Below are 113627 nucleotides of genomic sequence, written 5' to 3'. Positions count from 1 at the left end.
GTTCGCCGTCGACACCGACGCCCACGCGCCCGGCCAGCTCGACTGGCAGATCATCGGGTGCGCGCGGGCCGAGGAGTGCGAGGTGCCGGTGGAGCGCGTGGTCACGGCGTGGGGCGTCGACGAGCTGCTGGCGTGGACGGGCGGGGCCGGGGCGGTCGGGAACGGCCGGTAGCCGTTCCCGATGCCACGTCAGCGCGGCCCTCGCACCTCCAGGGTGCGGCTGAGGAGCGGGAGCAGCCGGTCCCAGTGGTGCTGGCGTGCAGCGGGGCTGAAGGCCGCCGTGTCGGCCATGGTGAAGCCGTGGACGGTGTCGGGGTAGATCTCCGTGGCGTAGCCGACACCCGCGGCGTCCAGGGCCTCGTTGAGCTCGCTGATGGCCTCGGGGGTCATGTCGCCCTCGGCGAGGCCGATGTGGACGTCGGCGGTGAGTTCGGGGATGCGGCGGTGCGGGCTGTCGGGCGCGTCGGTGACCAGGGCCCCGGGGTGGAATCCGGCGACGGCGGCCACCCGGCCGGGGTGGGCCGTCGCGGTGCGCATCGCGAGAACCGCGCCCAGGCAGTAGCCCAGCACGCCGACCGGCCCCTCGCTCACCTCGGGCTGCTCGGTGAGGAACGCGAGGTAGGCGTCCGCGTCGCGCAGGACCCGCTCCGTGGTGTGCGCCTCGACCAGGGGCATGAGCTGGGCGAAGAGCCCGGGGCGATCCTCCTCGCCTATGTGCTCGGGCAGTTCGACGAGCGGTGTCGGGCCGTGCCGGTAGTAGATGTTGGGGACGAGTACGTAGTAGCCGTGCCCGGCCAGTTCGCGGGCCATGTCCTCCAGGACGGGCCGCAGGCCGAACGCGTCCATGTACAGCAGCACGCCCGGGTGCCGCTCGCCGTCGTCGGGGAACGCGGCGAAGCCGTCGACCTGTCCGTCCGGGGTGGGAATCCGCAGTGTCTTCATGGGCATGGTCACGAACCTAGCAGTGATGATCAACTCGCCTTCCGGCAGGAAGGGTCAGATGGTCACCGTGGCCACGTGCACCCCTTCCGGGGCGAGTTCGGTGTGCAGGGCGTGCGCCCAGTTGCGCAGGCCGGCCATGGCCATGCCGACGTTGGCGAGGAACAGCGCCGGGATCGTGGAGGAGACTCCGGTGGTCAGCAGCACCGTGCCGTCGCCCTGGGCGCGCATCCCCGGCAGGACGTGCCGCACGGCGGTCACGGCCCCCAGGACGTGCAGCTCGAACTGCGCGGTGACGGAGGCGACCGTGGTCCCGGCCGCGTGCGTGATCGGCGCGTCGAGTACGCCCTCACCGGGCTCGGCTCGACCCTGCTGGCCGCCGCCACCGCGCTGGGCGACTGGGCCACCGCCCACCGCACGGAGATCGGCGCCAACCGGCGCCGCTACGACCACGCCCATCCGCCGCGCGCCCGCGCCTGACCGGCCCGGGGCGCGCCGGGCTCAGCCCCCGTGGGGACCGGCGCGGACGTGCGCCCGGACGCCCTGCAGGCCGAACAGGATGAGCAGTTCGACCGCGCCCCCGTCGGCGCTGCCCAGCCAGTGCGGCATGGCCGTGTCGAACTCGGCCGCCTCACCGGTCGGCAGCGTCATGTCGCGCTCGCCGAGCACCAGGCGCAGGCGGCCGCTGAGGACGTACAGCCATTCGTAGCCCTCGTGGGTCTGCGGGGTCGGTTCCAGCGGCTGCGGCCGCGCGGGGATGATCATTTTGAAGGCGTGCACGCCGCCCGGCCGCCGGGACAGCGGCAGGAAGACCATCCCGAACCGCTCGATCGGCTTCAGATGGATCCGTGGGTCGCCCGTGCGCGGGGCGCCGACGAGGTCGTCCAGCGGCACGTCGTAGATCCGGGCGAGCGGCAGCAGCAGTTCCAGGCTCGCCCGGCGCTGTCCGCTCTCCAGCCGGGACAGGGTGCTCTCCGACACCCCGGTCGCCGCCGCGAGATCGGCGAGCGTGATGCCGCGCTCGCGCCGCAGCGCCCGCAGCCGCGGTCCCACCGCGTCGAGTACGTCTTCCGTTCCACGGTCCACGGGGCCATCTTGCCGGAACCGCAAGATTGCGTGCCAGGTTCCGCCGGGCCTGCCGACACTGAGCGCATCCCGACACAAGGAGCCTCGATGAGCACCCACGAAGCAGTCACATTCTGGGAAGACGTCTACGGCGGCCGCCAGGCGGCCACCGACCCGCGGCCGAACCAGCGGCTCGCCCAGATCGCCGCGGGTTTTCCGCCCGGTGACGCGCTGGACCTGGGCTGCGGCGACGGCGGCGACGCGCTGTGGCTCGCCCGCCAGGGGTGGCGGGTCACCGCCGTCGACATCGCGGCCGTGGCGGTCGAGCGGCTGTCCGGCCTCGCCCGCGCCCGCGGCCTCGGCGACCGGGTCGTCACCGCGCGGCACGACCTGCAGGAGTCCTTCCCGCAGGGCACGTACGACCTGATCTCCGCCCACTACCTCCAGACCCCCTTCGCCCTGGACCGGGCGACGGTCCTGCGGAGGGCCGCGCACGCGCTGCGTCCGGGCGGGCGACTCCTGGTCGTCGACCACGGCTCGGCCGCGCCGTGGTCGTGGAACCAGGACCCCGACGTCCACTACCCGACCCCGGAGGAAGTCGCCGCGGGCATCGGCCTCGACCCGATGACGTGGACGGTCGAGCGGGCCGACACACCGCGCAGGACAGCGACCGGACCGGACGGACGCACGGCCGAGGTCACCGACCACATCCTGCTCGTCCGCCGCACCGCCTGACCCGGCGCCGTCGTCCCTTTCTCCGGCCTCCGGCCTCACCCACCGCTCTCCCGAAGGACCACCACCATGCCCACCACCTCCCGCCGCCCCCGCCGCACCGACACCCCTCCGCCCCGTACCGGCGGCAGCGAGGCCGACGTCCTGCGCGGCTTCCTCGACTATCTGCGGGCCTCGATGGCCGCGAAGGTCGACGGCGCGCCCGAGCCGCAGGTCCGTACCGCTGCGGTGCCTTCGGGCACGAATCTGCTCGGTCTGCTCCAGCACCTGACGTTCGTCGAGCGCGCGATCTTCCTCGGGGACCAGGTGTCCGACTGGCAGGCGACGTTCCGTGCCGCGCCGACGGACAGCGTGGCCGACGTCGTCGCCCGCTACCGAGAGGCGGTCGCCCGCGCCGACGACGTGCTCGACGGATGCGTCGACCTCGGCGCGCCGGTACCCCGGCCGCGCCCGGGGAAGCCCGCCCCCAGCGTCCGCTGGGCCCTCACCCACATGATCGAGGAGACCGGTCGGCACGCCGGTCACGCGGACATCCTGCGCGAGCTGATCGACGGCGCGACCGGACGCTGACGCCTCCGCGCACGCGGGTGGCCGGACTGCGGCACAAGGCGCGCCGACGAGGCCGGGGCCGCCGGGCGGGCGCCTCGAGGAACCCGGCCGGGCCGTGCCCGTATCGGCGGGCCGTCTCGCACGTTGGCCGGGTGACCTTGTCGGTCCCGCGAGACGAGAGACGAGAACCCAGCCCGATGCGCGCTCATCCCCGCAGGCGTCCTGCCGGAAGGACCCTGCTCCTCTTCGCCGCCCTGGCCCTCCCCCTGACCCTCGGTCAGGCGCCCGCCCCTGCCGCGGCCCCCGCTCCCCCGCCCGTCGTGGCCCCCGTCCTCGACCAGGAGTTCGCCGACCCGGACATCGTCAAGGCGGGCCGCACGTACCACGCGTACGCGACCCACGGCGCCACGCAGAACATCCAGCACGCCACGTCCACCGACCTCAGGCACTGGAAGGCCGACAGCGGCGACGTGCTGCCGGTGCTCGGGGCGTGGGCGCTGCCGAAGCGCGACCTGGTGTGGGCGCCGGAGGTGTACGACAACGGCGACGGCTACACGATGCACTACACCGCCCACGACCGCGCGAGCGACAAGCAGTGCGTGGGCGTCGCCCTGTCCGACACGCCGGACGGGCCGTTCCGGCCGGTCGGCGACGGGCCGCTGATCTGTCCGGCGGCGCAGGGCGGCGCGATCGACGCATCGAGCCACACCGAGGACGGGCAGCGGTACGTGCTGTGGAAGAACGACGGCAACTGCTGCGGCCTGGGGACCCGGCTGTACCTCCAGCCCACCTCGTGGGACGGCACCCGGGTCACCGGGGAACCGGTGCCGCTGGTCGAGCGGGACCAGGAGTGGGAGGGCCCGCTCGTGGAGGCCCCCACGCTCGTGCGGCGCGGCGGCCGCCATGTGCTGTTCTACTCGGCGCACTTCTACCGCGGCGACCAGTACCTGACCGCGTACGCGGTGGCGGACGAGCTGACCGGCCCGTACGTGAAGGCGTCCGGCCCGCTCATGACGACGGGCGGCTTCTCGGGCGCCGTCCGCGGGCCCGGCGGGCAGGACGTGGTGACCGGTCCGGACGGCCGGGACCGCATCGTCTTCCACGGCTGGAACGCCGACTACACCCAGCGGGCCATGTACCTCGCCGGCCTGAGCTTCGTGGACGGCCGACCGGTCGTGGGCGACGTCGAGGTGCCGTGAGGGTGGGCAGGGCGAAGCGTGCGCGATACATGAGGAGGTTCCCTTCGGGATGGGTGGGGCCGCCCGGCGGCGGTGCCGCGCCGGTGCGGTCCTGCCGACGCGTCCGTCGACCGGCGCGGTCACCCGCGGCGGTGAGCGGTCACCCGCAGAGGTGAATCGCCGGGCCGGTGGCCTGAGTTTGCGGGGGTCGGCCACCGCGCACCACCGCGTCCCGCTTGCTTCCCGCATCTCGGGATAAATACATTCCTGACCTGCTGGGACGTGCCCGTCCCGGGACAGGAAGCAGCGAGGGCGGGACGCCGTCGCCGGCCATCCAGGGGGCTGTTCTCGATGACCGACCACGGAGGACGCGAGCACCCCCCGGCCCCCGGCGGACGCGAGCACCCCACCGCGGCACGGCAGTTGGGCGCGGCGCTGCGGGCGCTCCAGCAGCGTTCGGGACGTACGTTGCGGAGCCTGGAGGAGCAGGTACGGATCAGCGACTCGTCGCTCTCACGCTACTTCCGGGGCGACACCGTGCCGCCCTGGCCGGTGGTCCGTGACGTGTGCCGGGCGCTCGGCGGCGACCCGACCGAGTTCCGGGCGCTGTGGGAGGCGGCCGACCGCAGCCGGCCCGAGCCTCCGCCCGAGCCCGCGGCTTCGTCGTCGCCCGCTGCCGGCCGGTTCGCTGTCGTGCGGGCCCGCCTGACCGGTCGCTGGGCGTTCGCGACGGCGGGTGCCGTGGCCGGGCTGCTCGCCGGGGTCGTCGTCGCCGTGCTGACGCTCAAGACCGCGCCGCCGGGTCCCGCCGCTGGTGCCGGTACGGCCGCCGGTTCCACCGGGCGGGTCCCGGTCGCCGAGGGCAGCGTGCGCGCCGACGAGGCCTCGGCCGACGCGCCGAAGCCGCCGGAGGCGACGCGGATCCTCGTCAGCCGGGCCACGGGCAACTGCCTGGACGACAGCCTCGACAAGGGCCTGCGCTCCTACGCGTGCAACGGGATGCCGTACCAGTGGTGGACCGTCAACCGGTCGGCCGACGGCGGCCGTCAGCTCCGCAACCACGCCACGGGAAAGTGCCTCGACGACGGCGGGAAAGGACTGCGTACGGTGCCGTGCGGCGCCGCGCCGTCCCAGAGGTGGCTGTTCGTCGCGGGGGCCGACGAAGCGGTGGGGGTGCGGAACACGGTCACGGGAAGGTGTCTCGCCGACCACAGCCGCCCGGGTCTGCGGGCGTTGCGGTGCGCGTCCACGCGGCACCAGAAGTGGGCGTGAGGGGCGGCCGTCGTCGCCGGTCGCGCCGGACCGGGGCCGGCGGCGCCGGAGCGCACGCGGAGGGGGACGAACCGGCCCGGGAGGCGCCTGCTGTCTCTCCGTCCACCTCGGCACGCACCGAACGAGCGGTTTGCGGAAGGGGCTCTTCCAAGGGTGTCGCCGACGGTGGACTCTCGCCCTGAAGGCCGCCGTCCGCCTCTTCCCGCGGAGCGGCGGCGCGCGAAGGCCTCACCGGGAGAGCGCCGAGGCCCGATCCCCCCGATCCCCGAGGAGCGACATCATCATGGCTGCACACAGGAGGGCCGTCCGGAGCCTGCTCGCCGCCTGCGCCGCCCTTGCGCTGGCGACCGCCCTGCCCACCAGCGCCCAGGCCGCCACCGGCAAGTTCCACTACAGCGGCACGGACGGCTCCAACAATCTGCTGATCAACCCCACCGACGGCCTCTGCCTCACCCTCACGAGGACCTCGCTCGGCGTCGACAACCAGACCGACACCAAGGCCACCGTGTACGCGGGCTCCGGCGCGTTCGCCTGCCAGGGCGCCAAGGAGACCGTACCGGCGGGGACGGGGGTGACCTGGGGCACCTACCGGGCCAACTCCGTGTGGTTCGGGGCCGGGGCGCCGTAGACGCACGCCGTCACGCCGAAGTGCCGTCGCGCACGGAGGTGGGGACGCGGGCGGGGTCTCATGGGGTGCGGGGTGCGCCGAGGTCGTCCAGGAAGTCGGTGTAGGCGCACAGCCGGGCGGTGTAGTCGCGGATCAGGGCCACGCACTCGTCCAGGTCCCGCGCCTCCACCTCGGGCAGTTCCCGCAGCACCTCCCAGAGTTCGTCGCCGTCCCCGGGGTCGGGGTCGGCGCCCGCCTCGCCCGTCACGACGAACACCCCGTCACGCAGATCCACCACCACGTCCACGCGGGCCTCGCGCCGGTCGCCGCGCCACTCCCCGCCCACCAGGTCGAACGAGACGCCGACAGATAGGTGGGCCTCGACCGCGGGCGGCATGATCCCGCCGTAGCGCGGCCTGACGGCGTCCTGGTGGGCGAGGAACAGGGCGTATCCGTAGGACTGAAAGTCGCGCACCGCTTCGTTGAGCGCTGCCATGAGTACGGCCGCCCCCGCGGCTGCGGCATCCATGGCCACAGGATAGGCGGCCTCCCCTTCGGGCCCACCGATGCTCCGGCGAGCGGCGCCTGTTACAGGGCTATCCACTCGCGGGAGGTCGTGACGTCGTCGAGGACGTCGGGCAGCGGTACGACGCCGAGGCCGGGGCCGGTGGGGACGTCGAGGTGGCCGTCGGCGAGGACGAAGGGCTCCGTGATGTCGGTGGCGAAGTAGCGGTGGGAGCCGGAGGTGTCGCCGGGCAGGGTGAAGCCGGGCAGGGCGGCCAGGGCGACGTTGGCGGCGCGGCCGATGCCGGTCTCCAGCATGCCGCCGCACCAGACGGGGATGCCGTGGGCGCTCGCGAGGTCGTGGATGCGGCGGGCCTCGAGATAGCCGCCGACCCGGGCGGGCTTGATGTTGATGACGGAGCAGGCGCCGAGCGAGATGGCCGCGGCCGCGTGTGCGGCGGACTCGATGGACTCGTCCAGGCAGACCGGGGTGCGCAGCTGCTCGGCGAGGGCGGCGTGCTGCACCAGGTCGTCGTTGGCCAGGGGCTGTTCGATCAGCAGCAGGCCGAGGTCGTCGAGGCCGGTGAGGTGCTGGGCGTCCGCCAGGGTGTAGGCGGCGTTGGCGTCGACCTGGAGGAGCAGCTCGTCGCCGAAGCGCTCGCGCACCGCGCGTACGGGCTCGACGTCCCAGCCGGGTTCGATCTTCAGCTTGATGCGGACGTAGCCCTCGGCGATGTAGGCCTCGACGGCGTCGAGCAGTTCGGGGACGGAGTCCATGATGCCGACGGAGACCCCGCACGGGACCCGGTCCCTGGCGGCACCCAGGTAGGAGCCGAACGACTCTTCGGCGGCGCGCAGTTGGGCGTCCAGGAGGGCCGTCTCCAGCGCGGACTTCGCCATCCGGTGGCCGGTGAAGGGGTCCAGGACCCGGCCCACGGCCTGCACGTCGAGGCCGTCCTTCGGCAGGGCGGGGATCAGGAACTCCCGCAGGACGTGCTGGGCTCCGTCGACGTACTCGGAGCAGTAGCGGGGCTCGGACATGGCCGCGCACTCGGCCCAGCCCTCGCCGTCGGCGGTGACGACGCGGACCAGGAGCACGTCGCGGCTGGTCTCCACGCCGAAGGAGGTGCGGAACGGGGCGACGAGGGGCATCGCGATGCGGCGCAGCTCGACGCCGGAGATCTTGTTCTTCACGGCTGGTGGCTCTCTTTCAGGCGGTGGTCGGGAGTCAGGCGGGGAGCGGGCAGGCGTCAGGAACGGGGCGGGGTGCGTCGGACCACGTAGCGGCGGCGTTCGTGGAAGCCGGTGACGCGGGCGCCCTCGGCGAGGAGGCCGCCCAGGGTGTGCCGTACGGCGAGCCGCCAGGCCCGGGCGGCGCCGGGGTCCGTGCGGCGCAGGGCCTCGATGTCGTCGGGCAGGTCGATGAGGACGGTGTCGGCGTCGGTCGCGACGGTCTCCGGCCGGCCCCCGCGATCGCGCAGGGCGTGGACGGCGCCGACGGGCGGCTCGGCCGACTCCGGCGGGGCGGGGGCGGTGAGGTCCCAGGCGGCGAGGACGCGGTCGGACTCGTCGCCGCCGTTGATGGCGTCGTCCATCGCGCCGTAGAAGGAGGTCAGGTACTCCTCCGGACGGGCGCCGAGCTTGACGAGGTTGAAGTAGGCGTTGCGGCGGATGAGCGGGTCGTAGGTCCAGGTGATCTGCGCCAGGCGGCGGGCGAGCGCCCACTGTCGCTGGTGCGTCTTGAGGGCGAGGCCCACGCCGCGGCCCATCACGGCGCCGGTGATGTGCGAGTGCAGGCTGGTGCCGATGGGTTCGCCGAAGAAGGCGACGGACGCCCCGACCAGACGGCCGTCCTCGTACGCCCCCGCCACGTAGTTGCCCGCGTGGGAGAGGGCCCGCATGGCCTCGGCCGAGAGAGGTGACTGGCCGGGTTCGCTGCCCCAGATGTCGGCGTAGAGGAGGCTGACGGCTTCGAAGTCGGCCATGTCGTGGAGTTCCCGGATGGCCGGTCCGTTCGCGACGGGCGATGCGGTGAGGAGGGTCGAGGGGTGCGCCTGGGCCGTCTCGTTCAGGAGCGTGGAGGCGTTCGGGAGGGGCGACGTGTCCGGGAGGCGCGGCGTTTCCGGGAGCCCCTGGGTGTCCGGGAGGCGTGGGGTGTTCGGGACGGGCGATCCGGTCATCGCACCGCTCCGACGAGGCGGGCCAGGAGCCGGGCGCGGTCCGGCATGGTGGCGGTGAGCACGTGTTCGTGGTCGGCGTGCGCGCCGTCGCCGACCGCGCCGAGGCCGTCGAGGGTGGGGCATCCGGCACCGGCGGTGTAGTTGCCGTCGGAGGCTCCGCCGACCGCGGTCTGCGCCAGCGGGCCGAGGCCGAGCCACACGGCTTCCTCGGCGGCCAGGGCGAACAGCTTCCGGGAGGCGTCGGCGGCCAGGGGCGGCCGGTTGGGGCCGCCGTCGATCTGCAGGCGGGCGGCGGGGTTCTGCGGCTCCAGGCCCTTGACGAGCCGGTCGACGGCTTCCTGCGCCGCCGCGGTGGGCACGCGGACGTCCACGCTCAGCTCGGCACGCGCGGGCACGGTGTTGGTCGTGGTTCCGGCCCGCAGCACCGTCGGCGTCACGGTCGTGCCGGGCCCGGTGGCGGCGGTCACGGTGTCGGCGACGCCCTGCAGGGCGAGGAGCTGGTGGGCGAGTTCGGTGGCCGCGTTGACGCCCTTCTCCGGTTCGAGGCCGGAGTGGGCGGCGCGGCCGTGGACGGTGATGTCGTAGAGGGACACGCCCTTGCGGCTGGTCTTCAGCGCGCCTCCCGGGGCCGAGGGCTCCAGGACGAAGGTGGCCGCGCACCGGCGCGCGAGGTCCTCGATGAGCCCGCGTGAGGTGTCCGAGCCGGTCTCCTCGTCCCCGGTGACCAGGACGCAGAGGCCGTCGAGGGAGGGCAGCGAGGCGAGGCCGTGGAACATCTGGACCAGTCCGGCCTTCATGTCGAAGACCCCGGGGCCGCGGGCGACGCCCTGCTCCACCGACCAGGGGTGGGTGGCGAGGGAACCGATCGGCCAGACGGTGTCGTGATGGCCGAGGAGCAGGATCCGCGGCGTCCCGAAGGTCCAGAGCACGTGGGTGATGCCCTCGGTGACCAGGGTGCGGGGCGAGGCGCCGAGCAGTCGGCGGCCCTGCGCCGCGACCACCTGGGCGCTGCGGCCGACAGCGGCGTGGTCGGCCGAGTAGGACTCGCAGGTGACGAGTTCTTCGAGGTCGGCGAGCATGGCGTCCAGGCTCGGCACGGGGCCGGCCGGGTGGTCCTGCTGTGGCTCCGGCCGTGGTTCCGGCTGTGGCTCCGGCTTCGCGGGCGGGCTTTCGTCGTCGTGCGGCACGGGTGGGTCCTCCAGGGTGGATCGGCCACCACGCGGGACGGGCGGCGGGAGCCGCGGGCGTGGTGGGGTGACGGCCTGATTCGGCGTCAGGCCAGGGGCTCGCTCAGCCCATGCACTCGCTCATGAGCCGTCGTACGTTCCCGCCGAGGATCCTGAGGATGTCCTCCTCGGGCAGCCCCCGGCGGACCATCGCCTCGGTGACCCGGGGCAGGTCCGCCGGACCTTCCAGACCGGGGAAGCGGAACATCGGGTCCTCGTCGTCGGCGTTCTCGCAGCAGGGCGGGGTGAGGTCCGCGATGATCTCTTCGAGGAAGTCCGCCCCGAGGCCGACGTGCTCGATCCCGGCCACCGAGACGAGGTGCTCGATGTGGTCGACGACCCGGTCGACGCTCACCGTCGACTCGTCGTCGGTGAGGAAGTCCGCCACGAAGTTCACGCACACCACGCCGCCGGTGCCGGCCACGCCGCGGATCTGCTCGTCGGTGAGGTTGCGGTGGTGGTCCCGCAGGGCGCGGGCGTTGGAGTGGGTGGCGATCAGCGGACGGGTGGCCAGCTCCAGGACATGGGCGACGCCGCTGTCTCCCAGGTGGGAGATGTCGAAGAGCATGCCGAGGCGTTCCATCTCGCGCAGCGCCTCGACGCCGGGGGCGGTCAGGCGGCTGGCGGTGGCGTTCTCCCGGCTGCCGTCGGCGAGCGGCGTACGTCCCCAGTGGGCGATCGAGGCGACGCGTACGCCGAGCCGGTGCAGGGTGGCGAACAGTTCGACGGAGGCGTCGACGCCCGGCGCGCTCTCCAGGGCGAGGACGAGGGCGATCCTGCCGTCGGCGAGGGCCCTGTCGATGTCCGCGCCGTCGCGGCACAGGGCGACGTGGTCGGCGTTGGCCTCGGCGATGACGTGGCCGCACTCGATCATGCGGAGGGTCTGCCGCAGCGCTCCTTCGGGGCGGTACTGCTCGTCGATGAACACCGGCAGGACCTGGATGTCGACGCCGCCCTCGCGCAGTTGCGGCAGCCACCGCTCCCGGAAGAAGCTGCCCCACCGCTTCGGGGGCCGGGCGGAGACGGCCATGAGGAGGTCGTTGTGCGCATCGGCGACGACGGCGCGGTGGTGGAGGCCCAGAGACACGACGGAACCTTTCGCGTGGCGGGGCGGGCGGGCCGTACGGGGTACGGGTGCGGGACCGGGTACGGAACGATGCGGGCGTACGGGACACAACGTACGCACGACGAAGCCCCGGGATCTTGGTCCAACAGGACAAACCAGCAGGTCGATGCTTGGACGTGCGGACAAGTCCGGGGCGCGGAGCCGTCTTTAGAGTGGCGAACCACCACCCCCCTGCACCCACGTGGCCACTTCGGTCACCACCGCACGTACGCAGAAGGAGACATCCATGCGACGCAGGACAAGCGCTGCTGTGACCCTGGCATTCACGGCCTCCTTGATGACGGCTCCGGCCGCGTCGGCGGTGTCGTCGGCGTCCGACGGGCCCGCCGGGTCACCGCGGTGCGACTCCAAGCCCCTCCAGAAGGCGCTCAAGGCACTGCGCGGTGCCGGTGCCTCGGGGATCAGCGTGACGGTGAAGAGTCCGCACTGCGGTGTGCGGAAGAGCGGTGTCGGCCTCGCCGACCTCAGGACGGGCCGCAAGGCCGTCGGCAACGAGCACAGCCGTATCGCCAGCAACACCAAGACGTGGGTGGCGACGGTCGTGCTGCAGCTCGTCGGCGAGGGCAAGCTCAAGCTCGACGACACCGTCGACCGCCATCTGCCCGGTCTGATCCGCACGGAGCACTACGACGGCCGCAAGATCACGATCCGGCAGTTGCTCCAGCACACCAGCGGCCTGCCCGACTACCTGGAGGCGCCGTTCTGGGAGGACGACGAGGAGCACCGCTGGGACCACATCGAGCCCCTCCTGACCGTCAAGCAGGCTCTGAAGCTGCCGCCGCCCGACGACCGGACCCCGGACGGCTTCTCGTACTCCAACACCAACTACAACCTGGCCGGTCTGATCGTCACGAAGGTCACGGGGCGGAGCATCGGAACCGAGATCAAGCAGCGCATCATCAAGCCCCTCGGCCTGCGCGAGACCTACTGGCCCGGTGACCGTGTCACGCTCCGCAAGCCGGACCTGCGCGGCTACGTGGAGCGCGACGGCACCCTCGTGGACAAGACCGAGTGGAACGTCTCCGCCGCCGACGCGTCGGGGGCGCTCGTCTCCTCCGGCGCGGACGTGACGGCCTTCTGGACGGCGCTGATGTCCGGGAAGCTGCTCGCTCCTGCGCAGCTGGCCGAGATGAAGCGGACGATTCCGGATGACTCCGCGGGTTCGCGCTACGGCCTCGGCGTCGAGCGCTACGAGCCCGACCCGGGCCTCGTCGCCTGGGGGCACAGCGGCTACATGGAGAGCGGCCACAAGCTCAGGAACGCCGTCACGGACGACGGCAAGCGGGCCGTGACGCTGCTGATCGGGTCGGAGTCGTTCGACGAGAAGAAGGTGGACTCCGTGGTGAACGGGCTCATCCGCAATCTGCGCTGACCGGCGGCGGCCTTGGGGTTCCGGCGGCGGCGCGCGGCACGGGAGCGCGCGCCTCCGGAGCCTCACCCCGGCACATCGGCGGACCCGGACCCGGCGGCACCGCCGATCCCCGCCAGCGTCCTCAACTGCAGCCAGAGGACCAGTCGTTCGTCGGGGTTCTCCAGGTCGATGCCGAGCTGGCGTCCGGTCTGCTTGAGGCGGTAGCGGCAGGTGTTGGGGTGGACGGAGAGCTCCTTGGCCGCGCTCGCCACGTCGCAGCCGGCGTCGAACCAGGCCACCAGGGTGCGGGCGTAGTCGGTGCCGTGCTCGGCGTCCGCCGCGAGCACCCTCCGCCAGGCCCCCTCGGCCAACTCCCTGCGCTCACGCATCACTTCGGAGAGCCGAAGCAGCGTCACCCGGGGACGCACCTCGTCGACCGTCGCCACCGGCAGCGCGTCGTCGAGCAGCCGCAGGACGAGATCCGCGTCCGCGCGTGAGTCCGCCACCCCGCCCAGGTCGGGCACCACCGCGCCGAGCGCGGCCCGCACCGGCACCCGCAGCGACCGCCCGGCCCGGCGCACGATGTCCTCCGCGAGCCGCCGGTGCCGCAGGTCGCCCACCGCCCGCTCCTGCGGTACGTGGGCGGCGCCCGGCTCCCCCGACGCGGGAAGCAGCGCGTACACCACCCCGTCCAGGAGCACGCACGCGTGCCGTCCGTAGCGTGCCTCGCACTGCAGGCGTACGACGTCGAGCAGGCGCAGCGACGTCCGCTCGGCGTCCGGCACGCTCGCCGCCGAGTCCAGCACGAACGCGGCCACGCGCACCGAGTCGAGGCCCAGGCGGTGGGCGGCCGTCGAGGCGTCCGCCGAACCGTCGAGCAACCGGCGCAGCAGGTCGGTGTTCTGATGGCGCGCCAGCTCCTGGGCCGCGCGGGCGCGCAGCAGGAGCAGCGCGGCCGTGGACGCGCCCTGGGCCAGGGTCTGCTCGGCGTCCGGGGCGAGCGTGCCGTCGTCGACGACCCAGACCGAGCCGAGCGCCTCGCCGCCCGCCCGGACGACGGTGGCGAGCCTCGACAGGCCGCCCTCCTTGAGCGGGGGCAGCCGCACCGGCTTGTCGGCGGCGAACACCCGGCGGACCTGTTCCGCGTTGTCCAGGCTGCCCGGGACCTGCAGGCCGAGGATGCCCTGGCGGCGGTCCTCGTCGACGGGCTGTCCCGGCACGGTGGAGTAGGCGAGGATCCGCCCGCGCGGATCCTCCACCGACGTCGCACCGCCGGTCGCCGCCGCGATCGCGTCGGCCAGCGCGAACAGGTCCCCGAGGCCGCCGCCGTGGGTGTTCCGGCCGTCGACCGCCGAGGCCAGCATCAGGTGCACGTGGTGCCAGGCCGCCTCGTCGTCGACCGTCAGAAGCGCCACACCGCACGCCTCGGCCACGCCGACCGGCCCCTCCCCGCCCCGCACCACGACACCGGCCATCCCGGCCTCCGCCACGTCCCGCACCAGCGCCTCGGCCGCGTCCGCCGACACACCGACCGCGAGCAGCAGCGCTCCGGGCGCGTGCGGCAGCGGAACGTACGCGTCGTACAGCAGCACCTCGGTGACCGGGGTGGCGGGCCCGGCGGGCGCGGTGAGCAGCCGCAACGACGAGCTGCCGACGACGTCCACCAGGTCCCCGAGCGTGCAGGCGTCCATGGGTGCTCCTCGTCGCGTCGGCCTCGGCCCGGGCAGGTCTGCCCGCCCTGGCAGCCCAGGGTGCTCCCCCGAGGCACCCGACCACTTGGCCGATCCCCACAGAAACGTAGGCATCTGTTGGCCGGATGCACAACCCTGGCCGTCCGGGGTCGGCCGTCAGCCCTTCCCTGGCGACGGCCCACCGCCTCCTGAGGCGCGCACGAGGTCCGTCGGCCACGCACGGTGACGGCCCGGCACCCTGAGGGGTGCCGGGCCGTCCGTCATGTCACGCCTCCGCTCGGCGGACGTCTACGTCAGCGAACTTCCACGTCAGTGGATGTCCACCCGCGGCCGATGTCGACCTCAGCGGATGTTGACGTCGATGCACGCGTAGAACGCGTTGGCCGTGTCGCCGATGTTCCAGACCGCGAGGACCTTGTGCCGGCCGGTGGCGCTGCCGAGGTTCACCTGGTGCGAGACCGTCGCGGGGGGCTGCTGGTTGCCGCCGTCGATGGTGGCGACCTTGGTGCCGTCGACGAAGTACTCGTAGTTCGCGGTGCGGTGCCGGGCGGTGAACGTCCAGGTGAACGTCTGTGTCCTGCTGACGTCGCTGACCCGCCAGCCCTTGTTGTCGTTGTCCAGCTCCGCGAACCTCGCGTTGCCGCCGCTGCAGCTGCGCAGGCCCTTGGGGCCCTCGACGCTCTGCGGTTCCCACTTGATCTCGCCGCACGACACCGTGCCCTGGGCGCACTGCGCCTGGCGGCTCGCGGGTGCGTTGACGTAGCCGTGCGCGCTGGCCGAGCCGGTCGGCAGGGTGAGGGCGAGGACCGGTGCCAGACCGGCGCCGATCACGGCGGCTATCTTCCGCTTCTTGTCCATGCGTACTCCTTCACGGCATTGCTTCATGGGGGGGTGACGTGAAGTGCTCTTGGGGCTCGTGGGGGGTGGGGTTGCGGCAGGCCGATGTGGACAGTGGGGCCTGATGTTCGTGGCTGCCGATTAGTCTGGACCATAGACTTTGGCAGGTCACGGTCAAGGGTGATTTCGGGCCACGTGCGGCGGGGAAGGGCGTCGGGGGCCGCCCTGGCGCTGCCCCGGTTCCGGACTTGCGCCGCGCTTGCGGCCCGACGCCGGTCAGGCCGCCGTCAGGTACCGCGTGAGCATGGCGACGAGTTCGTCCTCAAGGCGGCGGGCGTCCACCGAGAGCGGCGCGGCGACGAGCCGATGCACGACCATTTCGACCGCGGACACGACGAGATGCGCGGCGACCTCGACGTCGGTGACGCGGACCTCGGGGTGGCTCGCGAGCAACTCCCGCGTGTAGGCGACCCGTTCCCGCTCGTGCCGGGCCATCCGCTCCGTCAGCTCGGGGGCGTGCGGCGTCTGCTCCATCATGACCTGCAACAACTTCGGGTCGTCCAGGTGGTTGCCGATCACGGCGCGCACGAATCCGCGCATGATCGCTTCGAGGGAGTCGGACCGGTCGCCGTCCTGACGCTCCCTGAGCGCGACCGCCCCGGCGTCGAGGTGCCGGTTCACCAGCTCAAGGAGGATCGCGTCCTTGTTCGGGTAGTACTGATAGAGCGAACCGATCGAGATCCGCGCCCGCTCCGCGATCCGGTTCGTGGTCCCCGCCGCGTACCCGTACTCGGCGAAAACGTGAGCAGCCGCGGCGAGGATCCGCTGCCGGGTCAGCTCGGCCCGCGCCTGACGCGGTTGTCTACGTGCGCGGAGCGAGTGCGGATCCGACGCCATGCCACCCTCCTTCGCGCGCCCCGAAAGCGAGTAGCGCAGGATGCGAGTAATTGCTCACAATGGTGCCACGACCTGCGGGTGAGCGGCGCATGGCCGCCACGGACGGGTGTGTCGGGCCGAGCGCCCTCAGGCCCACCGGACCGACCGACCACCGGCCCGGCCCAGCCCCACCAGCCCCACCAGCCCCACCAGCCCCACCAGCCCCAAGGAGCCTTCGTGACGCAGACCGGTGTCCGCCCCCGGCGGCTTTCCCTGGCCGAAGTCCGTGAGCGGCTCGGACCTCCCGACGCCCTGGTCGAGGCGAAGATCCTCGACCGGATAGACGAGCAGTTCCGCCGCTTCATCGCCCACTCCCCCTTCCTCTCCCTGGCCACGGCCGACGCGGCGGGCCGCGCCGACTGCTCACCCCGCGGCGACTACCCGGGCTTCGTGAAGGTGCTCGACGAGCACACCCTCGCGATGCCCGACCGCCCCGGAAACAAGATCGCCGACTCGTTCCGGAACCTCGCGGAGAACGACGGCGTCGGCCTGTGCTTCCTCATCCCCGGAGTCCGCGAGACGCTGCGGGTCAACGGCAGCGCGTACGCCACCGACGAACCCGACGTCCTCGCCCGGATGCACACCGAGGGCCGCGACGCCGAAATGGCCCTGATCATCGAGGTGGAGCAGGCCTACTTCCACTGCGGCCGCGCCCTCGTCCGCTCCCGCCTGTGGGATCCCGCGAGCCAGGCACTGGCCGACGAGATGCCCACGGCCGGAGAACTCGTCACCTCGCAGCTGGGCTGGGACGTCGACCCCAAGGTCGTCGACGAGGGCCTTGAGGACGCGTACCACACGCTCTACTGACGCCGCGTCAGCCACATCAGTCATGTCAGCCACATCTGCCACATCAGTCATGTCAGTCGCATCGGCCACATCTGCCATGTCAGTCGCATCGGTCGCATCGGCCATGTCATGCGCATCAGCCCTATCAGCCCCACCGATCCGCCCCGAGGTGAATCAGCGATGCAGGCGCAGCACACCGTCGTCGACCGCGTCGACCAAGTGGCCGAGGACGTCGTCTCGCTCGTCCTGCGCGCCGCCACCGCACCCCTGGCGCCCTGGGAGCCCGGCGCGCACATCGACCTGACGCTGCCGAACTGGCTGACCCGCTCGTACTCGCTGTGCGGGGACCCCGCCGACCAGGAGTGCTATCGCGTCGCGGTGCGCCACGACCCGCTCAGCCGGGGCGGCTCGGAGTACATCCACCACTACTTCCGCCCGGGCCGCGCCCTCGAAGTGTCGCCGCCCCGCAACCACTTCCCGCTCCTGCCCGCCCCGCGCTACCTCTTCCTCGCCGGCGGCATCGGCATCACCCCGCTCCTGCCGATGCTGTCCGCGGCCGTCGCCGCGGACATCCCGGCCGCCCTCGTGTACGTGGGCCGGTCGACGTCGACCATGCCCTTCGCCGAGGGGCTGCGCGCGCGGTACGGCGACCGGGTGCGGCTCGTCGCCACCAGCGAGGACGGCCGGCCGGACCTCGGGGCCCTGGCCGACTCCCTCGCGCCCGACGCCCTCGTCTACTGCTGCGGCCCGGTGCCGATGATCGCCGCGGCGCAGGCCGCCTTCCCCGCCGAGCGGCTGCACACCGAACGGTTCCGCCCGGCCGCCCGGACCTTCGCGCCGAACACGCCCTTCGACGCGGTGTGCGCCCGCTCCGGCCGCACCGTCCCGGTCGCCGCCGACCAGTCGCTCCTGGACGCCCTGAAGCGCGCCGGGTACCCGGTGGCATCCGGCTGCCGCGAGGGCGTCTGCGGCAGCTGCGAACTCACCGTGCTCTCCGGCGACCCCGAACACCGAGACGACATCGGCGCCCCCGCCGGACGCATCTACGCGTGCGTCTCCCGCGCCCTCACTCCCGAACTGCACGTGGATCTCTGAGCACTCCACCCGGAGCTCCGCGCGGAACGCGAGCTGCGCACTACGCCATGGTGATCTCACGTCCGGGCAGACGTTCACGCATCTGAACGTGCGGAACCCGGCGGAGTTCGGCCTCCACCACCCCGTCGCCCGGCACCTCGGCGGTCGGCTCGAATCGGCCCACCCGACACTCCTGTCGAGAAATGGCCCGTTCGTGACGCGCGGGAACGGGTACCCCGTGCTGCGGACGCGCCGTCTCCGCAGTCGCCGACCTGCGCAAGTCTCCACCAGTTCACCGATATGGACACCACCGGTACTCGCAGTACCGTACGGTTTCTCGTACACGGTACGACGAGAGGCTGCCGATGAACCGCGCGTCCGTGGCAGTCTCTAGCCAGTCGACTGGCTTTTGCTGAACGGCCAGGAAGGAACGACTCAATCCGATCGCGGATTGTCCAACGGGGTGTCGAGGAACCATAGATTCCGGTCTCGGAATGCCAACGGGGTGTTGTCTCACGATTGATTAAGTGATGTTGCATGGCTCCGAGTCCCGGCCTGACCAGCCCGCGGGAGTCAGCCGCGGACGGCCTCACCGGCCCCTTACGGCAGCAGAGCCCGCCCCTCCTTCACACGCCGCCCTCGGGACGGCGCCCGGAGCGTGGCCGCCGCCGCAACTCGGAGCACCGCAGACCCGACCAGCATCCGCTGCACTCACTGTGTGAGGAGTTCTTCATGCAAGCGTTAGGTGTCCTCGTCGTGGACCGGCATCCCGTCATCAGGTACGCCCTCTCATCCCTGCTGGACACCAGAGTGGCGTGGACCGCCGAGGCGGCGACGAGCGACGAGGCCTGGCACGTCGTCAGGAACTCCTGCCCGGGTGTCGTCGTCCTCGAACTGGAGCTGGAGGGCGCGACCAGCGGCGCCGACCTGTGCCAGCAGGTGAAGGCGATGGACAACTCGCCCCGGGTCGTGGTCTTCACCGGGGACACCTCGCCCGGCGCCGTGGTCGCGGCGATCTCGGCCGGGGCCGACAGCTTCCTGCACAAGAGCGTCGGCAGCGCGGAGCTGGTGGACGCCGTGGTACGCACCCACCTCGGCCAGCGCATGTGGATACTCGGCAAGAACGAACGCGACCACATAGACGTACGGAGCGTCACGTCCGACGGGCTGCCCGCCATCACCCGCAGGGAAGAGGAAGTGCTGAGCCTCGTCCTTCGGCGGTACACCAACGAGGAGATAGCCGGTGAGCTCTCCCTGGCCCCGCAGACCATAAAGAATCAGGTCAGCAGCGCGCTGCGGAAGCTGGGTGTGAGCGGTCGCCGCGAGCTGTTCCGCAAGTACTCCTTCCAGGCGGGCGTGCCCACCGGAGCCAGGGGCTGACCCGGAGCGCCCCCGCAGATGTCGTCCCGCGCAGCTGTCATCCGCCTCCCCTCGAACGCCCCTGGACGAAGTCGCGGGCCCCGGCGCGCGCACCGGGGGAATCGATGATGTCGGCCAGCAACTCACGATGCGAGCGGTACTCGTCGGCCAGCTCCCCGTCGCGCGCCCGGGCAAGCACGGCCTTGCTCGCGAGGACGGCGTGGCCCGCGTGCGCGGCGATCCTCTCGCCAAGTTCACAGGCCGCCGCCACCGCCGTGCCCGCGGGCACCACACGGTTGACCAGACCCAGCTCGAAGGCACGCCGCGCGTCGATCGGTTCGCCGGTCAGAGCCATCTCCATCGCCACGACGGGCGCGATCGCGCGTGGCAGTCGCAACAGACCGCCGGCCGCGGCCACAAGCCCCCGGCGCACCTCGGGCAGCGCGAACCTCGCGTCCGCCGACGCCACCACCATGTCGCAGGCGAGCACCATCTCGAAGCCGCCGCCGACCGCGGCCCCCTCCACGGCGGCGATCAGCGGCTTGGCCGGCGGCCGCTCCGTGAGACCTCCGAAGCCGCGATCCGGCAGGGAGGCGCGCTCACCGCGGGCGAAGGCGGCGAGGTCCATCCCGGCGCAGAACGCCGGCGGAGTACCCGTGAGCACGCCCACCCGCAGCTCCTCACGGACGTCCAACTCCGCGAAGGCTCGCGCCAGTTCCTCCGCCATGGCACGGGTCAGGGCGTTGCGCACCCGGGGCCGGTTCAGCCGCACCACCAGGACCGGGCCGCGCCGCTCGACCAGTACATCGGCAGCGCCCTCGGGGGCGCCGCCGCCGTCGGCCCGGTCCGCTCCGCGGCCGCCGTCCGCCTCGGCCGCGCGGCCCTGCCCGTTCTCTGCGGTCACACCTCTGCCCACCCTGAATCGGCGTGTTACGGGGGTTTGACCAGCCAGCGTAGTGGGGGCCGCGGCGGCCACCTACGCCCTGGAAGTACTCGTCCTGACGCCCGTTTGAGTACCCCCGATGACTGTACGGGCACGCCCGCGCACACGTGCAATCCCTATGCGGGAGGGGGGTCGTCCCCCGATACCGCCCGACGAGGGAGAGGTTTGCCATGGACGCCCTGACGGAGGCCCTGCAGGCCGATGCGCCGACCAGCGAGTGGGAGGGCCTTGCGCCGCCCTCCTCCTATCTGGCGGCGCATCTGCGGGCCGAGGACATGGACCGGTTCGCTCCCGGCGAGGAACGCGACGTCCGCACCACTTTGCATGTCGACACGGTCCCCATGCCCGAACTCGCCCCGGACGAGGTCCTGGTGGCGGTCATGGCCAGTTCCATCAACTACAACACCGTGTGGTCGGCGACGTTCGAGCCCGTGCCCACGTTCTCGTTCCTGCAACGCCTCGGCCGCCAGGGCGGGTTCGCGAGCCGCCACGACCAGCCGTACCACGTCGTCGGATCCGACGCGGCGGGCGTGGTCGTGCGCGCGGGCGCGGGCGTGCGCCGCTGGGCCGCGGGAGACCACGTCGTGGTGAGCTGCGTCCAGGTGGACGACCAGGAGCCGGCCACGCACGCCGACGGCATGATGGGCGCCGAGCAGCGCATCTGGGGCTACGAGACGAACTTCGGGGGCCTCGCCCACTACGCCGTGGTGCGGGCCAGCCAACTGCTGCCCAAGCCCACGCACCTGACGTGGGAGGAGGCCGCGTCCGTGCTGCTGACCGCGGCCACGTCGTACCGCATGCTGGTGAGCGACAAGGGGGCGCGGATCAAGCAGGGCGACATCGTGCTGATCTGGGGCGCGGCGGGCGGACTCGGCGGCTACGCCCTGCAGATGGTGAAGAACGCCGGGGGCATCGCCGTGGGCGTCGTCGGCTCCGAGCGCAAGGCCGAGGCGCTGCGGCAACTCGGCTGCGACGTCGTCATCAACCGCGCCGAACTCGGTCTGGACGCGGTGTCCGACCCCACCCCCGAGCAGACCATCGAGCTGGGCAAGCGGCTCGGGCGGGCCGTCAGGGACGCCCTCGGCGAGGATCCGCACGTCGTCTTCGACTACGTCGGCAAGGCGACGTTCGGGCTCTCCGTCTTCGTGGTCCGGCGCGGCGGCACGGTGGTCACCTGCGGTTCGAGCACCGGCTACGACCACCACTTCGACAACCGCTACCTGTGGATGAACCTCAAGCGCATCGTGGGCAGCCACGCCGCCAATCTGCAGGAGCAGTGGGAGTGCAACAGGCTGTTCCAGCTCGGCCGCCTGACCCCGGTCCTCTCCGACGTCTATCCGCTGGAGAAGGTCGGCGAGGCGGCCGCCCTGGTGCAGCGCAACGAACACCTCGGCAAGGTGGGTGTGCTGTGCCTGGCGCCCGAGCCCGGTCTCGGCGTCACCGACCCCGAGCGGCGTCTGGCCCTCGACCCGGCGGGCAAGAACCCCTTCGCGGCGCGGCGGCCCGCGCGGGCCTGACGGGCAGACGAGTGCGGGCCCGCGCAGCGCGCGGGCCCGCACTCGTCTGTCGGGGCGGCTACTGCTGCTTGCGGTAGACCGACACCGCGTCCCTGCTGTCGTAGTGGAACGGCTCCTTGCGCCAGCCGCCCCAGCGGTCCTCGAGCTCCAGACCGCCCAGGCGGGCCATCAGGTCCTGCTCCGACGGCCACACGAAGCGCATGGTCGCCGCGATGATCTTGTTGCCCTTCTCGCTCATGATGACGTCCGTGCGCTTGACCATCTGCGTCGTCGGGTCGACGTGGTTCATCTCGAACCAGGCGAGCCGGGGGTGCCCGGCGAGGCGCCCGGAGATGCGGAACGGCTCGGTCATGCCGTAGTCGTTCTGCCGCCCGCGCTGGTAGTACGTCATGTCCGGCACGATGTTCTGGACGACGAGCCGCCCGCCGGGCTTGAGCCGCTTGGCGCTGTTGGCGAGGCAGCGGGCCTGCTCGTCCTGGTCGGGCAGGACGAACAGCGTGGCCAGGGCGATGAAGACGACGTCGTACTCCTCCTCGACGTCGACGTCGGCGAAGTTGCCCTCGATGGCCTCGATCTGGTCCCCGCCGGGCTTCTCCTTGAGCTTCTGCAGCATCTTCGGGGACGCGTCGATGCCCGCCACCCGCACGCCGCGCTGCGCGAGCGGCAGGGCCACGCGGCCGGTGCCGATGCCGAGTTCGAGGGCCGTGCCGTCCTTGGCGAGCGCCGCGAGGAAGTCCGCGGCCTCCTCCGCGTCGTCCCGGCTGTCGTCGGGCGTCCAGCTGTCCCAGATGTCGGCGTAGCGGTCCCACTCCTCCGCCGCCTCTTCCTGCCACTGCTTGCTGGTCTTGCGACCGGTGTGCTGACTGGCCATCTCGTCACTCACCTCTCATCACGTGGAAAAATCCCGTTGTCACGCAGTGGCCCGGGGACGTCATCCCATGGCCTTGGCGAAGCCGGACTCGGGAAGGCGGCCCGACTTCACATCGGTGAGCGCGCCGTCGAGCGCGCCGGCTATCTCCGCCACGTCGTCCTCGGTGATGACGAGCGGCGGCATGAGCATCAGGTTCGGCACCACGCGCAGGCTGGAGCTGAGCACGCCCCGCGCCTCCAGGGCCATGCGCAGCTTGTTGACCTTGCCGGGCGACCACGAGGGGCCGCCGGGCTCGCCGAGCTCCAGGCCGCAGAACAGGCCGAGGCAGCGGAAGCCGGTCAGCTCGGGGTGCTGGGCCTGCAGCTTGCCCAGGGCGGCGAGGAGGTCCGACTCGCGTCGGCGCACGTTCTCCAGGACTCCGTCCTCGGTGAGGGCCCCGATCACGGCGAGGGCCGCCGCCGCGGCCACCGCGTGCCCGTCGTTGGTCGAGCCGACGCTGAGCGCGGTGTCGCCCGTGGTGCGCTCGTGCAGCTGCTCGTAGAGCCGGTCGTGGATGGCGACGGCCGACATCGGTACGTACCCCGAGGTGATGCCCTTGCCCAGGGTGATGATGTCGGGCGTGACGTCGGGCAGTTGCCCGGCGCGGGTGAAGTCGCCGACGCGGCCCATGCCGGTGACGACCTCGTCGAAGATCAGATGGATGTCGTGCTCCCGGCAGAACCGGCCGAGGGAGCCCAGGTACTCCGGGGACAGGATGTGCCCGCCCTCGCCGACGACGGGCTCCACGATCACCGCGGTCACCCGCTCGGGGCCGAACTCGCGGATCAGCCGCTCCATGTCGCTGACGCCGGGCGTCGCGCCGTGGGAGAACGGGCCCGGGGCGTGGTGCACCTCGGGGAGCATGGGGCCGGTCTGGTGGTGCAGATAGGGGACGCCGGTCACCATGCCGGCGCCGGGGCCCTGCCCGTGGAAGCCGTCCCACATGGCGAACACGGCCATGCGCTCGGGCTGTCCGGCGCGCAGCCGCAGGAAGCGGGAGAGCTGCAGGGCCATCTCCACCGCCTGGGCGCCGTTGCTGGCGAACCGGACGTGGTTGATGCCTTCGGGCAGGTGCCGGACGAGGGCCTCGGCGCAGTCCACGGTGACCTGGGCGGGGCGGCCGTAGCCGTAGCTGTTGGCGAACGGCAGCTTGTCGACCTGCTGCTTGATGGCTTCCTTGACGCGTGTGTTGCCGTATCCGAGCGTCACGTTCCACAGTCCGGAGCGGCCGTCCAGGTACCAGCGTCCGCCGGAGTCACGGACACGCACACCGTCGGACTCGGCGAGCAGGTCGTCGGAGGACAGCGCCTTGAGGTAGGGGCGCGGCACGCCGCTGTTCCACAGGGCGTAGTCGGCGGGGTCGATCACGATAGGTCCCTTTCTCTTCTCTGCTGGGTGCGCTCGCTGACGGTGGTCGGGGGTGCGGGATGGGGAGTGGGTGCGGGTGGGTCGGGGGGTGTCGGCGGTGCGGGTGGGTCTTGGGGGTGTCGGCGGTGCGGGTCGGCGCACGGGCGTCAGCCCGGTCCGAGCCCGAGCAGCCGGGCCGCGTTGCCGTACAGCCAGGCGTCGGTGACCTCGTCGCCGAGGCCGAGGTCGGCCACCTGCCGGGCGAGCGCGGCGACCGGGTCGGCGTTGACCCAGGTCGCCGAGCCGAACAGGACCCGGCCGCGCAGCGCGGTGCTGCCGTACAGGAGCAGGGGCTCCCAGCCCGATCCGGGGCGGGCCATCCACGGCGGCCGGTGGGAGGAGATGTCGAGGTAGACGTGGCGGTGGCGCTGGGCGACGGAGACCAGGTCGAGCACCCAGGGCCAGGCGGCGTGCCCGGCCACGACGGGCAGTTCGGGGTGGCGCAGGGCGATCCAGTCGACGTTGCGGGGGTGGCACAGCTCTGCGGCGTGCCGCGAGAAGTGGTGCCCGGTGTGCAGCCACAGCGGCATGCCGAGCTCCTGCGCCCGGGCGTAGACCGTGTCGTACGCCGCGTCGCGCGGGTCGACGCCCTGCCAGAACGGGGTCACGGCGAAGCCGCGCATGCCGAGGCCGTGGCACCGTTCCAGTTCGGCGACGGCCAGGTCGGGGTCGGTGAGGTCGATGCCCGCCCAGGCCTGCAGCCGGTCGGGGGCCTTGGCGGCGACGGCGGCGACGCGGCTGTTGACGTCGTCGCCGTCGGCGGTGGCGCCGCCGCAGCTCATCAGGACCTGGTGGACGACACCGTTGTCGTCCATGTCGGCGAGCAGCGCCTCGGTGTCCACCCGCTCCGGTCGGCCCGCGACGAGCAGGTCGACCGCCCCGTCCTGGTCGCCCGCGTCCAGGCGGGCCCGGAAGCGGGAGTGGTCGGCGCCGAAGACCGCCGTGGCGTGGCGGCCGAAGGCCCGCAGATACGTCGGTGCCACCGCGCCGAGCCCCTGGAAGTACGTGCGCCAGCACTCCCGGTCCAGGGCCAGCGCGCACACGTCGATCACGCGGTGCGCGGCGGCCGGTTCAGCGGATGCGGTCACGGGTGACCTCGATCCCTGCGGCCACCCGGTCCCAGGTGTCGGGGGTGACGCCCTGGGCGCGCAGCGTCTCCTTGCGGACCTTGCCGGTCTCCGTCACGGGCAGCTCGGCGACGACCCGCAGATAGCGCGGCACCATGAAGTGGGCCATGCGCGGCCTCAAGTGGGCGAGGAACTGCTCCGGGTCGAAGCGCACCCCGGCCCGCAGCACGAGGGCGGCGAGTATCTCGTCCTCGGCCTGCTCGCTGGGCACCGCCACGGCCGCGGCGAGGGCGACGGCCGGGTGGCTGAGGAGTTCGGCCTCGACCTCGGCGGAGGAGACGTTCTCGCCCCGGCGCCGGATGGCGTCCTTGATGCGGTCCACGAAGAAGTAGTCGCCGCCCTGTTCGCGAAGGACGGCATCCCCGGTGTGGAACCAGCCGTGCCGCCACGCCGCCGCGGTCGCCTCCGGCATGCCGTGGTAGCCGTGGAACAGCGACCACGGCCGGTCGGCACGCAGCACGAGCTCGCCCGCGCGGCCGTCCGGTACGTCGATGCCGTGCTCGTCGACGACCCGGCACTGCACGCCGGGGCGCGGCCGCCCGCAGCTGCCGGTGCGCTGCGGGTTGAGCGGGGACACCAGCGGTGCCGACGTCTCGGACATGTTGAAGCCGGTGTAGACGTCCACGCCGAAGCGGCGGCCGAAGTCGAGGGCCTGGCGCGTCAGCGGGATCACGCAGGCGGCCCGCAGCGGATGGTCGGTGTCGCCCGGGCGGGGCGGCAGGCCGAGCAGGAAGTCCACCATGGCGCCGAGCAGGGTGCACATGGTGACCTCGTGCCGCCGGACCACCTCCCAGAACTCAGCTGTCCTGAAGCCCTCGGTGACGACGACCGAGCCCCCGAACAGGAGCATGCAGTACGCCACTTCGGTGCCGCCGCCGTGGCACAGCGGCAGGTTGAGCAGGTACCGGTCGTGCTCGGTGATGTCGTCGTCGAGCAGCGCCGTCACCGTCGAGTAGTGGTGGACGTAGGAGACCAGGACGCCCTTGGAGGGGCCCGTGGTGCCCGAGGTGTAGATCACCGCCATGGTGTCCCAGGGGGCGACAGGCCGCTCGGGCGGCGCGAAGTCCTCCGGCCGTCCGCGCAGCGCCGACGGGCCGTGGACGCGCGGGGCGCCGGGCAGGGCGTCGGGCCACGGGTCGTCGGGGCCGCCGCCGAGGACGACGACCTCCTGGAGCTCGGCCCCGTCGGTGTGCTGGAGCCGGTCGACGAGCAGCGCGTGGGCGACCAGGACGCGGGCGCCGGAATTGGCGAGCACGTGCCCGAGCAGGTTGCCCCGGTAGGCGGTGTTGACGGGGACGTGGACGGCGCCCAGGAGGTTGACGCCGTACCAGACGCGCAGCGCGTCCCGGCCGTTGGGCAGCCAGCACAGCACGGTGTCGCCCTGGCGCACGCCCAAGCGGTACAGGGCGGCGGCGGTGGCCCGCGCGTCGTCGTAGGCCTGGCCGTACGTCCACTCGGTGCTGTCGCCGCCGTCGGCGGGGTCGTCGAAGATGGCGTACACGCGGTCGGGGTGTGCCTGGGCGCGGGCGGCGAGCAAGTCACCCGTCACGCAGTGCGCGGCGTCGGGCACCCGGGGGTCACCGGGCGGCAGGATCTCGACGAGGCGTTCGGGCGCCTGCTCGGCCTGCTTCGTCGCCGCGGCCGGGCCGGGGGCGGTCGTGGCGCCGGTCATTCAGGGATCCCGGGCACGTCGACCATGTGGCCGCCGGAGGTGTCGTAGTGGCGCAGCGTCCGCAGGTACTGCTCCCAGTTGACAAGGGTCTGCGCGTTCCTGCTGACGGGGCGCACGGGTATCAGCGGGCCGATGCTGACCGCGGGCGGGCGGGTGACGGCCCACAGCACGACGTCGGCGATGTCCGCGGGGTCGAGGAGGTCCCTGACCTCCACGCCGAGGGTCTCGGGGTCCTGGGCCAGGTCGGTGCGCACCCAGCCGGGCAGCACGGCGACGGCGCGCACGCCCAGGTGCCGGTTCTCCAGGTCGATCTGGGCGGTGAGCGCGTTCAGGGCGCGTTTGGTGATGGAGTACGGGGCCGACCAGTCGGCCTGCAGCAGGCTGCCCTCGGAGCTGATGTTGACGATCCAGCCGTGGCCGCGTTCGCGCATGCCGGGCAGCACGGCGCGGGCCAGCAGGAACGGCACGTCCAGGTTGAGGTGGAAGGCCTGCCGCCAGTGCCGGGGGTGGGTGTCGTGGATGGGTCCGGTGCGGGCGAGGGCGGCGTTGTTCACCATGATGTCGATGGGGCCGAGGGCCCGTTCGGCGGCGGCCACCGTGTCCTTGGGGGCGCCGTCGGCCGCCAGGTCGGCGACGAGGGTGACGGCGGGCACCTCGTGGCCCGCCACGTCCTGCTCCACGGCGGCGAGCTGTTCCTTGCGGCGGGCCACGAGCGCGACGGAGGCACCCGCCTGTGCGAGCGAGCGGGCGATGCTCGCCCCGATCCCGGACGAGGCGCCCGCGACCAGCGCCACCTTGCCCTTCAGGGGCCTGTCGTCGGTCACCTGCGGTCTCCTTCCGGCACGGTGGGGTGGGGGCGGGGCACGGAGGGCGTCACTGCCGTGGTCCTTCCTCTAGGGGGTGCTCGGACGGGTCCAGGTGCGGCAGTCCGGCCAGGCAGTGGCCGCCGCCGTCCACGCGCAGCTTCGCTCCGGTCAGACCGGCCGCCGCGGGGCTGATGAGGTAGCAGACGAGCGCCGCGACCTCCGTGGGCTCACTCATCCGCCCGGTGGGCACGAGCCGGTTGGTCGCGTCCAGGAACGCGGGGTTGGTGACGTCCGTCATCGGGGTGCGGACGAAGCCCGGGAGCACGCTGTTGGCCCGCACCCGGTACCGGGCGGCCGAGGTGGCGAAGTGGCTGGTGAACTGGGCGGTCGCGGCCTTGCTCAGGCCGTAGCTCGCCAGGTTCGCCACCGGTGCGCTCACCGCGGCGAGCGAGGAGACCACGGCCACCGCGCCGCCCCTGCGGGACGCGGCCCAGTGCTTGAGCAGCGCGTCGCACGTACCGGCGTACGAGAGGGAGTTGAGGGCGAGGAGCCGCTGCCGGTTGTCGGCGTTGTCGCCGGTGCCGTCGAAGGAGACGGCGCCCGCGGCGTAGGCGAGGGCGTCGACGCCCCCGGTGCGCTCCCAGGCCTCGTGCACCAGGCCGGCCGCCCGCGCCGGGTCGGACAGGTCGGCGGTCACCACCCAGGCCCTGCGGCCCAGTTCGCGGACCTCGGCGGCGAGCTTCTCCAGCTCGGGGCGGCGGCGGGCGACGAGGACGACGTCGGCGCCGCGGGCCGCGCTCTCCCGGGCGATGCCGGCGCCGATGCCGCTGCTGGCCCCGGTGACCATCACGACGTGTCCGGTGAGCCGGAACGGATCGGCTCCGTCGGTGTCGGCGGCGGCCGGGGCGGGGCGCGGCGGGCGCGCCGACGGCATGGGCACGATGCCCGCGTCGAGTCCGCCGTCCAGGGGCAGGGTCTCCCCCGCCACGCTGCCGAAGCCGCGCGAGGCCACCAGGCGCAAGGCCGCGGTGAGTTCGGGCGGGGTGACGGGGCGGCGGGTGACCAGGTGGCGGAGCAGTTCGCCCTCGGCCTCGGCGGTCAGCTCGTGCCCGAGGAACGGGGCGTAGCCGACGCGCACGGTGTTGGCGAGCACGCCTTGGGTGGCGCACCGCTTGGCGAGGTGCTGCCACCAGGCGTGGTCGGCCGCCCGCTCCGCCGCGCACTCGGGCTCCGCGTCGTCGTGGACGTGCGGGCCCGCGTCGGTGACCAGGACGGCGCGGCCGTCGCCCCGGCGGGCCATGGCCTCCAGGACGCGGGCCACGTGCGCGCGGCGCAGCGACGCCGAGGCGCGGCTGCCGAGCGCCTCGTTGCCGAGGGCCACGACGCAGTACACGTCGGGGGGTTCGGGGGTGTCCGCGCCGTTGACGGCGGTGACGTGGAAGCCGAGGCGCTCCCAGGCCTCCTTGACCGCGCGGGTGTGGACGGCCCCGGGGGTGGATTCGAGGAGGACGTGGCGGCCGACGGGGGCGAGGGAGTCCGTCTCGAGGCGCGGCGCGGGGGCCGACCCGGCCGTGCGCTCTTCAGGCACAGTCCGCTGTTCAGTCATCGGAGCCTCCCACGAGGATGGCGCTGGCGACGGAGCCGATGGTGTAGTTGAGGCTGAGGGCGAGGTCGACGCGCGCGGTCCTGCCCTCCGTCCCGGACACCGGGTCGAAGGTGCACACCTCGGCGGGCTTCTCGCAGTTGGCGGTCGGGGCGATGTGGCCGTGGCCCATCATCTGGAGCGTCGCCGCCACCCCGATCACGCCGAGCGGCGCCCCGCTGTGACCGAACACGGCCTCCTGGACGGTGACGGGCAGGCTGGCCGTCCGCTCCCCGAAGATCGCGGGCATGATGTTGCCCTCCATGAGGTTGAACGCCCGGTCCCCGGTCGCGGCGCCGTTGACGTAGTCGATCTCGTCGGGCGAGGCGAGGCCCGCCATGCAGGAGCGCGCGGCGCGCACCGCCCCGGCGCCGTCGGTGTCGAGGGCCAGGTTCGGCTGGGCGTTGCGGGTGGTGGTCTGGCCGAGGATCCGGCCGTAGCTGCGCGCTCCCCTGCGGCGGGCGTGCTCGCGGCTCTCCAGGATCAGCGTGGCGGCGCCGTTGCCGTAGTTGAGGCCGGCGGCCCGCTCGTCGTAGGGGCGCATGGGTTCGTCGATGAGGGTGGCGGTCTGGGGTTCGGTCCCCATGACCGACCGGGCCTCGAGTTCGGCGTACTGGCGCAGGCGGCTCTCGCGCCAGTAGTCGGCGCCGGTGACGACGGCGACGTCCGTCTCTCCCGCCGCGATCATCCGGGCGGCGTTGCCGATGAGTACGGCGGACGAGGCGCATCCGCACGACAGCGTGTAGCTGGGTCCGGTGGCGCCCACGAGGCCGGCCTGGGTGGTCTCGACGTCCGACATCACCGCGCCCAGGACGTTGCGGAACAGCACCGCGCGGGCCTCGCTCGGGCTGATGTGCCGGGTGTCGGCGAGCAGCACCGGCAGGTACGTGTCGACGATGGCGTCGGCCGTGGCGTTGCGGCCCGCGAGCACCGCGGCCTCGCGGAGCGCGCCCGTGCGCCAGTCGAGCGTGGCGTCCTCGCACGCTTCCAGGAGGGCGAGGAGTCCGTAGAGGTGGATGTCGGAGTACTTCGCGAGGAAGCGCGGCGGGATCTCCGGCAGCCGGGCGGCGACGGACTCCGGGTCGAGCGGAACGCTGCCGAAGTACGTGCCGTCGTCCTGTGCCAGGAACGAGTCGCCGTGCGCGACGGCCGTCCAGAACTGCTCCGGTGTCGCCGTGGGCGCCCCGCGCCCCGGCAGACAGAAGCCCATGCCGGTGACGAGTGCGTCCCGGGGGCTCTTGGTCGTGGTCACCGCTCGGACCCCTTTGATCGGATTCGCCACGTATCCCCAGCTCGCTCGGTGCGCTCAGATCCGGTAGAGGAGGCTGCCCCAGCACCAGACCCCGCCGCCGATGGACGGGGACAGGACCAGGTCGCCGGATTTCACGACGCCGCGCTCGCGCAGCTCGGAGACCGTGGTGGGGATGGAGGCGCTGGAGACGTTGCCGCGGAAGGAGAGGTTGGTCAGGACGCGTGCCGGGTCCGCGCCCAGGTTGTGCTGGATGCCCTTGGCGAGCGGCTCGGTCCCGGAGTGCGGGATGAGCCAGTCGATGTCGCCGATGGTCAGCTTGTTGCGGCCGAGGATCTCCTCGACGGTGTCGGCGATGTGCGCGAGGGCGACGTCGTTGAGGTCCGGGTGGCTCTTGACCCAGCCCTTGTCCCCGCCCGCCGCGGACATGTTGGCGAGGCTGCCGTCGCTGTGGAACACGGAGTCGATCAGCCCCGGCGTGCCGCCGGGGGTCGCCTCCAGGACGACGGCACCGGCGCCGTCGGAGACGAGCATCGAGCCCTTGGAGCCGGGCCGCACCCGCCGGGTGACGCGCTCGGTGGTGGCCACGAGTGCCTTGCGGTAGCCGGTCGGTGAGGTGAGGAACGAGGCCGCGGTGTGCACCGCCTGGATGAACCCGGCGCAGGAGCCGCACACCTCGAAGGCCATGGAGCCCTTCATGCCGAGCTCCGCCGCGGTCAGCGCGCCCACCTCGTGGACGTAGTTGCGGTCCGTCCAGTGGCTGACGATCACCACGTCGATGTCGTCGGCGTCGACGCCGGACTCCTCCAGGGCCTGCCGGGAGGCCTCCGCCGCCATGAGGACGGGCGTCTCCTCCTCGGTGGCCCGATAGCGGGTGCGGACGCCGACCCCGCCGATGACGCGGTCCTCCACGACGCTCGTCGTGGCATCCTCCACGCCCTCGTTGTGTATTTCCTCGGAGCCGAAATAGTGGCCGAATCCGGTGAAACGTATTCCGGCGTCTTCCCAGATGCCGTGGTGGCCTGTCGTCATGGACGGAAAACTAGTGGCGTCGGCATTCGACTGCATCTGGCCTCCAGTACTCGATGATTCATTGCGCGGGTACTCGACGTACCCCACTCATGGCGCGTTCGCCCGGCCCCGCATATTCCGTCAGGGCACCCAGCCGGGCGGCCCGCCGCCGTCGACGCGAATCACGGAACCGGTGACGTAGGGGTTTTCCGCGGCGAAGCACACCGCGTCCGCGATCTCTTCCTCGGCGCCCCAACGGCCGAGTGGGACAAAGCGCTTGAGGCCGTCCATGTAGTGGGCGTGGCGCGGGAAGGCGGTGCTCTTCTCCCGCAGCGCCTCGCCGTCCATGACACCCGGCGCGACGGCCGCCACCCTGATGCCGTAGGGGCCGAGTTCATAGGACCAGGTGCGGGTCAGCGCCTCCACGCCCGCCTTCGCCGCGGTGTACGCGGACTGTCCGTAGGCGCCGGCCGCGAGGCCGGAGGAGACATTGACGATGGCGCCCGCCACCTGGTGCCGGACCATGCTCGCCGCGGCCTCGCGCCCGACGAGGAACACCCCGGTCAGGCACAGCCGCAGCGTCTTCTCCCAGTCGTCGAGGGGATGCGTGAGCAGCTCGGCGGCGCTCTCGTCGCGCGGTTTGCGCAGCAGCAGGCGGGACAGGTTGCGGCCCGCGTTGTTCACGCACAGATGCAGGGGCTGGTCCGCCGTCAGCTCGGCGAAGACCTCCCGGACGGACTCCTCCGACGTCACGTCGGCGCGCACCGCCCGCAGGTCGAGGCCCTCGGCCTCGGCCATGGCCCGCACCTTCTCGAGGCGGCCCGGGTCGAGGCCGAGGACCGTGGTGCGCCACCCCCGCTCGGCCAGCATCCGGCCGACGGCCAGGCCCAGGCCCCGGGTGCCCCCGGTCACCAGCGCGTTCCTGGAATCGGACAAGACCGTTCACCTCTCGCTCTCGGGTTCAGCCGCGGTCCGGCGCTCTCCGGCATCGCGCCTCATGGGTACGGCGATTCGCTGGTAAGGCGATTCGCCGGTACGACGACTCACTGGTACCGGAAAACCATGGCGCCCCAGCTGAGTCCGCGCCCGATGCTGACGCCGAGGAGCAGTTCGCCGGGTTTCACCGTGCCGTCGCGCACGTATTCCGAGAGCGCGCTCGGCATGCCGACGCTGGAGGTGTTTCCGCGCCGCGGCAGGTTCAGGAGCATGCGTTCGCGCGGAATGCCGAGACGGTCCGCCATCGGGTAGAGGAGATTGGTGTTGGCCTGATGGGGAATGCACCAGGAAATCTGTTCCGGTGACAGGCCGTTGCGCTTGAGGACCGTCTGTCCGGCGTCGACGAGCATGTCCGGGGTGACCTCGGAGAGCACTCCCCCGCGCATCACCATCTTGTCGTTCTCGTCGATGTCGAAGGCGTCGTAGTAGCGGCCGTCGGCGCGCAGGACCACGTCGATCAGCCCGCTGCGGGTGGGAAGTCCGTCGGCGCCGCCGCCCACGGAGTCGCCACGCCGCCAGACCGCCGCCGCGGCGCCCGCGCCGAACAGCGCGGAGTTCTTGAAGTCGAAGTTCAGGATGGCGCGGGGGCTCTCGGCGCACACCACCAGGGCGGTCCTCGCACCGGTCGTCGCGAGGAGGCCGCGGGCCACCACGCTCGCGTACAGGAACCCCGCGCAGGCCACCGCGGTCACGTCGAAGGCGAACGCGTCGCGGGCACCCAACTGCCGTTGCACCGGCAGGGAGATGTCCATGTAGTTGTTGCCGATCGAGGACGGGTTGGCGCGCGGCCGCGCGGTCGCGCTGGTGCCGACGATCACGTCCACGTCGGAGATGTCGAGGCCGGCGTCGTCGAGGGCGGCCCGCGCCGCCTTGACGCCCATCTCGGCGAACCGCTCCTCGGGGCCTGCCCAGTGGCGGGTCTCGACGCCCGTGTACGTGCGGATCCAGGTGTCGTCGACGTCGAGTCCCGGCAGTTGGGCGAAGTGGTCGTTGGTGACCGGCTCGCCGGGGAAGTAGTGGCCGACGCCGCTGAGCACGACCGGCGGACCGCCGTTGTCGAGCGGTGACTGGGTTTCGGACATGGGGGAGGTCCTTTCCTCGTCTTCCCGTCGTGTGCGTGCTGTCTCGTCTCGGAGCCGGGGTCTCGGAGCCGGCGTCTCAGAGCTGGTAGAGCAGGGCTCCCGAGAACCACCCCGCGCCGGCCGCGGGCGACAGGATCACGTCGCCCTTGCGCAGTTCGCCGGACTCGGTGAACTCCGACAGCGCGCTCGGGATCGTCGCGCTGGTCGTCTGGCCGCGGGTGCGCAGGTTCGTCAGGACCATCGCGGGATCGGCGCCGATGCGCCGGATGAGTTCCTCGCTGATCCGCGTCGAGCCCGGATGCGGCACCACCCAGTCCACGTCGGCGATCGTCATTCCGGCGCGCCGCAGGACCAGGTCCGTGGCCTCGCCCGCGGTCGCCGCCGCGACCTGCGCGATCGAGGGCAGGCTGACCGTCCAGCCGTCCTTGCCGCGGGCCTTGGAGACACCCGCGTGCTCGCCGTAGCTGAGCACGACGGAGTCCCGCAGCCGCGAGTCGTCCGGCGGCCCGGCCTCGATCACGGCCGCGCCCGCCCCGTCCCCGCCGACGTAACTGCCGCGCCGTCCGGGCTTGAGCCGCTGTGAGAACTGGTCGGAGCAGACCACGAGCGCGCGCCGCCACTGGTGGCTGGTCAGCATCGCCGCGGCCGTCTGCACGGAGTGCACGAAGCCGACGCAGGCCGCGCACACGTCGAAGGCCAGGGCCCGCCCGGCGCCGAGCCGCATCGCGATCCGGGGCGCGTCCTCGGGCGCGTACCTGCGCTGCGACCAGGAGGAGAAGACCACCAGGTCGAGGTCGGTCGCCTCAAGTCCGGCGTTGCGCAGCGCGTGCCGTCCGGCCTCCACGGCCATGTACGGCACGGTCTCCGTGTCGTCGGACAGGTGCCGCCGCTCGACGCCGAGGTCGGGGCCGAGGACCGCCGCCTCCATCTCGGGCGCCTCGGGCAGGTCCGCCGGGATCTCCTCGCAGTGCCGCGGGAAGTAGTGCCCGAAGCCTCGGAAGGACAGGCCCTTGCCCATCCAGATGCCACCGCTCACACCGTGCTCCTCACCTGTAGTGACCCTGCGGGTCGAGACTGCGCAGCCAGGCGATCTCCGCCTCGGTGACCTCCGGTTCCGGGGTGCAGCCCGCGCTGCTCACGGGCCATCGGGTCAGCGTCGCCACGGCGTCCTCGGGCCGGGTGGGCCCGTCGCCGCCGGGCGGCAGCCAGGTGGCGAGCCGGAAGGGGCCGGGGACGTCCGTGCCCGCCTCGTCCTCCGTGCGCCGGAACCGGCCGAAGTGGCTGACCACTTCGCGCACCCGGGTGCCGGGGCTGGTCACATAGGCGACGCGCTCGACGAACTTGCGCGGCGACGCCGTGGAGAGGACCAGGCAGTCGGTGCTCGTGGCGATGTCGTTGGCGCCGCCGGAGCCGGTCAGCCAGCGGCCGTCGGCGAGCAGGCTGGTGTTGACGTTGCCGTCCGCGTCCACCTCACCGGCGGCGAGGACGCCGAGGCAGCGCGGGTTCGCCGACACCATGCCGCCGAGGATCTCGGGGATGCCGCCGAGCTGCTGGGAGCGCGTGGCGTGCAGCTGGCTGAAGAGGAAGACGTCACCGGGCTCGGGGTCCGTGGCGTAGAAGCCGAGTTCGGCGCAGACCGGCACCCGGATGCCCCGCTCGCGCAGCAGCGCGGCGGCCAGCCAGGCGGCCAGGTGGGACACGCCGATCCCGGCGAGCAGGGTGTCGTAGTCGCCGCTGGTGACCCGCTCGACGATGGCGCGTGCCCCGAGGACGACGGTGCGCTCCGCGCGGGTCACCGGCTCGGCGGTCGCGGGCAGAGGGGGCGGGGCCAGGGGTTCGCGCGGGGTCAACGGCTGGGTGGCGAGCGTCAGTTCGGCGCGTCGCGCGGCGCCGAGCTTGCGCACGTACTCGGTGTGTCCCGCCGGTTCCTCGACCCACTCGCGGTACCACTCCTTGGCCCCGTCCTCGGTGGCGAGGCGCTCGACCAGCTCGGTGAGGAAGACGTAGTCGTCGCGGTAGCCCACCAGGTCGCCGCTCTCGTCGCCGGTGGCCAGGCCGCGCAGGGACTGCGGGTGGGCGCCGAGCGGCGCCTCGCACAGGGCGATGACGCGCTGTCCTGGGATGACGACCCGCTCGGGGTGCGCGTCGACGAAGTCGTCCGGCACGATGCGCTCCACCGTGGCGATCACGCCCTGTTCGGCGGCGTACGCGGCCCAGGGGCCCTCGCCCGCGGGCGGCACGAGCACGATGTTGCCGCGCCGGTCCGCGCAGGCGCCGTGCACCAGCGTCAGGTCCGGACGCAGCCGCTCCACCAGGGCGAACGGCCGCTCCCCCGGGGCCGGTTCGCCCACCCGCAGGTACTTCGCCCCGGCGTCGGGCCGCGCGTCCGGGGCGTCGGCGGTGAGCCCGCGCTCCAGGTCGCTGCCGACGAGCGAGGACGTCACGGCGTACGGCAGCCCGGTGGCCCCGGCCATCAGGCGCTGCGTGAAGCTGAGCAGGGACCACAGCTCGCAGCTGAACGGGGTGCCGCGGACCAGGTCGCGGTAGAGCGGGTTGGGGCGCGGCGTCGGGTAGGTGTCGCCGAGGAAGCACGTGATCAGGTGCTTCACGGCGCCCGACATGGTCAGCGCGTGCATCGCGGTGTGCGTCGCCGAGGTGCTGACGGTGAACTCGCCCCGGCCCGCGAACTGCCGGGCGAGGGCGTAGACCATGGCGTTGGGCCGGGCCATGGTCATCGCCAGGTGCAGATGCATGCCGGGTGTCACGTACCGGGACACCAGGGAGTCGACGTCGGGGACGACGACGGGGCGGGACACCGTGCCGCTGTGCGTGCTCATGGTCTCCTTCAGGGTTTCGGTCCGCGGGAGCGGCGCACCGGTCACGCGGCGCCCAGGGCGAGCACCGAGGTCTGGCTGCCGATGGCGAAGGCCAGGGACACCGCGAGGTCGGTGCGGGTCGGGCGGGGGCCCTCGGCGACGTGGTCGTGGTCGCACTCGGGGTCGGGGACGGCGCCCGCGTAGTTGGCGGTCGAGCACAGGCACTGGTGGTGCAGGGCGAGCGAGGTGGCCGCGGCGTTCACCATCGAGGCCGCGCCCAGGAGATGGCCGTAGACGGGCTTCACGGAGCTGAGGGGCGGCCAGGCGGACCGCGGCCGGCCCTCGTACAGCGCGGCGAGCATCCGGCTCTCCGCCACGTCGTTCTTGGGCGTGGCGGTGCCGTGCGCGCAGAACCAGTCGACGTCCTGCGGGGTGCGGCCCGCGTCGTGCAGCGCTTCGGTGACGGCCGATGCCGTGACCTGCCCGCTCATGTCCATGCCGAAGGGGTGGGTGGCCTCGTTCAGGGCCCGGTGGGACAGGAAGCGGGCGTAGCCGGAGGCGCCGCGGGCGCGGGCGTGGCTCTCCCGCTCCAGGCACAGGGCGACGGCGCCCTCGCCGAAGGCGAAGCCCTCGCGGTCGCGGGTGTAGGGGCGGATGGCGCGCCGGGGGTCGTCCGACTCGGTCGACAGGACGCGGTTGCCCATCGCCCGGAAGGACTGGAAGACCAGAGGCGTCAGGGGGAATTCGTAGCCCACGACGACCGCGGCGTCGGCGATGCCGGCGCGGATCAGATCGGCGGCGAAGGAGATGGCGTGGTGGCCGCCCACGCAGGCGCTGCTCAGCGTGGTGACGAACCCGCGCACGTCGCCGTAGATGGCGGACAGGGTGGCCGGGGCGCCGGGCATGCCGCGCAGCATGGCGCCGCTGTCGCCGAAGTGGTCCGGGCCGCCGCCCTCCTGGGCCTCGACGCCGTCGGCCGTCAGTGCCTCGCTGACCCACTCCAGGGGGCCGCGCGACGACGAGGCGATGAGGGACAGGCGCCTGGGGTCGATGTCGTCGGATCCGAGTCCCGCGTCGCGGCGGGCCTCCTCCACGGCGGACATGGTGACCAGGGCGTCGCGGGTGTACCGGGAGGCGAACTTCTCGTTCAGCTCCGGCAGGAACTTCCGGTGGTCGAAGTCGCGCAGCTCGCCGGCCGCGCCGACACCGGCCCGTTCCGGATCGACGCGCGTCAGACGGCCGATCCGGGAATTGCCGTCGCGCACGTCCTGCCAGAATTCATTGACGTGGGTCGCGCCGGGGAGCATGACGCCGATACCGGTGACCAGTACCGAGCCCCGGCGGTCTTTCCGTCCAGCGGATCCAGCCAGTTCAGCCATGCGGGAAAACTATCCGGCGGCTTCCCGGGCGACATCGGTCCGCAGGTACCCGGCACAATTCACCGCCGGTACTTGAAGTACCAATTATTGATTGCGGTACTTCCGATACCTGCCGCGGGCGAGAACCGGGTACCGGGGGCCGGTTACGCCCCGCCCCGTCGGCGCCTAACGTCGGCAGCCGTCACCGGCACAGCACGGTGCATCAGCATGCGCCCACTGCGTGCGGGCGACCTGTCGACAGTGGCACGCAACACAGGGAGTCTCATGGCGGACCAGCAGCAGGATTCCGGTCGCGACACATTGATCACGGGCATGGGATTCGCACTGCCAGGCCCTGGCGGACTGTGCGCGACTTCCGCGGAATTCCTGGAAATCGTCTCCACCGGCGCCTGTCACGTGGAAAACAACGGTGTCTTCTTCGGTCAAGTGCGCACCGATGTCGCGGATGTGAAGGAGCGTTATCCCGAACTTCCCGTCAAGGCACTGAAACTCTATTCCCCGGTGCAGTTGCTCGGCCTCACCTCGATGGCGGAGGCCTGTGTCGACGCCGGGCTCGACTGGCGTGCGGGCGCGCTGTCCGAAGCGGCGATCCTCGCCGCCCGCGACGGCGGTGACTGCTGGTCGGCCCAGTACGCCGACATCCTCGCCACGGACCGCGCCAAGGCCACCAAGGACGAGATCAACGAGCTCGGCACCCGGCTCGCCCTCACCGGCATCCCCATGGACGTGGCCAACGTCCAGGTGTCCGTCGTGGCGGGGACAGGCCCCAACTTCACCGTCTCCAACGGCTGTACGTCTTCGGCGGTGCTGCTCGGCATGGCGCAGCGGATGATCGCGAGCGGCGAGGTGGACGTCGCGGTGGTCACCGGCGCCGACGTGTTCGGCCTCGACTTCCTGCGGCACTACGCCGACCTGCTCGACCGCTACGCCGAGCTGAGCGCCGAGGAGGGCGTCACCGTCGACGCCATGGAGGACGCGGCCCTGGCGATGGGCGCGCAGATGCGCCCGTACGACAAGAACTCCCCGGGCTCCAACATGGGCAACGGCTCCATCACGATCGTCGTGGAGAGCCGCGCGCACGCCGAGCGGCGAGGCGCGACGCCCTATGCCCGGATGCTGTCGCAGCGCACCCGGCGCAGCCCGCAGCACAGCGCCTTCGCCATCGACCGGGCGGGCGTCGGCATGGTCCAGGCCGCCCGGGACGCCATGGCGGGCCTGGTCGAGCCGGACCGGATCGACTATGTCAACGGCGGCGCCGAGGGCGACCGCGTCTTCCACGAGACGGAGTCGAACATCGTGCACACCCTCTTCGGGGACCGTGCCACGCGCATGCCCGTGACCGTGCAGGAGGCCTGCTTCGGGCACAACGGCGGGCCGCTCGGCGGCCTCGGCGTGGCGGCCACGTCGCTGATGATCCAGCGCGACCAGGTGTTCCCGACGGCGGGCTGCGTCGACCCCGACGACGCCTGCCTGTTCGACCCGGTGCCGGGCACCACCGCCCGGCCGCTGCGCGTGGAGCACGCGCTGTCCTTCAACTACACCGTCGGCATGGTCAGCAGCGCGATTCTGCTGGGGAAGGCCTGAGGCCAAGGAGATGGACAAGCATCGCACACGCGCGGCCGTCCTGACGGGCGTCGCCGGCTATGTGCCGCCCGGCACGGTCACCAACGCCGATCTTGAGGCCCGGCTCGACACCACCGACGAATGGATCCGCAGCCGCACCGGCATCGCCGAGCGGCACACCGTCCCCCCGGGCACCGCCACCCGCGAACTGGCCGTCGAGGCCGGACAGTTGGCCCTCAAGTCGGCGGGCCGCGACAGCGTCGACTCCGTCGTCCTCGCGACGGCCACCCCGGACCGCCTGTGCCCGGCCACCGCGCCCGAGGTCGCCTCGGCCCTCGGGCTCGGCCCGATCGCCGCGCACGACATCGCCGCCGTGTGCGCCGGGTTCCTGTACGCCCTGTCGGCGGGGGTCGGGGCGATCGCGGCGGGCTTCGCCGACCACGTCCTCGTCATCGGCGCCGAGACGTTCTCCGCCATCGTCGACCCGGAGGACCGGAACACGGCCGTCATCTTCGGCGACGCCGCGGGAGCCGTCGTGCTGCGCGCCGGTGACCCGGACGAGCCGGGCGCCATCGGCCCGATCCGGCTCGGCAGCGACGGCCAGTACAGCGACCTGATCCAGATCCCCGCGGGCGGCGCCCGGCAGCGCTCCACCGGCACCGTGCCCGAGGCCGCCGACCACCATCTGCAGATGCAGGGCCGCAAGGTCTACCGGCACGCCAAGGAGCGCATGACCCAGTCGGCGCTCGACGTCCTCGAGCGCTCGGGATGGGCCGTCGAGGACGTGGACCGGCTCGCGACCCATCAGGCCAACGCCCGCATCAGCGAGGCCGTCGCCGACGAGCTCGGCGTGCCGCGCGACCGGGTCCTGTCCAACATCGAGCACGTCGGCAACACGGCGGCGGCGTCCCTGCCGCTGCTGCTCGCCGACTCCGCGACCCAGGGCAAGCTGCGCACGAACGACCGGGTGCTTCTCGCGGCGTTCGGCGGCGGGCTCGCCTGGGGCGCGGCATCGCTGACCTGGCCGGACGTGACGGCCTTCGCGGCGCACACCTATCGCGGGTGAGGTTCTCCCGGCGCGGCCCCGCGCCGGCCCCACCGACACTGCGCTCCCGGGAGGAAACGGTGTACGAAACGGTCAAGTCCCTGCTCACCAAGGAATTCGACATCTCCGAGGATCAGATCGCCCCGGAGTCCACGCTGGAGGACCTGGGCCTGGACTCCCTGGCCTCGGTCGAGTTCGCGCTCGCCCTGGAGAAGGGTCTCGGCGTGGAGATATCGGACGACGAGGTGGTGGAGCTGGAGCGGCTCGACAAGATCCTGGAACTCGTCGAGCGCCGCAAGCGCGCGTCCTGACGCGGTCGTGCGCCGGCCCATCGAGAGAGCCGCGCGCACGGGCGTGACCACCGACGCAGGACAGCCGGGACCCGTGACGGGCCCCGGCTGTCTCGACGTGCGCCCCGCGCAGGACTCCCCCACGCGCCTCGCCGATCGCTCCCCGCCACGGCCCTCGCGTCGCTCCCACCCGTGTGCCGGGCACCACCCACACGCACGGCCCGCGCGTCGCACCCGCCCATGGATCGGGCGGCTGCGACGCGCGGGCGGTGTACGGCTGCGAGGCGCGGAGCGCCTGCGGTCAGGCCCGGTCCGCGGACTCGGTCCGGTTCTCCGCCGACTCCCCCGGCGCCTGCTTCACCAGGTCCACGCTCCCCTCGGGGTCGCCGTCCGCGCGCTTGGCCCCCGGGGTGAGCCGCCCGGCCTCGCGCGGGATGAACAGGAACACGGCGATCGCCACCAGGACGAGAAGGATGCCGGTGCACAGCGACGTGAACCCGAAGGCGTCCGCGAACGCGTTGTCGGCCTGCCGCTCCAACGCGTCGCCCCCGGCGCCCGGCAGCGCTTTGGCCACCCCGACGGCGTCGGCGATGCCTTCCCGCGCCGCGTCCATGGACTTCTCGTCCACGCCGGGGACGGAGGTGTCCATCTCCCTGCGGAACAGCGCGGACGCCACGCTGCCCATGATGGCGACGCTGAGGCCGTTGCCGAGTTCGTAGGAGGTCTCCTCGATGCCCGCGGCGCCGCCCGCGGTGTCCGCCTCGGCCGTCGACATGATCGCGTCGGACGCGGCCGTCATGGCGCAGCCCGCCCCGGCGCCGATGCCCGCGAGGGCGATGGCGAAGACCCAGTACTCGGTGTCGGGCTTGACGTTCATCAGGACGAAGAACGCCCCGCCGATCAGGCCCATCCCGATCATCATCGCGAACCGCGTGCCGTACCTCGGCACGATGACCGACATGATCGGAGCGCCGATCATGGTGGCGAGGAGGAGCGGCAACAGCCTGAGGCCCGACTCCATCGGCGAGGCGCCGCCGATGAACTGCCAGTGCTGGGTGAGCAGGAGCATCAGGCCGCCCATGCCGAACATGGCGAGGACCACGCTCACGACCGCCACGGAGAAGGCGCGGTTGCGGAACAGCGCCGGATCGAAGAGCGGATCGGGCACCCGGAGCACCCGCAGCACCAGGGCGGTGAGCAGGACGAGGCCGAGGACGCCCGTGATGACGGTCTGGGCCTCCAGGCCCTCCGCGCCGCCGTGCTGGATGGCGTACACCAGCGAGATCAGGCCGGTGACGGACAGGACCGCGCCGATGGTGTCCCAGCGCGGCGGGTTGGGGTGCTTGGACTCCGGCACCAGGGTCACCGCGGCGAACAGCGCGAAGATCATGATCGGCACGTTGATGAGGAAGACCGAGCCCCACCAGAAGTGCTCGATCATGACGCCGCCGACCACGGGTCCGACCGCGGCGCCGGCCGCGGACATGGTGGCCCACACGGCGAGCGCCACCGTGCGCTCTTTGCGATCTGTGAAGACATTGCGAATGATCGACAGCGTCGACGGCATGATGATCGCGGCGCCGATGCCGAGCAGCGCGCGGGCCGCGATCAGCATCTCGGGCCCGTTCGCCCAGGCCGCCGCGGCCGAGGCGAAGCCGAAGACGACGAAGCCCAGGCACAGGAACCGCTTGCGGCCGAGGCGGTCGCCGAGGGTGCCGCAGCTGATCAACAGCCCCGCCACCACGAGCGAATAGACGTCGACGATCCAGAGCAACTGCACCGACGACGGCTCGAGTTCGGTGCTGAGCGTGGGCAGCGCCACGTTCAGCACGGTCAGGTCAAGGGCGACGACCAGCAGGCTCAGGGAGAGAACCCCGAGCACCGCCCACCGGTTCTTCGCCCCGGGGACTTCGCCGCCCCCTCCCTTGTCCCCGCCTTGCCTGTCGTCCACCACGCCATCCATGGCCGGCCTCCTTCGGGATTCCGTCAACTGTGTTCCCGTACGGCATACCATCTATCGTACGTCGTACGAGTCTGCGTTAGCATAGAGACGTGACTGAAACTTCTGGACGAGACACGACACCGAACGGCCCACCTGGCTCGATCTGGCTGCGGGAGCTGAAACAGCGGCCGGCGAAGCAGCCGCTGAGCCGGGAGCAGATCGTGCGGGCCGCAGTGCGGCTCCTGGACGAAGGGGGGGTGCGCAACCTGCGCATGCGACAGCTCGCCGACTCGCTGAACTCGGCGCCGATGTCGCTCTACTGGCATGTGCCGACCAAGGACGACCTGCTGGAACTGGCCATCGACGCCGTCTTTCCCGACCCGCCCACGCCGTCCGGCTCGGGGAACTGGCGCACCGACATCCAGACCTGCGCGACGGACCTGTTCGACGTGCTGCTCGAGCACTCCTGGATGATCGAGCTGATGGGCGGTCATCCCCCGGTGGGGCCCCGGGCCCTCGCCCACACCAGCGCCATCATCCAGATCCTGGAGCAGGCCCGCTTCTCCCCGCGCCAGCTGGACTCCGCGCTCTCCGCGATCTACTACTACACCGTGGGCGCGGCCCTCTCCGAGGCCTCCTGGCAGGCCATGGCCCGGCAGAGCGCCGAGAGCGAGGAGGACTGGGCGAGCCGCCTCGGGCCCTACCTCAGCACGGCCACGCAGGACCATCCGGAATCACTCACCGACTACGTCAAGCGCAGCGCCTCCAGCAGCACGGGCCAGCGCTTCCGTGACGGCCTGGAGTGCATGGTGTCCGGAATGGACCAGATGCGGTCGATGAACTCATGACCGAAACGGACACTCCGCCCGAGCGCCCCGTCCAGGCGGCGTTAAGGAACCGTAAATCCCAACCTCATTGTCCGGTACATCTGCCACGCTCCCGGGATGCCAGTAGCTGCTGACCCCTGCCCGGGGGCACCGGCAGTCAACGACACGCGCCGTATACGGAACCCCAAAGGGGATTGCCATGAGTGATGTGGTCGTGCGTGCCGAGCTTCGAGAGCCGTACGAAGACGAACAGCGCATCCCGGACATCATCCTGGCCAGCCCGCACGAGGCCTGCGACCTGTCCGGCGGAACCGATCAGGTCGGCGAGTTCACCCGCACCCTGGAGTGGGCGTTGCTGCTCCTTCGCACCCTGGAGCGGGACGGCCGCGACCGCGTCCCCGAGGAGGACCTGAACCGCCTGCACTCCCTGGTCCGCGCCCTGGACCAGCGGCTCATCCCGGCCCTCGAGGGCGTCAGGGACGCCGCCGTCCGCCGCTACCGCGAACTCGGCGGCTCCTACGGCGGCCTGGCCAAGGCGATGGGCGTACCGCGCTCCACGGCGCAGACCAGGTCGATGGCCCTCCTCGGCCGCGAACCGTCGGCCCACGAACGCTGGGCCTCCGGCCAGTGACACGGCGGCGCCCACCCGCCGCCGAAGCCACCGCTCGACAACAGGACAGTCCCCCACGCACAGCCCCGGAGCGGCCCTACGCCCGGGGCTGCGTGCTGTGCGGACCGTCGCGCGGCAGGCGGGTGGGACGCGGCGGGATACGCCACACCGCGTGCGTCGCTGATCTCCCCGTCCCATAACCTCGTGCTGGGAGGCGTCGGCTGCGGCGTGTGTCCAGGTGGAGGAGGCGGCGGTGTTCGGAAGGGCCACGCGGTTGCTGGCGGGAGCCTTGACGCTGGCCTGTCTGGTGCTCATCGGCCCCAGTACGCCGAGCGGTGCCCACTTCGCCGGGACACCGCCCGTCGAGCCGGTCAAGGACATCGTGTCGAACCGGGTCATGACGTGGAACATCTGCAACCCCTGCGGCGACGAGAACAACGTCGGCAGGGCGGCGGAGATCGCCGAGTACGCGCCCCAGGTCATCGGGATGCAGGAGGCGTGTGTGCGGGACGTCGAGCGGATCCGGGACTATCTGCGGCATCTGCACGGGCTGGTCTACCACGTCGAGTACGGGTCGGTGCTGCGCAACCGGAGCCGGTGCGGCGGCTGGCCGTGGAGCCCCGGCGGCTTCGGGCAGGCGATCCTCTCGGCGGAGCCGATGACGGACCGCGTGCACGTGGAGTACCCCGAAGGCGGGTCCGAGGACCGCGGGTACATGGCCGTCACCACGAAGGTGGGCGGCCGGAACGTCCGGGTCTTCAACACCCACCTCGCCCAGCGACAACAGCCCGAGTTCCGCGAGAAGCAGGTCGACGTCCTCGCCGCGGCCGTCGCCCGGCACGACCGCGCCATCGTCCTCGGCGACTTCAACGCGGTGCCGGACGCCCCCGAACTCGGCAAGATGTGGCCCCTGGCCACCGACGCGGACCCCCAGTGCCGTCCCGCGCCCACCGGGAGCGGCACCTGTGAGCCGACCACGGACTGGCAGCTCAAGTTCGACTACATCTTCCTGCGGGACATCGCCCCGCTCGAACAGAGCGTGCGCCCCAGCGCGTACTCGGACCACCACCCCGTGTACGCCGACGTGGACGTGAAGTAGGCGCGTCCGGCCGTCCACCCAACCCGAACCGGTGTTCCGCCGCGCCTGTCCGTGGCTGCTTCTCGCATTGCTCCGGTCCGCCAACTCCCCAGCGGGCCCCAGACTCCGTATCGTTCGCCTGTGCACATGATCTGACCGACCCGAGGCGAGTCTGGGAGGACGCATGCGGGGGGACGGCATCATCACCGGGCGGGGAGGGCAGCCCCGGTTAGGGGCGGTGCTGCGACAACGGCGGGAAAGTCGGGGTATGTCGCTGCGTCAGATGGCGCGGCTTCTGCACTACAGCCCCGGCTGGATCAGCCGGGTGGAGAACGGGCGGGCCATCCCCACCGACGATTTGGCCCGCGCCTGCGACGAACTGCTCGCCCTCGACGGCGAGTTGATCGCACTCGCCCGGGCCGACCGGAGCGGCCCCGCCGGACTGCTCCGGCCCGCGCAGCTGCCGCCGGGAGCGTCCGCCTTCGTGGGCCGTCGGGCCCTCCTCCAGGAGCTGGACGTACTCCTCGCGGATGCAAATCGAAGACAGAGCGTCCTGACGGTCGCCCTCGACGGTCCCGCGGGCGTCGGCAAGAGCACGGTGGCGCTCCGGTGGGCCTACGAGATCGCCGACCGGTTCCCCGGCGGCGTGCTGTTCACCGACCTCCAGGGCGACTCCCCCGAAGCACGGCCGCTCGCCGCGGCCGACGTACTCGAACAGTTCCTGACCGCGTTCGGCCTTCCCGCCGACGCCGTTCCGGCGGACGAGGCCGAGCGGGCCGCGGTCTTCCGCAGCATCGCCGTGCGGCGCCCCATCCTCGTGATCCTGGACAACGCCGCGGGCTCACGGCACGTCGAACCGCTGCTCGTCGGCGCGCGCGGCTGCGTCGCCCTCGTCACCAGCAGACGCCGTCTGACCGGGCTCGCCGTCAAGGCGGGCGCCCACCGGCTCTCGGTGCGGCCGATGGACCAGTCGGAGTCCGCCGACCTCCTGAGCGCCGTCGCAGGACCGGAGCGGGTCGCGGCCGAGCCGACGGCGACGGCGGTCCTGGCGCGGCGCTGCGCGCACCTGCCGCTGGCCCTGCGCATCGCCGCCGAGCGCCTCGCCACGTTCCCGCACCGGTCCATCGCCGACGCCGTCGCCGAACTCGCCGACCGGCAGCACCGGTTGAACGTCCTCAGCGACATCGACGACCCGCACCTCGCGGTCCGCGCGGCCCTGTCGTCCTCGTACCGCGCCCTGGACCCCGAGGCCGCCAGGACCTTCCGCCTCCTCGGCCTGTTCCCCGGAGCAACGATCGGCGCGGCCGCCGCGGCCGCCCTCGTGGACCGGCCCCTCGGCCACACCCGGCGCCTCCTGGAGGTCCTGGCCGCCGTGCACCTCCTCGAGGAGACGGGACCCGACCGCTACCTCCGCCACGACCTGCTGCGGGACTACGCCGCCGAGCGCGCCGCCGAGGAGGAGTCGGCGGCCGCGTGCCAGGAGGCCCTGCGCCGACTCACCGCGGCCGAGCAGGCCGCGGCCGCCGACGGGATCGCGAGCCACAACGGTCACGGCGTCCCGCACCGCCGTCTCACGGGCGGCCGGTGATCTCCGCGCTCCGCCGGGCCGTCCGCTGAGGGCGCCCAGCCCATGAAGTGTGCCCAGTCCCGGCCACAGCCATCGCTGCCCGCTGTTGCGCAACGGAGAAACACTGTCGGGCGCCGGACCCGCTGACCACAGTAGGACCGCGTCGTTCCGGGCAGCTCCGGGCGGACCGCGCGTGACCTGCGCGACGTACCGCCGCGCCCGGCCGAGCACCATGCGGCGCCATTCGTCGGTGCGCCACCGCGCCCGAGCACCGCACGGCACAGCATCACCGCGACAGAGCCATCTGAGCCATCTGACCGAGCTTGGGGTGCGAAGAACCTGCCTATGAACGCCAACGACCGGCACATGAACGCCAACGACCCCCGCACCCGGCACGCATGACGTCCGGGCGTCGCCTGGGAGCGCGAAGGAACGCGGCCGGACGGGCACTCGACACGCACCCGGCGCGCGACGACACAGCCCTGCGCCATGTGCTCGAGGACGCCTCGATGGGCCGTTGGGAAGGCCCCCGCGACCTCCTCACGGCCACCGGCGCGAACTGGGACCGCAGGATCTTCCAGCTCCAGGTCCTCGCCGAGGCGGGCGCGCGGCTGCGGTTCGCCGACACCTGGGCCGAGGCGGAACCGCGCTCCCCGCACGCCCTGGCCCTGCTCGCCAACGTGCAGGCCCTGCGCGCGATGATCGCAGGACGCGACGAGGGCCGGACGCTGATGGAGGACGCCTGGCACACCTGCGCCGCCGTGCAGCGGCTGTGGCCCGAGGACGTGGCACCGCTGCTCGTCATGCTCGCGCTGCTGCGCACCCACGCCCCCGACCGCTACACGCTGGGGCACGTGTGGGAGGAGATCAAGCAGCGCGATCCCTGGAACCGCGAGGCCCACCACGAAGTGGTGACGTACCTCTTCGCCCGCAACCACGGCGAGGAGGGAGAAGCCATGTGGTGGGCCGAGGAGCAGGCGGCCGTCGCCCCGCCGGGGCTGCCCCTCGCGGTCCTGCCCCTGGTGGTCCTCGCCGAGGCGCACCGGTCGCGGCAGGAGCGGGCCCGGGACGGGTACGGCCTGACGATCCACCCCTGGGTGGAGTGCCCGACGACCGACCTGGTCCTCGACCGCTGGTGGCGCCATCGCGCGCTCCGCCCGCACGCCTGCTTCGCCGACGACGCCAACTACCTCGCCCACGCCCTGTCGTTCGCGAACCGCCACCGCGAGGCCCAGGAGGTCTTCGACGCGATCGGGCCGTACGCCACGACCGTGCCGTGGTCCTACTGCGGCCCCGCCACCGAACTGTTCCAGCGTCACCGCGCCTGGGCCCACGACCCGCCGCGCGGCCGACGCCGCTAGCACCGCCCGCTCCCCGCCCCCTTTCACAGACCAAGGACAGACGACCCGTGCCTCTTGATGTATCCCGCGTCTCCGACGAGGAACGCCTGAAGCAACTCGGCTACCAGCAGACGCTCTCCCGCTCCATGTCGGGCCGCGCCAACTTCGGCGTCAGCTTCACGATCATCTCCATCCTGTCCGGCTGCATGACCCTGTACGGCTACGGCCTGAACACCGGCGGCCCGGCGGTCATCATGTGGGGCTGGCTGTTCGTCGGCGTCATGACGCTCTTCGTCGGCCTCGCCATGGCGGAGGTGTGCTCCTCGTACCCGACCAGCGCGGGGCTGTACTTCTGGGCGCACCGGATGGCGCCGGAGCGCTCGCGGGCGGCCTGGGCGTGGTTCACCGGCTGGTTCAACACCCTCGGCCAGATCGCCGTGACCGCGGGCATCGACTTCGGCGCGGCGACGTTCCTCAACGCCCTCCTTGACCTGCAGTTCGGCTTCGAGGCCACGCCGGAGCACACGATCATCCTGTTCGGCTGCATCCTCGCCCTGCACGGGGCCCTGAACACCTTCGGCGTGCGCATCGTCGCGTTCCTCAACGAGGTGTCGATCTGGTGGCACGTCCTCGGTGTCGTCGTGATCTGCGGCGCCCTGGCGATCGTCCCCGACGACCACCAGTCGACCAGCTTCGTCCTGGGCGAGTTCGTCAACAACACCGGTTTCTCGTCGAGCATCTACGTGGTGGCCATCGGCCTGCTGATGGCGCAGTACACGTTCACCGGCTACGACGCGTCCGCGCACATGACGGAGGAAACCATCGACGCGGCCACCGCGGGGCCCAAGGGCATCGTCCGCTCGATCATCGTCTCGCTCGTGGCCGGGTTCGTCCTCCTCTTCGGCTTCACCTTCGCCATCCAGTCGTACTCCGGCGCCCTCGACTCGGACACCGGAGTGCCCCCGGCGCAGATCCTCATGGACGCGCTCGGCACCACGGCGAGCAAGTGGATGCTGCTCGTCATCATCGTCGCCCAGCTCTTCTGCGGCATGGCGTCCGTGACGGCCAACTCCCGCATGATCTACGCCTTCTCGCGCGACGGCGCGCTGCCCCTCTCCCGGACGTGGCACAAGCTCAACCCGACCACCCGCACCCCCACCAACGCCGTCTGGCTCGCCACCGGCGGAGCCTTCGCCCTCGGCCTGCCGTACCTGTGGAACAACACCGCGTACGCGGCGGTCACCTCCATCGCCACCATCGGTTTGTACATCGCCTACGTCATCCCCACCTACCTCCGCCTGCGCCAGGGCGACCGCTTCGAACGCGGCCCCTGGCACCTCGGCTCCTGGTCCGGCATCGTCGGCACCATCGCCATCGCCTGGGTCGCGGTCATCACGGTCCTGTTCATGCTGCCGCAGAGCTCGCCCGTCACCAGGGACACCTTCAACTACGCGCCGATCGCGGTCGGCGTGGTCGTCGCCTTCTGCGGCACCTGGTGGCTGGTCTCGGCCCGCAAGTGGTTCCTGAACCCCGACCGTCCCCGCGACGTCTCGGGCGCGTCCGTCCCCGAGCACCACGACGCACGGCGATGACGCGCGCCGCCGCCTCGCCCGCCGACAGTGGGCCCCGGACCCGGTGCCGGGGGTGGTGCTGACGCCACCCGCGCCCGGGCCCCAGACCTCCTGACCCCCGCCCCGTACCGGAGCAGGATTCTCCGTGTCACCAGCGACGACCCCGGCGCGAGCGCCGGGGTCCCGACACGAACGGGGTTGCACGATGACCAGTCAGACGCCCGGTCACACACGGCGCGGGATCCTCCGGGGCGCGACGTTCGCGGCGGCGGCCGGAGTGGCGGGGGGCCTCGGGCTCGGCGGACACGCCCCGGCGGCGCGGGCCGCGACGCCGGGCCCGGCCCGCGCGGGGACGGGCAGGGCAGCGGCGGCGGGGGCGAATCCGTTCCTGGAGGGCGCCTTCGCCCCCGTCACCGACGAACTGACCGCGTTCGACCTCAAGGTCGTCGGGCGGGTGCCGCGCGACCTGGACGGCCGGTTCCTGCGCACCGGGCCGAACGCGCTCGGCATCGAGGACCCGCGGGCGCACCACTGGATGCTCGGCGACGGCATGGTGCACGGGGTGCGGCTGCGCGACGGGCGCGCGGAGTGGTACCGCAACCGGTGGGTGCGCTCCTCGCAGGTGGCGAAGAAGCTGGGCGAGACCTACCCGGGCGAGGTGCCGCCGGACGACTTCGCGTGCAACACGCACGTGATCCCGTACAAGGGGCGTGTCCTCGCGCTCCAGGAGGGCGGGCCGCTGCCGTACGAGCTGGACGGCGACCTGAACACCCTGCGCCCCTACGACTTCCGGTCCACGCTCACGGGCGCGTTCACCGCGCACACCAAGTACGACGCGGCCGCCGACGAGCTGCACGCGGTGGCGTACTACCCGACCTGGGACCACGTCCGGCACATCATGATCGACCGGACCGGCCGTGTCGCGAGGACCACCAGGGTCCCGGTGCCGGACGCGCCGATGATGCACGACTTCGCGCTCACCGAGAAGTACGTGGTGATCGTGGACGTGCCGATCACGTTCGACGCGGCGGCCGCGGAGGCGGGCGCGCCGGTGCCGTACATCTGGAACGACGAACGCCTGATGCGGGTGGGTGTGCTGCCCCGTGCCGGCGGCTCCGCGCGCTGGTTCCAGGTCGACCCGGTGTACTACTCGCACACCCTCAACGCCTACGACCAGGGCGGCTCGGTGATCGTCGACTTCACCTCCATGCCCGCCCCGTTCTACGCCGCCGGGCGCGGCAACGGCGGGCCGTCCGCGACCGGGTCCCCGGCCCTCGACCGCTGGACGATCGACCTGCGCGCGGGCCGCGTCCACAGTTCCCGCGTCGACGACCGCCCGCAGGAGTTCCCCCGCGTCAACGAGTCCCTGATCGCCCGCCGGCACCGCTACGGGTACACGGCCGGCGCGGCCGCCATGTGGACGGCGTACGAGACGGTCGACGGGGTGCCGCCGGACACCAAGTTCACCAACTGCCTGGTGAAGCACGACTTCCTGCGCGGTACGCGGCAGGTGCACCGCTTCCCGAAGGACGCGGCGGCGAGCGAGCCCGTGTTCGTGCCCCGGCGCGGCGCACGGGACGAGGACGACGGCTACATCGTGTCGTACGTCAACGATCCCGACCGGGGCGCGACCGACCTGGTGATCCTGGCGGCGCAGGACTTCACAGGCCGCCCGCCGGCCCGTGTCCAGCTGCCGGGCCGGGTGCCGCTCGGCTTCCACGGCAGCTGGGTGGCGGCGTAGCCGCGCCGGGGCGGGCCCTCAGCCGTGCAGTTCCTCGGCGGCCCGGGCGATCAGGTCGACGACGGGGTCCGGCCGGGAGGCCAGGGAGGCGTGGCCGCAGTCGAGTTCGACGGTCGCGCGCGGGTCGATGCGCGCGGCCATGCGGCGTTCGTTGTCGGGGTGGATCATGCGGTCCTGGGCGGAGACCTGGTACCAGGACGGCTTGTTGCGCCAGGCCGGGGCGGTCACGGTGTCGCCGAAGGTGGAGCCGAGCGGCGCCTTCTGCGTGACGGCCATGACCAGCGCCTCGTCGACGGGCAGGTCCTGGCAGAAGCTCTCGTGGTACTTGTCCTGCTTGATCCACAGGTAGCCGTCGGAGTCGGGGGCGATGTTGTCGACCGCCTCGGGGGGCTTCTCCTGGGTGATCTGTCCGGGGCTCTCGCCCGCGTCGGGCGCGAACGCGGCGACGTAGACGAGACCGCTGACCTGGGGCAGGTCGCCCGCCTCGGTGATGACGGCGCCGCCGTAGGAGTGGCCGACGAGCAGGACAGGACCTGGGAGCTGCTTGACCATCTTGCGGGTGCGCTCGGCGTCGTCGGCCAGCGAGGTGAGCGGGTTCTCCACGGCGTGCAGGTCGGTGAAGCCGCGCTTGTGCAGTTCGACGATGACCTTGGACCAGTGGGCGGCTCCGCCCCAGAATCCGTGGACCAGAACAATCGAGGGCTTGTCCGCCATGATCTCCTACCGTCCTTCAACGGGCGCGATGCGGCCGGTCTCCCCGAGGGCCTCGGCCCACGCTAATCGGGCCCCCTCGCCCCCGCCACCGCTCACCGGAGCGCCGGGCACGTCCGGCGCGCGCCGCCCTCGGATCAGGCGAACCGGTGAGGAAGGTGCAGGGCGGCGACGGCGCCGTGCGGCTCCGCGTTCGAGAGGGTGACGCGGGCGCCGATGACCTGGGCCTGGCCCAGGGCGATGGTGAGGCCCAGGCCGTGGCCGTGGCCGCGTTCGGCGGCGCCGGTGCGGAAGCGCTGGGGGCCGTGGTCGAGGAGGTCGGCGGGGAATCCGGGGCCGTGGTCGCGCACGACGACGGTGACGGCGTGGGTGGCGGTGGCGGTGGCGTCGACGGTGACCTCCACCGGTGGGCCGCCGTGGCGGTGGGCGTTCAGGACCAGGTTGGTGACGATGCGGTCGACGCGACGCGGGTCGGTCTCGACGGTCGGGTCACCGACGACGGTGATCCGGGTGTCGAGACCGGTGCGGCGCACGGACTCGGTGACCAGGTCGCCGAGCGGCACGGGCTGAGCGTCGGCGTGCTCGGCGCCCGCGTCGAGCCGGGAGATCTCCAGCAGGTCGTCCACCAGCGCCCGCAGCACCCGCACGCGGTCCTGGACGAGGTCGGTGGCCTCGCTCTCCGGCAGGAGGGACGCGGAGGTGACGAGGCCCGCGAGCGGGGTGCGCAGTTCGTGGGCGACGTCGGCGGTGAAGCGCTGTTCGCCCCGCAGGCGTTCCTGGAGGGCGTCGGCCATGTGGTCGACGGCCGAGGAGATCTCGCTGATCTCGTCGTGTCCGCGGCTCGCGGTACGCGCGTCCAGGGAGCCGTTCCTGATGCGCCGGGCGGTGCCCGCGACCCGGCGCAGGCGCCGCAGCACCAGTTCGGCGGCGAGCAGCGTGAGGGGGACGACGACGGCGAGGGTGGCGATGGCCGCGTACCGGATGTGCCGGTCGAGCGCCTGCAGGCTGCGTTTCTCGGCGCCCATGTCCATGCGGACGGCCAGGTCGGTGCCGTTGACGCGGGTCGCCGCCCACATGAACGGGCCCTGCAGCGGCCTCCTGGTGTCGTACCAGGTGAGGGGGCCGGGTTCGGAGGCGAGCCGACGGCGCAGCTCGTCCGGCACCTCGTCGCCGATGTCGTAGCCGGGAGTGTCCGAGGGGTTCCGGCTCACGGACCTGCCGTCGCGGAACTCGACCTCGGCCACTTCCAGTTCGCGCAGCGCGGTGCCGCGGCCGATGTTCAGGGACCGCTCCTCGGTGGTCCGGTGCACCAGGACGCCGATGCCCACGGCCATCGCGCAGGCCGCCGCGGCCACTCCCGCGGCGATCTTCCAGCGCAGCGAGCGGAGGTCGACGAGGCGGCGCAGGAACTGCGGGACGGAGGTGCGGGCCTCGTCCGCTGTCGTACGTCCCATGTCAGCGCCGGAACTTGTAGCCGAAACCGCGCACCGTCTCGATGTGATCGGCGCCGATCTTCTTGCGCAGTCGCTGCACGGTCAGGTCGACGACCCGGCTGTCGCCCTCCCAGCCGTAGTCCCACACCTTGCGCAGCAGGGTCTGGCGCTCCAGGACGATGCCGGGCGCGGCCACGAACTCAAGGAGCAGGCGGAGTTCGGTGGGGGTGAGCGCCAGGAGGCGGCCGTCCGCGCGGACTTCGAGGCCGCGGGTGTCGACGGTGAGGTCGCGGAAGGTGAGCAGGCCGCCGTCGTCGGGCGCCGGGGCGTCGGCCGTGGCGGGTGCGGTGTAGGTGGCACGGCGCAGCAGGGTGCGGATGCGGGCGACGAGGACCGTGGTGTCGACGGGTTTGACGATGTAGTCGTCGGCGCCCGCCTCCAGGCCCGCGACGACGTCCAGCGCGTCGCCGCGCGCGGACATCATGAGGATGGGGGCCTGGCTCGTCTCGCGGACCCGGCAGGACAGGCCGATGCCGTCGAGGTGGGGCAGCATGACGTCGACCAGGAGCAGGTCGTGGTGGCCGTCCCGGAACATCTCCAGGCCCGTGAGCCCGTCGGGGGCCGTGGCCACCTCGTAGCCGTAGCGCTCCAGGGCCATGCCCACGGACTTGCGGATCGTGTCGTCGTCCTCGATCAGCAGGACGCGCACGGGGGCGGCGGGGCCGCCTTCCCGGGGTGCGGGGCGTCCCGCCGGTTCGTCGTGGAGCTGTGGCATCTCGTCACCTGAGGGTCGTTGCGTACGGGGTCCTGACCCGCTGATCACGACGGTATCCGCTCCCGCCGTGGTCACAGCGTCAGGGCGGCCGCGACGGGCAGGTGGTCGCTGCCGGTGCGCGGCAGGGTCCAGGACGAGGCCGGGGTGACGCCCCTGACGAGGATCTGGTCGATCCGGGCGACCGGGAACGACGCGGGCCAGGTGAACCCGAAGCCGTCGCCCGCCTCCTGCTGCGCCGACCGCAGCTGTCCGGTCAGCGGGCGCAGGGCCGTGTCGTCGGTCGTGCCGTTGAGGTCCCCGACCACCACGACGCGGGGCAGCCGTTCGGCGCGGACGGCGGCGGCGAGCTTCTCGGCGGCCTCGTCGCGGGTGGCCGTGGCGAAGCCCGCGCCGGGGTGCACGCGCACGGACGCGAGGTGCGCGGTGTACAGGGCGAGCGGGCCCTTCGGGGTCTCGACGGTGGCCCGCAGCGCGCGCGTCCACGGCATGATCGGGATCGGCTCCACGTCCCGCAGCGGGTACTTGCTCCACAGTCCGACCGTGCCCTGCACGGCGTGGTGCGGGTAGCGGCCGTCCAGGACGCGTCCGTACTCCGGTGCCGTGCCCGGGGACAGTTCCTCCAGGGCGACCAGGTCCGCGCCGGAGGCGATCAGGGCGCGGGCGGTGCCGTCCGGGTCGGGGTTGCGGTCGTGGACGTTGTGGCTGACGACGGTGATGTCGCCGCCGCCCGCGCGCTTGTCCAGGACCATGCCGCCGAACAGGGAGCACCAGACGACGGCCGGAACCAGCACGGCGAGGGCGGCCGTCGCGGAGCGGCGCACGGCGGCGAGCACCAGGAGCAGGGGCACGCCGACGCCCAGCCAGGGCAGGAAGGTCTCCAGGAGGCTGCCGGGGTTGCCGAACCGGTGGGGTACCCAGGTGTGGCCGAGCATGACCAGAGCGAGGAGCCCGGCGGCCGCGGCGACGAGGCGGCCACGGCGCCAGGGGCCGCCGTCGGTGCGGCCCTCTCCCGGGTTCCCGGCGGGCGCCCCGGGGCCCCCGGTCGGCGCGGCCACCCCGGGGGTCCCCGCCGCCGCGGGCAGCGGCCCGTCCGTACCGGCCGTGCGCTCCGTGAGCCCGTCGTGCAAAGCCGTCATGACCCCACCTGCTCCTTGGCGCGCAGGGCGCCGGGAAGGTTCCGCTGTACGGCGTCGATCAGCGCGCCGCTCCTGTCGATCGCCGCCGCGAGGCCCTCGGTGGGCGTGGTGTGGGCGCGCTGCCCCAGGACGACTCCGAGGACGAGGTGCCGCTCGGCGCCGGACCTCGCCTCGGCGGCCCACATGAGGTTGCCGCCCGCGGGGGTGCTCGACCCGGTCTTCAGGCCGATGACGCCGGGCTTCGCCAGGAGCCGGTTGGTGTTGGTGACGGTGCCGGGCACGCCGGGCACCGTGGTGTCGCGCAGGGCGACCACCTCACGGAGCGCGGGCTGCTTCATGGCCTGCCGGGCGAGCTTCAGCTGGTCGTCGGCGGTGCTCTTGGTGCTGGACTCGAAGCCGCTCGCTCCGGTGTACGTGGTGCGGGTCATGCCGAGTTCGTCGGCGGCGCGGTTCATCTTCGCGACGAACGCCTTCTGGCTTCCGGCGTCCCAACGGGCGAGGAGCCGGGCGACGTTGTTGCCGGAGGGCAGCAGGAGCAGTTCCAGGAGTTCGCGCTGGGTGTGGCGGCGGCCCTCGCGCAGCTCCACGGTGGATTCGCTGAGCGAGTGCGACTCCTGTGCGGCGTCCGCGTCGACGGTGATCCGGGGCCCCTGCTCCCCCGCGTCGAGGGGGTGTTCCTTGAGGATCACGTACGCGGTCATCACCTTCGTGACGCTCGCGATCGGCACCGGCTCCTGCCCGCCCCTGCTGCCGAGGCTGCCGACACCCCGCACCTCGATGCTCGTCTGCCCCTCGTCGGGCCACGGCAGGCCCAGCGACCCGACGGAGCCGAGACCCCGGCCGTCCGCACCCCCGCCACCGCTCTCGCCGCCCGGCAGGACCATCCAGCCGCCCGCCCCCGCCACGACCAGCACCGCGGCGGCCGCGCACAGCGCCCTGCCCCGGTGCGGCCCCCGCCGCAGCGCCTCGCCCACCCCGGCAACCCGTACCCGACGCACCCTCACCGACGACCGCCTCTCCACGCCCGGAGCACGCGGGCTCTCCCGCGTGCTCCGCCAGCCTCGGAGAGCACCGCATCCGGCCGGTCAGGGCCGTGCATCCACCGGCGCGCGGTTGTGTGTCAGCCAGGTATCAGCGGGTGCCGGCGGGCAGGCCGGAGGGCGATCGGCTCTTGGTTCGGCAGTGCGCTCAGGCCGTCGGTCCGGCGCGTCGGCGGTCGCCGCGGAGGGCTTCCAGGGTCGCGCCGATGACGATCGCGTTCGCCAGCGCGCCGACGCCGACGGCCAGGACGAGCCCGCCGGGGCCGCCCGGCAGACCGGGCGTGAGGAACAGGACGAAGCTGACCGGCAGGGTGGCGAACAACGGCCACACTCCGGCCAGCGAGGCGTCGGGGGTGTCGCCGGAACTCACCGAGTGGGCCCAGGCGAGGAGGAGGACGCAGCCGGCGAGGTACCCGACGGCGACGACGTTGGTGAGCGCGCGGAACAGCGTGTGGAGGGGACGGCTGGAGTCGGTCACGGCACTGTGCTCCTCGCTGGCGGGCGTGTGCGGACTGCGGCCCCCGTTCCGGACAACCGTCCACGACACCGCGTCGGCGTCGGCTTCGACCTCGACGCCCTTGCCCCAGCGTGCTCCGCCCCGGCGCCGCCCGCCAGGGTGTCAGCGGGACACGATGTGGAGGATCGCCGTCCCGCCCTCGCCGGTCGCCGCCTGGATGACCACGGCGTCGGGCTGCGGGCTCGGCCGGGTGGCGTCGCCGAGCCCGCCGCAGGAGTTGCCGCTGCCGTTGGCGCGGAGGACCGTGATGCAGCCCTGGCCGGGGCCGGTCGCGCCGCCCTTGGCCCGGCCGCTGCCCGACTTCACCGTGTACGCGACCTTGTTCGGGCCGACCTCGGTCACGGACAGGGTCGCGGGACCCCGCGGGCCCTTGAAGCGGAAGGTCACCTTCTCGGACACCGCGATCTCGCAGTCACCGTCCGCGCAGGCGCCGACGGCACTCCCGTCGGCGGCCGACACCGACGGCGCGGCCGAGGGCTTCCCGGAGGAGGCCTGCGCGGAGGGGGACTTCGTGGTCCGCCCCTCGGATCCGGGCTTGTCGTCGGCGTCGTCCGTTCCGCCGCCGCAGGCGGTCACCGCCAGGGGTGCCAGCGCGGCGAGGACGAGGGTCGCCGCCCAGCGGGTCGCCCGTGGACTGGTCAGGCGGGTCGCCTGTGGGTCCGTCGACCGCGTGCCCCGTCGATGCGCGTGCCGCGCCCGCCGCCCGCGTGCCGGTGGTGTCGTCGCCGCCATGATGTGCCCCCGTGTCCCGGCGTACCTGGGTGCGGTGTGCCCCGGATTCGATGTTCGGCCGTCAGCCTTCCCACTTGTCACCGCCGTCACGCGCGGCCCGCGGCCATTGAGGCGGCGACGAGGACCGCGGGGTTCCCGATGGCCCGCCTGTCAGACGTCCCCACCCTGCCGGACGCCCCCGCCCTGTCAGCCGGCCCCGCCCTGTCAGTGGCCGCTGCCACGATGGCCGGATGACCTCCACGATCTTCGACCGGCTCCGGTCCGGCGGCTTCGAGCAGGCACTCTTCCATCAGGACGCCAGGACCGGGCTGCGGTCCCTCGTCGTCCTGCACGACACCACCCTCGGCCCCGCGCTCGGCGGCGTCCGCATGCACGCGTACGAGAGCGAGACCGCCGCCCTCGACGACGGCCTGCGCCTCGCCCGGGCCATGACCCTCAAGGCCGCGGTCGCGGGGCTCGATCTCGGCGGGGGCTGGAGCGTCGTCCTCGGCGACCCGGCGCGCGACAAGTCCGAGGCACTGCTGCGCGCCCACGGCCGCTTCGTCGCCACCCTCGGCGGACGCTTCATCCCCGTCAACGACGTCGGCACCACGCAGGCCGACCTGGAGGTCATCGGCACCGAGGCCTCGCCGGTCTGTGCCGACGGCGACCCCTCCCCCATGACGGCCCTCGGCGTCCTCGAAGGGATACGGGCCTGTCTGCGCGCCACCGGCGGCGACGGGAGCATGCGGGACGTCCGGGTGTGTGTGCAGGGCGCGGGGAACGTGGGCGCCGCCCTCGCCCGGCTCCTGGCGGCGGAGGGCGCGGAGCTGCTGGTGTCCGACGTCGACCCCCGCCGTGCGGACGCCGTCGCCCGGAGCGTCGGCGCGCGCGTCGTCGACCCCGCGACCGCGGCGGTCACCGCGTGCGACGTGCTCGCGCCCTGTGCCCTAGGGGGCGTCGTCGACGACCGTACGCTGCCTCGGCTGCGCTGCCGGATCATCGCCGGCGGCGCGAACAACGTGCTGGCCGCCCCGGAGCACGCCGCCGCCCTTGAGGCCCGCGGCATCCTCTACGCGCCCGACTTCTGCGTGAACGCGGGCGGCCTGATCTTCCTGGAGGAACGGCTCCGCCGCCACGACGACGCCCGGGCCGAGCAGCGGGTCCGTCAGGTCGGCGCGCGCGTGGCCACGGTCATCGAGCGCGCGCGGCGCTCCGGTGTGCCCCCGACGGAGGCCGCGCTCACCCTCGCCAGGGAGCGGCTCCGCCCTCGCTGACACGCCCCGCCGGCCGGCTTTTCCCCGTGTTTCGGACCCGGCCGAAACACCTGGAGCCGGTCGGACGGAGGCCGCGAACATGGTGGCCGGTTCAAGAGACGACTACGGGGAGATCTCATGACCAGGAACCGCACGGCCACCATCGGCGTCACCTCGCTGCTGCTCGCGGCGGGCGCACTCGGGGCGACCGGCCTGCCGGCCACCGCCGACTCCGGCACCGGGGAGGCCCGCATCACCACCGGGACGTCCGACGCACAGGAGGCCAGGGCGTTCTGCTCCGGTCCCGGCGCCGGGATCTACCGGGACAGCGGGCACCGCACGTACAAGGGGCGCTTCACCAGCATCGACACGGAGAGCCTCCGCGACAAGAAGGCCCGCGCCTACGCCGAGGACATCGCGAAGGGCGACAAGGTCCAGGTCCAGCGGAGCATCAAGCCGTTCAAGATGAAGAACCACGTGCAGCACCCCTCGACGAAGTACATCAAGGAGAAGAAGGGCGGCTACAAGAGCTGCAGCAAGAAGGCGAACTGGTTCGACGCGAACGTGCGCGACTGGATGGTCACGAAGACCGTGAAGCTCCAGATCGGCGGCAACAAGTCCTATGCCGTGCGCAGCTGCGTCTTCCCCGTCTCGGGAGGCAAGGGCTGCACGAAGTGGTTCGTCGACCACAAGTAGTCCCGGGTGCGCGCACCCGCTGACTTCCGCGCGACGCCCCGCCGCCCCCCCCCCCCCCCCCCCGCGGGGGGGGGGGGCGCCCCCCGCCGCGTCACCCCTGGCCCGGGCCGGCGGCGCCGCCCGGCTGCCTTAAGGTACTGCGGACACCCCCGTATACCGCGCGAAACCGGAGCAAGTGCCCGTGCCGTCGTCCCTCAAGACCGTCCTGGACCGCATCGCCACCGAGATCCAGGCCCTGCCGGGCCGTGGCCGCCCCGCCGACTACATCCCGGCGCTCGCCTCGGCCGACCCACGGCACTTCGGGATGGCCGTCGCCGAGCTGGACGGCACGGTGTACGGCGTCGGCGACTGGCAGCGGCCCTTCTCCGCCCAGTCCATCACCAAGGCCTTCACGCTGGCCCTCGACCTCTCGCTCGACGGCGAGCTGCTGTGGGAGCACGTCGGCCGGGAGCCGTCGGGCAACCCGTTCAACTCCCTGGTGCAGTTGGAGTACGAGAACGGCATCCCCCGCAATCCGTTCATCAACGCGGGCGCGCTCGTCGTCACCGACCGCCTGCACGCCCTCACCGGCGACGCGGCCGGGACGCTCCGCGCGTTCCTGCGCGCCGAGTCCGGCAACGACCGGCTCGACTTCGACGAGGCGGTGCTCGCCTCCGAGACCGCGCACGGCGACCGCAACGCGGCCCTCGCCCACTTCATGGCGTCGTACGGCAACATCACCAATCCCGTGCCCACGCTCCTCGACCAGTACTTCCGCCAGTGCTCCATCGAGGCGTCCTGCGCCGACCTCGCCCGCGCCGCCGGCTTCCTCGCCCGGCACGGCATACGGTCCGACGGCTCCACGCTCCTCACCCGCAGCCAGGCCAAGCAGGTCAACGCGGTCATGCTGACCTGCGGCACCTACGACGCCGCGGGCGACTTCGCCCACCGCGTGGGTCTGCCCGGCAAGAGCGGGGTCGGCGGCGGCATCATCGCGGTCGTCCCCGGCCGCTGCACCGTCTGCGTCTGGAGCCCCGGCCTCGACCAGCGCGGCAACTCCGTGGCGGGCGTGGCCGCACTGGACCGCTTCACCACGCTCACGGGTCTGTCCGTCTTCTGATCCGCCTCGTCCGCGCGCCGGGGAAGCCGGCCGACAGTTGACCGGCAGTCGGCCGGCAGGAGGAAATCCGGTGGTGAGCCGGGGGGCCGCGTTGGCAGGCTTGCTCCATGAACCCCCAGCTCAGTGATGTGCCCGCCCCTTCCTGGCTCGGCAGCCCCATCGACGCACGCCCCCTCTTCGCCCCCGAGCAGGACGCGCTCATGGCCACCCTGCGTGGCCTGGCGCCCGGCGACTGGGGCAAGGAGGCAGTGCCGGGGTGGGCCGTGCGGGATGTGGCCGCGCACCTGCTCGGGGACTTCTACGGACGGCTCGGGCGCGACCGGGACGGGCATGCCGAAGGGCCGGGGTTCCGGGCGGGTGAGACGTTGGAGGCGTTCATCCACCGCGTCAACCAGGAGTGGGTCGACGCCTGTCGGCGGATGAGTCCGGCGGCGCTCGTCGACACCCTGGGGCTGGTCGGCGGCCAGGTCGCCCGTTTCTTCGAGACGACCGACCCGGACGCCCCGGCGCTCGGGGTGTCGTGGGCCGGGATCGATCCGGCGCCGATGTGGCTGGACAGCGCCCGCGACCTCACGGAGTTCTGGACCCACCGGCAGCAGATCCGCCGCGCCACCGGCCAGGGAACCGACCTCGACCCGCGGCTCCTGTCCGTCGTCCTGGACACGTTCCTGCGGGCGCTGCCCCACACCCTGCGCGAGGTCGTCGCCCCCGTCGGCACCCAGGTCCAGGTGCGGGTGCACGGTCCGGCGGGCGGTACGTGGACGGCGACCGCCCTCGCGGCGGGCACCCCGTCGCGCTGGTCCCTGGCCGAGCCGGACACCGGACACCCGGCCGCGGTCCTTCATCTGGACGAGGAGACCGCCTGGCAGCTGTGCACGCGCGGCGTGCAGCCCGCCGCCGCCCTGGACCTGGCGCGGATCGACGGAGACCGCCGACTGGCCGTGGCGGCCTGCCAGATCGTGTCGATCATCCGCTGACCCGTCCGGCTCGGACGTCCGTCAGTCGCACCCGCAGCGACGGCTGCAGCCGGTCCGCGTGCGCGTGCGCCATCTCGTCGCAAAGCCGCCAGATCTGATTCACCGTCAGCGTCGCCGCGGTCGCCGGGTCGGTCATGGCCGCGTGCCGGATGTGCCGGGGCTCGTCGTCGAGGGCGGCGCGGACGACGAGGTCGTTCGTGCTGAGGTAGGTGCGGTTGAGGGCGGCGAGCTGTGGGGGCAGGGAGCCGGCGCGGGTCGGCTGGATGCCGGTGGCGTCGACGAGGCAGGGCACCTCGACCACGCCGTGGGCCGGGAGGTTGTCGATGAGGCCGTGGTTCGGGACGTTGCCGTAGACCGTGCGCGGGGTGCCGGTGACCACGCTGTGGATGATCTGCGGGGCGTACTCCATGGTGCCCTCGACGGTGAGCGGCGCGCCTGCGGCGAGGGCGTCGCGGGTGCGATGGTACGTGGCGACGTTCTCGTCGACGATGTCGAGGTAGGCACCGATCGGCAGCCGCAGCCGGTCGATCTCGCTGTCGTGGCGCAGGTACCAGGGCACGTACTCGGAGGAGTGCTCGCTGGTCTCGGTCGGGTAGTAGCCGAGCCGCCGGTACATGTCGACGCGTACGCGGCGCCGCAACTGCTCGTCCCCGGCGATGAGTTCGTCGAGGCGGGGGTAGAGATCGCGACCCTGGTGCTCGAAGCGGAGCACCCACGCCTGATGGTTGACGCCCGCCGCGCGGTAGGTGATCTCGGCGTACGGGACGTCGACGAGCTTGGCCAGGTCCTGCATGGTCCAGTACACGGAGTGGCACAGGCCGACGACCCGGGTGAGGCCGGTGGCCTGGGTGAGGTACTGGATGTTCATGGCCATGGGGTTGGTGTAGTTGAGCAGCCAGGCATCGGGGCAGAGCTCCGCGATGTCCGCGCCGAGCTCCTTCAGGAAGGGGAAGGTGCGCAGCGCGCGGAAGATGCCGCCGACGCCGAGGGTGTCGCCGATGGTCTGGCGCAGCCCGTACCGGGCGGGGATGTCGAAGTCGGTGCGGGTGGCCTCGCCCATGCCGATCTGGACGATGTTGATGACGAAGTCGGCGCCGGTCAGGGCCGTGCGCCGGTCGGCGTGGGCGGTGATGCGGGCGTCGGCCCCGCGGACGCGGGCGATGTAGCGGGCGGCGGCCTCGGCGGTGGCGAGGCGTTCGGGGTCGATGTCGTGCAGGGCGATGTGGGCGCTCTGAAGCTCGGGGAAGGCGAAGAGGTCGGCGAGCAGTCCCTGGGTGAACTCGACGCTGCCGGCGCCGACGAAGACGATTCTGGGGTGCGTCATGATCAGTGCGCTCCGGTGGGAGTGGTGTGGATGAGGGTCTCGTACCAGCTGGGCTGGGCCGCGGTGCCGCCGTGGGCCCTCGTGGACAGGGCTCCGCAGACGGCGGCGAACCGCAGTGCCTGGTGCGGTGGTTGGCGGTGGAGCGTGGCCGCGACGAACCCGGCGTCGAAGCTGTCTCCGGCGCCGACGGTGTCCTTGGGTGTCACGGCGAGGCCCGGCGCCGACATCAGCGTCCGGCCGTCGTGGCACAGGGCTCCGGCGGCGCCGTTCTTGACGACCACCAGCGGGACGCGGCCGGCGAGGAGCGCGGCCGCCCGCTCCGGGGTCACGACCGGGGGCCCGGCCGGGCTCAGGGCCCCGGCCAGGGACACGGCTTCCTGGGCGTTGGGCAGCAGGATGTCGGTCTCGGCGAGCACCGCGTCGAGGGCGGCCCCGCACCAGGTGCCGGACGGGTCGTCCTGGGTGTCCAGGGACGTGGTCGCGCCGTGCGAGCGCGCGGTGCGCAGCAGGTCCGGCAGGTCGTCGGCGAGCCGGGGCTGGAGGAAGTACGAGGCGGTGTGGACGTGTCGGGTGTCGGCGAGCAGGTCCGGCGGCACGTCGCTGCCGGAGGTGGTCGTGAGGGTGCCGGGCGAGGTCACGACGGCGCGGTCGTCGCCGCGGGTGAGGACGACGGTGATCGGGGTGGGGCGGGTGGGGTCGAGGGTGAGGGCGCGGGTGTCGACGCCGCGGGCGGTGAGGGTGTCGCGGACGTAGCGGCCCGCGTCGTCGTCGCCGACGCGCCCGGCGAAGGCCACTCGCAGGCCGAGGCGGGCCGCTCCGCAGGCCATGATCGCGGCGGAGCCGCCGAGGACGAGGGAGCCGGTCTCGGTGAGCTGTTCGCGCTGGCCGAAGGCGAGGGGCTCGGTGAGCGGGCCGAGGATCACGTCGGGGTTGGCGTCCCCGATGACGAGTAGGTCGTACGCGGGCGGCATCGCGGTCCTTCGGGTCGTGCGGCGGGTGGGTGGCGAGGCGAGATGGGGTCAGCCCTTGAGGCCGCTGGAGGTGATCGAGCGGATGAAGGCCTTCTGCGCGAAGAGGAACGCGAGCAGCACCGGCAGGACCGTGATCACGTTGCCCGCCATCACCGCGGACCAGCGCGTGTGGTGCTGGCCCTGGAAGGTGGTCAGGCCCAGTTGGAGCGTGTACTGGGTGTCGTGGTTGATGGCGATGAGCGGCCACGTCAGGTCGTTCCACGTGGTCAGGAACGTCAGGACCGCCACGGTGGCGAGCGCTGGCCGGGCCAGCGGCAGCACGATCGCGTACAGCACCCGCAGCCGGGAACAGCCGTCGATCCAGGCGGCCTCCTCCAGTTCCCTGGGCAGGGACAGGAAGAACTGCCGCAGCAGGAACACCGCGAACGGCGTGACCAGCGCGGGCACGATGAGCGCGCCGAGGGTGTCGATGAGCCCGAGCTTCTTCATCACCAGGAAGGTGGGGATCATCGTGAGCTGGAAGGGGACCACCATCGTCGCCAGCATCAGGACGAGCAGCACCCGCGACCCGGCGAAGCGCATCCGGGCGAAGGCGTACCCGCCGAGCGTGCCGAACACGAGGTTCGACGCGACCGCGACGGCGGACACGATCGCCGAGTTGAGGAGCCAGCGCGGGAACATGGCGTTGCCGAGGACGTAGCGGTAGCCGCCGAGGTCGACGCCGGCCGGCCACAGCGCGGGCGGGAAGCGGTTGATCTCCGCGTTGCTCATGAAGGAGCTGAGCAGCAGCCACAGCAGGGGTACGGCGAACAGCGCGGCCAGCGGCGCGAGCAGCAGGTGCCACGGGCTGAACGGGAGGCGCGGGCGTCGCCGGGCGGCGGGCAACGCGGCCGGGCGGGCGCCGACCTGGGTCCTGCCGGTCGTGGTGACGGTCATGAGGCGGCTGCTTTCCTGCGACGGGTCGCGGTCATGGGGCGGCCGCCTCGGTACGAGGGGTGCGCTCGCGTCCGCGGACGACGCGCAGCAGGGCCGCGACGACGAACAGGGCGAGCGCGAGGACGTACGCGGCCGCGGCCCCGTATCCGGCGGTGAACTCCTTGAAGGCCTGCTCCCAGATGAAGTAGACGATCACGGTGGTGGAGCCGAGCGGTCCGCCCTTGGTGGTCACATAGACCAGGTCGAAGACCTGCAGGGCCTGGATGGTCTGCCACAGCAGCAGGAAGACGCTCACCGGCGTGAGCGCGGGCAGCGTCACATGGCGCAGGAGTTGCAGCCGTCCCGCGCCGTCGAGGCGGGCGGCCTCGATGAGGGACTGCTGGACGTCCTGCAGGGCGGCCAGGTAGATGACGGTGCACAGGCCCGTGCCGCTCCACAGGGTGATGGCGACGAGGACGAGCAGGGCCTGGGAGGGGTCGGTGAGGAAGCCCTGCGGTGAGATGCCGACGCGGTGCAGGACGGAGTTGGCGGCGCCGAACTCCGGGTCGAGGATGAAGGAGAACAGCACGCCCTGTGCCGTGGCGGAGATGACGAACGGCACGAAGAACAGGGTCCGGTAGAGGCCGACGAAGCGGATCCGCCGGTTGAGGACGAGGGCGAGGGCGAGGCCGACGGCGATGCTCAGGGGCACGTACAGGACGGTGTAGACGACGGTGTTCTTCACCGCCTGGTGGAAGTTGGGGTCCTGGCGCAGGGCGCGGTAGTTGTCGAGTCCCACCCAGCGGCTGGGGGTGACGAGGTCGTTGGCCTGGAAGGAGAGGAGCAGCGACCAGACGACGGGCAGGACGCTCAGGCCGAGGATGACGAGCACGGCGGGTGAGACGAACGCCCAGGCGGTGGCGGCCTCTCGGCGGCGTCGGCGCCGCAGCGTCCGTGGTCCTGAGCGGTCCGGTGGCAGGGTCAGCGGGGTGGGAAGTCGGGGCATGTGGGGTCCTCAACGCGGGATGAGCAGGGCGGCGTTGGACTCGTCGGCGCAGCGGCGCACGGCGTCGGCGGGGCTCGACCGGCCGAGCAGCACGGAGACGATGGCCTGGCCGAGGGCGCGGGAGACCCGGGGGTAGGCCGGGTGCACGGGGCGGACGCGGGCGGAGGAGACGGCTTCGGTGAACACCGAGAGGCCGGGGGTACGGGTGGCGTGCTCGCGCCAGGCGGGGCGGTCCTCGCTGCGGCGGCTCAGCGGGAGGCTGCCCGCCTCGACGTCCCAGCGGCTGTCCTGGGCGGGCTGGGTCAGCCAGGTCACGAAGGTCCGTGCGGCCTCGGTGCGGGCCTCGCCGTTGTCGAAGAGCGTCCAGGTGTCGGGGCCCGAGATGGTCATGGGGCGGCGGCTGAAGCTGGGCAGCGGGACGACGTGGTAGTCCATCTCGGCCTGCCGGATGTCGGGCAGTTGCCAGGGCGCGGTGACCACCATGCCCATGCGTCCGGAGAGGAAGACCTGGTACATCTGCTCGCTGCCCGGCTTGGGGTCGAGGTAGACGCTCTTGTCGCGCGCCAGGTCCTGGACGACCTCCAGGGCGCGGACGCCCGCCTTCGCGAAGCCGATGCTCCGGCCGTCGTCGGCGATCACGTCGCCGCCCAGGTCCCACACCAGCGGCCACAGCCGCCACACGGTGTCCTCGTCGCCGGTGCCGGGCCAGCCGGTGCCGAAGCGGCCCTTGCCCGCGTCGGTGAGGCGGCGCGCGGTGTCGGTGAACTCCCGCCAGGTCCAGCCCGCTTCGGGCAGGTCGAGCCCGGCGTCGGCGAACAGCTTCTTGTTGCAGACCACGGCCAGGCAGTCCAGGAGCGCGGGCAGCGCCCGCACCCGGCCGTTGACGGTGACGGCGTCCCGGGCGGGCGCCCAGTAGTTCTTCCACGGCGACGGGCCCCGGCGCACGTGCGCGGTGAGGTCGACGACCTGCGGGCTGCGGGCGACGCTCGCGAGGTCGGAGCCGAAGACGTAGGCGATGTCGGGGTAGGAGCCCGCGGCGAGCGCGGCGGTGACCTTCTGCAGCATGGCGTCGGCGAGGACCCCGCCGCCCAGGTCGACGCGGATGTCCGGGTGGCCGCGCTCGAACTCGGCGGCCAGGCTCTTGATGACCTTGGCGGCGAGATCGGTCTGGCCGTGCCACATCTGGATGGTGACGCGGCCGTCGGCGCCGACCCCGTCACCGGCGCCCGGGGCGCAGCCTGCCAGCACGCCACCGGCCGCCGCCACGACGGCCCCGGCGCCGCCGGCGCGCAGCACACCGCGCCGTGACGGCGGACCCGGCGCTCGGGGTTCTGCGGTCATCTCTGCCTCCAGGAGGGTCGGGCGCCCCTCACCCTGCCCACGCCGCCGCGGGCAGGGCGGTGTGGCGGGAACACATGAGGGGATGCGGGGATCACGAGTCGATACGGGGTGGAGACGGGGCCGGCGGGCCGTGACCGCCGTGTTCCGGACGGCCGGAACACGGCGGCCCCGTCGACAGGTCGAGGGGGGTTCCCGCCCGTCGACGGATCAAGGGGGACGGGACCCGCTAGCAGGTCTGGCGCAGGTACTCCGCGCTTCCCGCGGGTGAGACGCCGACGTCGCGGCGGACGATGCTCAGCCGGTCGCCCAAGGCCGAGCAGGCCGTGCGCAGGCCCTTCGCGGAGTACTCGACGACGAGGACGTGAGCGCCGAACGCGTCGGTGTAGACGCCGCATTCGTCCCACTCGCCGCACTCCTCGGCGACGGCGAAGTCGAGGCCGGTCTCCGCGCGGGACGCGGCCAGGTCCGGCGTGTTCTTCTGCGCGACGGCGAGGCCCTCGCGGTGCGCGTGGGCGGAGAGCAGCTTGACGAAGGCCTTGGCGTGGCTCGCCTTCAACAGGTCGGGGAAGCGGGTGTACGTGTCGTAGTTGTCCGGCTCGACGGCCTGGAAGCCCTTGTCCGCGCAGCCGTCGATCCACCCGTTGACCTTCGCCGCGATCCGCTGCCGCTTGTTCGCGGTGCGGATGTCGAGGACGGCCTCGCCCCACTCGCCGTCGTACACGACGTCGCCGTTGGCGTCCCGCAGGAGCAGGTCCTTGTCCCACTCCTTCTCGGCGCCGGGCTGGGCCTGGAAGGCGTTGACGTAGCAGAGGTTGTACAGGCCGAGGGCGGGGGCGGCGGCGCGGTCACGGCTGACGACCCGGACGCCTGCGGGCGGGGTGTAGGCGCCGCCGATCTGGTAGTCGAAGCCGGCGTGGGGCGGGGGCAGGGCGACCCCGTTCGCGGGGGTGGAGGCGGTCGCGGGGGCGGGGGCGAGCAGGCAGGCCGCCGCGGTGGCGGCGAGGGCGGCGGTCGCGGTCGTACACCTGCGCAGAACACGATTGAGGCTCATCGGTGAGCTCCAGCTGTGGGAGGGCACGTCCCCGCCTCGGACCCGCGGTGGTCCTGGCGACTCAGTCCGGGCTCATGGCCGAGGGCCAACTACCGGCTAGGCGTACCTCTGCGCCGAGGGCTCGTCATCGGCGTTGCCAGGGAGTAAAGCGAGCGGGTTCGGCCATGTCAAGGGATCGGTTTTGACCGAACTCGTGCGTGAACGCGCAGAGCCGCGCTCACCTGGTGCTCGATCGATGAGCGAACGCGCCGTCCGGAGCTATGCTCGCCGCGTGCTGAGAAGCGACCGCCATGTGCGGATACTCGACCACGTCGCCGCGCAGGGCAGCGCCGACGTGACGCAGTTGTCCCGGTTGCTCGGGGTCTCACCGGCCACCGTGCGCCGCGACCTGCGCCACCTGAGCGACCAGCGGCTGCTCGAGCGCACGCACGGCGGGGCGCTGCCCGGCGGTCTGAGCATCGAACTGCCGCTCCAGCACCGGGCGGACCAGCGCTCCCCGCAGAAACAGGCCATCGCCCGGGCCGCCGCCGACCTCGTGCCCGAGGGCGCCGTGGTCGGCCTGACCGGCGGCAGCACGACGACGGAGGTGGCCCGGATCCTCGCCGACCGAGGTCCCGTCACCCTCGTCACCAACGCCGTCAACATCGCCGCCGCCCTCGTCCTGCGCCCCACCGTCGACCTGATCGTGATCGGCGGCACGGCCCGCAGCGAGAGCTACGAACTGGTCGGCCCCATCGCCGAGAAGACCCTCGCCGACCACCACACCGACATCGCCTTCCTCGGCGTCGACGGCATCAGCGCGGCCCACGGATGCACCACCCACGACCAGTTGGAGGCGGCCACCGACCGCGCCTTCGCCCGGCACAGCTCCCGCACCGTCGTGGTCGCCGACCACTCCAAGATCGGCAGAACGACGTTCGCCAAGATCTGCCCGGCGGCCGACGTGCACTGCCTGATCACCGACGCCGCCGCACCCCCGGAACACCTCGACGCGATCGCGTCCACGGGCGTCGCGGTCACGGTCGTGCGGGGCTGACCCACCGGCTCGGGCCGGGCGCATGGCGGCGGGGATCGTCGCGGCGCTCATCGGCGTGGCGGGGATGATCATCGCCGCGTTCATCACGGTGAGCGGCGGCAAGGGCGACGACGGCTCTGGGGACTCCGGGCGTGACAAGCCCGCCCCGGGCACCGTCGTCCAGGCCAACGAGCACGGCGACAACATCCTCTGCGTCGGCGAGGTCAAGATCTGCGTGGGCCGGACGGACAAGGCGACGCCCAAGTCGTCCTCGTCGTCACCGTCGTCCCCGTCGCCGGAGAAGTCACCGCCACGGACGTCATCGGCACCCGACGGCCCGTCCGCGGGCGGGAGCCGCCGACGCCGGTCTCCGCCGGGGTGTCCGTCGACACCTCGCAGGCGCCGGGCGACGTCGAGTACGTCTTCTTCGACACCGACGGGTGGCGGCTCGGCACCCAGACCGCCGCCGGCTGCGCCTCGATGTGCCCGTACCTGACGCAGAACCAGGTGACCGCGCCCCAGTACCAGCAGGTCCTGGTGACGGACGCGGGGCGCAGCGCGGGGTGGCCGCCGGGGCAGCGGTACGTCTACACGCCCGGGTGAGCCGTCGCCGGACACGACCGTCCGTGGTGCAGGTGCCGTCCCATCCGTAGTGGCGACGGCCTACTGGTGGAAGGTCGTGACCGTGTCGAGGGCGACCCTCGGGGTCGTGACGCGGTTCACCGGCGCCGCCTCGTCGGCGTAGCCGAAGGAGACGCCGACGAGCAACTTCCCTCCCCTGACGCCGAGTTCGGCGCGGATCGTGTCGGCGTAGAAGCTCAGCAGCCCCTGCGGGCAGCTCGCCACGCCGTACGCGGTCATCGCCAGGAGCAGGGTCTGCAGGTACGCGCCGACGTCCGCGGCCAGGCGCGGTCCGCCGTCGCCGGTGACGAACAGGAACGCGGCGTGCGGGGCGTCGTAGAAGCCGAGGCTCCGGGCGTCGTAGGCCGCGCGGGCCGCGTGGTCGTCGGGGCCGATGCCCAGCGCTCCGTACAGCTCGGCGCCGAACTCCGCCCGGCGTTCCTGGTGCACCGTCGTGTAGATGTCCTCGGAGTACGGGACGTCGATCGAGGTGCGCCCCGCGGCGTGGGCCGCCCGCAGGGCGTCCGCAAGGCGCAGGCGTGCCGCGCCGCTCGCCACCTCCACCTGCCACGGCTGCGCGTTGGAGTTGGACGGCGCGGCGCCGGCCAGCGAGAAGATCGCGCGGATCGTGTCCTCCGGCACGGCGTCCGGACGGAAGGCGCGGGTCGCGCGCCGTCCGCGGATCAGCTTCTCCGCGCTGCCGCTCAGCTCGGTGGGGACCAACGCGCTCATGTCTCGCTCCTCCGCGACGACCGATGTAAACGGGATCGTTTACTTGGTCGACCCTAGCAAGCGACTCCCCTGTAAGTAAACGCAGACGTATACTTCGCGGATGGGTACGACGACGGCGGCATCGACGGCTACGGCACCTCAGGGGCGGGGGCGCGGCGGACGGGAGCGGATCCTGGCCGCCGCCGCCCGGCTCTTCGCGCTCCAGGGGATCAACGCGACCGGCATGGAGCAGGTCGCGGAGGAGGCACCGGTCTCCAAGCGCACGCTCTACGCGCACTTCCGGACCAAGGGCGATCTGGTGATCGCCCACCTCCAGGACCTCGCGTCGTCGGGGGCCACCCTGGAGAGCGCGCTGACCCGCGAGGACGTCCCGCCGATGGAGCGGATCCTCGGGCTGTTCGACCCGCCCCCGGGGGACGTGGCCTCGGCGGACACGACTTCGGCGAACGCCGCCCCCGCGGACGCGGCCCCGGTCCGCGGGTGCCCCTTCATCGACGCCGCGGCGGAGTTCCCCGACCCGCAGCACGCGGTCCACTCCTACGCCCGCGAGCAGAAGCTGCGGATGGTGGACCTCGTCACCGCGCTGGTGGCGGAGCTGGGCGTCCGCGAACCCGCCGCGCTCGCCGAGCAGTTGGTCACCCTCGCGGACGGGGCGGCGAGCCGCGCGATGGTCCTGGGCGAGGCGGACTACGGGCGGCACGCGCGCGCGGCGGCGGAGATCCTGCTCGCCCACGCGGCGGCGGACACGTCCTGACCCGGCGCGACACCGCCCGGCGCGCACCGGCCGTCCGACGCGGCCCGCCCCGCCCCCCCCGCTCGGCTACGCCCCGCCGCCCGCGCGCATGCGGTCCCTGCGCTCGGCGTGGGCGAAGTGCCGCGCCACGGCGTGGAACGACTCCTTCGGCTCCCAGTGCCAGCGCGCCGTCGGGTGGTCCTCCGTCTTCCAGATGGCCTTGGTCAGGCTGTAGCTGGCGATGTCGAGGTCGTGGCGGCGGGCGCGCCGGTGCGGGGCGTCGGAGGTGACGAACTGGTAGACCATGGCGGCGTGCAGGTCCAGCTGCTCGAACACGTTCAGGACCTGCCCGAGGTACTGGGCCTGGGTGTGCTCGCTGCGCCGCACGCCCTTGCGGATCTCCGGCTCGGGCTTGCTGTAGTCGACGACGTCCCAGCCCATGCCGCCCGCCTCGGGCGCGCCTTCGAAGGTGCAGGTGCCGGACTCCGTGATGGCGACGGGCTTGCCCCACTTCCGGTACGGGGTCAGCTCCTTGGCGTAGCCCCGCGGGTCGGCGAAGTACGAGTAGTAGTTGACGCTGACGAGGTCGAAGAGGTCCCAGTCGACCCGGTCGCCGTGCGCGGAGCCGTAGGTCAGCGGGCCGTGGAACACGCGGCGGCCGGTCTTCGCGGCCAGGCCGATGAACCGCTTGAGCTTGCGCTGCGCCGCCGCCGGGTCCCAGTTGCCCTTCAGCATGTTCTCGATCCGCTCGACCGCGTTCGCCCCCGGGACGATGCCCGGCACGAACAGGATGAACTCGCACCCCACGCTCAGGTACACCCGCGCGCCCTGGCGGCGCAGCAGTTCGGCCTGCCTGCCGGTCTCGGCCAGGTGGTCGAGGATCTCGCGCTCGGGGACGTCGGCCATGCGCGGCTGGAACCACACATGCATCCCGCGCTCGACCGCTTCCCTGGCGGTGGCCGTCAGGCGCTCGACGCCGGTGCCGAAGGCGACCACCGAGTTCGCGTGCAGGTCATTCCGGATGGCACGCATGTCGGACCGCATCCGGGCGCGGTTCCAGCCCGTGTGCCGGGTCTCGCCGTCCTCGCACTCGTACATGACGCCGCGGTGGACCAGGCCGCGGCCGGTCGTCGTGCGCGCGTCGGCCGGGGTGGCTCCCGGGCGGGCATCTGCCCGCGGGGCCGTCTCGGGAGCCGGGTGCGTACCCGCCCGCGGGCTCGTCGCGGCGCCCGCCTGCCCGGTCAGCGCCGTGCCCACGAGGGCCCCCGCGCCGACCGCCGCCGCCCCCGTCAGGAACGTCCCTCTCGTCATCGTTTCCCTGCGCATCGAGCACTCCCACGGTCGCCGACAGGTCGTGTCCCGGCGCGTCTGCGCGACATCTCCGGGACGCCTCAAGCCTCGGCGCCGGGCGAGGTCCCGCTCATCAGCCATCGGTCCTCGGCGCCGTATCCAAAGTCGAAACCATCCGATCGGCGGCCCGACTTCCGGCCCGCCACGCGCCCTCCGCTCACGCCGCCCGGACCGACAGCGCGTGGTGGAAGACGTCGCGCGGGTCCCACCGCGCCTTCACCGCGCCGAGGCGGGCGTGGTTGGCCTTGTGGTAGAGGGTCTGCCAGGGCGTGCCCGAGGTGTTCCAGCGCGGGTCGGCGAGGTCGGTGTCGGGGTAGTTGATGAAGGCGCCGTCGGCGTGCTCGCCGGGGACGGGGACGCCGCCGGTGTCGGCGAAGAGGTCCCGGTAGCAGGCGCGGACCCAGGCCAGGTACGCGGACGCCCACTGCGGGTCGGCCCAGGAGGCGAGGCAGGACAGCTTCAGCGCGGAGTCGCGGTGGGGCATGGCCGTCGCAGTGGGGGACGGCGTGTTGACGGCGCCGCCGTACGTGTTGAGCACGACGCTGCCCCCGACCACGTCGGTGTCGGCGCGGGTGAGGTGACGGTGCAGCACGGCCACCTGCCGGTCGGTGAGACGGCGGCGCAGGAACGCCGACTTGATCTTGATGTGCCAGTCCCCCACGGCCTCGCCCGAGCCGCGCAGCGCGGCGGTGAGCCAAGGGAGCCGCTGGACGTTCAGCTTGGCGGGCCGGCGGGTGCCCGCGCTCACCGCGTCGAGGAAGCCGTCCAGGAGCCGGCGGTCCGCGCCGGGCTCGGCGGTGACCTGGCCGAGCATCAGGTGCGACCCGGCCGCCCTGCGGGTCAGGGCGAACTCGGCGTACAGCGCGGCCTGCGGGTCGTCTGCGCCCCGGTGGCGCTCGGCCCACTCGCCGTGGTTGCGGACCAGGCGGGCGAAGTGCTCCTCGTCCATGCCGTCCCAGCTCCAGTCCGCCGTGAAGGTCAGGGCGGTCCGGGTGGGGGCGGGCAGCATGGACGCGGGTTCGGTGTCGCGGGTGGCGTCCGGCGCACGGAACCACATGCGGGTGATGACGCCGAAGTTCCCGCCCCCGCCACCGGCGTGGGCCCACCACAGCTCACGGTTCGGGTCGTCCCGCTCCCGGCTCGCGACCACCGCGCGGGCCTCGCCGCGGCGGTCCACGACGACGACCTCCACGGCGTACAGGTAGTCGCTGACGAGGCCGAAGAGGCGGCACAGCGGCCCGTACCCGCCGCCCGGGACGTGCCCGCCCACGCCCACCTCGGGGTGGTATCCGGCGGGCAGCGTCACGCCCCAGCCGAGGTACAGCTTGCGGTACACCTCCCCGAGCGTCGCACCGGCCTCCACGACGAAGGCACGGCGCGCGGCGTCGAACGACACCTCCCGCATCGGCGACATGTCGATGACGGCCTTGACCTGGGGGTGGTCGACGAAGTCCTCGAAGCAGTGCCCGCCACTGCGCACGGCGAGCCGCGCGCCCGCCCGCACCGACTCCCGTACGGCGCGCACCACTTGGGCCGTCGATCCGACCAGGTACACCTGCTCGGGCCGGCCGCGGAAGCGGTTGCTGGCGCCCCGGGTGGTGAGGTGGGCGTAGCGCGGGTCCGCGGGGGTGACGCGCACCGGGCCGTTCGGCAGCCAGTCCCCTGCGCCCGTGACCGTCGCGGCCTCCAGAACGGTGCGTCCGGCGTGCTCGTCCTTGGTAGCCATCGCTGCCCCTTCGGTAGTCGGCCATGCCCGCGCGCCGCGCGCCCATGCCCTGCGTCCGTGCCGCGATTCCCTGTCGTGCGGCGGTACTTACGAAGGTAGGCAGGAGCGACGGCGGTGGCAGGCGCGCTACCAACCAGTTCGGGGGTGCACTCAGCACCACCCCCCACGGAGGTGGTGCCGCGCACAGGTCCCTCGGGGGACGCTCCGTCACATGCCGCCCGGCCGGATCATCTCCCGCCCCGCCATGACCCCGCCGTCCACGGACACGGAGGTGCCGGTCATGTACGAGAAGTCGTCGGTCGCCAGGGACACCACGGCGCGGGCGATCTCCTCGGGCTCCGCCATGCGCTGGAGGCCGTCGACGTTGAGGGGCCCGAACGCCTTCTTGTACGCGGCCCAGTCGGCGTCGGGGATGCCCGGCGGGCGGACGAAGGGGGTGTCGGTGGTGCCGGGCAGGATCGCGTTCACGCGGATGCCCCGGGGGCCGTACGCGAGTGCGGCGGACTTCACGATGCCCTGGACGGCGCGCTTGCTCGCGGTGTACGCGGCGCCGTTCGGCCGGGCCCGCTCGGCGGCCGAGGACGACGTGCAGATGATGACGCCGCGCCCCGCCTTGAGCATGTGCGCGACCTCGTACTTCAGGGCGAGGAACACACCGCGCACATTGGTGGACTGGACGTCGTCCCACTCCTCGACGGTCAGGTCGTGCGGCAGCTTGGCGCTGCCGATCCCGGCGTTGTTGAAGGCGACGTCGATGCCGCCGTGGCGCTCGGCCACGCGGTCCACGAAGGCGCGCACCTGGTCGGCCTCGCGGACGTCGGCGCGCACGTAGGTGGCCTCGCCGCCCGCCGCGCGTATCTCCTGCTCGACGCGGCGCCCCCATGAGACGCGGCGGCCGCAGAATCCGACGCGGGCGCCCTCCGCGGCGAAGGCCTTCGCCGTCGCCTCGCCGATGCCCGACGTGGCGCCGGTGATGAGGACGGAGCGGCCGTCGAAGCGGCGTTTCGCCCGGGGGCCCGGGCGGGCCGTGGCGGCGCGGGCGGTGCCGTCGAGGGTCAGGGAGGCGATCCCCAGCGCGGCGGCGCCGCCGAGGAGGGAGCGCCGGGTCGTGTCGTGTGCGTTCATGCGGTCCACGCTGTCAGCGCCCGCGGGCCGGGCGCTTCCTGCGGCGGGACGGTGCGGCGGCCGCGGGGAGGAGGCGGCCTCCTCCCTCGGCAGGACCCCGTCGGCGCGGCGGCGCCTATCGTTGTCCCGGTGAACCGATCTTGGGTGGAAGCGGCCTTCGACCGCGGGCACGCGTCGGCGCGCGCCCTCGTCGTCGCCGGTGCGCTGCTCGGCTGTCTCCTCCTGGTCCAACGTCCTTCGCAGGCCGCCGACTGGGGCTTCGCGGCGGTCGGCGTCGCGCTCTGTCCGGCCGGGGTCCGCTGGGTGTTCGCCTCTGCGGTCGCCCGGTCGGGTCTCCTTGTCGCCGCGCACGCGTGGGGCGCGGAGCCGGTCGTGGCCTTCAAGGTGCTCGCCGCCCTCGGTGTCTTCGAGGTGTCGCTGCGGTGCACGGGGCGACGGCCGGTCGTCGCGGCCGCCGCACTCGCCGCCGCCGTCGTCGTGAACCGCCTGGACGACCTCCCCGGCGAACTCCCCTCCGTGCTCTACAAGATGAGCGTCGTCGCCGGAGTCCCCCTGCTCCTCGGCGCGTACGTCCGGGTCACCCGCACCGCGGCCACCCGCGCCCGCGAGCACGCGGAGCAGGAGCAGGTGCGCGCCGAGCAGCGCCTCCTCGCGGCCCGCACCGCCGAACGCACCGCCATCGCGCGCGAGCTGCACGACCTGGTGGCACACCACGTCTCGTCCATGGTGGTACGGGTCGGGGTCGCCCGGCACGTCCTGCCCGCCCCGGGCACCGAGGGCGCGCCCGACCCCCGCGTCACCGCCGTCCTCGACGACCTGCACGCCGGGGGCACCGCAGCGATGGCCGACCTGCGGCGCCTGGTCGCGGTGTTGCGGAACCCCGACAGCGTCGCCCCGGACGCCTCCCCGCTCCTCTCCCCCGGCGCCCTGGCCACGGCCCTGGAGTCGGTCGTGGCCCAGAGCGCGCGCTCCGGCCTCGCGGTGGAGGCCGCGGTGGACGACCGGGAACTCGCGCGGGTCGACACCGCGCGGGGGCTCGCGGTGCTGCGGCTCGCCCAGGAGGGTCTTGCGAACGCGACGCAGCACGCGGGTGCGGGGGCGCGCGCGTGGCTGAGGGTGCGGGTCGGTGCGGACGGGGGTGTGCGGGTCGAGGTGGAGGACGACGGCGGGCGTGGAGGTGACGGCGGGCTGCGTGGTGATGACGGCGGGCGTGGCGGTGAGGGCGGGCTGCGTGGCGGTGACGGCGGGCGTGGCAGTGTCGGCGAGGCCGACGGCGGAGAGGGGCACGGGGGCGGCCCCGGGCACCCGCTCCCCGCGGCGGCGGCGCGGGCGGCCGGGCCGTCCGGGCACGGTCTGGTCGGCCTGCGTGAGCGGGTGCGGCTGCTCGGCGGGCGGTTGGAGGCCGGGCCCGTCGGGACGGGGTGGCGGCTGCGGGCCGAACTTCCGCTCCTGGAGGGGGATGTGACGACCGGGGACGTGACGACCGGGGAGGCGGTGGACGGCGTGGCTGGCGTGCGGGCCGAGAGACCCCTGGAAGCCGCCGGGACGGAGCCGCGGCCATGATCCGACTCCTCGTGGTCGACGACCAGCAACTCGTCCGCATGGGACTGCGCATGCTCTTCGAGCAGCCCGACGACATCGACCTCGTGGGCGAGGCGGCGGGCGGCCAGGAAGCCGTCCGCCTGGCCGAACACCTCACCCCCGACGTCGTCCTGATGGACCTGCGGATGCCGGGCGTGGACGGCATCACCGCCACCCGGCGCATCACCGCGGCCCGTCCCGCCACCCGGGTCCTCGCCCTCACCACGTTCGACGACGACGATCACCTCTACCCGGCGCTCGCCGCCGGGGCCTGCGGCTTCCTGGTGAAGGACACCCCGCCGCCCCAACTCCTGGACGGCGTACGCCGCGCGGCCCGCGGCGAGGCGCCCTTCAGCCAGGCCGCCCTCGACCGCATCGTCGCCCGCGCCCTGCACACCGGAACGGCCCCGGCCGCGCCGAGCGCCACGGAGCCGCCCGCCGGCCTTACGCCCCGCGAACGGCAGGTGCTGAGCCTGCTCGGGCAGGGCCTCTCGAACAAGGAGATCGGCGACCGGCTGCACCTGGGGGTGACCACGGTCAAGACGCACGTGGCGAACCTGATGGCCAAGACGGGCTGCGACAACCGCATCCGGCTCGCGGTCCTCGCGGTCCGGTCCGGCGTCACCGCCTCCGGCTGAGCCGACGCGTCACGGCATCGCCGGTCCTGCCGGTGGGTCAGGCGCGGCAGCGCAGCAGCGCCAGCGGCGGGTTGGCGAGGAGGTCCGCCCAGAACTCCGCGCCGAACGCGCGCAGGCCCGCATCCGACACCTGGAGCGGGGCCCACGTCAGCTCGCCGAACCCGGCGGCCCGCAGACACCCTTCGTAGACCTCGCGGCGCGGGCAGGCGCCGATGAAGGAGATCGGCGGGTCGAGCAGCGCCGTGATCCGCACGCGCGGGCCGGTCTCGATCTCCTCACCGGTCGCCTCGCAGAGGAAGCCGTACTTCGCCAACGACGGCCCGTCGAAGCGGAATTCGGGTGTCTGGGCGAGCACGAAGAACTCGCCGCCGGGCTTCAGGCCGCGGTGCACGTTGCGGCACATGCGCTCCATGGTGGCGATGTCCGGCGCGTAGTTGAGCAACTGCACGCCGAGGGCGATGTCGAAGGGCTGCTCCAGTGGCCGGAGTTCGGCGACGTCCCCGACCTCGTAGCGCACACCCAGCGGATCGCTGTCCTCGAACGCCCGCGCCGCGGCGACCATCTCGCCGGAGATGTCGACGCCGAAGACCTCACCGGCGCCGCGCCGCTTGACCTCCCTGCTGTAGAAGCCGGTGCCGGACGCGAGGTCGAGGACCGACTTCCCGCGGACGTCGCCGACCATGGCCAGGAAGCTGGGCACCTCTCCGTACCGCGCCAGGGGCAGGGCCTTGAAGCCCTCGAACGCCTCACCGATCTCGTCGTAACTCCGCACGCTCACCGCGCTGTCCTCCCGTGTGGACCGTCATGGCGTCGGCCCTGGTCCTGCCCCACGGGACAGGCCGCGGCCTCTGCCGGGCAGTCTTCTCCGGCCCCGGCGGGCGGTCGTACTCACAGAAGCCACAAAGATCCGGACGGCGTCCCGGTGTCCCGCACAACGGGGCGGGCCTCAGGTCAGGTTGCGGGCCCGCTCGAGGACCTCGGCCGGGGCCTTGGCCACGGAGCCGGTGTCGAACGGGGGCTGCGGGTCGTACTCGGTGTAGAGCTGGATCGCCTGGGCGGTGGTGTCGTCGCTGAGCAGGGCGGCCAGTCGGATGGCCATGTCGATGCCCGCGGACACGCCGGCCGAGGTGATGACGCGGTCGTGGCGGACGATCCGCTCGGGGGTGTAGACGGCGCCGTACGACGCCAGCTCGTCGATGACGCCCCAGTGGCTGGTGACGGTCAGGCCGTCCAGGAGGCCGGCCGCCGCGAGGACCAGGGCGCCGGTGCAGACGGAGGTGGTGAAGCGGGTGCCTTCGTGCACGCGGCGGACCCAGTCGAGGAACTCGGGGTCGTCCGCCACCGTCCAGGCGCCCCCGCCGCCGGGGATCAGGAGGACGTCGCAGCGCTCCACCTCGGAGTACCGGGTCGGGACGTGCACCGGCAGGGAGCCGAGCACGTCCTGCACCAGACCGGGTTCGGGCGCCACGAAGCGCACGGTGGCGCCGGGCACGTGGGCGAGGATCTCGTACGGTCCGATCGCGTCGAGCGGCTCGAAACGGTCGAAGAGCGGGATCACTATGTCCATGCGCCGCATCCTAGCCCGCAGTTGATCAGCCTCCCAGGGGCCGGGAGCCCGGGCGGGGCCGGTGACGGGCCCCGCCCCGCGCCTCACTTCCGGCCCGCTCCCCCGGCCCGTACCGCGCCCGCGCTGGCCCCGACCACCAGGGCGATCGCCACGCACTGGAGCGCCGAGAGCGTCTGGCCGAGGACCAGGAATCCGGCCAGCGCGGCGATCGCAGGAGCCAGGCTCATCAGGACCGCGAAGGTGGCCGCGGGCAGACGGCGCAGGGCGAGCAGCTCCAGGGTGTACGGGACGCCGGACGAAAGGAGTGCCACGGCCAGGCCGATCCCGAGGACCTCGGGCTCGAGCAGGGTGGTGCCCGCGGCGCCGATCCCCAGCGGCAGGCTCACCAGGGCGGCCACGCCCATCGCGAGGGCCAGCCCGTCCAGGCGCGGAAAGCGGGCCCCCGCCCGGGAGCTGAAGACGATGTACGCCGCCCACATGGCGCCCGCCCCGAGCGCGAACGCGGCGCCCGCCAGGCTGAGTTCACCGAAGCTGCCCTGCCCGAGCAGGAACACGCCCGCGAACGCCATCCCGGCCCACACCAGGCTCGCAGCGCGCCGCGCGGTGACGACGGACAGGAGCAGCGGGCCGAGCACCTCCAGGGTGACGGCAGGGCCCAGCGGGATGCGGTCGATCGCCTGGTAGAAGAGGACGTTCATGCCGCCGAGGGCGAGCCCGAAGGCGCCGACGACCGCCCAGTCCGTACGGCTGTGGCCGCGCAGCCGGGGGCGGCACACGACAAGGAGCAGGACGGCCGCGATCGTCACCCGCAGCGCCACCACGCCGAGCGCGCCCGCGCGCGGGAAGAGCAGGGCCGCCGCGGCGGAGCCGAACTGCACCGAGAGGACACCGGCGAGCACCAGACCGATGCCGCCGAGGCTGCCCGCGCTGGCGGGGGCGGCCGCCTTGCGTATCCCGCCGACGGCGGATGTGCCCCGACCGGTCGTGGCCGCCGCCCCCGCGGGACTCACGCTCCCTGCCCCCGCGGGACCTGCCTCCCCGGTCCCGGCCGCCCCGGCCCCAGCCCCCGCGGCGCTGCCCGCCGCGGTCCCCGCCTCAACCCTCGTGTGTGTCATGCCCCCACGCTAGAAAGCCCCGCGCTCCATGTGAAATGCCGTCCGAGCCGTGGTTATGCTTGCGAGGCATGACCATGGAGCTGCGTCACCTGCGGGCCTTCCTCGCCATCGCCGAGGAGGGCACCATCACGCGCGCCGCGACCCGGCTGCACACGGGCCAGCCCGCGCTGTCCCGCACGCTGCGCCAGCTGGAGACGCATCTCGGGGTGCGCCTGGTCGACCGCTCCACGCACCACCTGGAACTCACGGCCGCGGGCCGGGCGTTCCGCGACCGGGCCGCGGCCGCGCTGGCCGCCGTGGAGACGGCCTTCGACCCCCGTTCGCTCGCCGCCCTGCCGCTGCGCCTCGGGCACCCCTGGGCCGCGCTCGGCGACCTGACCCTGCCGCTGCTGCGCCGCTGGGACGAGGAGCACCCGGGCGTGCCGCTGGAGCTGCGCCGCGTCGACGACCGCACGGCGGGGCTCGCGCAGGGCAAGGTCGACGTGGCGCTGCTGCGGGGCGAGCTGGGGTCTCCGGACCTGGTCACGGAGCTGCTGTTGCGGGAGGAGCGCGTGGCGGTGGTGCCCGCCGACAGCGACCTCGCCGGCCACGACGAGCTCGCGCTCGCCGACCTCACGCCCTGGCCGATCGCCCTCAACACGGTGGCGGGCACGACGACCCTCGACCTGTGGTCTGCCGCCGCTCGCCCCCGGACGGTGATCGAGGTCACCAACACGGACGAGTGGCTGACGGCCGTCGCGGCGGGCCGCGCCGTGGGCATCTCCACCTCGGCGACGCCCCGCATGCACACGCACCCGGCGATCGCCTACCGCCCCCTGACCGACGCCCCGCCGGTCCCCCTGGTCCTCGCCTGGCGCCGCGGCACCCCGGCCCACCCGGCGATCCCGGACCTGATCCGCCTGGCCCACGAGCTGGTGGCGGAACGCTGACGGTCGGCACCGCCGGGGCGCGGCCCGCACCGGGGCCACCCGGTCCGGGCCCGGGCCACCCCGTCCGGTGGGACAGCCACCGCGTCACGGTCGGCGCAAGGGGCGGGCCGCTGCTCCCCTGTGCGACGGCGACCGGAGCGAGGGGTCCGAAGTCTCCTCGGCCATCACCAGCATCGAGTCGTCGACCCCTGTGAGCACCGACGGCGGGTAGAAGTAGCCCTGGCCGGGCGGCTCCGCGACGGTCGCGCACTGGAAGTCGGTCAACTCCGGCTTGCCGCCGGAAAGTGACGCGCCGCGCTAGGTCCGTGTGCGCGCACGCATGCCGTCGAGGGCTCCCGTCGGCAGTTCCTTGCTCGAGTTGTGTTCGCGCACGATCCGCCAGCCCTTCGGCGTTCGGCGCCAGACCAGCGAGGTCGTGGTGCGGATATCGGTGATGACGTCGGGCATGGTGATCCGCGCGACGAAGGCGAGGGTGGACGCGGCCAGTTCACCGCCTACGACGACGTGCGGCCCGTCGTCGACGGCATGGTGCGCGGAGATCATCTTCCGGAAGGCGGGCTCCCAGATCGCCCCGTACGCGACGGCTGCCGTCGCCACCCGCTGCTCGGGGTCGAAGTCGTCGTAGAGGCGGACGTCCGGAGAGTCGAAGTCGTAGAACGCGTCGAAGGTGCGCCGGAAGTCGAACGGTGCGTTTCCCTCGTCGCGCTCCCATCCGAACACCCATCGGCTGTGCAGGTCCGCGATCACTTGTTCGTCGCTCATCACTCGACGCTAGGACAGCGCGCGCAGTTCGGGGTGGGCCCCTCGCACCCACCCGGCGCCGCCGAGGAGCGGGCTAGGCGCCGCCGTTGCCGTCGCGCAGGGAGTGGACCATGCTCCGCAGGGCCCGGAACGCGTCCGCCTGCTCGGTCTCGCTCATGCCGGCCAGCATTCTGACCTCGACGGAGCGCACCGCCACGGTCGCCGCCTCCAGGCTCTCCCGGCCGCGGGGCGTGAGCCGAGCGGGAAGGGCCTTCCCTACGGGCGGCGCCGCGGGCCTGGTCACGTGGCCGTCGCGTTCGAGGGCCTGGAGCAGCACGTTCATCGACTGCCGTGTCACGAACGCGCCGCGCGCAAGCTCGGAGTTCGACAGGCCCGGCCGTTGAGCCAGCAGTTCGAGGCAGGAGTAGTGCGTCACGGTCATCCCGAGCGGCCGCAGTACCTCCTCCATGGCTGAGCGGAGGACGCTCGACGCCTCCTTCAGCAGGTAGCCCAGCGACGTCTCCAGGTCGACCCCGTCTTGATTCATGTCAGAAGTCTGACATACAGTGCCTCGTGTCAGGAATCTGACACGGATCGAAGGAGCACCACCATGCCCGCCATCGGCCCCGACTTCATCTCGCTCCAGGTGCGCGACCGCGACGCGTCCCAGGCGTTCTACGAGCAGTACCTCGGCCTCGTCCGCTCACAGGCAGGCCCTCCGCACGCCGTCGTCTTCGAGACGAAGCCGATCGCGTTCGCCCTGCGCGACATCCTTCCCGGCACCGATCTGGCATCTGTTGCCCAGCCCGGCATCGGCGTCGCGATCTGGCTCCACGCCACCGACGTGCAGGCCGTTCACGACGCCCTCGCCGCCGACGGCCACGCCGTCGTCTCCGCGCCGGTCGACGGTCCCTTCGGCCGGACCTTCACCTTCGCCGACCCCGACGGCTACCAGGTCACCCTCCACGACCGCGCCTGACGAGCCGAACGCCACGACGCCCGGCGCTCACTCCGTCGGTGCGGGCACCGCGCGCCGACCGGCATGGAACCGCGCCTTCTTCTGGCGGTTCCCGCACGTGTTCATGTCGCACCACTTGCGGGTGCGGCTCTGGCTGGTGTCGAAGAAGGCGGCTCGGCAGGTCGGCGACGCACACAGGGCCAGCCTTCCGTCGCGTTCGCCCGCGATGACGCTGATCGCGTCGGCGGCGATCACGCCGAGGGCGTCCTCCACGCGGGAAGCCGGGTCGAGCCGCCACTGCCGCGCCCCCTCGGGCGTCAGGACCGCCGCGGCCCGGCCCTCCGCACTGCGGTCATTGATGACCTGGAGGGCCGGCGCGGGAAGGGCGTCCTGGAGCGCGGCCGCCGTCGCCGCCGCGTGAATCGCCTCCCTCAACTCCCGGGCGAGGTCGAGCTGCCCGGCGGTGCAGGAGTCCACCGTGAGGCCGTACACCGCAAGCCAGTCGACGAGTCGGTGCGGCACGGGAATGCGCTCCACGGAGTCGCCATGACGCTCCGAGAGCGTCCCCGTGAAGCTCGTGGCCAACACAGTGCCGAGGCGGAAGTCAGGGAACTCAGCGGGCATGGAACCACCTTAGCCGGTTGCGGCACGATGCCGACGGCTGTTAGAACCGTCTTAGCCGGTTCCGCGATGGCCAGGAGGTCCCATGCCCCGCCCGACGAACGACGTGCACACGTTCCGAGCCCACGCGACGGACGCCGACCTCGACGATCTCCGCGCGAGACTGGCCGCGGCGCGCCTGCCGGAGGCGGAGACGGTCCGGCCCGCTGCGCCCGGCCCTGGCCGCTGGGCCCAGGGCGTCCCGCTCGCCGACCTCGTCGACGTCGTGGAGTACTGGCGCACCGGGTACGACTGGCGGGCGTTCGAAGCACGCCTCGACCGGATCGGCCAGTTCCGCACGACCGTCGACGGTCTGGGCATCCACTTCCTGCACCGCCGGTCCGCGCGCGCGGACGCGACCCCGCTGATCCTGACGCACGGCTGGCCGGGCAGCGTCGCCGAGTTCGTCGACGTGGTGGACGAGCTGGCGGATCCCCAGGACACGGCCGCGCCCGCGTTCCACGTCGTGGCCCCGTCGCTGCCCGGCTTCGGGTACAGCGACAGGCCGACCACCACCGGATGGGGCATCGAGAGGATCGCGGCCGCCTGGGCGGAGCTGATGGGAAGGCTCGGCTACGACAGGTTCCTGGCCCAGGGCGGCGACTGGGGAGGTGTGATCACCACGATCCTCGGCGGCAGGTACCCGGAGCACGTCCTCGGCATCCACACCACGACCGCGCAGGCACCGCCCGGGTTGACGACGGACGGGCTGACCGCGGCCGAGCGCGCCTGGGCCGAGGGGACCCGCGACTTCTGGCGCCACCACGCGGCGTACGCGAAGCAGCAGGCGACCCGGCCGCAGACCACCGGCTACGGGCTCGTCGACTCGCCGGTCGGGCTGCTCGCCTGGATCCTCGACAAGTTCGCCGCGTGGTCGGACACCGAGGACAGCCCGTTCGAGCTGATCTCCAGGGACCGCGTCCTCGACGACGTCACGCTGTACTGGCTGACGCGGACCGGCGCGTCGGCGGCCCGCATCTACCACGAGAGCCACAATGCGCTCGATCCCGACCTCCGGGTCGACGTCCCGTCGGCGATCACTGTGTATCCCCGCGACATCGAGCTGTGCCCGCGCCCCTGGGCGGAGGAGCGGTTCCGGCAGATCGTCCGATGGCGGGAGCCCGACGTCGGGGGGCATTTCCCGTCGCTGGAGGTTCCCGATTTCTTCGTCGGGGACCTGCGAGAGGGCTTCGCGGCCGTCCTTGCCGCCCGTCGGTGACCCGGCCGGGCCCCGGCGCCCGCCCACCGTCTGGTCCTGCGCTCGGCCCGACACCGTACGGAGTTGTCGAGGGCGGAGAGGGGGTGCGCCGCACCTGGGTCGGCGGCTCCTGGACCAAGCGCTGCCTGGTGAGGGACGGCGGTCCGGACGAAGGTCGAGGCATGACAACTCCTGCCACGCATGCGACCGCGACCGCCGGTTCCGGCCCCGCCTCCTGGCCCGGCGGCTCCCTCGCCGGACGGGTCGCGGTGATCACCGGCGCCACCAGCGGCATCGGAGCCGCCACCGCCCGCCGTCTCGCCCTCGGCGGCGCCCACGTCGCCCTCATGGGCCGCCGCGAGCACCGGCTCGACGCCCTCGCCGACGAACTGCGCGCCGCCGGACACGGCAGGGCCCTGCCGATCGCCGTGGACCTCACCGACCCCGAGGCCGTCAGCCGTGCGGCGACCGCTGTCCGCTCCGAACTCGGCCCCGTGGACCTCGTCGTGGCCAACGCGGGCACGATGCTCGGCGCACCCTTCGAGACCGCCGACACCGGCGAGTGGGACAGCATGCTCGACGTCAACGTGCGCGGCCTCATCCACACCGGGAGGGCGTTCATCGGTGATCTGATCGCCGCCGCGGAGAACGGCCCCGCCGACCTCGTGCACATCGGCTCGGTGGCCAGCCACATGCTCTACCCCAACTGGTCCGTGTACGGCGCGACCAAGGCGGCGGTCGCCCAGCTCACCCGCAATCTCCGGGCCGAACTCGGACCGCGCGACGTACGCGTGCACAACGTCGAACCCGCCGTCACCGCCACCGAACTGGGCAGCGGCATGAGCGACGACGACATGCGCGCCGCCCTCACACAGATGCGCGACAGCCTGCGCCCCCTGTCGGCGGAGGACATCGCCGAGGCCGTGGCCTTCACCGTCGCGGCACCGGCCAATGTGAACATCGCCGACATGGCGGTCGTCTCCGTCCGCTACGGCTGACCCGGCGCCGTGTCCCGGTGGTGCCCCTGTGGAGCGGTGGCACCACCGAGGCGCGGGCGCAGAATCCGCCCGCCCTCTGGACAACGTCGGCACGCGGTGCTGAGATGCCGGAAACCCCGTTTCCAACGTTGCAAGAGAGTCGGACGCGGACCGCCGCCGCCACGCCGTCCCCGCCTCTCCCCCGTCCGCACAGCGCACCGCACGCCCCCACCAGCGAGCACGGACGACACCGGGACGGTAGCCATGACGCAGCTCGGGCGACGGCACTTCCTCCTGCGCTCCGGCGCGATCACCCTGGGCGTGGCCGGCGGGACGAGCGCCGTGCCCGGTGCCCTCGCGCAAGCGGCCTCCCCGCCACGCGCGGGCCTCTACGTCCCGCACGCCGCACCCCTGGCGCCCACGGCCTTCCAGCGACTCCCGCTGGGCAGCGTCACCGCGCGCGGCTGGTTGCGCGGTCAGCTGGACCTGCTGCTCGGCGGCCTGTTCGGGAGGTACGCGGAGGTCTCGCACTTCCTCGTCTTCGACGAGTCCGGCTGGGTGCACCCGGACAAGGACGGGTGGGAGGAAGTGCCCTACTGGCTGCGGGGATACGTGGACCTCGCCGCCCTCACCGGGGACCGCGCCGCCCTCGCGGCGAGCCGCAGATGGATCGACGCGATCGTCGCGACCCAGGAGCCGGACGGATTCTTCGGGCCCCGGAGGCTGCGCACCCAGCACAGGGGCGGCCCGGACTTCTGGCCTTATCTGCCGCTCCTGCAAGCGCTGCGCTCGCACGAGGAGTTCACCGGGGACGAGCGGATCGTGCCGCTCATGTCGCGCTTCCTGCGGTTCATGAACGCCCAGGGCCCCGACGCGTACAACTCCGGCTGGGTGTCGAAGCGTTGGGGCGACGGCCTCGACGTCGCCTTCTGGCTGTACCACCGCACGAGGGAACCCTTCCTCCTGGACCTCGCCGACACGATGCACACCCATGGCGTCGACTGGTCGGCGGGCGTCGCCGACTGGCACAACGTCAATGTGGCGCAGGGCTTCCGCGAGCCCGCCCAGTACGCGCTGCGCTCCGGCGAGGACGCGCACACCCGGGCCGCGTACCGCAACTACGCCACCGCGATCGGGACGTACGGCCAGTTCCCCGGTGGCGGCTTCGCGGGCGACGAGAACGCGAGGCCCGGCTTCGGCGACCCGCGGCAGGGCTTCGAGACCTGCGGGATCGTCGAGTTCATGGCCAGCCATGAACTGCTCACGCGGATCACCGGCGACCCGGTGTGGGCCGACCTCTGCGAGGAGCTGGCCTTCAACCTGCTGCCCGCCGCGACAGACCCCTCCGGGTCGGGCGTGCACTACGTCACCAGCGCCAACAGCGTCGACCTCGACAACCGCCGCAAGACCCAGGGCCAGTTCCAGAACGGGTTCGCGATGCAGGCGTTCCAACCCGGCGTCGACCAGTACCGCTGCTGTCCGCACAACTACGGCATGGGCTGGCCCTACTTCACCGAGGAGCTGTGGCTCGCCACCCCGGACCGGGGTCTCGCGGCGGCCATGTACGCGCCGTGCCGGGTGACCGCGAGAGTCGGCGACGGCATCTCCGTCACCGTCACCGAGGACACCGACTACCCCTTCAAGGAGACCGTCACCCTCACGCTGACCCTGGAGCGGCCCACGCACTTCCCGCTGCGCCTGCGCATACCCGGCTGGTGCGCACGGCCCCGCCTCGCCGTCAACGGCAAGCGACTGCGGGCCCCGGCCGGACCCGCCTTCGCCGAGGTCGAGCGCACCTGGCGCAGCGGAGACCGGGTCACTCTGCGGCTGCCGCAGCGCACCACCGTGCGCACCTGGAAGACCGGAGCGGTCAGCGTCGACCACGGACCCCTCACCTACTCGCTGCGCGTCGGCGAGACCTACGAGCGGTACGCGGGTACGGACGACTTCCCGCACCTGGCGGTGCACGCCACCACCCCCTGGAACTACGCGCTCGCGCCCGACCCGGAGCAGGACCTCTCGTTCACCGCCGAGACGGGGCCGATGACCGGCGACCCCTTCACGCACGAGGGCACCCCGGTCCGGATACGGGGCCGCGCCCGGCGCCTGAAGGAATGGGTCGCGGACGAGGAACACGTGGTGGCCCCGCTCCAGTCCGGCACGGCCCGCGCCGACACGCCCCGGGAGCAGGTGACGCTCGTCCCGATGGGCGCGGCACGCCTGCGCGTCACCGCGTTCCCCACCGCGGCGCCCGACGGCCGTCCCTGGACGCCCGAGCCCGCCTACCACCGGATCGGGAACCGGCACAGCGGCAAGGTCCTGGCCGTCGACGGCATGTCCCTGGAGGACGGCGGACGCGTGGTGCAGTTCGACAACTCCGGTACGGGTGACCACGCGTGGCAGCTCATCGACCGCGGCGCGGGCGGTCTCACCCTGCGCAACGGGCACAGTGGGAAGGTCCTCGGCGTCGAGGGCGCGTCGACCGCCGACAGCGCCCGGTGCGTGCAGGACACCGACGACGGCGCCGCGCATCTGCGCTGGGAGCGGGTCGACCGGGGTGACGGCTGGTTCCTGCTCCGCAACCGCCACAGCGGGAAGGTCCTCGGGGTGGACGGCATGGCGACGTCGAACAGCGCCCAGGTCGTGCAGTACGAGGACAACGGCACGGCGGACCATCTGTGGCGGCTGATCTGACACCGCCTCATGGAGCGTTCCACGGACCGCCGAGCCGTTGACGCGTCGGCTCACCCCTCCACGTACTGACCGACGAACTCACCGCTCGGCGGTATGGGGGTGATGACGTCGACCAGCACCCCCGAGGGGTCGGCCACGATGAAGTGGCGCTGGCCGAAGTCCTCGCTGCGCAACTCCAGGGCGGGGGTGAGTCCTTCGCGGACGACGAGCCGCTCCCACTCCGCGTCGACGTCCTCGACCTCCAGGTTGAGCAGCAGGCCCTGGGCGGGGCGGCGGTAGGCCTCCGGGATGGTCGGGTGGGTGTGGTCGAGGAGGGCCAGCTCGAACGGGGAGTCGCCCGGGCGGCGCAGGCTCACGTACCAGTCGGCCTCGAAGGTGGTCTCGAAGCCGAGCAGCCGGGTGTAGAAGTCCCGGGACTCCGTCAGCCGGGCGGTGCAGATCACGGGATAGAAGCCGGTCAGTTTCATGGTCGCTCCTCATTCGCATACCGTTGGTATGTGAAGAAAGTAGTCGCGTACCATCGGTACGTCAACCTCGATCGAGTGGAGCGCGATGAACCAGCGGGGCGTCCGGGCACAGCAGCGGGAGCAGACGAGGCGGACGTTGCTGCGGGAGAGCAGACAGCTGTTCGCCGCCCAGGGCTACGGCGCGGTGGGTCTGGCGCAGATCGTCGAGGCCGCGGGCGTGACCAAGGGCGCGCTCTACCACCACTTCGACAGCAAGGCCGATCTCTTCGGCGCCGTCCTCGAGGAGGTGCAGCGGGAGGTGGGCACGCGTGTGGCCGCGGCGGCCGAGGCGCACGCCGACCGCTGGGACCAACTGACGGCGGGCTGCCGCGAGTTCCTCGCCGTGACCGCCGAACCGGACATCCAGCGGATCATGCTCGTGGACGGCCCCGCCGTCCTGGGCTGGAGCGCCTGGCGCGCCCTGGACGAGGCGTCGTCGGCCCAGCACCTCGACGACGCCCTCACCGCCCTCGTCGCCGAGGGAACGCTCCCCCCGCAGCCCGTGGAACCCCTCACCCACCTCCTGTCCGGCGCCATGAACGAGGCCGCCCTGTGGCTGGCCTCCCCCTCCGGCCCGGCGGACCCGGCCGAGACGTGGGCGGCCCTGGAACGACTGCTGCGGGCTTTGCGGCACACCGGCTAGGGAAAGCTGGGGGATGCTGCGGGGCGGGGAGGTGACGGTGGGCGGGACACGGCGGCCGCGGGTGGCCGGTGCGCTGGTGGGGGTGGCCGTCTCGGCGGTGACGTGCGGACTCGCCGTGGTCGCCGCGGTGCTCGTGCCCTCGTGGTGGCACCACCCGGTCGTGGTCGCCGTCGCGGTACTGGTGGTCCTCGGCGCGGCGTTCGCGCTGATCGGGCTGTGCTTCATCCACCTCGATCCGTGGCACTTCGGCGTGGCCGCGATCGTGCAGGGCCTGCTGGCCGTGGGGTTGCTGGCGTTCCTCGACCAGGCCGTGCTCGACGTCTGGGGCGAGCGGCAGGAGACCGTGGTCACCGAGGCCGTTCAGCACGAGCGGAACTCGCCGACGGGGCAGGTCACCGGAACCTCGTGGGAGTGCTCACTGGCACGCCTCGACGGCACGAGGCTCGAACGCCCCCTAAGCGAGTCGGGCTTCCTGCCCCTGGGCGAGGCGTGCCCCGCCCACGCGAAGGCGGGTGACCGGATCGTGGTGTACGCGGTCCCCGGCGGGTTCGCCGCGCCGCAGACCAGCGCTCCCGTCGGGGGCGTCTGGTTGGTCGTCGCGCTCACCGCTGCCGCGACGGTGGCGGCGGGTGCGCTCACGGCCGCCGGAGTGGCGCGCGGGGGCATGCCTACCCGTTGCGGCTCGCCCCGGCGGTCGTCGCCTCGCCCGCGTGGATGATCGAGCCGAGCATGGCGTGCGCGGCTTGGAGCTGCTCGATGGAGCTGCCGAGGCGCTCGCGTTCGCGCTTGAGGTCCTGGGCCATCTCCTCGCAGGTGGGCGCGAGGATGGCGCCTTCGTCGGCCATGCAGGGCAGTACCTCGCGGATCAGGTCGGTGTTCAGCCCGGCCTCGAGCAGGATCCGGATCCGGCGCACGGTGGCCACATCGGACTCCTCGAACTCGCGGTAGCCGCTGGCCCGTCGCCGCGGCCGCAGCAGCCCTTGCTCCTCGTAGTACCGAAGACCCCTGGTGCTCACGCCGGTGCGCCTCGACAGCTCGCCGATGAACATGTGACCCCCGGCACAGAAGATTGACTCTGACGTCAACGTCAATGTTTAGCGTAACCGCCATGACAACGCACACCAGCACCCAGCACCCTTCCGCCGTCGCCCCGAAGACCCTGGAGGGCAAGAAGGCCGTCGTCACCGGCGGCACCATCGGCATGGGCCGCGCCATCGTCCAGGCCCTGACCGACCGCGGCGCCGAAGTGCTCTACACCGGACGCAGCGACCGGCGACTCGCCGAGGCCCAGGCGGCGCTCGACACCCCGCTGGCCCACCCGGTGCGCTCCGACGCCACGGACGCGGGCGCCATCGCCGCCCTCGGGGAGCAGGTCGCGGACCGCTTCGGCGGGATCGACTACCTGTTCGTGAATCAGGGCATCGCCGAGTTCCAGACGCTCGAAGAGGTCACCGAGGAGTCGTGGGACCGCATCTTCGACGTGAACACCAAGGGCGCCTTCTTCACCGTGCAGCGGCTCGCGCCGTTGATGTCCGAGGGCGGCGCGATCGTGTTCACCACCGTCTCGAACGACCAGATCTTCCCCGGCCTCAGCGCCTACTCCGGTGCGAAGGAGGCCGTCGCCGCCTTCACGAAGGTGCTCGCCGCCGAACTTCTCCCCCGCAGGATCCGCGTCAACGCCCTCGCACCCGGCTTCATCCTCACCCCCACCATGGGCGTCGCCGAGCTGACCGAGGAGCAGCGCGCCGAGTTCGTCGAGCAGGGCAACGCCTCCACGCCGATGGGCCGGGGAGGCACCGTGGAGGAAGTCGCCGCCGCCGCGCTGTACTTGGCCGTCGACGCCACCTTCACGACCGGCGTGGAACTGCCCGTGGACGGCGGTTTCGGCCAGGGCATCGGCGCCTGACCGGCCGGCACACGGCACGGCACGGGTCAGGTCGCGGTTCGGGGGTACGGCGGCCTGGCCCTAGTGCCAGACGAAGATCTCCGTGCCCGGCCGGCGCACCGAGAACCGGCCCGACGGGGAGGCTTCCCGGAGCACGCGGCGCAGGTCCGCCTCGAACGCGGGGAGGTGCGGGCCGAACAGGTGCGGGGCCGAGAAGGACATCGAGAAGACCTCGGCCACCAGGTCGTCGCGGTCGCGGGCCAGGGGCTCGCCGCCCGGGACGACGTGGTGGTCCGGGCCCGTGAATCCGGCGCGGGTGAACACCGTCGCCTCGTCGCCGGGCGTGCCGTGCGGCAGGGTTCCTCGACCCGCTCGTCTGACCGGGCCGAGGTACTTCCTGACCAGGTCGTCGATCGCTGCGCGAGGCGGCGCCGGGTGGGGCAGGTCCGCCGGGGTGGGGGGTGCCGTCTTCAGGTCCGAGATGTGCAGGAGTACGCCGCCGGGGCGGAGCATGTCCCGTACGGTCGCCGCGACCAGGTCCCGGTCCATCCAGTGGAACGACTGGGCGAAGCTCACCGCCGTGAACGTGCCGAGCCCCGCGGGCAGTTCCTCCGCCCGGGCCCGCAGCCAACGCGCCTTCCCGGCCACACCCGCCCGCACCGCCTGCCGCCCGGCCTCGGCGATCATCCCGCCGTCCGGGTCCACGCCCACGACCTCACGGAACAGCTCCACCAGGGTCAGCGCGACCGTACCCGGGCCACATCCCACGTCGAGCAGGCGCCCCTGCCCGTCGAGCCGCAGGACATCACCGAGCGCCTGCGCGAGCCCGGGCGCGTACGGCAGTCGCCCCCGCGCATAGTAGGCAGCCGTCCCCGAGAACAAGGTCTCGTCCCATTCCCAGCCGTCGACCACAGCCCCTCCTTCCGCTTTTCCCCGGCGTCCGGCGGACCGGCATGCCCGCCCGGGCCGGCTCGATTCCGGTCAGGGCCGGCGGGTAGCCGTGATCAGGAGGCGTGCGGCCCGGGACGCCTGGGTCGCCGGGGCCGGGGTGCCGGTGATGGCCGCTGTCGCCATCGCGCCCTCCGCGAGCAGGAAGACCTGCTCGCCCAGGCTTTCGGGGAGGTCCGCGCGGGCCGCCAGGTCCGTCACGTACTCCTTGAACGCTGTTTTGTGCAGGCGGACTTGGCGGGCGACCGGGTCCGAGGTGGCGCCCAGCTCTCCGTACGCGTTGATCCAGGCGCAGCCGTGGAAGTCGGGGGCGGCGAACCACTCCCCCAGCCAGTCGAAGATCGCCAGGATGCGCCGCTCGGGGTCCTCGTGCCGCTCGACGTGCTCGGCGAGGTCGCGGCGCCAGCGCGCGTCGCGGCGCTCCAGATAGGCCTCGACGAGGCGTTCCTTCGCGGGGAAGAGCTGGTAGAGGCGCTTGAGGGACAGGCCGGACTCGGCCCGGATCCGGTCCATGCCGACGGACTGGATGCCCTGCTGGTAGAAGAGCCGCTCGGCCGCGTCGAGGGCGCGTTCGGCAGCAGAAGCCGCGGTGCCTGCGGCTGCTGTCTCCATCGGGCCACGACCTCCCTCGGTTTGCCTCGGAGGCAACTCGGCTACCCACGAGAACGATCGTTCTCTACGATAGCCGACGAGGTGGAGAACGGGCGTTCTCCGCCTCCCCGGTCAGCATGGCCGGCACGGTCAGCTTGAGCGCACGAAGGAGTCGACATGACGTCACGCCCTCCGTTCCCCCCGTTCGACGAGGAGACGGCACTGCTGAAGGTCCAGGCCGCCGAGGACGCCTGGAACACCCGCGACCCCGAGCGCGTGGCGCTCGCGTACACGGTCGACTCGGTCTGGCGGAACAGGGACCGCTTCCTCACGGGACGGGACGAGATCACCGCGTTCCTGCGCGACAAGTGGTCCCGCGAGGGCGAGTACGCGCTGCGCAAGGAGCTGTGGGACTTCCACGGGCCGCGGATCGCGGTGCGCTTCCAGTACGAGTGCCGGACGCTGGACGGTCAGTGGTGGCGCAGCTACGGCAACGAGCTGTGGGAGTTCACGGCGGAAGGGCTCATGGCCCGCCGCGAGGCCAGCATCAACGACGTGCCGATCGGCGAGGCGGACCGGCGCATCTTCGGCCCGCGGCCGCAGAGCGAGCGGCGCCTGCCGCTCCCCGTCCGCTAGTTCACGGGCTGGTTCATGGACCACGCGGGCGAGGCGGGGCCGGTGCGTCTCCGGTCCCGCCTCGCTCCGTCGTGTGCCGGACGCGTCCCGTCAGTCGGTGCGAAGGAGCAGCTTCGTGGCGCCGATCGCCTGCTCCACCGGCAGGAACTCCGGCGGGTTGGCGGGGTCCGTGCGCAGCACGGGGTAGCGCTCGAGGAGCGCGGTGATGGCGATGCGCGCCTCCAGGCGGGCCAGCGGCGCGCCGATGCAGAACTTCATGCCGCGGCCGAAGTCGAGGTGCGGGTTCGGGTCACGGTAGGGGTCGAACTCGTGGGGACGCTCGAAGCGCCGCTCGTCGCGGTTGGCCGCGCCGAGCCACAGCGAGACGAGGGAGCCCTTGGGCACCTTGACCCCGGCCGCCTCCGTGTCGGCGGCGGCGATGCGGTACGAACCCGCGATGGGGCTGAGGAACCGCAGGGTCTCCTCGGCCACGCCCGAGACCATCTCGGGGTTCTCGCGCAGCCGCGCGAAGTGCTCGGGGTGGGCGTCCAGGCACAGCAGCATGTTGCCGAGGAGCGCGCTGGTGGTGGTGTGCCCGATGATCAGCAGCTCGTTGGCGAAGTTCACGACGGCCGCGTCGCTCAGGCCCTCGCCGTCGACCTCGGCCTGGACGAGTTTGGTGAGCAGGTCCTCACGCGGTTTCGAGCGGCGCTCGTCCACGTGCTGCTGGAGGTAGGCGAGGAACTCCGGCACGTGCCGCAGCGCGGCCGCCACGTCGGCGTCCTCCGCCGTCTCCTCGCCGCCCACCGAGATGTCCCCGGCGGCGGCGATCATCTGGTCGACCCACTGCTTGAACAGGCCGCGGTCGCTCTGCGGCACGCCCAGCATCTCCGCGATGACCATGACGGGCATCGGGTAGGTGAGGGCGTCGACCAGCTCCAGCTGGTTGCCGGTGGCGCGCTCCTCCGCCTCGTCGAGGAGGCTCTTGGTGATCTCGACGATGCGCGGCTCGAGCTCGGCCACCATGCGCGGGGTGAACACGCCGCTGATGAGCCTGCGCAGCTTGGTGTGGCCGGGCGGGTCCGCCTGCAGGAGCGTGCCCTGGTTGAAGGCGTCGGCGGCCTCGGAGTCGCCCATCAGGGCGGCGCTCACGTTGGCCGAGTACTCCTTGGGGCTGCTGTAGACGCCGACGATCTCGTCGTAGCCGTACATGTGGACCACGCCGTTGTCATCGATCTTGACGGGGTGCTCCGGGCTGCGTCCCCACATCCAGAAGTGCAGCGGGTTGAGGCCCCAGCGGTCGGCGAGTTCGGTCATGTTCGTTCGTTCCCTCTCTTTTGGCTCTTCGAGCTCTTCGGGCACTGCTCGGCTCTCGGGGGTTGTGCGCGATGGGTGCGGTGCGGGGTCCGTGCGACCGGTGCGGGCCGGTGTCACGCGCCCGCGGCCATGGCCTCGCGCAGGCTCTTGGGCCGCAGGTCCGTCCAGTTCTCCTCGATGTAGGCGAGGCAGGCGGCGCGGTCCGCGGTGCCGAAGACGACGCGCCAGCCCAGCGGGACCTCGGCGAACCGCGGCCACAGGGAGTGCTGTTCGTCGTCGTTGGCGAGGACGTAGAACGTGCCGTTCTCGTCGTCGAAGGGGTTCGTGCTCATGCGGGCTCCCTGATCAGTGGTCCGTGAGGTGGCGGGTGATGATGGAGCACATCTCGGCCGCGGGCCCGGGCTCGTTCAGGCCCAGGTGAGTGGCGTCGATGTCGTAGGTGTGCAGATCGCCCTCGATGTGGGGCTCCCAGAAGGCCGCCTGGGCCTCGGGGCTCTGCGTGGCCTTGAAGAACAGGACCGTGCCCCGGTAGGTCGGCTGGCTGAACTCCCGGACCATCCGGCCGTGCTGGACCATCAGGGCCGCGCCGTTGTCGACGAGCGCCCCGCGGTCCTCGCTGTCCTCCTCGCCCGGCAGGTAGTTCTCCAGGAAGTCCCTGGCCTCGCGCAGGTCCAGGCGCGCGTCCTCCTGCGCGGCGAACCAGTCGCCCGGTACGGCGTCCAGGAGGACGACGAGCGGGACGTCGTGGCCGCGGCGCTGCAGCTCCACGGCGACGGCCTGGCCGATCGGGCCGCCGATGGAGTGGCCGACGAGGTGGAAGGGACCCTCCGGCTGGACGGTGAGGATCTGGTCGGCGTAGTCGGCGACCATCTCCTCGAAGGTCTCCGGCAGCGGCGCCCCGTCGAAGCCGCGGGCCTGGATGCCGTACGCCGGGCGGTCGCCGAGCTGCGTCGCCATGCCGAGGTAGGACCAGCAGAGCCCGAAGCCCGGGTGGATGAACCACACCGGCGCCTTGCCGCCGCCGGTCTTCAGGGGCAGGACCACACCGAACGGGTCGCTGTGTCCGGTGGCCTCGGAGCCCCCGGTCAGGTGCGCGGCCACGTCGGCGACGGTCGGTGACTGGAACACCAGGCGGATCGGCACCTCGACCATCAGGACCGTGCGGATGCGGCTGATGAGCTTGGTGGCGAGCAGCGAGTGGCCGCCGAGGTCGAAGAAGTTGTCGTCGACGCCGACCTTCTCGACGCCGAGGACCTGGGCGAACAGGCCGGCGAGCACCTCTTCCTGCGGGGTGCGCGGGGCGCGGTAGGCGACGCCGCTGGCGAGTTCGGGGGCGGGCAGCGCCTTGCGGTCGACCTTCCCCGCGCCGGACAGCGGGATGGACTCCAGGGTGACGAACGCGGCCGGCACCATGTGCTCCGGCAGCCGCTCGGCGGCGAAGGCCCGCAGCTCCTCGGTGTCAGGGCCCGCTCCCTCGGCCGGGGTGACGTAGGCGACGAGGCGTTTGCCGGTGCCCCGGTCGTCGCGGGCGATCACCACGGCCTGGGTGACGCCGGGGTGGCTCGCGAGGACCGTCTCGACCTCGCCGGGTTCGATGCGGAAGCCCCGGATCTTGACCTGGGTGTCGGCGCGGCCCTGGAAGACGAGGCCGCCGTCCTCGGTCCAGGCCACCACGTCACCGGTGCGGTACATGCGCTCCCCCGCCCCGCCGAAGGGGCAGGCCACGAAGCGCTCCGCGGTCAGGGCGTGCCGCCCCAGATAGCCGCGGGCCAGGCGCTGCCCGGCGACGTACAGCTCGCCGGGGACACCGGGCGGCACCGGCCGCAGTGCCGTGTCGAGGACGTACAGGCGGGTGTTCTCCATGGGCCCCCCGATCGGCACGGTGCCGGGGATGTTCTCGGGGTCGGTCACGAAGTGGTGGGAGGTGGCCGCCGTGGTCTCGGTCGGGCCGTAGCCGTTCACGACCTGGAGGCCGGGGCAGGTGCGCAGCGCCCGCTCCAGGGACGCCGGGGCCACCACGTCGCCGACCGTCCACACCTCGCGGGCCCCTCGGAACGCCTCGGGGCTCTCGTCGGCGATGGCCATGAACAGCCCCGCCGCGAGGGCGAGTCCGGTCACGCCCTGCTCGGAGACGAGCTTCGCGAGGGACGCCGCGTCCAGGCGTCCTGGCGGAGCGACGACGACCGTGCCGCCGCCGAGCAGCGGGATCCAGATCTCGTACGTCGAGGCGTCGAAGGCCTGCGGGTTGTGCATCAGCACCCGCTCGTGGCGGCCGCCGCCGAAGCAGCTGTCGGCGGCCAGGAGCACCACGTCGCGGTGGGTGGTGCCGACGCCCTTGGGCAGACCGGTCGAGCCGGAGGTGTACATCACGTACGCGAGCTGGTCGGGGTGTCCGGCGGTGGCCGCGGGGAGCGGTCCCGCCTCGGCCCGGGCGATCTCCTCCGCGGTGCCGGGCTCGTCGATCACCAGGTGCGGGCAGGGGCTGTCGAAGAGCCGCTCCGAGATCTCCGCGTCGGTCAGCAGGAGCACGGGCGCCGCGTCGCCGAGGAGGTACGCGAGGCGCTCGGCCGGGTAGTCCGGGTCGACGGGCAGGTAGGTGCCGCCCGCCTTCAACACGGCCAGGACGGCGACGACTTGCGCCACCGAGCGCGGCAGCGCGAGTCCGACCACCGACTCCTGTCCGACGCCGCGCGCGGCGAGCACCCGGGCGAGCCGGCCGGCGCGCTCGTCGAGGTCCCGGTAGGTCACCCGTTCCTCGCCGAGGGTCACCGCGATCCGGTCCGGGCCCTGCGCGGCCTGCTCGGCGAACGCCTCCTGAATGGTCCGTACGGCCGCCGGGGCGGTCGTGTCGTTCCAGTGGGCGACGACCCGCTCGAGCTCGGCCTCCGGCATCAGGTCGAGGCGGCCGAGCGGCGTCTCGGGGTCGGTGGCCAGCTGCTCCAGGAGGCGCCCGAGTCCTGCGGCGATGCGTGCGGCCGTGGCGGGGTCGAACAGGCTCTCCTGGTAGTGCAGGCCCGTCCGCAGGTGCGGCGATGCCTCCGCCGCCACGCCCATCGGGTAGTGGGCGCCGGTGACAGGACGGGCCCCGGTGATGGCGATGCCCGCCTCGTCGTGCGCCTCGACCAGGCCCGCCCGGTCGATCGGGTAGGACTCGAAGACGACCATCGTGTCGAAGAGGGTGCCGAGGCCCGCGGCGTCCTGGATGTCGCTCAGACCGTGGTTCTGGTGGTCCATCAGGACGGCCTGGCTCTGCTGGAGGCGGGTGAGCACCTGCGCGAGGGTGTCCTCGGGCGAGTAGCGCACGCGCACCGGCAGGGCGTTGATGAACAGGCCCACCATGTCGTCGACGCCGGGCACCTGCGGCGGGCGGCCGGAGACCGTGGTGCCGAACACCACGTCCTGCCGCCCGGTGAGGGCGCCGAGCAGCACGCCCCAGGTGCCCTGCACCAGGACGTTGAGGGTGACGCCCAGTTCGGCGGCCCGCTGCGAGAGCAGCCGGGACGTCTCCGTGGACAGCGGCACCTCGGCCGAACCGAACCCGTCGTCCTGCCCGTCGTCACCGACGGACGATCCGCCCGCCCCGGCGAGCATCGTCGGCGTGTCCACGCCGTCCAGCTCGGCGGCCCAGGCGCGGACCGAGGCGTCGCGGTCCTGCCCGGCGAGCCAGGTCAGGAAGTCCCGGTAGGGGCGTACGCGCGGCAGCTCGGAGGTGTCGCCGTCGGTGCCGTAGGCGCGGATCAGGTCCTGGAGGAGGTGCGGGATCGACCAGCCGTCGTACAGGGCGTGGCTCGCGGTGAACACCAGCTCCGAGCGGCCCGGCTCCATCAGGACCAGGGTCAGCCGCATCAGGGGCGGCCTCGCCGGGTCGAAGTGGTCCGCGTGGTCGGCGGCGAGGAGCCGTTCGAGCTCGGCGTCGCGCGCCTCGTCGGAGAGGTCCCGCAGGTCCACGACCTTGTACGGCAGTGCGACGCGGTCGCGGATCAGCTGGACGGGCTCGCCCGCCGCGCTGGTCACGAACGCGGCGCCCAGGTTCGGGTACCGGTCGAGGAGCACCTGACCGGCCCGGCGCATGCGCTCGGGGTCGACGTCGCCGGCGAGGTGGAACGTCAGCTGCACGTGGTAGGCGTCGAACGACGAGTCGGCCATCATGCTGTGGAACAGCAGGCCCGACTGCATCGGCGTCACCGGCCACACGTCCACCAGGCCCGGGTGGCTCTCCGTCCACACCTCCAGGTCGCGCTGGCTGACCTTGACGAGCGGCACGTCGGACGGCGTGAGGCCGCCCGCGTCGGGCCGCTCGGCGTGCCGGGCGAGGCCTTCGAGGGCCGTGCGCCACAGGTCCGCGAGCTGCTGTGCCTCGTCCCGGGTGAGCAGGCCGCCGGGGAAGCCGATGCCCGCGCTCAGGCGCGGTCCGTCCGCGGTGTCGGTGACGTACGCGGTGACTTCGAGGGTGGCCATGGCGGGCATGTCCGCGTCGGGCTGCGCGAACAGGTCGTCCACGTCGGCGGCGGCGGTCCAGCCGAGGCCCCGCAGGCTCTCCGGCATGTCGGCGGAGGCGAACCGGCCGAGGTAGTTGAAGGAGATCTGCCCGGTCCCGTGGCCCTGGAGCGCGGCCTTGGTCTCGGCGTTGAGGTAGCGCAGGACGCCGAATCCGATGCCGTGGTCCGGTACGGCGTTCAGCTGTTCCTTGACGGCCTTGATGGCGCCGCCCGCGGCCCTGCCGCCGGTGGCGGCGTCGTCGAGGTCGAAGCCGCCGACGTCGAGGCGTACGGGGAACATGCTCGTGAACCAGCCCACCGTACGGGACAGGTCGGCGCCCGGTGCGGCGCTCTCCTCGCGGCCGTGGCCCTCCAGACGGATCAGGGCCGAGGACGCGTCGCGCTCGTCGACGCCGCGGGCGCGCCGCCACTGGGCGAGGGCCACGGTCAGCGCGGTGAGCAGGCCGTCGTTGACCCCGCCGTGGAAGGCGGCGGGCAGCGTGGTGAGGAGCGTGTCGGTCGCGGCCACCGGCAGCTCGAGGTGGACGGTCTCCACCGTGGCGCGCACGTCGAGCGCCGGGTCGAACGGGCGGGACCCGATGGCCGGGTCGGGCCCGTCCAGGATGCTCTGCCAGAGCGGGAGTTCGGCGACGCGGTCGGCGTCGTCGGCGTGCTCCGCGAGGGCGTGCGACCAGCGGCGCACGGAGGTCGCGACCGGGGCGAGTTCGGGGGTGCGGCCCTGGCCGAGCTGCTGCCAGGCCTCGGCGAGGTCGGGCAGCAGGATGCGCCAGGAGACGCCGTCGACGGCGAAGTGGTGCAGCACGATGATCAGGCGCCCGGCCGTGTCACCGCCCTTGCTGTCACCGGAACCCGCGTCCGCTCCCGTGCCGGCGTCGAACCAGACGAACTGGGCCATCACCCCGCCCGCCGGGTCCAACCGGCCGGCCGCCGCGTCCAGTTCCGCCGCGGCCCGCTCGTGCCAGTCGGGACGGTCCCAGCCGCCGCGCCACTCCACGCGGTGGATCAGCTCCGCCACGTCCACGGTGCCCGGCTCGGCCACTTCAAGGCCCTTGGCCCCGGTGAGGACCAGGCGGGAGCGGAGGATGTCGTGCCGGTCGACGACCGCGCCGAGGGTGGCGGCGAGACCGTCGTGGTCGATGCCCGCGGGCAGGTCGACGACGGTCGACATGGTGAACCGGTCGCTGCCGCCGCCCAGTTCGAGCAGGTAGTGGCCGATCGGCAGGAGCGGCATGAAGCCGACGCCGCCGCCCTCCAGCTCTTCGAGGACGGTGCCGACGCGGCCCGCGGCCGCGGCCTCGGCCAGCTCGGCGACCGTGCGCAGCTCGAAGATCTGCCGGGGCGTGACCTCCAGGCCCTGCGCGCGGGCCCGGGAGACGACCTGGATGGAGCGGATGCTGTCGCCGCCGACGGCGAAGAAGTCGTCGTCGACGCCGACGCTCTCCAGGCCGAGGACCTCCGCGTACACGGCGGCGAGGGTGTGCTCCTCGGCGGTGCGCGGCGCCCGGTAGGTGCCGCCGGTGAACTCGGGCTCCGGCAGGGCCTTGTGGTCCAGCTTGCCGTTCAGGGCCAGCGGAAGGCGGTCCAGCATCACGAAGGCGGCGGGCACCATGAACTCCGGCAGCCGCGCGGACACGAACTTGCGCAGGTCCCTGGCCTCGACGCCGGCGGTGATGTCGTAGTTGCCGTCCGTCTCGTCGACCTCGACGGGGACGACGTAGCCGACGAGCTGGGTGCTGCCGCGCACCTCCCGGGCGACCACGGCGGCCTGGGCCACCGCGCGGTGGGCGGTGAGGGCCGCCTCGATCTCGCCGGGCTCGATGCGGAAGCCGCGCACCTTCACCTGCGCGTCGCCGCGGCCGACGTAGTCGAGCTGCCCGTCGGCCCGCCAGCGGGCGAGGTCGCCGGTGCGGTACATCCGGGCGCCGGGCTCGCCGAACGGATCGGGCACGAAGCGTTCCGCGGTGAGCGCGGCGCGGCCGTGGTAGCCGCGGGCCACGTTGCCCGCGACGTACAGCTCGCCCACCACGCCGACGGGGACGGGCGCGAGGCCCGGGCCGAGGACGTAGGCGCGCATGTTGCCGAGCGGGGCGCCGATGGGGGCGCCCGCGGAGCCGGTGCCCTCCTCGGCGACGGTGCTGGTGGTGGCGTAGAACGACTCGGTCTGGCCGTAGGCGTTGACGACGCGCACGCCCGGGATCGCCTCGCGCACCCGCTCCACGAGGGACGCGGGCAGGGCCTCGCCCGCGAACACCACCGCGTCCGCCGCGATGTCCACGTCGGCCTGGTCGAGCAGCCCGGCGAGGACGGACGGGACGGTGCTGATGACGCCGCCGGACCAGCCGCCCTGCTCACCGATGACGAGGACGTCGCGGACGACCTCGACGGTGCCGCCGTGGGCGAGCGTGGTGACGGTCTCGAAGACGGAGACGTCGAAGTTGATCGACGTGCCCGCGAGCGTGCGGGTGTTCGCGTCGATGCCGACGGACTCCGCGAGGCGCAGCACGCCGTTGACGACGTCGCGGTGGGTGATGGTGACGCCCTTGGGCACACCGGTGGAGCCGGAGGTGTACATCACGTACGCGGCGTTCGCGGGCCGCGCCGCCGTCACCGGGGTGTCCGGGGCGCCGTCCGTCAGGTCCCCCGGTTCACCGAGATCACTGAGGCTCTTCAGGACGAGCGCGGGGCGGGCGTCGTCGAGGATGTGGTCCAGGCGCGTGCTCGGGTACTTGGGGTCGATCGGCAGATAGGCGCCGCCCGCCTTGAGGATGCCGAGCAGGGCCACCACGAGGTCGGCCGAGCGCGGCAGGTTCAGGCCGACGATCGTCTCCGGGCCGACGCCGCGCGCGGCGAGGGCGTGGGCCACGCGGTCGGTGCGCGCCTCCAACTCGGCGTAGGTCAGCTGCTCCTCGCCGAAGACGACGGCCGTCGCCTGCGGTGTCCTGGCGGCCTGCTCGGCGATGAGCTGCGGCACGGTCAGGTCGGGGGTCTCGGCGGCGGTGTCGTTGAAGCCGCGCAGGACGAGTTCGCGCTCGTGCGGCTCGACCAGGTCGACGGTGGCGACGGGCCGCGCGGGTTCGGCGGCGAGCCGGTCGAGGAGCCGCACGAAGCGGTCGGCGATGGTGCGGGCGGTGTCCTCGTCGAAGAGGTCGGTGGCGTACTCCAGGACGCCGAGGACGCCGCGCCCGGGCAGGTCGGCCATGTTGAAGAACAGGTCGAACTTGACCGTGTCGTTGGGCACGCGCTCGAACTCGACCTGGAGACCGGAGAGTTCGAAGTCCTGCCGGTTGAAGTTCTGCCAGGCGAACATCACCTGGAACAGCGGCGAGTACGCCGTCGAACGCTCCGGGTTGAGGACCTCCACCAGACGCTCGAAGGGCACGTCCTGGTGGTCGTAGGCGGCAAGGGACTTGGTGCGCACCTGGTCGAGGACGTCGTTGAAGGTGGGGTTGCCGTCGAGGCGGGCCCGCAGCACCCAGGTGTTGACGAAGAAGCCGACCATGTCGGTCAGGTTCTCGTCGGTGCGGTTGGCGATCGGTGAGCCGATGGTGACGTCGTCGCCACCGCCGAGGCGGTTCAGGAGCACCGCGAGGGCGGCCTCCAGGACGATCGCCACGGTCGCGCCGCGCTCCCGGGCCAGCTCGCCGATGCCCGCGACGGTGTCCGGGTCCAGGGCGAAGTCGACGTGGGCGCCGCGGTGGCTCGCCTTGGGCGGCCGGGTGCGGTCGGTGGGCAGTTGCAGGGGCTGCGGTACGCCGGTCAGCTCGCCGCGCCAGTAGTCGAACTGGGCCGTCAGCAGGCTGTCGGGGTCGTTCTCGTCGCCGAGCAGGTCGCGCTGCCACAGGGTGTAGTCGACGTACTGGGCGGGGAGTTCGGGCCAGCGCGGCGCCTGGCCCGCGAGCCGGGCGGCGTAGGCGTCGGCGAGGTCACGGAACATGGGCGCCATCGACGAGCCGTCACTGGCGATGTGATGGACCATCAGGACCAGGACGTGGTCCTGCTCGGCGAGCCGCAGCAGCACCGTGCGCACGGGGATCTCCGTGGCCAGGTCGAAGCGGTAGGACGCGAACTCCATGATCTCGGCGGTCAGGTCCACCGCCGCGACGTCCACGACGGGCACGTCCAGGCGCACCTCGGCGGCCGGGAGCACCCGCTGGTACGGGGTGCCGTCGGCGTCCTCGGCGAAGAGGGTGCGCAGGCTCTCGTGCCGGGTCACCACGTCGCGTACCGCCGCCGCGAGCGCGTCCGGGTCGAGCTCACCCGTGAGACGCAGCGGGAAGGGCGCGTTGTACGTGGCCGAGGGGCCCTCGAACTTGTCGAGGAACCACAGGCGGCGCTGGGCGAAGGACAGCGGAACCCGCTCCGGGCGCGGGTCGACGCGGACCATCGGCGGACGGGCCCGGTCGCCCTCGGAGAGGTGACCGGACAGGCCCACCACCGTCGGCGCGGCGAACACCGCGCGGATCGGCAGCTCCACGCCGAGGACGGCGCGGATGCGGCTCACCAGACGGGTGGCGAGCAGCGAGTGGCCGCCGAGGGCGAAGAAGTCGTCGTCGATGCCGACCCGGTCGAGGCCGAGCACCTCCGCGAAGAGGCCGCACAGCAGCTCTTCCTGCGGGGTGCGCGGGTCCCGTCCCGTGGCCTGGGCCACGAAGTCGGCGACGGGCAGCGCCTTGCGGTCCAGCTTGCCGCTGGCCATCAGGGGCACCTCGGCGATGGCCACCACCGAGGCGGGCACCTGGTGCGCGGGAAGCCGCTCGGTGAGGTAGTCGCGCAGCGAGCCGACGAGCGTGCCGATGCGTCCGGCCGCGGCCGGCTCGCTGGCCAGCTCGCGCTCGGCGCGCCCGGCGGGCACGAAGAGGCCCGTCAACTGGTGGGGCAGCTCGGGGCCCTGCGGGAAGACCAGCACGTCGAAGCTCTCGGCGACAGCTCCCGACCAGGTCAGGAGCACCGTCCAGCCCTGCTCGGCGGCCTGGTCCCAGACGTCCTGCGGGTCCACGGCGGGGCCCGTGACGGCGGGGGCGGTCATCAGGCCCGCGGCGACGGCGAGGTCCACCTCTTCGGTGAGGCGGGCGTTGGGGATGCCCACGACCCGCAGCACCTCGGTGTCCTCGCGGGCGGCGCACAGCTGCGCCAGTTCGCGCAGGTCGCCGACCTGGCGGCCCCAGTACAGCGGGGGCGCCTCGGTCAGCTCCACGGGCGCCGCGGGGTGCTTGTGCAGCACGGCCTCGTAGCGGTGGCGGGTGAGTTCGTTGTGGGCGCGTCCCGGCTTGAGGCGGATGTCGGCGCCGGCGGCGCCGTGCCGCGCCGCCCACTGGGTGAACCACTCCGGGTCGAGGACCAGTTCCTGCTCCATGAGCATGGCGCGGGTGATCGCCGCCCTGGCCTGCGACGTGGCGGCCTCCGGCTGGTGGGCGTGCTGGACGCCCGCGCGGAACAGCCGCAGGGTGGCGGCGTTGCGGACGTCGCCGACGATGATCCGGCCGCCGGGCGCGAGGAGTTCGAAGGCCTGCGCCAGGACGCGGTCGAGGTAGTCGGCGTCCGGGAAGTACTGCACCACCGAGTTGAGCACGACGGTGTCGAAGTGGCCCTGGGGCAGCCCGGTCACGTCGTCGGCGGCGCGGTGGCGCAGGGTCGCCTTGTCGGCGTACCCGGCCTGCTCGGCCTCGTGGGCGAGCCGTTCGATGACGGCGGACGACAGGTCGGTGGCCCAGTACTGCTCCACGTGCGGCAGGACGTGTGCCATCAGCAGGCCGGAGCCGACGCCGATCTCGAGGACGCGGCGCGGCCCCCGGCTGAGGATCTGCCGGACCGCGGCGTCCCGCCACTCGCGCATCTCGTGCAGCGCGAGCGGCCGGTCGGTGTAGGTGGAGTCCCAGCCGGTGAAGTCCTCGCCCCAGACGGTGTTCGCCGCGGAGTAGACCTGGTCGTAGATGGTCTCCCACTCCTCGACCTGGCGCTCGGCCGCGGCGCTCTGGCCGGTGCCGTCCAGGTGCGGCACCACATAGCCCATGAGGCGCCGCTCCCCGGCCTCGTCCTCCTGGACCGTCACCACGGCCTGGGCGACGCCGGGGTGGGTGGACAGGGCGGCCTCGACCTCGGCGGGCTCGATGCGGAAGCCGCGGATCTTGACCTGGGTGTCGACGCGGCCGTGGAAGACGAGGAGGCCCTCGTCGGTCCAGGCCACGACGTCGCCGGTGCGGTACATCCGCTCCCCCGGCGCGCCGAAGGGGCAGGCCACGAAGCGCTCGGCGGTCAGGCCGGGGCGGTTGCGGTAGCCACGGGCCAGGCGCTCCCCGCCGATGTACAGCTCGCCGGGCACGCCGGGCAGCACCGGGCGCAGGGCGGCGTCGAGGACGTAGACCTGGGTGCTGTCGAGGGGGCGGCCGATCGGGACGACCTCGCCGATGTCCTCGTGGCGCTCCATGTTGTGGATGGAGGTGGCCATGGTGGCCTCGGTGGGCCCGTATCCGTTGACGACCCGCAGGCCGGGGCAGGTGTCGAGGACGCGCCGCACCAGGGCGGGCGCCACCGCGTCACCGGCCGACCAGACCTCGCGGACGCCGGTGAAGGCCTCGGGCATCTCGTCGGCGATGACCATGAACAAGCCGGCCGTCATGACGACGCCGGTCACGTCGTGCTCGCGCGCGGCCGCGGCCAGGGTGGCCGCGTCCAGGCGTCCGGGCGGGGTGATGACGATGGTGCCGCCGCCGAGCAGGGGGATCCACTGGTCGTAGGTGGAGGCGTCGAAGGCCTGCGCGTTGTGCATGAGGACGCGCTCGTGGTTGCCGCCCGCGTAGCAACTGTCGGCGGCGAGGCTCACGACGCCCCGGTGGGTGACGCCCACGCCCTTGGGGCGGCCCGTGGAGCCGGAGGTGTACATCAGATAGGCGAGCTGGTCCAGGTGCCCGGCCTGCGCGGAGGCCAGGGGCTCCGCCGGGGCCGCGGTGATCTCGGCGGCCGTGTCGGGCTCGTCGATCACCAGGAACGGGCAGGGGCTCTCGGGCAGTCCGGCGGCGATCCGCGCGTCGGTGACCACGAGGGTGGGGTCGGCGTCACTGAGCATGAACGCGAGGCGGTCGGCCGGGTACTCGGGGTCGACGGGCAGGTAGGCGCCGCCCGCCTTCTCGATGGCCAGGAGCGCCACGATCTGCTCCACGGAGCGCGGCAGGGCGAGCCCGACCACGGACTCCTGCCCGACGCCCCGAGCCGCCAGGACCCGGGCCAGGCGGTTGGCCCGCTCATCCAGGTCCCGGTACGTGAGGGTGCGGGCGCCGTCCACGACGGCGGGGGCGTCCGGGGTCCGCGCCACGTGCGCCTCGAAGACCTGGGGGACGGTCCGCTCGGCGGTCGCGGCGGGGGTGTCGTTCCAGTCGGTGAGGATCCGCTTGCGCTCGTCGTCCTCCAGGATGCCGAGAGCGGCCACCGGGATGTCCGCGTCGCGCGCCAGGAGTTCCAGGATCCGCGCGAGGCGGCCCGCGACGGCGCCGACCTGGGCGGCGTCGAACACGTGCGGCCGGTACTCGATGCCGACCTTCAGGTGCGGCTCCGCGAGCGCCATGACGACCAGCGGATAGTGCGCGCCGCTGAGCGGGCTGATGCCGGTCAGCTCGATCCCGGCGGCGGCTCCGGCCTCGCTGAGGGCGACGGCGTCGATCGGGAAGGACTCGTAGCCGACCATGGTGTCGAACAGCGTCGGCAGGCCCACCGCCTGGTGGATGTCGAGCAGCCCGTGATGGTGGTGGTCGAGCAGGGCGCTCTGGCGCTCCTGCAGGTCGGTGAGGAGTTCGCGCAGGGTGGTGCCCGGGGCGCAGTTCACGCGCACCGGCAGCGAGTTGATGAACAGGCCGACCATCTCGTCGGCCCCCGCGACCTGGGGCGGACGGCCGGAGACGGTGGTGCCGAACACCACGTCCTGGCGGCCGGTCAGGCCCGCGAGGAGGACCGCCCAGGAGCCCTGGATCAGGGTGTTGAGGGTGATGCCGAGGTCGGCGGCCCGGCGGGCCAGGTCACGGCCCGTCTCCGGGGACAGCGGTACGTCCGCCATGGCGATGCCCGCCGGTTCCGCGTCGCTGTCGGCCGCGTCCGGCGCCAGGAGCGTCGGTGACTCGACACCGGACAGCTCCGTGGCCCAGGCGCGGGCGGCCGCGCCCTCGTCCCGGTCGGCGAGCCAGGTCAGGAAGTCGCGGTAGTCGCGGATCCGGCCGAGGCCGCTCGCGTCGCCCGCCGAGCCGTACAGGCGCAGCAGGTCCTCCATGACCAGGGGCAGCGACCAGCCGTCGAACAGGACGTGGTGGGCGGTGAAGACCAGCTCCCACCGGTCGGCGGCCAGCTTGACCAGGGACATGCGCACGAGGGGCGCGATGGCCGGGTCGAAGTGGCGTGCGTGCTCCTCGGCGAGGTGGGTCTTGAGCCGCTGCTCGCGCTCGCCGTCGGCGAGGCCGCTGAAGTCGTGCTCGGCCCACGGCAGTTCGACGTGCTCGTGGACGAGCTGGACGCGGCGGCCGTCGTCGGCCATGACGAACGAGGCCCGCAGGGTCGGGTAGCGCTCCAGGAGCGCCTGTCCCGCGGCGCGCATGCGGGCGCCGTCGACCTCGCCGTTCAGGTGGAAGACGAGCTGCATCTGGTAGGCGTCGAAGGAGGCGCCGGCCAGTTCCGCGTGGAAGAGCAGGCCGTCCTGCATGGCGGTCAGCGGCCAGACGTCGACGAGGTGCGGGTGGCGCTCCTCCCACGCCTCCAGCTGGGCCTGGTCGGCGGTGACCAGCGGCACGTCGGAGGGCGTGAGGCCGCCCGCGTCCGGCCGTCCCGCGTGCCGGGCCACGCCTTCGAGGGCCGTGCGCCACAGGGCGGCCAGCTCCTCGGCCTCGGCCTCGGACAGCAGGCCGGAGGGGAAGTCGAAGCGGGCGTCCAGGCGCGGGCCCTCGGGTGTGTCGGTGACGTACGCGCTCACCGCGAGGGTCGCGAGGGCGGGCATGTCCGCGTCGAGGTCGGCGATCAGCTCGGTGGTGCCTTCGGCCTGGGTGAAGCCGAGGCCGCGCAGGTTCTCGGGCATGTTGCCGGAACCGGTGTAGTGGCCCAGGTAGTTGAAGGAGATCTGCCCGGTGGGGTAGCGCTCCAGGATCTCGGCGGTCTCGGGGTTGAGGTGGCGCAGCATGCCGTAGCCGACGCCCTTGTCGGGCACGGCGAGGAGCTGTTCCTTGACGGCCTTGACGGCGGCGCCCGCGGCGCGGCCGCCCGCGAGGGCGTCGTCGACGTCCACGCCCGCCACGTCGAGGCGCACGGGGTAGACGCTGGTGAACCAGCCGACGGTGCGGGACAGGTCCGCGCCCGGCGCCGCCGCCTCCTCGCGGCCGTGGCCCTCCAGACGGATCAGCGTCGAGGCCGACGCGTCCTCGGCCACGCCCCGGCCGCGCCGCCACTTGGCGACGGCGAGGGCGAGGGCGGCGAGCAGGCCGTCGTTCACGCCGCCGCGGAACGCGCCGGGCAGGGTGGTGAGCAGCGTCTCGGTGGCCGCCGTCGGCAGGTCCATGTGCACGGTCCGCACGGTGGCGCACACGTCCACCGCCGGGTCGAACGGCCGCCCGCCGAGGTCCGGGTCGGGGCCGGTGACGATGGAGCGCCACAGCGCCAGCTCGCCCGTGCGCCGCTCGCCGGCCGCCTCGTCGGCCAGGGCGTGCGCCCAGCGCCGTACGGAGGTGGTGACCTCGGGGAGTTCGGGGGTGCGTCCGTCCCGGACCTGGCTCCAGGCCTCGGCGAGGTCGGGCAGCAGGATGCGCCAGGACACGCCGTCGACGACGAAGTGGTGCAGCAGGATCAGGAGCCGTCCCGGGTCGCCGGTGCCCGCGTCGAACCACACGAACTGCGCCATCACGCCGCGCCGGGCGTCGAGGCGGTCCGCGGCGGCGTCGAGTTCGGCGGCGGCCTGATCGCGCCAGGTGCCGTCCCAGTCGCCGGTCCAGGTGACGCGGTGCAGCAGGGTGCCCGCGTCGACGGTGCCGGGAGCGGTCACGTCGAGCCCGGGCGCGGGGTCGCTCACGAGCCGGGAGCGGAGGATGTCGTGCCGGTCGAGGACCGCGCCCAGGGTGGCGAGCAGCCCGCGCTCGTCGATGCCCGCGGGCAGGTCCACGGTCATCGACATGGTGAACCGGTCTGTGCCGCCGCCGAGTTCGGTCAGGTAGTGCCCGATGGGCAGGAGTGGTACGAAGCCGACGCCGCCGCCGTCCAGTTCGTCGAGGACGGGACGGCCCGGGCCGTCGCCCGCCGCCTGCGCCAGCTCGGCGACGGTGCGGCACTCGAAGATCTGCCGGGGGCTGACGTCGACGCCCTGGGCGCGGGCCCGCGACACGACCTGGATGGAGCGGATGGAGTCGCCGCCGATGGCGAAGAAGTCGTCGTCGACGCCGACGCGTTCGAGGCCGAGGACCTCGGCGTAGACGGCGGCGAGGGTGGTCTCCTCGGCGGTGCGCGGGGCGCGGTACTCACCGCCGGTGAACTCCGGCTCCGGCAGTGCCTTGTGGTCGAGCTTGCCGTTGGGTGCCAGCGGAAGCCGGTCGAGCATCACGAACACCGACGGCACCATGAACTCCGGAAGGCGTCCGGAGACGAACCGGCGCAGGTCGCGCGCGGAGACGATCGCCGTGAGGTCCAGGTCGAGGTCGCCGAGGCTGGAGACGCTGTCGAGGCCGCCCTCGCCGGAGTCCACCGGCACGACGTAGCCGACCAGTCGGGTGGTGCCGCGGCCCGCGTGGGTGGTCACCACGGCCTGCGCGACGCCCGGGTGCGCGGTGAGGGCCGCCTCGATCTCGCCGGGCTCGATGCGGAAGCCGCGCACCTTGACCTGCGCGTCGTCACGGCCCGCGTACTCCAGCTGCCCCTCGGGGGTCCAGCGGGCGAGGTCGCCGGTGCGGTACATGCGGGCGCCGGGCCCGCCGTACGGGTCGGGGAGGAAGCGTTCCGCGGTGAGCGCGGCGCGGCCGTGGTAGCCGCGGGCCACGTTGCCCGCGACGTACAGCTCGCCCACGACGCCCGGTGCCACCGGCTCCAGGCCGGGGCCGAGGACGTAGGCGCGCATGTTGCCGATGGGGGCGCCGATGGGGGCGCTGCCGGTGCCGCGCCAGGTGTCGTCGGCGGTGAAGGTGGTGGCGTAGAACGACTCGGTCTGGCCGTAGGCGTTGACGACGCGGACGCCCGGGATGGCCTCGCGGACCCGGTCGACGAGGGACGCGGGCAGGGCTTCGCCCGCGAAGACCACCGCGTCGGCCTGGAGCTTGCCGCCGACCTGGTCGAGGAGTTCGGCGAAGACGGAGGGGACGGTGCTGATGATGCCGCCGGACCAGCCGCCGCGCTCGCCGACGACCAGGATGTCACGGACCACTTCGAGGGTGCCGCCGACGGCCAGGGTCGTGATCGTCTCGAAGACGGAGACGTCGAAGTTGACGGAGGTGCCCGCCAGGGTGCGGGTGCCCGCGTCCATGCCGATGGCGTCGGCGAGGCGCAGCACGCCGTTGACGACGTCGCGGTGGGTGATGGTGACGCCCTTGGGCACACCGGTGGAGCCGGAGGTGTACATCACGTACGCGGCGTTCGCGGGCCGCACGCGCGGCAGCTCGACGTCCGCTGCCCCGGAGCCGTCGGCGTCGAAGTCGACGTCGTCGACGAACAGCGTGGGCACGTCCGTCGTCGGCAGCACGCCCGCGGTGTCGGCGCTGGTCAGGACCAGGCGCGGGCGGGCGTCGCGGAGGATGTGGTCCAGGCGGGTGCTGGGGTAGCGGGGGTCGATCGGCAGATAGGCGGCACCGGACTTCAGGATGCCGAGCATGGCGACGACCAGGTCGGCGGAGCGCGGGAGCGCCAGGCCGACGACGCTCTCCGGGCCGGCCCCGCGGGCCACGAGCTCGCGGGCGAGCAGCCCGGCCCGCGCGTCGAGTTCGGCGTAGGTCAGCTCCGTGTCGCCGTGGATCAGGGCGAGCGCGTCGGGCGTGGCCGCGGCCCGGCTTTCGACCAGGCCCGCGATGCTCACGTCGGGGGTCGCGGCCGCCGTCTCGTTGAACGTGCCGAGGACGAGCGTGCGTTCCCCCGCGTCCAGGACGTCGGCGAGGGCGACGGGCCGCTCGGGCGCGTCCACGAGGTGGCGGACCAGGCGGGCGTAGCGCGCGGCGACGGCTTCGGCGGTGGACCGGTCGAACAGCTCGGTGGCGTACTCCAGGGAGACGGAGAGGCCCGGCTCGTCGGGGTCCGCGAAGCAGCTGAACTCCAGGTCGAACTTGGCGGTCGGCGTGGGCAGACCGGTGCACCGGGCGGTGAGGCCGCCGCGGAGTTCGAGGGTGACCGAGCGGTGGGTCTCCCAGGTGAACATCGTCTGGAACAGCGGGTGGTAGGCCGTGGACCGCTCGGGGTTGAGCATCTCCACGAGGCGCTCGAAGGGGGCGTCCTGGTGGTCGTAGGCGGCCATGGCCTTCTCGCGGACCCGGCCGAGGAGGTCCTCGAAGGACGGGGTGCCGGACAGGTCGGTGCGCAGGACCCAGGTGTTGACGAAGAAGCCGACCAGGTCGTCGAGCTGGCTGTCCATGCGGCCCGCGACGGTGGAGCCGATGGTGACGTCCGCGCCCGCACCGAGCTGCTGCAACAGTGCGGCGAGCGCGGCCTGGAAGACCATGGGCGCGGTCACGCCGGTGCGGTGGGCGAGCTCCTCGGCGCGGCCGTAGAGGTCCGCGTCGATCCGGAAGTCCACGACGTCGCCGTGGCGTCCGGCCACGGGCGGGCGCGGGCGGTCGGCGGGCAGACGCAGGGGCTGCGGGACGCCGGTGAGTTCGCCGCGCCAATAGTCGAGCTGGGTGGCGAGGATGCTCTGCGGGTCGTTCTCGTCGCCGAGCAGGTCGCGCTGCCACATCGTGTAGTCGACGTACTGGACGGGGAGTTCGGGCCAGTCCGGCGCGGTGCCCGCGACCCGCGCGGCGTACGCGGCGGCGAGGTCGCGCACGAGCGGGGCCATGGACTCGCCGTCGGTGGCGATGTGGTGGGCGAGCAGGAGCAGCTGGTGGTCCTGGGGGCCGCTGCGGAACAGGGTGGCCCGTACGGGGATCTCCTCGGCCAGCGTGAACGCGTACTGGGCGGCCCGTGTGACGGCCGCGTCCCGGTCCGCGGGCGCCACCTCGACGAGCGGCACGTCCAGGTGGACGTCCTCGGCGGGGACGACTTCCTGTGCCGGTACGCCGTCGGCGTTGTCGATGATCAGGGTGCGCAGGCTCTCGTGCCGGACCACCACGTCCCGTACGGCCGCGGTGAGCGCCGCCACGTTCAGCTCACCCGTCAGCTCGATGAGGAACGGGAGGTTGTATGTGGCCGAGGGACCCTCGAAACGGTCGATGAACCACAGACGGCGCTGCGCATAGGACAACGGGATCATTTACTTTGCACTCCTGTTCATCTTCTGCAGACGGGGCCGCCTGGTGGTCGACGCCTCCAGGACGGTGCGCGAGAGGTCGGCGACGTCGCGGGAGTCGAGCACCGCGCGGATGGGAACGTCGACGCCGAAGCTGTCGCGGATGTGATTGGTCAAGCGGGTGGCGAGCAGGGAGTGGCCGCCCAGGTCGAAGAAGTTGTCGTCGATGCCGACCCGGTCGAGGCCGAGGACTTCGGCGAACAACGAGCAGAGCTGTGCTTCCTGCGGGGTGCGCGGCGCCCGCCCGGCGCGCTGTGCGGCGGGGGCGGGGTCGGGCAGGGCCTTGCGGTCCACCTTGCCGTTGGCGGTCAGGGGGATCTCGG

General features: G+C 72.8%; 99 protein-coding genes (2 of these 99 cut by a window edge). 40 read left to right on the top strand and 59 right to left on the bottom strand.

The annotated features are described in order from the left end of the window. A protein-coding gene (locus AB6L24_RS18305) for a PHP domain-containing protein (RefSeq protein ID WP_405656463.1) crosses the window boundary here: on the top strand, positions 1-172 show its 3' end. It extends 863 nt beyond the left edge of the window; 172 of the gene's 1035 nt are visible here — the last part of the coding sequence; its start codon lies off the left edge, out of view; it ends in the stop codon at positions 170-172. 17 nt (positions 173-189) lie between these two features. Here AB6L24_RS18305 and AB6L24_RS18300 read toward each other — a convergent pair whose 3' ends face one another. Both AB6L24_RS18300 and AB6L24_RS18295 read right to left on the bottom strand, forming a co-directional pair. Continuing rightward, positions 190-948 carry a dienelactone hydrolase family protein gene (locus tag AB6L24_RS18300; RefSeq protein WP_405656462.1) on the bottom strand — a complete coding sequence of 253 codons (759 nt, stop codon included), beginning with the start codon at positions 946-948 and terminating at the stop codon, positions 190-192. Positions 949-996: 48 nt separating this feature from the next. Further along, the gene (locus AB6L24_RS18295) at positions 997-1269 is read right to left on the bottom strand and encodes an SDR family NAD(P)-dependent oxidoreductase (protein WP_405657212.1); all 273 of its coding nucleotides are present in this window, start codon (positions 1267-1269) and stop codon (positions 997-999) included. Between AB6L24_RS18295 and AB6L24_RS18290 the strand changes: the two genes are divergently transcribed. Then, the gene (locus AB6L24_RS18290; protein ID WP_405657238.1) at positions 1261-1419 is read left to right on the top strand and encodes a hypothetical protein; all 159 of its coding nucleotides are present in this window, start codon (positions 1261-1263) and stop codon (positions 1417-1419) included. The genes AB6L24_RS18295 and AB6L24_RS18290 overlap by 9 nt on opposite strands. Before the next feature lie 21 nt (positions 1420-1440). Here the strand turns inward: AB6L24_RS18290 and AB6L24_RS18285 are convergent, their stop codons facing one another. Beyond that, complete coding sequence (locus tag AB6L24_RS18285) at positions 1441-2025, bottom strand: helix-turn-helix domain-containing protein (RefSeq protein WP_405656461.1); 585 nt, start codon at positions 2023-2025, stop codon at positions 1441-1443. Positions 2026-2112: 87 nt separating this feature from the next. Between AB6L24_RS18285 and AB6L24_RS18280 the strand changes: the two genes are divergently transcribed. The 5 genes from AB6L24_RS18280 (at position 2113) to AB6L24_RS18260 (ending at position 6363) form a co-directional block, all read left to right on the top strand. Next, positions 2113-2739 (top strand): SAM-dependent methyltransferase, encoded by a 627-nt coding sequence (locus tag AB6L24_RS18280; RefSeq protein WP_405656460.1) that lies wholly within the window; start codon positions 2113-2115, stop codon positions 2737-2739. Between the two features lie 66 nt (positions 2740-2805). Then, positions 2806-3306 (top strand): DinB family protein, encoded by a 501-nt coding sequence (locus tag AB6L24_RS18275; protein WP_405656459.1) that lies wholly within the window; start codon positions 2806-2808, stop codon positions 3304-3306. A 176-nt stretch (positions 3307-3482) separates the two neighbouring features. Further along, positions 3483-4484: a glycoside hydrolase family 43 protein gene (locus AB6L24_RS18270; protein WP_405656457.1), complete on the top strand. Its 1002-nt coding sequence runs from the start codon at positions 3483-3485 to the stop codon at positions 4482-4484. 330 nt (positions 4485-4814) lie between these two features. Then, complete coding sequence (locus AB6L24_RS18265) at positions 4815-5735, top strand: helix-turn-helix domain-containing protein (protein ID WP_405656455.1); 921 nt, start codon at positions 4815-4817, stop codon at positions 5733-5735. Between the two features lie 283 nt (positions 5736-6018). Next, positions 6019-6363 carry a hypothetical protein gene (locus tag AB6L24_RS18260; protein WP_405656452.1) on the top strand — a complete coding sequence of 115 codons (345 nt, stop codon included), beginning with the start codon at positions 6019-6021 and terminating at the stop codon, positions 6361-6363. 58 nt (positions 6364-6421) lie between these two features. Here the strand turns inward: AB6L24_RS18260 and AB6L24_RS18255 are convergent, their stop codons facing one another. From AB6L24_RS18255 to AB6L24_RS18235, 5 genes are all read right to left on the bottom strand, one after another. Then, positions 6422-6871, bottom strand: coding sequence for a hypothetical protein (locus tag AB6L24_RS18255; protein WP_405656449.1), 450 nt, complete (start codon positions 6869-6871; stop codon positions 6422-6424). A gap of 59 nt (positions 6872-6930) precedes the next feature. Continuing rightward, positions 6931-8040: an o-succinylbenzoate synthase gene (gene menC / locus AB6L24_RS18250; protein ID WP_405656447.1), complete on the bottom strand. Its 1110-nt coding sequence runs from the start codon at positions 8038-8040 to the stop codon at positions 6931-6933. A gap of 56 nt (positions 8041-8096) precedes the next feature. After that, positions 8097-8831: a GNAT family N-acetyltransferase gene (locus AB6L24_RS18245; RefSeq protein WP_405657210.1), complete on the bottom strand. Its 735-nt coding sequence runs from the start codon at positions 8829-8831 to the stop codon at positions 8097-8099. A 191-nt stretch (positions 8832-9022) separates the two neighbouring features. Further along, positions 9023-10105 carry a M20 family metallopeptidase gene (locus tag AB6L24_RS18240; protein WP_405657209.1) on the bottom strand — a complete coding sequence of 361 codons (1083 nt, stop codon included), beginning with the start codon at positions 10103-10105 and terminating at the stop codon, positions 9023-9025. Between the two features lie 211 nt (positions 10106-10316). Continuing rightward, on the bottom strand, positions 10317-11339 hold the full coding sequence (locus AB6L24_RS18235; protein ID WP_405656445.1) for a dipeptidase: 1023 nt from the start codon (positions 11337-11339) through the stop codon (positions 10317-10319). A 265-nt stretch (positions 11340-11604) separates the two neighbouring features. On the opposite strand from AB6L24_RS18235, the gene AB6L24_RS18230 reads away from it, so the two are divergent. After that, positions 11605-12750, top strand: coding sequence for a serine hydrolase domain-containing protein (locus tag AB6L24_RS18230; protein WP_405656444.1), 1146 nt, complete (start codon positions 11605-11607; stop codon positions 12748-12750). Positions 12751-12812: 62 nt separating this feature from the next. Here AB6L24_RS18230 and AB6L24_RS18225 read toward each other — a convergent pair whose 3' ends face one another. The 3 genes from AB6L24_RS18225 to AB6L24_RS18215 all read right to left on the bottom strand — a co-directional run bounded on the left by AB6L24_RS18225 (position 12813) and on the right by AB6L24_RS18215 (position 16154). Next, positions 12813-14420: a PucR family transcriptional regulator gene (locus tag AB6L24_RS18225; RefSeq protein WP_405656443.1), complete on the bottom strand. Its 1608-nt coding sequence runs from the start codon at positions 14418-14420 to the stop codon at positions 12813-12815. A gap of 342 nt (positions 14421-14762) precedes the next feature. Then, positions 14763-15278: a lytic polysaccharide monooxygenase auxiliary activity family 9 protein gene (locus AB6L24_RS18220; protein WP_380849409.1), complete on the bottom strand. Its 516-nt coding sequence runs from the start codon at positions 15276-15278 to the stop codon at positions 14763-14765. 255 nt (positions 15279-15533) lie between these two features. Further along, positions 15534-16154, bottom strand: coding sequence for a TetR/AcrR family transcriptional regulator (locus AB6L24_RS18215; protein WP_405656441.1), 621 nt, complete (start codon positions 16152-16154; stop codon positions 15534-15536). Positions 16155-16370: 216 nt separating this feature from the next. Here AB6L24_RS18215 and AB6L24_RS18210 point away from each other — a divergent pair, with 216 nt between their 5' ends. Both AB6L24_RS18210 and AB6L24_RS18205 read left to right on the top strand, forming a co-directional pair. Further along, positions 16371-17000, top strand: a complete 630-nt coding sequence (locus tag AB6L24_RS18210) for an MSMEG_1061 family FMN-dependent PPOX-type flavoprotein (RefSeq protein WP_405656440.1) — start codon at positions 16371-16373, stop codon at positions 16998-17000. Positions 17001-17159: 159 nt separating this feature from the next. Beyond that, positions 17160-18074, top strand: a complete 915-nt coding sequence (locus AB6L24_RS18205; protein WP_405656438.1) for a PDR/VanB family oxidoreductase — start codon at positions 17160-17162, stop codon at positions 18072-18074. A gap of 40 nt (positions 18075-18114) precedes the next feature. On the opposite strand, the gene AB6L24_RS18200 is transcribed toward AB6L24_RS18205, so the two are convergent. Beyond that, positions 18115-18237, bottom strand: coding sequence for a hypothetical protein (locus AB6L24_RS18200; RefSeq protein ID WP_405656436.1), 123 nt, complete (start codon positions 18235-18237; stop codon positions 18115-18117). 548 nt (positions 18238-18785) lie between these two features. Here AB6L24_RS18200 and AB6L24_RS18195 point away from each other — a divergent pair. Next, a complete protein-coding gene (locus AB6L24_RS18195) occupies positions 18786-19433 on the top strand; it encodes a response regulator transcription factor (RefSeq protein ID WP_158798878.1) in 648 nt (215 codons plus the stop codon). A gap of 37 nt (positions 19434-19470) precedes the next feature. Here the strand turns inward: AB6L24_RS18195 and AB6L24_RS18190 are convergent, their stop codons facing one another. Then, positions 19471-20316: a crotonase/enoyl-CoA hydratase family protein gene (locus AB6L24_RS18190; protein WP_405656434.1), complete on the bottom strand. Its 846-nt coding sequence runs from the start codon at positions 20314-20316 to the stop codon at positions 19471-19473. 209 nt (positions 20317-20525) lie between these two features. On the opposite strand from AB6L24_RS18190, the gene ccrA reads away from it, so the two are divergent. Continuing rightward, positions 20526-21872 carry a crotonyl-CoA carboxylase/reductase gene (ccrA, locus tag AB6L24_RS18185; RefSeq protein ID WP_405656432.1) on the top strand — a complete coding sequence of 449 codons (1347 nt, stop codon included), beginning with the start codon at positions 20526-20528 and terminating at the stop codon, positions 21870-21872. 58 nt (positions 21873-21930) lie between these two features. Here the strand turns inward: ccrA and AB6L24_RS18180 are convergent, their stop codons facing one another. From AB6L24_RS18180 to AB6L24_RS18120, 13 genes are all read right to left on the bottom strand, one after another. After that, on the bottom strand, positions 21931-22743 hold the full coding sequence (locus AB6L24_RS18180; protein ID WP_380849430.1) for a class I SAM-dependent DNA methyltransferase: 813 nt from the start codon (positions 22741-22743) through the stop codon (positions 21931-21933). A 60-nt stretch (positions 22744-22803) separates the two neighbouring features. Next, positions 22804-24150: an aspartate aminotransferase family protein gene (locus tag AB6L24_RS18175; protein ID WP_405656430.1), complete on the bottom strand. Its 1347-nt coding sequence runs from the start codon at positions 24148-24150 to the stop codon at positions 22804-22806. A 146-nt stretch (positions 24151-24296) separates the two neighbouring features. Continuing rightward, on the bottom strand, positions 24297-25277 hold the full coding sequence (locus AB6L24_RS18170; protein ID WP_405656428.1) for an amidohydrolase family protein: 981 nt from the start codon (positions 25275-25277) through the stop codon (positions 24297-24299). Continuing rightward, positions 25261-26988: an AMP-binding protein gene (locus tag AB6L24_RS18165; RefSeq protein WP_405656425.1), complete on the bottom strand. Its 1728-nt coding sequence runs from the start codon at positions 26986-26988 to the stop codon at positions 25261-25263. Before AB6L24_RS18165 ends, AB6L24_RS18170 begins: the two co-directional genes overlap by 17 nt. Then, positions 26985-27812: an SDR family oxidoreductase gene (locus tag AB6L24_RS18160; protein ID WP_380849440.1), complete on the bottom strand. Its 828-nt coding sequence runs from the start codon at positions 27810-27812 to the stop codon at positions 26985-26987. Before AB6L24_RS18160 ends, AB6L24_RS18165 begins: the two co-directional genes overlap by 4 nt. A 49-nt stretch (positions 27813-27861) precedes the next feature. Further along, complete coding sequence (locus tag AB6L24_RS18155; RefSeq protein WP_405656423.1) at positions 27862-29400, bottom strand: SDR family NAD(P)-dependent oxidoreductase; 1539 nt, start codon at positions 29398-29400, stop codon at positions 27862-27864. After that, a complete protein-coding gene (locus AB6L24_RS18150) occupies positions 29393-30688 on the bottom strand; it encodes a beta-ketoacyl-[acyl-carrier-protein] synthase family protein (RefSeq protein ID WP_405656421.1) in 1296 nt (431 codons plus the stop codon). The genes AB6L24_RS18155 and AB6L24_RS18150 overlap by 8 nt, the downstream gene beginning before the upstream one ends. Before the next feature lie 54 nt (positions 30689-30742). Further along, positions 30743-31717, bottom strand: a complete 975-nt coding sequence (locus tag AB6L24_RS18145) for a ketoacyl-ACP synthase III (RefSeq protein WP_405656419.1) — start codon at positions 31715-31717, stop codon at positions 30743-30745. Positions 31718-31837: 120 nt separating this feature from the next. Continuing rightward, positions 31838-32632 carry an SDR family NAD(P)-dependent oxidoreductase gene (locus tag AB6L24_RS18140; protein ID WP_030356407.1) on the bottom strand — a complete coding sequence of 265 codons (795 nt, stop codon included), beginning with the start codon at positions 32630-32632 and terminating at the stop codon, positions 31838-31840. A 107-nt stretch (positions 32633-32739) separates the two neighbouring features. Further along, entirely contained in the window at positions 32740-33774 is a 1035-nt protein-coding gene (locus tag AB6L24_RS18135; RefSeq protein ID WP_405656417.1) for a 3-oxoacyl-ACP synthase III family protein, read from the bottom strand. Between the two features lie 76 nt (positions 33775-33850). Next, complete coding sequence (locus AB6L24_RS18130) at positions 33851-34810, bottom strand: ketoacyl-ACP synthase III (RefSeq protein WP_125264280.1); 960 nt, start codon at positions 34808-34810, stop codon at positions 33851-33853. A 10-nt stretch (positions 34811-34820) separates the two neighbouring features. Next, complete coding sequence (locus AB6L24_RS18125; protein ID WP_405656414.1) at positions 34821-36611, bottom strand: CoA-transferase; 1791 nt, start codon at positions 36609-36611, stop codon at positions 34821-34823. Between the two features lie 41 nt (positions 36612-36652). Beyond that, on the bottom strand, positions 36653-37969 hold the full coding sequence (locus AB6L24_RS18120) for a beta-ketoacyl-[acyl-carrier-protein] synthase family protein (protein ID WP_405656412.1): 1317 nt from the start codon (positions 37967-37969) through the stop codon (positions 36653-36655). Positions 37970-38365: 396 nt separating this feature from the next. Here AB6L24_RS18120 and AB6L24_RS18115 point away from each other — a divergent pair, with 396 nt between their 5' ends. The 3 genes from AB6L24_RS18115 to AB6L24_RS18105 are packed head-to-tail and all read left to right on the top strand — an operon-like array spanning position 38366 to position 40888. Then, positions 38366-39553, top strand: a complete 1188-nt coding sequence (locus AB6L24_RS18115) for a beta-ketoacyl synthase N-terminal-like domain-containing protein (protein ID WP_405656410.1) — start codon at positions 38366-38368, stop codon at positions 39551-39553. Positions 39554-39563: 10 nt separating this feature from the next. Then, positions 39564-40598, top strand: a complete 1035-nt coding sequence (locus AB6L24_RS18110; protein ID WP_405656408.1) for a beta-ketoacyl-ACP synthase III — start codon at positions 39564-39566, stop codon at positions 40596-40598. Positions 40599-40657: 59 nt separating this feature from the next. Next, on the top strand, positions 40658-40888 hold the full coding sequence (locus tag AB6L24_RS18105) for an acyl carrier protein (RefSeq protein ID WP_125264276.1): 231 nt from the start codon (positions 40658-40660) through the stop codon (positions 40886-40888). 280 nt (positions 40889-41168) lie between these two features. Here the strand turns inward: AB6L24_RS18105 and AB6L24_RS18100 are convergent, their stop codons facing one another. Then, positions 41169-42830 carry an MFS transporter gene (locus tag AB6L24_RS18100; RefSeq protein ID WP_405656405.1) on the bottom strand — a complete coding sequence of 554 codons (1662 nt, stop codon included), beginning with the start codon at positions 42828-42830 and terminating at the stop codon, positions 41169-41171. A gap of 89 nt (positions 42831-42919) precedes the next feature. On the opposite strand from AB6L24_RS18100, the gene AB6L24_RS18095 reads away from it, so the two are divergent. From AB6L24_RS18095 to AB6L24_RS18065, 7 genes are all read left to right on the top strand, one after another. Next, complete coding sequence (locus AB6L24_RS18095; protein WP_405656403.1) at positions 42920-43657, top strand: TetR/AcrR family transcriptional regulator; 738 nt, start codon at positions 42920-42922, stop codon at positions 43655-43657. 178 nt (positions 43658-43835) lie between these two features. Next, the gene (locus AB6L24_RS18090) at positions 43836-44267 is read left to right on the top strand and encodes a hypothetical protein (protein WP_405656402.1); all 432 of its coding nucleotides are present in this window, start codon (positions 43836-43838) and stop codon (positions 44265-44267) included. Positions 44268-44499: 232 nt separating this feature from the next. Further along, positions 44500-45345 carry an endonuclease/exonuclease/phosphatase family protein gene (locus AB6L24_RS18085; RefSeq protein WP_405656400.1) on the top strand — a complete coding sequence of 282 codons (846 nt, stop codon included), beginning with the start codon at positions 44500-44502 and terminating at the stop codon, positions 45343-45345. Positions 45346-45508: 163 nt separating this feature from the next. Continuing rightward, complete coding sequence (locus AB6L24_RS18080; RefSeq protein ID WP_405656399.1) at positions 45509-46912, top strand: helix-turn-helix domain-containing protein; 1404 nt, start codon at positions 45509-45511, stop codon at positions 46910-46912. Positions 46913-47289: 377 nt separating this feature from the next. Further along, the gene (locus AB6L24_RS18075; RefSeq protein ID WP_405656396.1) at positions 47290-48252 is read left to right on the top strand and encodes a hypothetical protein; all 963 of its coding nucleotides are present in this window, start codon (positions 47290-47292) and stop codon (positions 48250-48252) included. A gap of 47 nt (positions 48253-48299) precedes the next feature. Beyond that, positions 48300-49823, top strand: a complete 1524-nt coding sequence (locus AB6L24_RS18070; protein ID WP_405656395.1) for an amino acid permease — start codon at positions 48300-48302, stop codon at positions 49821-49823. A 184-nt stretch (positions 49824-50007) separates the two neighbouring features. After that, the gene (locus AB6L24_RS18065) at positions 50008-51543 is read left to right on the top strand and encodes a carotenoid oxygenase family protein (RefSeq protein WP_405656394.1); all 1536 of its coding nucleotides are present in this window, start codon (positions 50008-50010) and stop codon (positions 51541-51543) included. An 18-nt stretch (positions 51544-51561) separates the two neighbouring features. On the opposite strand, the gene AB6L24_RS18060 is transcribed toward AB6L24_RS18065, so the two are convergent. The 7 genes from AB6L24_RS18060 to AB6L24_RS18030 all read right to left on the bottom strand — a co-directional run bounded on the left by AB6L24_RS18060 (position 51562) and on the right by AB6L24_RS18030 (position 57887). Next, positions 51562-52257 (bottom strand): alpha/beta hydrolase, encoded by a 696-nt coding sequence (locus AB6L24_RS18060; RefSeq protein WP_405656393.1) that lies wholly within the window; start codon positions 52255-52257, stop codon positions 51562-51564. A gap of 134 nt (positions 52258-52391) precedes the next feature. Continuing rightward, on the bottom strand, positions 52392-53708 hold the full coding sequence (locus tag AB6L24_RS18055; protein ID WP_405656392.1) for an ATP-binding protein: 1317 nt from the start codon (positions 53706-53708) through the stop codon (positions 52392-52394). Between the two features lies 1 nt (position 53709). Then, positions 53710-54462: a two-component system response regulator CseB gene (gene cseB, locus AB6L24_RS18050; RefSeq protein WP_405656391.1), complete on the bottom strand. Its 753-nt coding sequence runs from the start codon at positions 54460-54462 to the stop codon at positions 53710-53712. Between the two features lie 71 nt (positions 54463-54533). After that, positions 54534-55598: an endonuclease/exonuclease/phosphatase family protein gene (locus tag AB6L24_RS18045; RefSeq protein WP_405656389.1), complete on the bottom strand. Its 1065-nt coding sequence runs from the start codon at positions 55596-55598 to the stop codon at positions 54534-54536. Then, positions 55595-56602 carry a D-alanyl-D-alanine carboxypeptidase family protein gene (locus tag AB6L24_RS18040; protein WP_405656388.1) on the bottom strand — a complete coding sequence of 336 codons (1008 nt, stop codon included), beginning with the start codon at positions 56600-56602 and terminating at the stop codon, positions 55595-55597. The genes AB6L24_RS18045 and AB6L24_RS18040 overlap by 4 nt, the downstream gene beginning before the upstream one ends. A gap of 184 nt (positions 56603-56786) precedes the next feature. Continuing rightward, positions 56787-57116 (bottom strand): SCO4225 family membrane protein, encoded by a 330-nt coding sequence (locus AB6L24_RS18035; RefSeq protein WP_405656387.1) that lies wholly within the window; start codon positions 57114-57116, stop codon positions 56787-56789. Positions 57117-57257: 141 nt separating this feature from the next. Then, on the bottom strand, positions 57258-57887 hold the full coding sequence (locus AB6L24_RS18030; protein WP_405656385.1) for a hypothetical protein: 630 nt from the start codon (positions 57885-57887) through the stop codon (positions 57258-57260). 230 nt (positions 57888-58117) lie between these two features. On the opposite strand from AB6L24_RS18030, the gene AB6L24_RS18025 reads away from it, so the two are divergent. The 4 genes from AB6L24_RS18025 (at position 58118) to AB6L24_RS18010 (ending at position 61894) form a co-directional block, all read left to right on the top strand. Continuing rightward, entirely contained in the window at positions 58118-59143 is a 1026-nt protein-coding gene (locus AB6L24_RS18025; protein ID WP_405656384.1) for a Leu/Phe/Val dehydrogenase, read from the top strand. 117 nt (positions 59144-59260) lie between these two features. After that, positions 59261-59818: a hypothetical protein gene (locus AB6L24_RS18020; RefSeq protein ID WP_405656383.1), complete on the top strand. Its 558-nt coding sequence runs from the start codon at positions 59261-59263 to the stop codon at positions 59816-59818. Positions 59819-59999: 181 nt separating this feature from the next. Further along, positions 60000-60917: a glutaminase gene (locus AB6L24_RS18015; protein ID WP_405656381.1), complete on the top strand. Its 918-nt coding sequence runs from the start codon at positions 60000-60002 to the stop codon at positions 60915-60917. Positions 60918-61024: 107 nt separating this feature from the next. Then, on the top strand, positions 61025-61894 hold the full coding sequence (locus AB6L24_RS18010; protein ID WP_405656380.1) for a maleylpyruvate isomerase family mycothiol-dependent enzyme: 870 nt from the start codon (positions 61025-61027) through the stop codon (positions 61892-61894). On the opposite strand, the gene AB6L24_RS18005 is transcribed toward AB6L24_RS18010, so the two are convergent. The 6 genes from AB6L24_RS18005 to AB6L24_RS17980 all read right to left on the bottom strand — a co-directional run bounded on the left by AB6L24_RS18005 (position 61884) and on the right by AB6L24_RS17980 (position 68502). Then, on the bottom strand, positions 61884-63218 hold the full coding sequence (locus tag AB6L24_RS18005) for an alpha-glucosidase/alpha-galactosidase (protein WP_405656379.1): 1335 nt from the start codon (positions 63216-63218) through the stop codon (positions 61884-61886). The two genes, AB6L24_RS18010 and AB6L24_RS18005, sit on opposite strands and share 11 nt — an antisense overlap. Positions 63219-63220: 2 nt before the next feature. Next, positions 63221-64189, bottom strand: coding sequence for a carbohydrate kinase family protein (locus AB6L24_RS18000; RefSeq protein WP_405656378.1), 969 nt, complete (start codon positions 64187-64189; stop codon positions 63221-63223). 48 nt (positions 64190-64237) lie between these two features. After that, positions 64238-65125, bottom strand: coding sequence for a carbohydrate ABC transporter permease (locus AB6L24_RS17995; protein ID WP_405656377.1), 888 nt, complete (start codon positions 65123-65125; stop codon positions 64238-64240). Between the two features lie 31 nt (positions 65126-65156). Beyond that, entirely contained in the window at positions 65157-66110 is a 954-nt protein-coding gene (locus AB6L24_RS17990) for a carbohydrate ABC transporter permease (RefSeq protein ID WP_405656376.1), read from the bottom strand. 9 nt (positions 66111-66119) lie between these two features. Next, positions 66120-67451, bottom strand: a complete 1332-nt coding sequence (locus AB6L24_RS17985) for an ABC transporter substrate-binding protein (RefSeq protein WP_405656375.1) — start codon at positions 67449-67451, stop codon at positions 66120-66122. A gap of 226 nt (positions 67452-67677) precedes the next feature. Continuing rightward, complete coding sequence (locus AB6L24_RS17980; protein ID WP_405656374.1) at positions 67678-68502, bottom strand: endo alpha-1,4 polygalactosaminidase; 825 nt, start codon at positions 68500-68502, stop codon at positions 67678-67680. A 271-nt stretch (positions 68503-68773) separates the two neighbouring features. Here AB6L24_RS17980 and AB6L24_RS17975 point away from each other — a divergent pair, with 271 nt between their 5' ends. After that, on the top strand, positions 68774-69538 hold the full coding sequence (locus AB6L24_RS17975; protein ID WP_405656373.1) for a DeoR/GlpR family DNA-binding transcription regulator: 765 nt from the start codon (positions 68774-68776) through the stop codon (positions 69536-69538). 357 nt (positions 69539-69895) lie between these two features. Further along, entirely contained in the window at positions 69896-70120 is a 225-nt protein-coding gene (locus AB6L24_RS17970; protein WP_405656372.1) for a hypothetical protein, read from the top strand. Positions 70121-70180: 60 nt separating this feature from the next. On the opposite strand, the gene AB6L24_RS17965 is transcribed toward AB6L24_RS17970, so the two are convergent. Continuing rightward, positions 70181-70870 carry a nitroreductase gene (locus tag AB6L24_RS17965; protein ID WP_405656370.1) on the bottom strand — a complete coding sequence of 230 codons (690 nt, stop codon included), beginning with the start codon at positions 70868-70870 and terminating at the stop codon, positions 70181-70183. A 100-nt stretch (positions 70871-70970) separates the two neighbouring features. Here AB6L24_RS17965 and AB6L24_RS17960 point away from each other — a divergent pair, with 100 nt between their 5' ends. Then, positions 70971-71624 (top strand): TetR family transcriptional regulator, encoded by a 654-nt coding sequence (locus tag AB6L24_RS17960; protein WP_405656368.1) that lies wholly within the window; start codon positions 70971-70973, stop codon positions 71622-71624. A gap of 66 nt (positions 71625-71690) precedes the next feature. Here AB6L24_RS17960 and AB6L24_RS17955 read toward each other — a convergent pair whose 3' ends face one another. From AB6L24_RS17955 to AB6L24_RS17945, 3 genes are all read right to left on the bottom strand, one after another. Continuing rightward, positions 71691-72914: an abortive phage infection protein gene (locus tag AB6L24_RS17955; RefSeq protein WP_405656367.1), complete on the bottom strand. Its 1224-nt coding sequence runs from the start codon at positions 72912-72914 to the stop codon at positions 71691-71693. Between the two features lie 196 nt (positions 72915-73110). Beyond that, entirely contained in the window at positions 73111-74679 is a 1569-nt protein-coding gene (locus tag AB6L24_RS17950; RefSeq protein ID WP_405656366.1) for an FAD-binding oxidoreductase, read from the bottom strand. Positions 74680-74886: 207 nt separating this feature from the next. After that, on the bottom strand, positions 74887-75804 hold the full coding sequence (locus tag AB6L24_RS17945) for an SDR family NAD(P)-dependent oxidoreductase (protein ID WP_405656365.1): 918 nt from the start codon (positions 75802-75804) through the stop codon (positions 74887-74889). A 129-nt stretch (positions 75805-75933) separates the two neighbouring features. Between AB6L24_RS17945 and AB6L24_RS17940 the strand changes: the two genes are divergently transcribed. Together AB6L24_RS17940 and AB6L24_RS17935 are read left to right on the top strand one after the other, a co-directional pair. Next, complete coding sequence (locus AB6L24_RS17940) at positions 75934-77367, top strand: sensor histidine kinase (protein WP_405656364.1); 1434 nt, start codon at positions 75934-75936, stop codon at positions 77365-77367. Next, complete coding sequence (locus AB6L24_RS17935) at positions 77364-78023, top strand: response regulator (RefSeq protein WP_405656363.1); 660 nt, start codon at positions 77364-77366, stop codon at positions 78021-78023. The genes AB6L24_RS17940 and AB6L24_RS17935 overlap by 4 nt, the downstream gene beginning before the upstream one ends. Positions 78024-78060: 37 nt before the next feature. Here the strand turns inward: AB6L24_RS17935 and AB6L24_RS17930 are convergent, their stop codons facing one another. From AB6L24_RS17930 to AB6L24_RS17920, 3 genes are all read right to left on the bottom strand, one after another. After that, entirely contained in the window at positions 78061-78801 is a 741-nt protein-coding gene (locus AB6L24_RS17930; RefSeq protein WP_405656362.1) for a class I SAM-dependent methyltransferase, read from the bottom strand. A 168-nt stretch (positions 78802-78969) separates the two neighbouring features. Beyond that, complete coding sequence (locus tag AB6L24_RS17925) at positions 78970-79590, bottom strand: DJ-1/PfpI family protein (protein WP_087882634.1); 621 nt, start codon at positions 79588-79590, stop codon at positions 78970-78972. A gap of 83 nt (positions 79591-79673) precedes the next feature. Next, a complete protein-coding gene (locus AB6L24_RS17920; protein WP_405656361.1) occupies positions 79674-80705 on the bottom strand; it encodes an EamA family transporter in 1032 nt (343 codons plus the stop codon). A 68-nt stretch (positions 80706-80773) separates the two neighbouring features. Between AB6L24_RS17920 and AB6L24_RS17915 the strand changes: the two genes are divergently transcribed. Then, positions 80774-81634 (top strand): LysR family transcriptional regulator, encoded by an 861-nt coding sequence (locus AB6L24_RS17915; RefSeq protein ID WP_405656360.1) that lies wholly within the window; start codon positions 80774-80776, stop codon positions 81632-81634. Between the two features lie 84 nt (positions 81635-81718). On the opposite strand, the gene AB6L24_RS17910 is transcribed toward AB6L24_RS17915, so the two are convergent. The 3 genes from AB6L24_RS17910 to AB6L24_RS17900 form a co-directional block, all read right to left on the bottom strand. Beyond that, complete coding sequence (locus AB6L24_RS17910) at positions 81719-81898, bottom strand: hypothetical protein (RefSeq protein WP_405656359.1); 180 nt, start codon at positions 81896-81898, stop codon at positions 81719-81721. A 33-nt stretch (positions 81899-81931) separates the two neighbouring features. Then, on the bottom strand, positions 81932-82396 hold the full coding sequence (locus tag AB6L24_RS17905; RefSeq protein WP_405656358.1) for a nuclear transport factor 2 family protein: 465 nt from the start codon (positions 82394-82396) through the stop codon (positions 81932-81934). 73 nt (positions 82397-82469) lie between these two features. Then, entirely contained in the window at positions 82470-82922 is a 453-nt protein-coding gene (locus tag AB6L24_RS17900; RefSeq protein WP_405656356.1) for a MarR family winged helix-turn-helix transcriptional regulator, read from the bottom strand. Between the two features lie 63 nt (positions 82923-82985). Here AB6L24_RS17900 and AB6L24_RS17895 point away from each other — a divergent pair, with 63 nt between their 5' ends. Next, positions 82986-83354 carry a VOC family protein gene (locus tag AB6L24_RS17895; RefSeq protein WP_405656355.1) on the top strand — a complete coding sequence of 123 codons (369 nt, stop codon included), beginning with the start codon at positions 82986-82988 and terminating at the stop codon, positions 83352-83354. Between the two features lie 27 nt (positions 83355-83381). Here AB6L24_RS17895 and AB6L24_RS17890 read toward each other — a convergent pair whose 3' ends face one another. Beyond that, a complete protein-coding gene (locus AB6L24_RS17890; RefSeq protein WP_405656354.1) occupies positions 83382-83957 on the bottom strand; it encodes a CGNR zinc finger domain-containing protein in 576 nt (191 codons plus the stop codon). 82 nt (positions 83958-84039) lie between these two features. Here AB6L24_RS17890 and AB6L24_RS17885 point away from each other — a divergent pair, with 82 nt between their 5' ends. From AB6L24_RS17885 to AB6L24_RS17875, 3 genes are all read left to right on the top strand, one after another. Beyond that, the gene (locus AB6L24_RS17885; RefSeq protein ID WP_405656353.1) at positions 84040-85212 is read left to right on the top strand and encodes an epoxide hydrolase family protein; all 1173 of its coding nucleotides are present in this window, start codon (positions 84040-84042) and stop codon (positions 85210-85212) included. Positions 85213-85373: 161 nt separating this feature from the next. Further along, positions 85374-86189 (top strand): SDR family oxidoreductase, encoded by an 816-nt coding sequence (locus AB6L24_RS17880; protein ID WP_405656352.1) that lies wholly within the window; start codon positions 85374-85376, stop codon positions 86187-86189. Between the two features lie 243 nt (positions 86190-86432). Beyond that, positions 86433-88862, top strand: coding sequence for an RICIN domain-containing protein (locus AB6L24_RS17875; protein ID WP_405656350.1), 2430 nt, complete (start codon positions 86433-86435; stop codon positions 88860-88862). 50 nt (positions 88863-88912) lie between these two features. On the opposite strand, the gene AB6L24_RS17870 is transcribed toward AB6L24_RS17875, so the two are convergent. Next, positions 88913-89329: a VOC family protein gene (locus AB6L24_RS17870; protein ID WP_125264227.1), complete on the bottom strand. Its 417-nt coding sequence runs from the start codon at positions 89327-89329 to the stop codon at positions 88913-88915. Positions 89330-89414: 85 nt separating this feature from the next. Between AB6L24_RS17870 and AB6L24_RS17865 the strand changes: the two genes are divergently transcribed. Together AB6L24_RS17865 and AB6L24_RS17860 are read left to right on the top strand one after the other, a co-directional pair. Next, positions 89415-90011: a TetR/AcrR family transcriptional regulator gene (locus AB6L24_RS17865; RefSeq protein WP_405656349.1), complete on the top strand. Its 597-nt coding sequence runs from the start codon at positions 89415-89417 to the stop codon at positions 90009-90011. Positions 90012-90048: 37 nt separating this feature from the next. Then, on the top strand, positions 90049-90729 hold the full coding sequence (locus AB6L24_RS17860) for a hypothetical protein (protein ID WP_405656348.1): 681 nt from the start codon (positions 90049-90051) through the stop codon (positions 90727-90729). Here the strand turns inward: AB6L24_RS17860 and AB6L24_RS17855 are convergent. Beyond that, on the bottom strand, positions 90680-91060 hold the full coding sequence (locus tag AB6L24_RS17855; RefSeq protein ID WP_405657208.1) for a MerR family transcriptional regulator: 381 nt from the start codon (positions 91058-91060) through the stop codon (positions 90680-90682). The two genes, AB6L24_RS17860 and AB6L24_RS17855, sit on opposite strands and share 50 nt — an antisense overlap. A gap of 59 nt (positions 91061-91119) precedes the next feature. Between AB6L24_RS17855 and AB6L24_RS17850 the strand changes: the two genes are divergently transcribed. Further along, positions 91120-91917: an SDR family NAD(P)-dependent oxidoreductase gene (locus AB6L24_RS17850; RefSeq protein ID WP_405656347.1), complete on the top strand. Its 798-nt coding sequence runs from the start codon at positions 91120-91122 to the stop codon at positions 91915-91917. Positions 91918-91977: 60 nt separating this feature from the next. Here the strand turns inward: AB6L24_RS17850 and AB6L24_RS17845 are convergent, their stop codons facing one another. Then, entirely contained in the window at positions 91978-92808 is an 831-nt protein-coding gene (locus AB6L24_RS17845) for a class I SAM-dependent methyltransferase (RefSeq protein ID WP_405656346.1), read from the bottom strand. A 69-nt stretch (positions 92809-92877) separates the two neighbouring features. Then, positions 92878-93456, bottom strand: coding sequence for a TetR/AcrR family transcriptional regulator (locus AB6L24_RS17840; RefSeq protein ID WP_405656345.1), 579 nt, complete (start codon positions 93454-93456; stop codon positions 92878-92880). A 156-nt stretch (positions 93457-93612) separates the two neighbouring features. On the opposite strand from AB6L24_RS17840, the gene AB6L24_RS17835 reads away from it, so the two are divergent. Continuing rightward, the gene (locus AB6L24_RS17835) at positions 93613-94071 is read left to right on the top strand and encodes a nuclear transport factor 2 family protein (protein WP_405656343.1); all 459 of its coding nucleotides are present in this window, start codon (positions 93613-93615) and stop codon (positions 94069-94071) included. 90 nt (positions 94072-94161) lie between these two features. Here the strand turns inward: AB6L24_RS17835 and AB6L24_RS17830 are convergent, their stop codons facing one another. From AB6L24_RS17830 to AB6L24_RS17815, 4 genes are all read right to left on the bottom strand, one after another. After that, positions 94162-95367 carry a cytochrome P450 gene (locus AB6L24_RS17830; protein ID WP_405656342.1) on the bottom strand — a complete coding sequence of 402 codons (1206 nt, stop codon included), beginning with the start codon at positions 95365-95367 and terminating at the stop codon, positions 94162-94164. Between the two features lie 113 nt (positions 95368-95480). Beyond that, complete coding sequence (locus AB6L24_RS17825) at positions 95481-95699, bottom strand: MbtH family protein (protein ID WP_405656341.1); 219 nt, start codon at positions 95697-95699, stop codon at positions 95481-95483. Positions 95700-95712: 13 nt separating this feature from the next. Next, positions 95713-113268, bottom strand: coding sequence for an amino acid adenylation domain-containing protein (locus AB6L24_RS17820; protein WP_405656340.1), 17556 nt, complete (start codon positions 113266-113268; stop codon positions 95713-95715). Beyond that, on the bottom strand, positions 113269-113627 hold the end of the coding sequence (locus tag AB6L24_RS17815; protein ID WP_405656339.1) for an amino acid adenylation domain-containing protein. Its footprint extends 6298 nt past the window's final position; the window shows 359 of its 6657 coding nt (coding positions 6299-6657); its start codon lies beyond the right edge, outside the window; it ends in the stop codon at positions 113269-113271. It abuts the gene before it with no gap.

The organism is Streptomyces sp. RK9, assembly GCF_045070545.1.
Classification (GTDB): Bacteria; Actinomycetota; Actinomycetes; order Streptomycetales; family Streptomycetaceae; genus Streptomyces; species Streptomyces alboflavus.
This window is presented reverse-complemented; position numbering and strand designations above follow the sequence as displayed.

What these genes read in the sequence shown, in the direction of transcription:
- AB6L24_RS17950 (WP_405656366.1), bottom strand. Translation starts at nt 74,679, where the DNA reads ATGGCTACCAAGGACGAGCACGCCGGACGCACCGTTCTGGAGGCCGCG.
- AB6L24_RS18010 (WP_405656380.1), top strand. Translation starts at nt 61,025, where the DNA reads ATGAACCCCCAGCTCAGTGATGTGCCCGCCCCTTCCTGGCTCGGCAGC.
- AB6L24_RS17980 (WP_405656374.1), bottom strand. Translation starts at nt 68,502, where the DNA reads ATGAGCCTCAATCGTGTTCTGCGCAGGTGTACGACCGCGACCGCCGCC.
- AB6L24_RS17895 (WP_405656355.1), top strand. Translation starts at nt 82,986, where the DNA reads ATGCCCGCCATCGGCCCCGACTTCATCTCGCTCCAGGTGCGCGACCGC.
- AB6L24_RS18155 (WP_405656423.1), bottom strand. Translation starts at nt 29,400, where the DNA reads ATGACTGAACAGCGGACTGTGCCTGAAGAGCGCACGGCCGGGTCGGCC.
- AB6L24_RS17920 (WP_405656361.1), bottom strand. Translation starts at nt 80,705, where the DNA reads ATGACACACACGAGGGTTGAGGCGGGGACCGCGGCGGGCAGCGCCGCG.
- AB6L24_RS17955 (WP_405656367.1), bottom strand. Translation starts at nt 72,914, where the DNA reads ATGACGAGAGGGACGTTCCTGACGGGGGCGGCGGCGGTCGGCGCGGGG.
- AB6L24_RS18030 (WP_405656385.1), bottom strand. Translation starts at nt 57,887, where the DNA reads ATGGCGGCGACGACACCACCGGCACGCGGGCGGCGGGCGCGGCACGCG.
- AB6L24_RS17870 (WP_125264227.1), bottom strand. Translation starts at nt 89,329, where the DNA reads ATGAAACTGACCGGCTTCTATCCCGTGATCTGCACCGCCCGGCTGACG.
- AB6L24_RS18225 (WP_405656443.1), bottom strand. Translation starts at nt 14,420, where the DNA reads ATGGACGCCTGCACGCTCGGGGACCTGGTGGACGTCGTCGGCAGCTCG.
- AB6L24_RS18080 (WP_405656399.1), top strand. Translation starts at nt 45,509, where the DNA reads ATGCGGGGGGACGGCATCATCACCGGGCGGGGAGGGCAGCCCCGGTTA.
- AB6L24_RS18075 (WP_405656396.1), top strand. Translation starts at nt 47,290, where the DNA reads ATGACGTCCGGGCGTCGCCTGGGAGCGCGAAGGAACGCGGCCGGACGG.
- AB6L24_RS18195 (WP_158798878.1), top strand. Translation starts at nt 18,786, where the DNA reads ATGCAAGCGTTAGGTGTCCTCGTCGTGGACCGGCATCCCGTCATCAGG.
- AB6L24_RS18255 (WP_405656449.1), bottom strand. Translation starts at nt 6,871, where the DNA reads ATGGATGCCGCAGCCGCGGGGGCGGCCGTACTCATGGCAGCGCTCAAC.
- AB6L24_RS18180 (WP_380849430.1), bottom strand. Translation starts at nt 22,743, where the DNA reads ATGGCCAGTCAGCACACCGGTCGCAAGACCAGCAAGCAGTGGCAGGAA.
- AB6L24_RS17915 (WP_405656360.1), top strand. Translation starts at nt 80,774, where the DNA reads ATGACCATGGAGCTGCGTCACCTGCGGGCCTTCCTCGCCATCGCCGAG.
- AB6L24_RS18055 (WP_405656392.1), bottom strand. Translation starts at nt 53,708, where the DNA reads ATGGGACGTACGACAGCGGACGAGGCCCGCACCTCCGTCCCGCAGTTC.
- AB6L24_RS17865 (WP_405656349.1), top strand. Translation starts at nt 89,415, where the DNA reads ATGAACCAGCGGGGCGTCCGGGCACAGCAGCGGGAGCAGACGAGGCGG.
- AB6L24_RS18110 (WP_405656408.1), top strand. Translation starts at nt 39,564, where the DNA reads ATGGACAAGCATCGCACACGCGCGGCCGTCCTGACGGGCGTCGCCGGC.
- AB6L24_RS18215 (WP_405656441.1), bottom strand. Translation starts at nt 16,154, where the DNA reads ATGGCGTCGGATCCGCACTCGCTCCGCGCACGTAGACAACCGCGTCAG.
- AB6L24_RS17825 (WP_405656341.1), bottom strand. Translation starts at nt 95,699, where the DNA reads ATGAGCACGAACCCCTTCGACGACGAGAACGGCACGTTCTACGTCCTC.
- AB6L24_RS17945 (WP_405656365.1), bottom strand. Translation starts at nt 75,804, where the DNA reads ATGAACGCACACGACACGACCCGGCGCTCCCTCCTCGGCGGCGCCGCC.
- AB6L24_RS17960 (WP_405656368.1), top strand. Translation starts at nt 70,971, where the DNA reads ATGGGTACGACGACGGCGGCATCGACGGCTACGGCACCTCAGGGGCGG.
- AB6L24_RS18100 (WP_405656405.1), bottom strand. Translation starts at nt 42,830, where the DNA reads ATGGATGGCGTGGTGGACGACAGGCAAGGCGGGGACAAGGGAGGGGGC.
- AB6L24_RS18280 (WP_405656460.1), top strand. Translation starts at nt 2,113, where the DNA reads ATGAGCACCCACGAAGCAGTCACATTCTGGGAAGACGTCTACGGCGGC.
- AB6L24_RS18060 (WP_405656393.1), bottom strand. Translation starts at nt 52,257, where the DNA reads ATGGCGGACAAGCCCTCGATTGTTCTGGTCCACGGATTCTGGGGCGGA.
- AB6L24_RS18090 (WP_405656402.1), top strand. Translation starts at nt 43,836, where the DNA reads ATGAGTGATGTGGTCGTGCGTGCCGAGCTTCGAGAGCCGTACGAAGAC.
- AB6L24_RS17855 (WP_405657208.1), bottom strand. Translation starts at nt 91,060, where the DNA reads ATGTTCATCGGCGAGCTGTCGAGGCGCACCGGCGTGAGCACCAGGGGT.
- AB6L24_RS18145 (WP_405656419.1), bottom strand. Translation starts at nt 31,717, where the DNA reads ATGACGACAGGCCACCACGGCATCTGGGAAGACGCCGGAATACGTTTC.
- AB6L24_RS18240 (WP_405657209.1), bottom strand. Translation starts at nt 10,105, where the DNA reads ATGCTCGCCGACCTCGAAGAACTCGTCACCTGCGAGTCCTACTCGGCC.
- AB6L24_RS18125 (WP_405656414.1), bottom strand. Translation starts at nt 36,611, where the DNA reads ATGAGCACGCACAGCGGCACGGTGTCCCGCCCCGTCGTCGTCCCCGAC.
- AB6L24_RS18265 (WP_405656455.1), top strand. Translation starts at nt 4,815, where the DNA reads ATGACCGACCACGGAGGACGCGAGCACCCCCCGGCCCCCGGCGGACGC.
- AB6L24_RS17905 (WP_405656358.1), bottom strand. Translation starts at nt 82,396, where the DNA reads ATGAGCGACGAACAAGTGATCGCGGACCTGCACAGCCGATGGGTGTTC.
- AB6L24_RS18065 (WP_405656394.1), top strand. Translation starts at nt 50,008, where the DNA reads ATGACCAGTCAGACGCCCGGTCACACACGGCGCGGGATCCTCCGGGGC.
- AB6L24_RS17820 (WP_405656340.1), bottom strand. Translation starts at nt 113,268, where the DNA reads ATGATCCCGTTGTCCTATGCGCAGCGCCGTCTGTGGTTCATCGACCGT.
- AB6L24_RS18260 (WP_405656452.1), top strand. Translation starts at nt 6,019, where the DNA reads ATGGCTGCACACAGGAGGGCCGTCCGGAGCCTGCTCGCCGCCTGCGCC.
- AB6L24_RS18025 (WP_405656384.1), top strand. Translation starts at nt 58,118, where the DNA reads ATGACCTCCACGATCTTCGACCGGCTCCGGTCCGGCGGCTTCGAGCAG.
- AB6L24_RS18120 (WP_405656412.1), bottom strand. Translation starts at nt 37,969, where the DNA reads ATGGCTGAACTGGCTGGATCCGCTGGACGGAAAGACCGCCGGGGCTCG.
- AB6L24_RS18205 (WP_405656438.1), top strand. Translation starts at nt 17,160, where the DNA reads ATGCAGGCGCAGCACACCGTCGTCGACCGCGTCGACCAAGTGGCCGAG.
- AB6L24_RS18230 (WP_405656444.1), top strand. Translation starts at nt 11,605, where the DNA reads ATGCGACGCAGGACAAGCGCTGCTGTGACCCTGGCATTCACGGCCTCC.
- AB6L24_RS17885 (WP_405656353.1), top strand. Translation starts at nt 84,040, where the DNA reads ATGCCCCGCCCGACGAACGACGTGCACACGTTCCGAGCCCACGCGACG.
- AB6L24_RS17830 (WP_405656342.1), bottom strand. Translation starts at nt 95,367, where the DNA reads ATGACCGAACTCGCCGACCGCTGGGGCCTCAACCCGCTGCACTTCTGG.
- AB6L24_RS17840 (WP_405656345.1), bottom strand. Translation starts at nt 93,456, where the DNA reads ATGGAGACAGCAGCCGCAGGCACCGCGGCTTCTGCTGCCGAACGCGCC.
- AB6L24_RS17880 (WP_405656352.1), top strand. Translation starts at nt 85,374, where the DNA reads ATGACAACTCCTGCCACGCATGCGACCGCGACCGCCGGTTCCGGCCCC.
- AB6L24_RS18020 (WP_405656383.1), top strand. Translation starts at nt 59,261, where the DNA reads ATGACCAGGAACCGCACGGCCACCATCGGCGTCACCTCGCTGCTGCTC.
- ccrA (WP_405656432.1), top strand. Translation starts at nt 20,526, where the DNA reads ATGGACGCCCTGACGGAGGCCCTGCAGGCCGATGCGCCGACCAGCGAG.
- AB6L24_RS17995 (WP_405656377.1), bottom strand. Translation starts at nt 65,125, where the DNA reads ATGACCGTCACCACGACCGGCAGGACCCAGGTCGGCGCCCGCCCGGCC.
- AB6L24_RS18220 (WP_380849409.1), bottom strand. Translation starts at nt 15,278, where the DNA reads ATGGACAAGAAGCGGAAGATAGCCGCCGTGATCGGCGCCGGTCTGGCA.
- AB6L24_RS17890 (WP_405656354.1), bottom strand. Translation starts at nt 83,957, where the DNA reads ATGCCCGCTGAGTTCCCTGACTTCCGCCTCGGCACTGTGTTGGCCACG.
- AB6L24_RS18045 (WP_405656389.1), bottom strand. Translation starts at nt 55,598, where the DNA reads ATGACGGCTTTGCACGACGGGCTCACGGAGCGCACGGCCGGTACGGAC.
- AB6L24_RS17835 (WP_405656343.1), top strand. Translation starts at nt 93,613, where the DNA reads ATGACGTCACGCCCTCCGTTCCCCCCGTTCGACGAGGAGACGGCACTG.
- cseB (WP_405656391.1), bottom strand. Translation starts at nt 54,462, where the DNA reads ATGCCACAGCTCCACGACGAACCGGCGGGACGCCCCGCACCCCGGGAA.
- AB6L24_RS17925 (WP_087882634.1), bottom strand. Translation starts at nt 79,590, where the DNA reads ATGGACATAGTGATCCCGCTCTTCGACCGTTTCGAGCCGCTCGACGCG.
- AB6L24_RS17900 (WP_405656356.1), bottom strand. Translation starts at nt 82,922, where the DNA reads ATGAATCAAGACGGGGTCGACCTGGAGACGTCGCTGGGCTACCTGCTG.
- AB6L24_RS17850 (WP_405656347.1), top strand. Translation starts at nt 91,120, where the DNA reads ATGACAACGCACACCAGCACCCAGCACCCTTCCGCCGTCGCCCCGAAG.
- AB6L24_RS18005 (WP_405656379.1), bottom strand. Translation starts at nt 63,218, where the DNA reads ATGACGCACCCCAGAATCGTCTTCGTCGGCGCCGGCAGCGTCGAGTTC.
- AB6L24_RS18270 (WP_405656457.1), top strand. Translation starts at nt 3,483, where the DNA reads ATGCGCGCTCATCCCCGCAGGCGTCCTGCCGGAAGGACCCTGCTCCTC.
- AB6L24_RS18245 (WP_405657210.1), bottom strand. Translation starts at nt 8,831, where the DNA reads ATGGCCGACTTCGAAGCCGTCAGCCTCCTCTACGCCGACATCTGGGGC.
- AB6L24_RS18135 (WP_405656417.1), bottom strand. Translation starts at nt 33,774, where the DNA reads ATGTCCGAAACCCAGTCACCGCTCGACAACGGCGGTCCGCCGGTCGTG.
- AB6L24_RS17990 (WP_405656376.1), bottom strand. Translation starts at nt 66,110, where the DNA reads ATGCCCCGACTTCCCACCCCGCTGACCCTGCCACCGGACCGCTCAGGA.
- AB6L24_RS18000 (WP_405656378.1), bottom strand. Translation starts at nt 64,189, where the DNA reads ATGCCGCCCGCGTACGACCTACTCGTCATCGGGGACGCCAACCCCGAC.
- AB6L24_RS17965 (WP_405656370.1), bottom strand. Translation starts at nt 70,870, where the DNA reads ATGAGCGCGTTGGTCCCCACCGAGCTGAGCGGCAGCGCGGAGAAGCTG.
- AB6L24_RS17985 (WP_405656375.1), bottom strand. Translation starts at nt 67,451, where the DNA reads ATGACCGCAGAACCCCGAGCGCCGGGTCCGCCGTCACGGCGCGGTGTG.
- AB6L24_RS18275 (WP_405656459.1), top strand. Translation starts at nt 2,806, where the DNA reads ATGCCCACCACCTCCCGCCGCCCCCGCCGCACCGACACCCCTCCGCCC.
- AB6L24_RS18165 (WP_405656425.1), bottom strand. Translation starts at nt 26,988, where the DNA reads ATGACCGGCGCCACGACCGCCCCCGGCCCGGCCGCGGCGACGAAGCAG.
- AB6L24_RS17935 (WP_405656363.1), top strand. Translation starts at nt 77,364, where the DNA reads ATGATCCGACTCCTCGTGGTCGACGACCAGCAACTCGTCCGCATGGGA.
- AB6L24_RS17875 (WP_405656350.1), top strand. Translation starts at nt 86,433, where the DNA reads ATGACGCAGCTCGGGCGACGGCACTTCCTCCTGCGCTCCGGCGCGATC.
- AB6L24_RS18300 (WP_405656462.1), bottom strand. Translation starts at nt 948, where the DNA reads ATGCCCATGAAGACACTGCGGATTCCCACCCCGGACGGACAGGTCGAC.